The organism is Janthinobacterium psychrotolerans, assembly GCF_001677885.1.
Classification (GTDB): Bacteria; Pseudomonadota; Gammaproteobacteria; order Burkholderiales; family Burkholderiaceae_D; genus Janthinobacterium; species Janthinobacterium psychrotolerans.
Genome location: NZ_LOCQ01000056.1, coordinates 57,075 through 167,207, shown reverse-complemented (window position 1 = coordinate 167,207; position 110,133 = coordinate 57,075). Strand labels below are relative to the sequence as shown.

Sequence of the window (110,133 nt, the reverse complement as noted above, 5' to 3'; positions counted from 1 at the left end):
GAGGCCATTCACGGCCGTCACCAGTGCGGCCGGCAGCAGGCCCAGTGAATTGAAGGCGACCACGGCGACAAACACAAAGGCGAACCAGGGTATGGCCAGGCCAGCCCTGGCTGCGCCGCTATGGGCGTTCTTGCCGCGCGCCAGCAGCGCCGACAGGGTCAGGAGAAACGGCGCCAGCATCATCACGCGCACCATCTTGGCGATCACGGCCGCATTGGCCGCATCCTGGCCGATGGCCTTGCCGGCCGCCACCACTTGCGCCACTTCATGCACGGTGGAACCGATATATACGCCGAACGCGGCCGGCGCGGTGCCCAGCAGGTGCCAGCCGAGATTGAGCTGGTACAGCATGGGGTAAAGAAAGATGGACAGGGTGCCAAACACCACCACGGTAGCGACCGCCACGGTGACGTCTTCGCCGCGCGCCCGCAGCACCGGTTCCGTCGCCATCACGGCCGCCGCGCCGCAGATGGAGCTGCCTGCACCGATCAACATCGCGCTGTCGCGGTCGAGCCTGAATACCTTGATGCCCAGCAGCATGGCCAGGGCAAAGGTGGAGACCAGCACCAGCGCATCGATGGCGATGCCGGCCAGGCCGACCTGGCCAACATCCTGGAACGTCAGCTTGAAGCCGTACAGGACGATGCCCAGGCGCAGCAAGGCTTGCCTGGAAAACTGCACGCCGGCGCCGCAGGCGGGCGCCCAGCGCGTATAGATGGTGTTACCCAGGATAATGCCGAGCAGGATGGCCACCGTCAGCGCGCTCAGGCCATGCCGGACCAGCCAGGGCAGCTTGCCCAGTTCGATGGCGGCCCAGGCAAGCAGGGCGCTCAGCAGCAGCCCGGGCAGCAGTGTGCCGGTACGCTGGGACCAGGGATGGGCGAGGCTGGGGGATGGCATGGGTGCTCCGTGGGGGCTGTCGATATGCCCACTGTACAGCCCGTCAATTAAATGGTAAAACAGATTCTTTCTGTATATTCAATCTAAAAAACAGGTAGATTCATGCGTTTGACCTTGCGGCAATTACACATTTTCCTGGCGGTGGCCGATGCGGGCAGCACCAGCGCGGCCGCCGAGGTGATTTCCCTGTCGCAATCGGCCACCAGCGCCGCCCTGAACGAGCTGGAAAGCGTGCTGGCGGCACGGCTGTTCGATCGCGTCGGCAAGCGCTTGATGCTCAACGATAACGGCCGCCTGCTGCTGCCGCAGGCGCGCCAGCTGTGCGACGGCGCGGCCGGCATCGAGCGCCAGTTTGCCGGCGACGGGCTAGGTGCGCCGGCCAGCCTGCGGATCGGCGCCAGCACCACCATCGGCATTTATCTGTTGCCGGCCATCCTGATGCGGGCGCGGCAGGTGCATGGCGCCAGCCTGGCGCAGGCGACCATTGCCAATACGGCTGACGTGGCCGCCGACGTGGCGCAGTTCAAGGTCGATATCGGCCTGATCGAAGGCCCCTGCCACGAGGCCGGTTTGCAGGTCGAACCGTGGCTGGAAGACGAGCTGCTGGTGGTGGCGGCACCGTCGCATCCGCTGGCCCTGCCGGGCCGCCGGCTGGCGTTGGACGACTTGCGCGAGGCGGGCTGGCTGCTGCGCGAAGCGGGCTCGGGCACGCGCGAAGCGGTGGCGCAGGCGCTGCTGCCGCATCTGCATTATCTGCGCCCGGCGGGCGAGCTGGGCAATTCTGAAGCGATCAAGCATGCGGCGGCCGCCGGGCTGGGCATTGCGTGTTTGTCGCGCGTGGTGGTGGCCGACTTGCTGGCGAGCGGGCAACTGGTGGTGCTGCCGACGGCCTTGCCGGCGCTGGCGCGGCGTTTTTACCTGATCCATCCGGCCAGGAAAATCCTCTCGCCGCGCCTGGCGGGCTTCCTGGAACTATGCCGCGAAGCGGCGCGCCGGCAAGCCTGATGTTGTGAGTACTGTTTCGGACTCGGCGGCGCGAGGCCCGCATCGGCTGGCGCCAGCGTGCCCGCGCGTTGTGGAACGGCCAGCGTTTGTGCTTGATTGAGTTCCATATATGGGATAAATTCCCATATATGGAAAATACACTCACACCCGAACAGGCCACCGAACAGCGCCTGGCCCAGCGCCTGCGCCAGTTGCGCCTGGAGCAGGGCTGGTCGCTCGACCAGCTGGCCGCCCAAAGCCAGGTCAGCCGCGCCACTTTGTCGCGCCTGGAAAACGCCGACGTCAGCCCCACTACCAGCGTGCTGGGCCGCCTGTGCGCCGCCTACGGCTTGAGCATGTCGCGCCTGCTGCGCATGGTGGAAGACGATTTTCCACCGCTGCTGCGTCTCGCGGACCAGCCCGTCTGGAGCGATGCGCAAACCGGCTTTCGCCGCCGCTCCGTCTCGCCGCCGTCGCAGGCGCTGGCCGGCGAGGCGCTCGAATGCGAGCTGGACGCCGGCGCCCATATCGCGTATGCGACCTCGCCGCGTCCCGGCATGGAACATCATTTGCTGATGCAGGAAGGCAAGCTGGCCGTGACCGTCAACGGCCAGCGCCATGAGCTGTTGCCCGGCGACTGCCTGCGCTATCAACTGTCCGGCCCCAGCGCCTTCGATGCGCCGCCCGATAGCGGTGCGCGCTATGTCCTGTTTATTGTGTGATCACCAGTGAGGACGCCATGCAACTTGTTACCCTGAACCCCGACACGATCAACGCACGCCTGTCGGAATTGTCTGCCTTGCTGCACGCCTGCGTGCATGACGGCGCCAGCATCGGCTTTATCCTGCCCTTCAGCAGCAACGATAGCGAGGCGTTCTGGAGCGGCAATGTAGGCCCGGCCGTGGCGCGCGGCAGCCGCCTGCTGCTGGTGGCGCAGCTCGATGGCGTGATTGCCGGCGCCGTGCAGCTGGACTGGGATACGCCGCCCAACCAGGCGCACCGGGCCGAAGTGCGCAAGCTGCTGGTCCATCCCGTGTGCCGGCGGCGCGGCATCGCGCGCCAGCTGATGCAGGCGCTCGAAGCGCACGCCCGCGCCTTGTCGCGACCGTTGCTGACGCTCGACACGCGCACGCAAGACCATGCCGAACCGCTGTATGCCTCGCTGGGCTACCAGGTGGCCGGCATGATTCCGGGCTATGCGCTGGCCCCCGAGGGCGGCAGGCTGGACGCCACCACCGTCATGTACAAGCAGCTTCCTGGCTGCTGACGCCAATTCAAGACTTGTCCTACCGATTCCTGAGGCATCTTCTGAATGCCCATCCTGCGCGCCGCGCCTACACTCCAGTCCTGGCCAGGGTGAGATGGCAGGGCCAGGTTTTCAGACTTTACAGGAGGCAGCAATGGCGAATATACAAACGGGAACGGAAACCGGGGCGCGCGAAGCACGCACGCCCGCACGCTTGAATACGCTGGACTGGATAGCGATGGTGCTGCTCGTCATCGGCGGGCTGAACTGGGGCCTGGTCGGCCTGTTCGGCATTGACGTGGTGGCGCGCCTGCTGGGCGACATGACCACGGCCGCGCGCGCCGTCTATGTGCTGGTGGGCATCGCCGCCGTATACTCGGTCTATCTGTGCGCCAGCAAGCTGCCGGCCAAGCCGTGAACGCATTTTATTGACACGACCCCGGAGGCAGCATGCCCACAGGCGCCAACCCCAAGCGCGAGCGCGAATTCAAGCACCTGGAAAAACAATTCAGGCAGGAAGGACGCTACCCCGGCCGCGAAGAAGAGGTCGCGGCCCGCATCGTCAACAAGCAGCGCGCGCAGCAAGGCGAAACGCGGCAAACCAGGGCCAAGGCCGATGGTGACGGCGAGTTGCCAATTGCCGGCTACCAGCACCTGACGGTGGCGCAGGTGCGCGAGCACCTCGACGGCCTGACGTCCGCCCAGCTGAAACAGGTACGCAACTACGAGCTGGCGCACAAGAAGCGCAAGGGTGTGCTGGAAGCACTGGAAAGTTAAGCTGGCTTGACTGCCTTACTGGGTGCGCAGATAGGCCAGCAAATCAGCCACCTGCTGGGCATTGCTGATGCCCCAGAAGCGCATCTTATTGCCAGGAATAAAATCACTGGGCGCTTTCAGGAAGCTGGCCAGGTTTTGTTCGGTCCAGACGATATTCGCGTTTTTCATGGCCGGCGAATAGCGATAGTCCGTGGTGGCGCCCGCCTTGCGGCCGATCACGCCCGTCAGCATGGGCCCGAAACCCGCCCGCGCGGAAGGACCCACCTGGTGGCACGAGGCGCATCTGTAAAACACTTTTTTGCCAGCAACGGGGTCGCCTTTCAGGGCGGCGGCTGGTGCGGAGGCCGGTGCCGCGTCAGCCTGGACGGCGAGTAGAGCCGTGCCCAGGCTCAAAACAACACGAGCGTGGCAAACCGATGGCGAAAAAGGACTCATGGCGGTGACGATGCGGCGTGAATGGCGATGGCCTATTTTACAGGGTTGCCCGCCCGTTCTTGTCGATCAACGTCTGGACTGCGCCCCCAGCGCCGCCATCGCCGACGCCAGCACGATGCAGGCAATCGCCAGCCACTGTACCAGGCTCAGATGTTCGCCCAGCACCGCCATCGCCGCCAGCGCGCTGACGGCCGGCGCGGCGCTGCTGAACATGCCGAACACGCCCTGCGGCAAGCGGCGAAGGGCAAAGATTTCCAGGGTGTAGGGCAGCGCGCTCGACAGCATGGCGATCGCCAGCCCCATCAGGGCCAGCGATGACGACAGCAGTGCCGTGCCCGCATAGGCCGCGCCGATCGGCACCGTCAGCATGGCCGCCACCGTCATGCCCCAGGCCACGGCCTGGCCACCTTGCAGGGAAGAAGCGCGCTTGCCGAAAATGATATACAGCGCCCAGCAGGTGGCCGCGCCCAGCGCATACGCCACGCCAACCGGGTCCAGGCTACCCGGACTACCTTTTAGCGGCAGCAGCAGATACAGGCCGAACACGGCGCAGCTTACTGCCAGCAGGTCGCGCGGCCGGCGCGACGACAGCATCGCCACCGCCAGCGGTCCCGTTACCTCGATGGCCACCGCGATGCCGATCGGTATCAGCGCAAATGCGCGGTAAATCAGCAGATTCATCAGTCCCAGCACGGAGCCGTAGACCAGCAAATTGAGCACATCCTTGCGCGTCAGCGAAAAACGCCAGGGCCGGAACACCGCCAGCAAAAACAGCGCCGAAAACCCCACCCGGTAGGCCGTAATGCCCTCGACGCCGATCACCGGAAACAGGTTTTTGGCCACCGCCGCCCCCAGATTGACGGAAATCTGCCCTCCCAGGACGGCCAGGGAAGGGAGCAGGATGCTGTCGGGAACGGGAGAGGTGGTGGCGGGCGAGGTCATGGGGCGTGATTTTAATACGCCAGGCGTCAATCGTGGCTAGCCGCTTGCATGCACGCGGCGTATGCTTGGTGAACAGTTCGTCAAATTTCATTTCCACACGGAGTTTTCATGAAAAGAGTCACCGGCATCGGCGGTATCTTTTTCCAGGCAAAAGACCCGGCCACCCTGCGCGCCTGGTATCAAACCCATCTCGGCATCGATGTGCAGGCCTGGGGCGGGGCGGCCTTCAGCTGGGCCGGCGAGGATGGCCAGCCCGGCGCCGGCACGACGATCTGGAATATCGCGCCGGCGCAGGGCGAGCCGTATGCGCCCGGGACCGCGCCGTTCATGATCAATTACCGGGTCGACGATCTCGATGCGCTGCTGGACGCCTTGCGGGCCGAAGGCTGCCATGTGCTGGAGGCGGGCGAGGCGTCGGAATATGGCAAGTTCGGCTGGGTGCTCGATCCCGAGGGCAACAAGGTCGAGCTGTGGCAGCCACCGCCGGGACAGTAGGCAGCTTCACTGCCGCGCCGCCAGCGCAGGCAGATTCCATGGCGTGACGATCTGGATCGCCGACAGCGACTGGGCCTGCTGCAAGGGCAACGGCGGCAGCGCACCTTGCGCACGCAGGATATCCTGGCACGCGCGGCACATATCCTGGCCCAGGTCATGGTGCAGCACGGCGTGGATGGCGCCCGATCGCAGCAGCGCCAGGTTGTCCGCGTCGAGATCATGGCCGATAAAGACCTGGCAGTGCCGGCCCGCCTGCGCGAACGCGCCCACGATAGCCGCATTGCCGCCGCCAATCGAATACACGCCGGCAAGGCCAGGATGCTCCAGCAGCGCCTGGGCTACCTGTGGCCCGGTGGCGCCATCGATGCCATGGCCTTCGCTCACTTCGACGATACTTATATTCCGGTGGCGTTCGCGCAGCGCGCGCCGAAAACCCAGTTCGCGTTCTTCCTCGCCGTGATAGCGGTTGCTGCTGAGAGTTACCAGCACCTTTTGCCGCGCGCTGCCCATCCACTGCCCGATCAGATAGGCGGCCGTTGCGCCAGCGGCGCGGTTGTCCATGCCGACATAGGTGCTGCGTTGCGAGCCGGGCAAATCGGTCACCAGGGTCACCACCGGAATGCCGGCGCCGGCCAGCTTGGCCACGGCGTCGGCCACCTGCGGCAGGTCGGGTGCCTTGAGCAGCACGCCGTGGCTGCCGGTCTTGCGTATGCGTTCCAGCAGCTCGACGATGCGTTCCACCTCCAGCGTTTCATGCAGGTGAAAACGCGAGCGCAGCACGGCCGGGTGCAGCGACGACAGTTGCGCCTCCAGCGCCTGGCGCACCGAGTCGGTGAAACGCTGCGGCGCCACCATCAGCACATCGATCATGAATTTCTTGCCGGACAAACCCACCTGCACGCTCTGCCTGGCCAGTTCCTCCTGCGCCTGCAGCACGCGGCGCACGGTGGAAGCGTGCACGCCTGCACCGCCCCGCAGGACACGCTCGACAGTGGCTATGCTGACGCCGGCCTGCAGCGCGACAACTTTCAAAGGGAAAGGATGGGCCATGGTTTGACGGTTTCTTGAGGGGTTTTCGGATCAAGAATGCAGGTTTCCTTGCTTATACTGATTTTACATTCAAAAAAACACAGGAGACCTTCATGCACGAACACCTTGCCGCCAGCGCGCCGCCGCAGCCTTACTGGCTGTCCAGGCAGGACTGCGACCTCGACGCATTTCACCGCCTCGCCAGCCGGCAAACCGATATTGCCGGTTACCCGCACGCTGCCAGCTTGCAGTCCAGGGTGCCAGTCTACGACTGCGACAGCGTGCGGCGCCTGGGCCAGGACCCGGCGGCGCTGCAAGCCCTGCAGGCCGAATGGGGCAGGGCGCTGCTCGGCGGCCCCGGCGTGATCGTGCTGCAGCGCGCCGTGGCCGACCTGGCCACGTTGGAGCAGGTGAGCGCTGTGTTTCGCGAGCTGATCGCCGAACAGCGTGCCAGCGGCAATGCAAGCGGTGACCACTTCGCCAGGCCCGGCGCCAATGACCGCATCTGGAACGCCCAGCAAAAACTTTGCCTGCGCGACCCGGCCGCGTTTGCCCGCTATTACGGCAATCCCGTGCTGGCCTGGATCAGCCAGGCCTGGCTGGGGCCCGGCTACCAGATGACGGCGCAGGTCAATGTGGTCAACCCGGGCGGCGCGGCGCAGTCGGCCCACCGCGACTATCACCTGGGCTTTCAAAGCGAAGCGAGCAGCAGTACCTATCCGGCGCATGTGCACCGGATTTCGGCCGCCCTGACTCTGCAGGGCGCGGTCGCCCATTCCGACATGCCGCTTGAATCGGGGCCGACCCTGTACCTGCCGTATTCGCAGCTGTACCCCGCCGGCTACCTGGCGTATCACCAGAGCGCGTTCCGCGATTATTTCGAGCAGCACAAGGTGCAACTGCCGTTGGCGACGGGCGACGCGGTGTTTTTCAATCCGGCGCTGTTCCATGCCGCCGGCCACAACCGGTCCAGCGATATCCGGCGCATGGCCAATCTGCTGCAGGTGTCGTCGCCGTTCGGCCGCGCCATGGAAACGCTGGACCGCCAGGCCATGAGCCAGGCCCTGTATCCGGCCCTGCTGGCGCTGCGCGCACAAGGCCAGGCGCGCGGGGACGCGGTCCATGCGATCGCCGCCTGCGCCGAAGGCTATGCCTTTCCCTGCAACCTGGACCGCGACCCGCCGGTCGGCGGCATGGCGCCCGCCAGCCAGCAACACCATCCGCAAAGGCGGTCAATCCAGCTTCAAGGCCCTCGCCACATCGCGCCAGGCCACATACTTGAAGTTCTGCGGCCCGTCCGGCAAGCGCTTGTAGCCGTCCTGTATCACCAGCATGCCTTGCGCATACGCGCCGCCCAGGTTGCTTGAGGTCACTTCCAGACCATCGGTCTCGGAGGTGCCATCGATGCCGTCGACGCCGGCTTGCAGGTTGAAGCCGACCCGGAAGCGGCCGCGCACCTTGTACGGTGCGAGAGCATCCAGCACCACATAGCTGCTGTCGCCCTGGCTGGACACCACCAGATAGCTGGGCGCGCCGTTGCGGCCATGGTAGATGGCCATGCCTTCCACGTCGGCCGTGAGGTTGGCGCCGACCGGCAGCACCATGGCGAGGGCATCCGGCTTGGCCGCGTCGGCCGAGGTGGTCCACACGCCGCGCCGCTCTTCGCCGAGGAACAAACGGCCACTGGCGTCATCGGCCACGCAGCCTTCGGGTTGGGTCGCGACCTTGAAGCTGCGCAGCAGGGTGGCGCTGAATTTGCCGTCAGCCATGCCGATGCCGTACTGCTGGAACGTGCCGTCCTTGTCGTTGACAAAGGCCTCGATGCCACCGGTTTTCGGCTGGTACAGGCACATGCCGTAGATATCGCTCAAGCCGGTGGCAAAGCTGGCGGCCACTTCGAGCTCGCCACTGGCCGCGATACTGAACAGCATGATGGTGTTGTCGTCGCGCCGGGTGGCCAGCGCCAGGTCGACCTTCTTGCCACCCAGATCGATATCCTGGCGCACGTCGACATTGTTCAGCCTGCCCACTTCCAGCAATTGCGTCTGTTTTCCCTGCAGGTCGTAGACCAGCAGGCCCTGCTTTTTATTGGTGCCGAGGACGCGCGCGTCGGCAGGGTTGCTGGACAGCCAGATGGCCGGGTCGTCGGCCGCGTCGCCCTGGCGCGCCATCGGCTCGGTTTGCGCTTGCGGTTCGACTATGGCCAATGGCAAAACTTGAGCAGATTGAGCTTGCCACTTCAAAGTCCGCGACTGCCAGCCATTTTTGCCGCGCAACAGCAACTGGCCCTGGTCCAGCGCCAGCTGGCTGTCGCCCTTGCGCACGCGCAAATCCACGGTTTGTGCCGCCGATGCCGTCCAGCGGCCATCCTTGCGGGCCAGCAGATGCAGCCTGTCGGCCTTGGCGTCCAGCACCGCCACGCCGCCCGGCAGCACGGCCAGGGCGCCGGCGCCGCCGTCCAACTGGCCATAAGGGCGGCGCAAGGCCACCGCCTCGCGCTTGCCCATGCCTTCGGATTCGGCTTCATAGGCCCATACGCCCAGATTGCCTTCGCTGACCAGCAACTGCTTTGCTCCATCGTCGACCCGGCAATGCCTGACGTGCGGCGGCAGGGCCAGCTTGCGCACCAGGCGGCGCTGTTCGCCCTGCATCACCCATTGCTCGGCTTGCCCGTCCTTGCCTATAAGGAACAGATGGTCGAGCCGCTGGGCGTCGCGATACAAACACGATGCTTCCACCGAAAACGTGGCGTCAGGGAACGGCGCCAGCCGCGTCAGCTTGCCCGCTTGCAGGTCCACCGTGACGGGCACGGGGCGCTGGGTATCGGCTTCGAGGAAGACGGCCAGCACCTGCTTGCCATCGATGCGCGTGTCGAGCTGCTTGGCGCGCACGGCAATGCTGTCCTGCTCGCGGCCTTTGGCATCGAACAGGTGCAGGCCGTGCTTGTCCAGCGCCAGCCAGCCGCCGCCAGGCAGGCGCACCAGGTCGTCGGCCTGCTGGGTAAAGGCGGGCAGGGGTGCGGCCACTACCGTGGTGGACACAGCAAAAGCGGCCAGCAGGGCGGCGCAGACCAGGGATTGTTTCATCGTTTTCATTAAAATGCGCTCGCTTTCAGGCTCAGCTTGTAGGTGCGGCCGTATTGTTCGTTCTGCACATTGAACTGTTTTGTGCCTTGATAGACATAGTATTTTTCATTGTTCAGGTTGGCCGCTTCGAACGTCAGCTGCAGTTGCTTGCTGACCTGGTAAGACAGCGAAAAATCGAGCTGCTTCTGGCTGTCGACGGTATGGTCCTGGCTTTGTTGCAGGATATCGCCGCCCATTTCCAGCAGATACGGCGACTTGGTGTTGAGCGCCAGGCGGGCGCTGACCGGGCCCGTCTCATAGCCCAGCATGATGTTCATGACCTGGTTCGACTGGCCCGGCAGGCGTATCGTGCGCGACAGCTGGCGACCGGCCGCCTTGTCGTAGCGGGCGATCTGCGCCGACGAGGTGGTGAGTGTGCCATTGATGCCCAGCAGGAGCCGGTTGAACGGTGCCGGCAGCATGCGCAGTGGCTGCATGTAAGAAAGCTCGATACCCTTCACCTTGGCCGCGTCGCCATTCGCATACGAGGTGGCGCTGGTGTAGCCGGCCCACTGGCCGGTGCCGGCCAGGTTGGTGGTGTAGGTGAAGTTCTTGATGTCCTTGTAGAAACCATAGGCCGACACCACGCCGTCGTTGCCCAGCACCCTTTCGATGCCCAGGTCCAGGTTGTTGGCCTTCAGGGGTTTCAAGTCCGGGTTGCCGATCACCGCTTCCGTATTGCTGGCCAGGCTCACGCCGGGCGCCAGCTGGCTGAAGTTGGCCCGCACCACGGCCTGGGTCCAGGCCGCGCGCACGCTGGTGTTGGCGTCGACATCGTAGCGCGCCTGCAGGTTCGGCAGCCAGTTGGTGTAGGAGCGCTCGCGGCTCAGGGGCATGGCGGCGCCGCTGCTGTTCACTTGCGAGCCGGCGGCCTCGAAGCTGGTACGCTCGGCGCGCACGCCACCCAAGATGTGCCAGGCGTCGAAGTCGACGCTGTTCTGCACATACATGGCGTCGATGTCTTCCTGCATGCGATAGTCGTTGATGGCGGACTCGGTGGCCAGGCGCGCCTTGTCGCGGTCCAGGCCGGCCACGCGCGCGCGTATCAGCGCCGGGTCGAGCGCCACGCCGATGGCCCCCAGGTCGTAGTCGAGATTACGGCCCTGCACGAACGCGCTCATCGCGGTGCCGCCCGCGCCCCAGTAGTTGCCGCTGCTGGCCTTGCTGCTGTTATACGCCCATTGATTGGTGTCATTGGTCTTTTCGCGGCGGCTCATCTTGGCGCCGAATTTCAGGGTGGCGATATCGAATTTGCGGGCGAGATCGATGCGCGCATGGTGTTCCTTGTCTTTCGAGTAGCGCTGCTGCAGGGTGATGGCGTTCAGCGCATAGCTGGCCGGGTTGTACAGCGCAGCCGGGCCGCTCAAGAGCGGCTGCTCGGTGTCGGTAAAGCTCACGCCGGCGATATTGCTGCTGGCGCGGAAACGCCCATCGTTCAACGATTCCGGCGTGTCTTCGGTGGCGCGGCTGGCGCCGCCCTTGATGTCGAGCGTCCAGTCGCCCGATTTTTGCTGCGTGCCCAGCACCAGGGAGCGCACCTGCTGCGTGTACTTGCGCTGGCGGATGCGCCGTTCGGCACGCGCCGTGCCCGTCTCTCCCTCGGCCAGGCTGCCGCCGGCGATATTGCTGATGGTCAGGCGGTCGCGCACTTCGTTGTCGGAAAACTCGCTCAGGAACGAGCGCAAAAACCAGCTGTTGCCCGCTTCTGGACGGTAGTCGAGATTGACGGCCAGCGCGCCGCGCTTTCTCACCGGCAAGTAATCGCGCAATTCCAGGCTGCTCAGGCGGCCGTTGCTCCAGGCGCCGCCCGTTTCCACGTCGTCGGAGCCGAACGAGCGCTTTTCGGCGCTGATGCCGGCCGCCACGCCGAGCTTGCCGTCGAGAAAGCGCTGGGCCCACAGGGCGCCGCCGCTGGGGCTGGTCTTGCCGGTCTTGTCGTCATGGCTGGCGGCTATGTTCGCCGACAATAATTTACCCGGCACATCGAAGGCCGACAGCGATTTCACTTCCACCGTGGCGCCCAGCGAGTTGGCGTCCATTTCCGGCAGCAGGGTTTTCGATACCTCCAGGGTGCGTATCAGGCCGGCCGGCAGGATGTCGAGCGCGACGGCGCGACGGCCCGCTTCGGGCGAGGGCACCAGCGCGCCATTGATGGTCACGGCGTTCAGGTCCGGGCCCAGGCCGCGCACGGTGATATAGCGGCCTTCGCCCTGGTCGCGCTGCACGGACACGCCCGGCAGGCGCGCCAGCGCTTCGGCCGCGTTCTTGTCGGGCAGGCCGCCGATATCGTCGCTGCTGATGACGCTGACGATATTGTCGGCTTTTTCCTGCGCCGCGATGGCATTGCGCAGGCTGGAGCGCTGGCCCTTGATGACTACGGTTTCGGCGTTCGCCGCGGACTCGTCCTGAGCCACGGCTGGCGCGTTAAAAGCGGCCATCACGGCCAGCGCCAGCGCGGACAGGCGCAGCGGGGAAGACATCGAAGAGGTGAGGCTGGTTTTCATATTGGGCGCAAAGGGAGTGGAGGGAACCGGGCGGATTCTAGGCAGCAAATATGACCGATCCATGACAGCGCCGGCCGCAAAGTGAGCGTGGCAGCCGGTTTGGCGAGCGCATGAGCTGAAATGACCCTGGCACGCACGGGCCGGGCTGGCGGCCTGGCGCTTTTGCCGCCTGTTTCGCCCCGGCGGTGAGCCGTTTGCACCTGTGCCTGGCCGGTGGCGGCGATGTCATCGTGCTGTCACGGCTGGCCGGTATCGTGGCTGCACTTGTCAAAAAAGGTAACGCCATGCTGCAACTTCACCGCAACAGTCTCGTCACCGCCGCGCTGGCGCTGCCGGTCTTTTTCCTGCTGTACTCGACCCTGGGCGTGGCCAAGCCGGTTTATGCGTGGAAATGGATGGACATCATCTGCGAAGGCGGCACGGCCGTGATGGCAGGCGTCTGGTTTCTGTTTACGCTCAGCAGCCGGCCGCGAGGCCTGGTGACGCGCTTGCTGGCCGGCGGCCTGTGCGCCATCATGCTGGGCTCCTGGGCCGATTGTCTCGATGAGTTCTTTGCCATCGACAAGCAGGTCCTGTGGGACAACTGGCTCGAAGCGCTGATTCCGTTCGGCATGCTGCTTGTCACCGTGGGCATGTACTACTGGCGCCATGAACAGTTTCGCCTGAATGAACACCTGCAAAAGCGCGAGCGTCTGTTTCGCGATCATCGCGCGTTCGACCGCATCACCCAGCTGGCCGACGCCAGCTATCTGCGCACGCAGATCCGGCTGGAACAGGAACGCCGGCCGGGCCTGGACTGTGCGCTGGTGCTGCTCGATATCGACCAGTTTCACCTGATTAACCGCGAACACGGCCACGCCGAAGGCGACCGCGTGCTGCAGGCGGTCGGCCATATGCTGCTGCTCAATTTGCGCAATGACGACCTGCTGTGCCGCTATGCGGGCGACCGCTTTGCCGTGCTGATGCCGGGGGTGTCGCGCGCCGACGCGGTCGAGGTGGCGCGCCATCTGTGCTTTATGGTCGGGCAGATGCGCCACTTTGCCCGCGATGGCGAGGTGCGGCTGAGCCTGCGCCATGCCTGTTCGATGACGGATGGCGTGCCGGAAGTGGTGCTGGCCGAACTGAGCCGCGCCGTAGAGACGCCGCTGCGCGGCGCGGCGCCCGCTTGAACAAGCCGGTGAAGCTGACGCAGGCAAACGAAGCTTGCATTGCGGCGCGGCACCAGCCGGCGCTGGTGCTCGGCTATGCCCGCTCGCGCGATGCGCCCGGCGCGCCGCTGCTGCGCGGCACTGGCCTCGATAGCTTTGATGATGGGCTGGACGAGCGCCTGCTGTCGGCCACGCAATACCTGCAATTGCTGGCCAATGTGGCGCGCAGCCTGGCGAGTTGCGACACCAGTTTCATGCTGGGCCAACAGTTGCTGCCTGGTCATTATGGCGCCGTCAGCCACGCCTTGCTGCAGGCGCAGAACCTGCGCCAGGCCTTGAGCGTGCTGTGCGACAGCCATACACGCCTGTGCCCGCTGCTGCAGCCGCGCCTGCGCGACGCGGGCGCCCTGCACGTGCTGTACTGGACCGACGCGTTTGGCGCGCCAAGCCAGCTGCCCTTCCTGGTCGAGATGCACATGACGGCCTTGAACGCCATGTGCCGCTGGCTGGCCGGCGAGCGCCTGCCCTGGCGCTACTGCTTCAACCGCGCGCGGCCGCGCCATGTGGAGCAGCACGAGGTGCATCTGGGACAGGACTTGCGATTCGATTGCCAGCTCGACGCCATGCTGATCGACACGGCCTGGCTGGACCGGCCCTGGCCGCGCGGCAACGCCACCGCGGCGGCGCTGGCGCAGCGGGCCGCCAGCCTGGAAGCGGCGCCGGCGCCCAGCCTGCTTGGCGGCCTGTACGACTATCTGCTGCGCGAACTGCGCCGCGCACCCACTCTGGAGCGCACGGCGCAGGACTTCGGCGTCAGTCCGGCCACCCTGAAACGCCACCTGGCGCGGCACGGCACGCACTTCCAGGCCGAGCTCGATCAGGTGCGTGCGCACAAGGCCATTTATCTGTTCCAGGCCCATGGCTACGACAACGACGCGGTGGCCACCTACCTCGGTTTTCACGACGCCACCAATTTTCGGCGCTCGTTCAAGCGCTGGACCGGGCAGACGCCGCAATTGCTGCGCCAGGCACTCGGTTTGTTTGTCGCAGGATAAGCAGCGCGCCTTCATCGCGATCGCCGCCATGGCCAACAATTGCCCTTCCGGCTACATCCATAGTACACTCGACAAGCGCTGGAACAGCCGCCGCAGGACCGCCAGGCCGGCCAGCAACCCTGTGCGGTCAGGGCCGTATCCCGAACACGGACTGCCTTTGCTAACCGACAATTTGATAACCTCAATCGTGTATTCACAATCGCAAATCGATCCAGTCGTCAGTTTCCGCAACACCCAGGGTGAAGCGGTGCGCGGTACGATTTTCAACCTGCAGCGCAATTCGCTGGTGATGGAAATCTACAATCCTTATTCGATCGTGCAGGTGAGCGAAGTGCTGGCTGAACTGACGGTGCGCATGGGCGCCAAGAACGCCTATGTGGGCAAGGCGGTGGTCATCAGCAGCGTCAACACGGGCCTGACGGCCATCGTGTCGGTGACCCTGATCGACGAATGGCGCGAATTGAGCGACGTGGTGGTGGTCAAGGGCGCCATCGGGCGCGAATCGGCGGCGTTCGTGACGGGCTGGCGCGAACGTTCGCGCATCAGCCGCGACTACCAGATCGTCGTCAACGAGATGCGCGCGTTTTTGTCCGAGGTGGCGCGCTGGGTCGAGCAAGTCGACCTGTCGGACTCGCTGCCGAAGGAAAATGGCCGCCTGCGCACCGATATTTTCGACGAGCTGGCGCAGCCGCTGATGGAACAGACCCAGCTGTATTTGCGGCAACTGGAAGCGGCCGCGGCGCAAGTGCCCGACGAGCAGGCTCCGGCCCACCGTGCGTTTGCCCAGGCCGCCTTGCACCCCTTGATACTGCGCGCGCCCTTCGTGTTTCGCACCTTTACCAAGCCGCTCGGCTATGCCGGCGACTACCAGATGGTCAACCAGCTGCTCGACGATCCGCGCCAGGGACCCAGCACCTATTTCCAGATCGTCAATGCGGCCTTTTTGCAGGCGGCGGTGGCCACCGCGCACCGCAACCGCATCGATATCCTGACAGAATTCCTGGCGCAGAAAGCGGCCGCGGCGCGCCAGGCGGGGCGCGTGTTTCGCGTGCTCAACGTCGGCTGCGGCCCGGCCGTCGAAGTGCAGCGCTTTCTCGACAGCTGCCTCGATGCGCAGTGGCTGTCGTTCGAACTGGTCGACTTCAGCGGCGAAACGCTGGACTGGACCCGCGCCCGCCTCGACACCATCATGCAGCGCACGGGCCGCCCGGCCGTGATCGAATACGTGCACGACTCCGTGCACAACCTGCTCAAGCGCCGCCATGGCCCGGCGCAGGCCAAGCCGGGCAGTGGTGGCGACTTCGACGCCGTGTATTGCGCCGGCCTGTTCGATTATCTGTCCGACAAGGTCTGCGCGCGCCTGCTGATGCATTTCGCATCGCGCGTGGGGCCGGGCGGGCGCCTGCTGGTGACCAATGTGCATGAAAACAATCCCGGCAAGTTCGGCATGGAACACCTGCTCGAGTGGCACCTGATCTACCGCAATGAAGCGACCTTGTCGGCGCTGCTGCCCGAATACGCGGTCGAGCGCGACATCTATGTCGACGCCACCGGCGTCAATGTGTTCGCGGAAGTGAGCATTCCGTGATGGACCGCCCGGGCCTGCACGCCGGCTACACGGCCGTGCTGCGCGACTTCCGGCTCGAATTCAGCCTTGGCGGGGCCTACACCGGCATCGTGCTGATCTTGCTCGGCATGGGCCTGGACTCGGCGCTGTATCCCGACATGCAGCGCTCTTTCACCGGTGCGCGGGTGCTGGTGGCGGCGCTGATTTTTTGCGTGGCGCTGGCCATGCGCACGCACTGGGCCCAGGAGCGCATACAGTGGATGACGTTCGCCTGGCTGCTGCTGCCGCAGCTGATGATCGCCTGGATGATCGCCATGACCGAAGGCGCGGCCTCCATCTATTATGTCGGCATGACCCTGGCGATCTATTCCTCGGGCATCGTGCTGGCCTTCGGCCTGTGGCAGAACATGGTGTTCGGCGCCATTTCCTGCCTGCTGTACGTAGCCGCCTGCGCCTGGCACGCGGGCGAGGCGCCATTGTCGCCCGAATTCGTCGTCAATTGCCTGTTCCTGGCGATGTCGGCCAGCATCAGCGCGGTGTTTACCTACTTTAACGAACGCGCGCGCTTCATGCTGTTCCAGCTCAAGGCCGAAGTGGCGCAAAAGAATCTGCAACTGGAAGAAACCAACAAGAACCTGGCCGACATCAAGGGCCAGATGCTGCAGCAGGAAAAAATGGCCGCCATCGGCACCCTGGCCGCCGGCTTGCTGCATGAAGTCAACAACCCGGTCAATTTCTGCATGATGGCGATCGACGTCGCCATGGAAGAGCCGGCCGCGCGGCAGAACGCGCTGATCAACGAATGCCTGGTCGACGCCAAGCAGGGCATGCTGCGCGTGCAGCATATCGTCTCGGACCTGAAGACCTTTGCCTACCGCAAGAGCGGCGACGAGCTCGAACGCGGCCACTTCCATTTCCAGCGCGCGCTGGAGTCGGCCATACGCCTGGTCGGCCATGAAACCAAGAATGTCGACATCAGCCATGCGCTGCCCGAAGACACCCTGGTGCGCGGCGACGAGGCGGCCATCGTCGGCGTGCTGATCAACTTGCTGGGCAATGCGGTGCTGTCCATGCGCAAGGGCAATGTGCAGCCGTTCGAGGTACGCATCAGCGCCCACTGGCAGGACGACCGGCTGCAGGTGAGCGTGCGCGACAACGGCCCCGGCATCGAGCCGCAACACCTGGCGCGCGTGTTCGAGCCGTTTTTTACCACCCGCGAAGTGGGCAAGGGCCTGGGCCTGGGCTTGAGCATCAGCTATGGCGTGATCAAGCGCCATGGCGGCACCTTGTCGGCCGAAAGCGTGTTCGGCTCCTGGGCCAGCATGAATTTCGACCTGCAGCGCTCCGACTGGGAGGGCCGCTAGCATGGAAGCCGACAGCCGCGCCACGCTGCTGTACGTGGACGATGAGGAACTGGCGCGCAAGTATTTTGCGCACCTGGCCGGCGCGCGCTACCGCGTGCTGACGGCCGCCAGCGTCGACGATGCGCTGGCGCTGCTCGATGAATGCGGCGAGCGCATCGACGTGCTGGTGACCGATTACCGCATGCCGGCCCGCCCGGGCAGCGCGCTGTTGCCCGAGGTCGAGCGCCACCATCCGCACATAGTCTGCCTCTTGGTCACCGCCTATGCCGACAAGCAGGTGCTGCTGGAACTGATCAATGCCGGCTCGCTGTTTCGCCTGCTGGAAAAGCCGCTGGCGAGCGCCGACCTGCTGCGCGCGCTCGAACTGGCGGTGCAGGCCGGGCGCGCCCGCGCGGCGCGGCGCCAGGGCTTGAGCGCGATCGACGATGCGCTGGCCTTCCTGGAGCACGAACTCAATACCCCGCTGGCGGCGGTGGCCAATTTTGCGCGCGGCATCGAACGGCGCGCCACCGCCTTGCATGGCGACGAGGCCGAGATCGCCGAGGCGGCGGCCCTGATGCATGACAATGCGCGCTACTGCCTGGCGGTGCTGGCCAGCTTTGTCGACACGGTGCGCCTGGCCGGCAGCGGGCCCGGCATGCAGCCGCTGCGCCGCCTTGCCAGTGTCGGCGCGCGCCAGCTGCTGGCAAGCCTGCTCGACAGCTACCCGATGACGCCGCACCAGCGCGCCTGCGTCACGCTGGACGAGGGTGGCGATTTCGCCATTGACCAGTCGCCCCATTGCGTCTCGCTGATCCTGTCTTCGGTGCTGGGCCACGCCCTGCGCATGCTCGAACACCATGCGCGCCCGGCCATCTTGCTGAGCCTGGCCGCGGACAGCATCAGCGTGCGCAGCAATACCGATGGCGACGCGGCCCTGCAGCTCGCTGGCAATCTGTTGCTCGACCCGCTGGCGGCCAGCGGCCAGCAGGAGCCGGGCTGGAACCTGATTTTCTGCAAGCGCATGATGCAGTCGTTCGGCGGTACCATCGAGATCGCCACCGAGCATGGCAGTTCCACCACCGTTACCCTGAATTTTCCCGTCCATGGAAGGAACGAGCATGATTGACGCCTCTCTGCCTTTGCCGGGCCGGCGCGAGCCGGCGCAAGCCCTGCCGACGATACTGTACGTCGATGACGAGGCCAATGCCCTCAAGTATTTCCAGCGCGCCATGTCGCCGCTGGCCAATGTCCTGACCGCCATGTCGGTCGAGGAGGGCAAGCGCATGCTGGACGACCATGCGGCCCATATCGCGGTGCTGGTGTCCGACCAGCGCATGCCCGGTGCCTACGGCAATGAATTGCTGTCCTACGCCTGGGATCGCTATCCGCATATCGTGCGCATCCTGACCACCGCGTATTCCGAGATGGAGCATACGGTGGAAGCGGTCAACCAGGGCCAGATCCACCGCTATATCCAGAAGCCATGGGATATCGCGGCGCTGCGCATGGAGTTGAAACAGGCGCTGGCGCTGGCCCAGCTGCGCAACGAGCATGCCCAGCTGCTGCGCGAAAAGTTGATGGTGCGCCAGCGCCAGGCCATCGCCAACCGCATCGGCTGCCTGTACAGCCTGTGCGCCAGCCTGGCCGGGCCGGAGCAGCAACTGCCGGTCGAAGCCTATCTGTCGGCCGCGCTGACGGCCGGCGTGACCCCGCCCGAACCGGACTGGCTGCTGATGGATTATGCCGACCTGGTCGCGTCCGAAGCGTTCCGCAGCACCGCCTTCGGCGCCGACGTGCGGCGCCAGCTCGAGGCGCTGGAAACAGCCCACCCGGGGCGCGGCGTGGAGCAGACCATCGACCTGCTGCTGCCGGTGTTCGGCGACGCGATGCGCGACACGGGCGGCACGGTGCTGTTTCTCGACAGCCGCCGGCTGACGGAATTTCTGGAAACGCCCACCGGCAAGCCGGTCTCGTCCATCCATGCCTTCTGGCTGGCCAGCCTGCTGTGGCTGGCGCGGCGCGGCTGGTCGCTGCAGGTCGACGCCGGCGAACTGGGCCTGCAGGGCAAGGTGATGCAGGCCGAACCTGCGCTCACGCCCGATCACCTGGCGGCGTGGATCGAGCAGTTCTGATCGCGCGCGCTGGCGGCCGGCGCTTATTGCTCGGCCGCCGCCTTCAGATTCGTCAAGCCCTTGTCGAAATCCTTGCCGATCATGGTGTCCATGCTGACAAACACATTCATCACCTTGCTGACATAAGGGCTGGGGCCGGTCATGGTCCAGTTGACCCTTGTGTTTTCGCCGTCGGGTTTCAAGGTGAAGATGGTCATGTTGTGGCTGACATAGGGCTGCAGGAAGTCGAGCTTGATGACGGTGCGTTCCGGCGCGGCCGCGTCGACAATTTCCATGCGCCCGGCGCCCACCTTGTCATTGCCTTGCCAGGCATATTGCGCGCCCTTGCCGGTGGCCGGGCCACTATAGGTGCGCGCCATGTCGGGATCGAGCTTTTCCCAGGGCGACCAGGCCTGCCACTGGCGGAAATCGGTGAGCAGCGCGGCGATCTTTTGCGGCGGCGCCTTGATGCTCACTTCGCGCTGCACGCTGAAGGTGTCGGGCTTGGTGGTGGCAAAGCCGAGTACGCCGGCTACGAAAACGGCAATCAGCAGCAAGGTTTTCTTGATCATATGCTCTCCGGTACTTGATAGGGATGCGAACAAATCGCTTCAATCTTAGCAGAAGCGCGCACGGCTGCACGTGTGGTTTGTCGATGCCGGCTTGCGTCCGCTAGAATGCTGCTTTGCAAGAATTTGAAACCAGGCAATCATGATTCAACGTACCATCGCCAGGCTTGGCCTGGCGTGCGCCCTGCTGGCGACAGCGCTGGCCGCGAACCCGGCCTGGGCCGCCGCTTGCCCTGCCCATTATGTCGATGGCCGGCCGCCTGAAATTACCAATCCCAGGCTGGACGTCTCGACCACCGAACTGTGCTATACCGTGTTTGGCGTCATGCATTCCGGTGTCACGCGCACCCCGCTGTGGTCGGCCGAGCACCTGACCGCCAGCAATGTCGACGCGGCGCAGGATCTGTCGCGCGAAAACTCGTTTCATGCCGAACGCAGGCTGCCCGCCGGCCAGCGTGCGGAACTGGCCGACTATGCGCGCAGCGGCTTTGACCGAGGCCACATGGCGCCGAACGGCGACATGCCGGACCGCCGCAGCCAGCAGGACAGTTTTACCCTGGCCAATATGGTGCCGCAGGACGCGCGCAACAACCGCTATGTGTGGGCCGGCATCGAAGGCGCCGTGCGCAAGATGGCCAGGAAGGAGGGTGCGCTGTATGTGATCACGGGCCCGGCCTTTATTGGCGGCAACCTGCGCAAGGTCGGCCGGGTGATCGTGCCCAGCCACTTGTACAAGGCCGTCTACAGCCCGCGCCAGGGCGCTGGCGCCGCCTACTTTATCGCCAATACCGACACCAGGGACTATGAAGTGCTGAGCATCGCCCAGCTGGAAGACAAGCTCGGCATCAATCTGTTACCGTCGCTCACGCGCCAGCAGAAGCTGCGGGTGCTGAGCTTGCCCAAGATTAACAGCAAAAAATTCAAATAAGGCCCTGCCATGTGTGCAAAAAAATTCGTTCCTTACGCCAATGAAAGCGATGTGCTCAACCTGGGCAGCCTGGCGATTGAAAACCGCCTCGACCGCGTCAGCCTCAGCGGCGATATCGACCTGACCCTCGACCAGGCCGGCCTGGCGCTGGCCAAACAGCTGCAAAAGCTGCTGGCCGACGTGGTGGCGGAACTGGAAAAACGCGACCTGCCCAAGCAGTTGCCGCCGCCCGAAGTGACGTCGGTGCGCAATCCATTCGAATAAATACCAGCAAGACAGCCGCGGTGTCGCCGCCTTGGCGCGCCGCTGCGACAAGCGTCCACCGCGAGGCCGGCGCCTCACTGCCATCGCCGCTTGCAGCCAGCGCGGCCCCTGCGCCCACTCGATCAGCGCCGGGCCGACACCATCCATGGCCAGGGCGCCATCTGGCGGTATCCTGATCGGCCAGTCCAGCGCGCGACTTCGCATCAGTTCCAAGGCCTCCAGCGTCTCCTGCAGGCGGTGATACTTTCCTTGATCTCAATACTGCACACCACTGAGGCTGCTGCCCAGGCGCGCATGTTGCCCGCCGGGCTGCGACCCTCTCCTGCGGCGGGCAGCCAGCGGTCGAAGTCATCAGGCAGCGACCGGTATCGCTGCTGACACACCTTCCGTATTTCATGCGGCGCCTTGTCGCGTATCGCCGCCGGGATCACATGCCCGTTCCAGTTCACCCCCGCCCAGGCATCGATGACCGACAGCCGGTACCGGATGAGATGGTCGGTGGGCAGGTTTCCGTTGCCCGTGGCGTAGCGAAATTTCCAAAAAACAATATATTCAAAGAAAGACCAGGTGTTTTTTATTTCCATCAAATATCATGATTTAAACAAAAAAACGTTACGTTTATTTATATTTAATTTTGTGGATTCTATTTTGAATTCTGGATGTAACGTAAGCGGCGGTTATTTTAGCAATGCACGAAACGGGTTTGACGGAAGTATCGTCTGCCTGCCTGGTTTCACGGTCAATTTCGTTTTTGAAGGGAGCCATGTTTAGGTACAAAAAGATCCACACCATCATCGTCGCCGCAGGCCTGGTGCTGCTGTCGCCGTGCGTGAGCGCCGAGGCGGTCGTCATTGTTTCGGCCAGGAGCGCCGCGACAGCGCTGACCGAGGAGCAGGCGTCCGACATCTTCCTTGGCAAAAACTCGGCCCTGCCCGGGGGCGGAGCGGCAACCCCGGTCGACCAGGCCGATGGCTCGCCCTTGCGCGACCAGTTCTACACCAAGGTGTCCAGCAAGAGCGCCGCCCAGATGAAGGCATACTGGGCCAAGCAGATTTTCACCGGCAAGGGCCAGGCGCCCAAGGAGGCCGGCGACAGCGCCGCCGTCAAGGCGGCGGTGGCTGGCAATCCGAATCTGATCGGCTACATCGACAGGAGCGCCGTTGACGCCACGGTGAAAGTCCTGCTGACTGTCAAGTAATGCCAGCCGCGCGCGGCGCAACTGCCGCGCGCGATATTGAAGAGCCCTGTTATTTCCAGAAGAGGCTCTCGATGAGCATCAAAACCAAAATTTGGGCCTTGCCGGTGATTTCCACGGTCGTTTTCGCGCTGGGGCTGGCGGTCAGCACCTCGCTGGTGCTCGATGCGCGCAAGTCGATCCACAATACCGAAAGTGTCGATTACCCGGTGCTCGACGCCACCAAGACGCTCACGCTCGACATCGGCGCCATCGCCGACGGCTTGCGCGACGCCGTTGCCGAGGGGGACAAGAACCGCCTGTCACAGATCCCGCAACAGGCCGCCAAGGTGCGCGTCAATTTGAAAAAAATCGGCGAACTCGGCGGCCAGGGTGCCGGAGCGGAGCGCCTCAGCGCCGAGTTTGAAGCCTATCTCACGCCGGCGCTGCGCTCAGCGCGCATCATGCTCGAGATCGAGGAGGGCGACCCGCAGGCCGCGGTGGCCAGCATGCAAAGCGCGCTCAAAACGCTCAACGCCGACCTGGTCACAACCAATGAGGACGCACGCAAGCGCTTCAGCGCCGGCATCGTGCAAAGCGATACCGTGGTTGGCCGCGTCCTCTACAGCAGCATCGCGGTGGCGCTGGTGGTCATCGCCACCCTCTCCGGCGCGTCATTCTTCGTGGTGCGCACGATCTGGCAGCAACTGGGCGGCGAGCCGGAATATACCCGCGAGATTGCCCGCGCGGTCGCCGACGGCGATTTATCGATGCATATCGAGACCGATCCCAAGGACCTTGGCAGCCTGTTGCTGGCGTTGAAGGAGATGCGCGAAAAGCTCGGTGGCATGGTCGCCGAGATCAAGAGCTCGGCCGAAACCATCAATGTGGCCAGCGAAGAAATTGCCGCCGGCAACGCTGACCTGGCTGCGCGCACGGAGTCGCAGGCCGGCAGCGTGGACCAGACATCGCGCTCGATGCAGACGCTGACGGTGACGGTGCGCGAAAACGCCGACAATGCCAACCAGGCCAACTCGCTGGCCCTGACGGCATCGACAATCGCCACCAAGGGCGGTGACCTGGTGCAGCAGGTGGTCGCGACCATGGGCGCCATCAATGGCTCGTCCACGAAAATCGTCGAGATCATCTCTGTCATCGACGGCATCGCGTTCCAGACCAACATCCTGGCGCTGAACGCGGCGGTCGAGGCGGCGCGTGCCGGTGAGCAAGGGCGGGGCTTTGCCGTGGTCGCCAGCGAGGTGCGCAACCTGGCGCAGCGCAGCGCCAGCGCTGCCAAGGAGATCAAGGAACTGATCGGCGACTCGGTGGCCAAGATCGGCGTCGGCTCCAGGCTCGTCGACGAGGCAGGCGTGACCATGGGCGACATTGTCGATTCCGTCAAGAAAGTGGCCAACATCATGTCCGACATCACCGCCGCCACCAAGGAGCAAACCGGGGGCATCGAGAGCATCGGCCAGGCCATCGCCAGCATTGACGGCATGACCCAGCAAAACTCGGCGCAGTTGGCCGCCGCCTCGCCGTCGGATTGGGAATAACGATCCTGTCGCCTGCCTGCCGCTGTTTGTGAGATTATCTCCCAACACAAGCTGTCGGTCGGTGGCAACCGGCGTGTGGCTCAATGCGAAGGCCGGAAAAGTAAGATCTGGCGCGCTGTGGCAATTCCAGCAATAGTGCGGTTCCCGGGCCGGTCGCCATGGCCGACCCCGGAACTGGCGGCAGGCGGGTTTTACCTGGCGAACACCGCCGCCGCTGGCGTGACCGTCACCGCCTCCGGCTTGAGCCCCAGCGTCATCGCGCCGATGACCTTGTCTTCATCGAGCAAGGCCTGCGGCTTGTTGCCGTCGTACCTGATCGGCGAAAAGGCGTCGCTGACAAGTTTTTCCTTCAGGCCGGCCGCATCCTTGGCCACCGTCACCACCGACAGGTTCTGCGCCGACAGGTGCTGCATGATGGCGCGGTTGACATCGGCCACCGTCAGTTTTTGCAAGCCGTCACGCATCAGCCTGGTGAACTCCGGCGTGCCATACCATGCCAGGCGACATCGGCAACTGCGGCTGCGGGCATGCTTGCGTGGGTGTCCGGCATGGGGTGCTTCCTTGCGGGAGATGGTGAACGGGAGTGGACAGGCATCCATGATGCAGTGCGGCAAGCAAAAGTTGTTGATGTTCGGCAATAAATGGCAATAGTCAGGCGATGCGCGCCGGCATGGCGTCATACCTGGCCTTGATCGGCAGCGACAGCTGCAAGGTCGTGCCGCGGCCGCGCCGGCTCACCATGCGCAGCACGCCGCCCGCTTCGCGCAAGCGTTCTTCCATGCCGGCCAGGCCACAGCCCTGGCGTGCATGCACATCCTTCATGCCGATGCCGTTATCGGCGATATACAGTTGCAGCATGGCGCCCTGGCATTGCAGACGCACATGAACCTGCGTGGCATGGGCATGGCGCGCGACATTGGCCAGCGCTTCCTGCAATGCGCGGTACATCACGGTTTCATGCAGGCCCAGGCTGGCCTGGTGTGCATCGGCCAGCTCGAAAGCGTGTTGCACCGGAATGCCGGTGGCGCGCGTGAATTCGGCCAGCAATTGATGCAGGGCCGCTTGCGGACCCTGCTCCAGCGCGGGTGGGCGCAGGCCGGCGATTACGCAGCGCAAGGCCGCGATGCCCTGGTCGATATTGCTGGCCATGCACTGCAGGGTCGGCGCCAGGCGGGAAGTGGCGCCGTTGACATTGGCTTGCAAGTTCGCGACATCGAGCTTGAGCGTCAGCAGGTACTGGCCCAGGTCATCGTGCAGATCGCGCCCCAGGCGGCGGCGCTCGCGGGCCTGGATGTGTAGCCGGTCGGCAGCCAACTGGCCGATCTGCCGCCGCGCCAGATGCAGCGCATGTTCCGCTTGCTGGAGCGTCAGCTGTTCGTCGCGCATCTGCGCGTACAGGCCACGCAGGCGCCACAGCAGCAGCAGGGCGACCGCGCCCAGCAGCCCGGCGCAGATGACGAGCAAGTTAACAAGGTGGTACGCGGATTCGCTGGCGGCAGGCATGCATCTCCCCGGGCGCAAAGTGTTTTCTATTCGGCAATATCATTAAATAAAAATACAATCTTGAGGGCCGATTGGGTTTGCGCCAGCACAAACCGGCCGCAAATGCTGCGTTGCAAGAAGAAGAGTGTTGTTTCCCTGGCCGCAGTGTGGCAAGCACGGCGTTTGCACGCAACGCGCCTGCCCGGCTTATAATAGAGGGTTGTCAATCGGCTTTTGCGGCCCAGGCCAGGTTTTGCCCGCCCATGCGCGCGGGCGCCGTCCAGCTCTTAGGAAATACAGTGACTTATAGCATCAAAGAGATTTTTTACACCCTGCAGGGCGAAGGTGCGCATGCGGGGCGTCCCGCCGTGTTCTGCCGCTTTTCGGGCTGCAACCTGTGGACCGGCCGCGAAAGCGACCGCGCCAGCGCCGTGTGCCAGTTCTGCGATACCGACTTCGTCGGCACCGACGGCGAACTGGGCGGCAAGTTCAGGACGGCGCAGGAACTGGCCGCGCTGATCGACAGCCTGTGGCCCGGCACTTACACGGCCAGCAAATACGTGGTGTTTACGGGCGGCGAGCCGCTGCTGCAGCTCGATGCCGCGCTGATTGACGCCATGCACGCGGTCGGTTTTACGATTGCCATCGAAACCAACGGCACCTTGCCGGTGCCCGACGGCGTGGACTGGATCTGCGTCAGCCCGAAGATGGGTTCCACCCTGGTGGTGCACAAGGGTAACGAGATCAAGGTGGTGATTCCGCAGTTCCAGCAAGACCTGGCGGCCTACGAACAGCTCGATTTCGAGAACTTTTACGTGCAGGCGATGGACGGCCTGCTGGCCGCGCAAAACATGAAGCTGGCCATAGCGACCTGCAAAAGCAATCCGAAATGGAAGCTGAGCCTGCAAACCCACAAACTCCTGCAAATACCTTAACAGAACAATATGCTCACTATCACACGCAAGCTCGAATTCGACGCGGGCCACCGCATTCCCGACCATAAAAGCCAGTGCCGCAACCTGCACGGCCATCGCTATACGGTGGAAATCACCCTGGTCGGCAAGGTCATCGAAGCGGAAGGCAATTCCGACAACGGCATGATCATGGACTTTTCCGACGTCAAGACGCTGGCCAAGCAGCACCTGGTCGATGTCTGGGACCATGCCTTCCTGGTCTATGAAAAGGACACGGCCGTGCGCGACTTCCTGGCCAGCCTGCCTGACCACAAGACGGTGATCATCGACCGCATTCCCACCGTCGAAAACCTGGCCCGCATCGCCTTCGAGATCCTGAAAGCGGCATTTACCGACCATTTCGGCACCGGCCTGCACCTGCATAAGCTGGTGCTGCATGAAACCCCGAATTGCTGGGCTGAAGTCACCGATGACTGACACGCCAGTGCGGGACGCTGACGCCCAGTTCATGCGCCTGGCGCTGGCCCAGGCGCAGCATGCCTGGGACCTGGGCGAAGTGCCGGTCGGCGCGGTCGTCGTCAAGGACGGCGAAGTGATTGCGGTCGGCTACAACCAGCCCATCGGCAAGCACGACCCGACCGCCCACGCGGAAATCACGGCCTTGCGCGCGGCCTCGGAAAAGCTCGGCAACTACCGGCTGCCCGGCTGCGAGCTGTATGTGACCCTGGAACCATGCGTGATGTGTTCGGGCGCCATGCTGCATGCACGCCTGGCGCGCGTGGTGTTTGGCGCGGCCGATCCGAAGACAGGCGCCTGCGGTTCGATCGTCAATCTGTTCGACCAGCCGGCGCTGAATCACCAGACCGCCATAGTGGGTGGGGTCATGGCCGACGAGTGCGGCGACTTCCTGCGCGCCTTTTTTGTCGCGCGCCGCCGTGCGCAAGCCGAGGCGCGCAAGCTCGCCAGCGGTTCGGGCAGCTGATCATCGGCAAGGGCAGGGTGGCCATTCATGGTCACACTGCAATTAATATGGCTATGTCAGCGAAAACGGTGGGAACGCCGTGAAATTTCTGCGCTCTAAACCGGTCAGGTATTGCCTTTCAAGGAACCGATCATGGATAGAGCCCAGTGACAGGCCTTCGCCAGGCAATTCCCGCAACTGTCGCATCGCCAGCGCCTTGCCAGCGGCGACTTGTTGCGCAGCAGCGCGCCACAGGCTGCGGCCGTCACCCTGATCGAGCAGACAGCGCAGGCGCAACTGCATTGTCCGGCATGTCTATCGACACACTTCCACCGCCACGGCCAGGCCCACGGTCTGCAGCGCTATCGCTGCGTACCCTGCCGCAAAACCTTCAACGCCTTGAGCGGCACGCCGCTGGCGCATCTGCACCACAAGGAACGCTGGCTGGCCTATGCCGATTGCCTGCTCAACTCGTTTTCGGTGCGCAAGGCCGCCGCGCAAGTGACTATTCATCGCAACACCAGCTTTCGCTGGCGCCACCGCTTTCTGGCGCTGGCCAAGACTAACCGGCCACGCTGCCTGCACGGCATCACCGAGGCCGACGACATGTATCTGCTGGAGTCGCAAAAAGGTTCAAGACACATGACGCGGCCGGCACGCCAGCGCGGTGGCCGCGCCAGCCTGCGTGGCATTTCCAACGAGCAGGTGTGCGTGCTGGTGGCGCGCGACCGCACCGGCCAAACCATCGATTTCGTGACCGGCCTGGGCCAGCTGACCAAGGCCACACTGCACGCCTGCCTGCCGCCGGTGATCGACCGTGACATTTTATTGGTCAGCGATGGCCATCCTGCCTATCCCGTGTTTGCCAGGGAGATCGGCATCGAGCATGCGGCGGTCAACTTGCGCACTGGCATCCGCGTGCGCGGCACCGTGCATGTGCAGAATGTCAATGCGTATCACAGCCGGCTGCGCGGCTGGCTGCGCGCCTTTCATGGCGTGGCCACGCGCTACCTGCCCAACTACCTGGGCTGGCGCTGGATACTCGACGCCAGGAGAAACAAGGTGTCCATCATGGTCTTCCTCGGCAACGATGGGCTGACGCAAATCTACAGCGGCAGGGTCGACAAAACCATGGCCGCCGGCGGCTACTACAATGTGCTGGAGCCAAACTTCAACCTGCATATCCGCGACACTGCCCTGCGCAGCGGCTGGGTGCTCAAGCGCGGCGGCGTGACCTCGGTCGAGTTCTTCGACCAGGATGGCAAGCAGGTGCTGACCTTCTTTGGCGTGCGCGAGCGCGGCAAACCACAGCCGCAGGCGTGGAACGACCTGGCCGCCAGCCTGCCGCGCGTCAGGTAATGCCGCTGCCGCCATAAAATGCTATGCTGATTCCACAGCCGCGGCGCTGATGCTCGCGGCCGTCGACCGGAAAGGCAATCATGGCAACCACCAAGGCCAACGGCCTCAATATCGCTTACGAAAGCCATGGCGATCCGCAAGATCCCTGCGTGCTGCTCATCATGGGGCTGGGCATGCAGCTGGTCGCCTGGCCAGACGACTTTATCGACGGCATCGTCGAACAGGGTTTTCGCGTGATCCGCTTCGACAACCGCGATGCCGGGCTGTCGAGCAAGATGACGCACGCGGGCAGACCGAGCCTGCCGCTGGCCTATCTGAAAAGCAAAATTGGCTGGCCGCTGAAAAGTGCCTACACCCTCGATGACATGGCCGACGATGCGCTGGGCCTGCTGTCGGCCCTGGGCGTGGCCCAGGCGCACGTGATCGGCGCGTCGATGGGCGGCATGATCGCGCAGGTGATGGCGGCGCGCGCGCCGCAGCGGGTGCTGAGCCTGGTGTCCATCATGTCGAGCAGCAGCCGGCGCGGCTTGCCCGGCCCGACCAGGGCGGCGCGCAATGCCCTCATGAAACGCCCGAAGGCTGACGCCAGCCAGGCCGAACTGGTGGCGCACATGGCGGCCACCGTGCGCGCGCTGGGCAGCCCCGCCTATCCGGTGTCCGACAAATTGCTGCACCAGCGTATCGCGCTGGCGCTGGGCCGCGCCAATTGCCCCGATGGGGTGGTGCGCCAGATGGTAGCCATCGGCGCTTCGGGCGACCGGGTGGCCTTGCTGCCGACGATTGCGTGCCCGACCCTGGTGATACACGGCGCGGCCGATCCCCTGATACCGGTCGCCTGCGGCGTCGATACGGCCTCGCTGATTCCCGGCGCGCGGCTGGAGGTGATCGAAGGCATGGGCCACGACCTGCCGCCGCAGCTGATCGAGCGCATCCTCGCCTTGATCGATGTGCATCTGCACGGTAAGATGGCACCCCAGATGCGCTCGCAGCCGGCCTGAACGGCGCCTTCCTCACCTTGTCCGGAACCACTATATTGAGCACTCCTGAAATCGGCATCGCCATCGTGGCGCCCGGCGGCTACGCGCCCGACGAAACGGCGCTGGCGCGCGGCATCGCCCGCCTGCGGGCGCAAGGCGCCACCGTCCACAATTATTACGATCCGGCGCAAACATTCCAGCGCTTCGGCGGCACGGAGGCGGGGCGCCTGGCGCAGCTCGATGCCGCCGCACACGATCCCGAGGTGCAGGTGGTGCTGGCCCTGCGCGGCAGCTATGGCATCAGCCGCATCCTGCCCGAGATCGATTTCGATGCCATGGCCGCCAGCGGCAAATTGTTTGTCGGCTATAGCGACTTCACCGCCTTTCACATGGGCCTGATGGCCAGGACCGGCCGCGCCAGCTTTGCAGGCCCGATGGTGTGCGACGATTTCGTGCGCGACGAGCCGGAACAATTTACGCTCGACCAGCTGTGGTCCTGCCTGGCCGGCCCCACGCACACGGTGACCGGCGTGGCGGGCGGCAATCCCCATATCGACGTCAGCGGCAAGCTGTGGGGCGGCAACCTGGCCATGCTGGTGCATCTGCTGGGCACGCCGTATTTCCCGGAGATCGATGGCGGCATCCTGTTCCTCGAAGACGTCAACGAACACCCGTACCGGGTCGAGCGCATGCTGCTGCAACTGCTGCATGCGGGTGTGCTGGGCCGCCAGCGAGCCGTGCTGCTGGGCGACTTTTCCGGCTATAGACTGGGGCCGATGGAGAACGGCTATGATTTCGAGGCGATGCTGGCCTATGTGCGCGAGCGCCTGCCCGTGCCGGTGGTCACGGGCCTGGAGTTCGGCCATATCCGCCGCCGCGTGACTTTACCGTTTGGCGGCCAGGCGCGCCTGACGTCGGATGAGGCTGGTTTTACCTTGCAGGTCGGCGACTACCCGACGCTGGCGCCCGCCCGGCGATGACGGCGCGGCCGGGCAGGCTGGGGCAACTCGATGTGCTGCGCGGCATGGCCGTGTTCGGCATCCTGCTGGTCAATCTATGGGGTTTTGCCTGGGGCACCTTGTCGCTGCGCTACGGCGTGCTGCCCGCCACCGCGCCGTGGCGTGACCAGGCCGCGATCTTCATGGTGGCGGCCTTTGCCGAGTTCAAGTTCTATCCCATCTTTGCGTTTTTGTTTGGCGCCGGCTTTGCGCTGCAGACGCGTTCGCTGCGCCAGCAGCTGGGCAGCTGGCCTGCCGCGCAGGCGGCCTACAAGCGGCGGCTGCGCTGGCTGCTGCTGATCGGCCTGCTGCATGGCTGTCTGATCTGGAGCGGCGACGTGCTCAGTTCCTACGCGCTGGCCGGCATGCTGATCCTGCCGCTGGCGGCAAGCAGGCTGGCGCGTATCCGCAACCTGGCCTGGCTGCTGGCGGGCGGCTTTTTGCTGTTCATGGCCTTGCTGTATCCGCTCAGTCCAGGCATCACGGCGGCGGACACCACGCGCCAGCTGCAGGAGTTCGCCGGCCGTTACACCACCTATACGCAGGGCGGCCTGCTGGACGTGGCGGCCTTGCGCCTGCGCGACTATGGCATGCAGATGCTGTTCGTGATCGTCATGCTGCCGCATATCATCGTGCTGTTTTCCCTGGGCATTTTGTCGGTGCGCCTGGGCTGGCTGACCGAGCCCGGGCGCCATCGGCAGGTATGGCAGCGCGTGTGCGCGGTAGGCATCGGCCTGGGACTGCCGTTCAACCTGCTGGCCGCCACGGCCATGCTGCGGCAAACAATTGATCCGTATCAAACGCAGTGGAACAATATGCTGTTCGAACTGCTGCTGTATGCGGGTGGCCCATTGCTGGCGGCCGGCTATGTGGCGTGCCTGATGCTGGCCGGCCCCGCCATCATGGCGGCGCTGGCGCGATGGCTGGCGCCGGTCGGGCGCATGGCGCTGAGCAATTACCTCAGCCAGTCGCTGCTGGGCACGTTTTTGTTGCAGGGATGGGGGCTGGGCTGGGGCGATGTGTTGCGTCCGATTGAACTGCTGGGCCTGGCCGGGCTGATCATGGCAGGTCAGGTCGTGCTGAGCCGCTGCTGGCTCGCGTATTTCCGGCAGGGCCCCATCGAGGCGCTGTGGCGACGCCTGGCGCGCTGAACTTTACTCGGCATTCCAGTCGAACGATGCCTGTTGCGCAGCCGGCGCCGGCGTCTTTCTGGCGCGCGCGCTCGGCACCAGCGGATTGTCGACAGCGTGCCATTCGAACAGGCCGGCGCCCAGCATGCAGCTGCGCGCCAGGTGCAGCGCCTCCTCGGGCGTCAGTTCGGGCGCCAGCCAGCGGTGGGCGTCTTCCAGGCTGACGGCGACGGGACGCCGGTCGTGGATATCGACCATGCCGCCCACGCTGTCGGCCGTCACCAGCACGAAACCCGATTCCTCGCGATGGTGCTTGAACGGCCCGAAATGGGCCAGCACCAGCAGGAACAGCGGCTGGTGGTCTTTCCTGTGGATATGCCAGGGCTGCTTCGACCCTTTCTCGCCGGTCCATTCATACCAGCCATGCACCTCGATAACGCCACGGCCGCTGCGCAGCAGCGGTTTCCAGTAGCTGCCAGCGAGCTTTTCCAGGCGGGCATTGATGGCGATCGGGATCTTCTTCTTGCCCGGCGCCGGCTCGGCGGCCGTGGCCCAGGCGGGGCGGTAGCCCCAGAATACATCATCGACCCGGCGCACGCCGTTTTCAATATGCATGATCGGGCGGTAAGTGCCCGGTGACACGTTCAGCTGCGGCTGGGCCTCGCTGTCGAAGACCGCATCGGTCCAGCCGAAAGCCGAGGCCTGCACCCGCGCCGTATCGTTTTGATCAAATCGTCCACACATGGCGAAATCATACCTGATTCGATCAGCGACGGCGCCAGCATGCGGCGAACGTGAGCAACCGTACAGACCGCCATGCTGCAATGCCGCACACTGGCCTCAAGTCAGGTGGCTGACGTCTTTTTTAAGCGGAGGAAATTATGATGTCGTTGGAAAATCCCACCATCCACAAAGGATTCACCATCAGTGCAACCGCTTCCCAACGCCGCGACGGCCGCTGGGTAGGCTCGTTCGTCAGCCAGAATCTGGCTTGCGGCGCGTATGAGGACACCTGCGATTATGATGATTGCAGCAACGAAAAAGAGGCGCAACAAGTGGCCTTGTCGATCGGCTGGCGCCTGGCGGACAGCGCACCGATGCGCTGAAGCCGGTCAGGGTTGACGCTTGCGCCGCAAGGCGCACAGCAGGCAGATCGCCGGGGCCAGCAGCGCCACCGGCAGCCTGACGGCAGGCGTCGCCGCAAGGTCGGCGCCCACCATATGCGGCAACAGCAGCAACAGCGGCACGGAAGGCAGCATGGCAGCGAGGAAAAACCAGTAGCCGGAATGGCCATTCTTTTTGGCCAGCAAGGCGATCAGCGCGCAGGCGATCAAAAATACCAGCGGTACATTTACATAATCCATCGATGCATTTCAAGCCGAGTAGTCAAGCCGGCATTATACCTGTTGGCCGAGCCGCTTCAGCCTGCCCGGATGGCGCGGATCTGCAATGCGGTTTCCTCGATCTCGCGGTAGGCTTCCTGTACGTAGCCTGAAATCGGATGGCTATCCATCCAGGCAAAATACCCTGTTTCATTGTTCTTGAGTGCAAACGGCACATGATGGTCACGGATCGATACGGCCGTTTCCCTGACCAGCGACGCAAACAGCAATTCCAGCGTTTCCATGACGGTCTCCTTGCAGCGATGTTCAAACCATCAAGCTAGCACGGCGGTCTGGCCGCTTCTGTGCGCTGGCGTACCGTCAATTTCAGGCAGCCGGGTGGCCCAGGTGCTGGTACAGGATCAGGCAGCCGATCACGATCAATATCAGTCCGCCGACCAGTTCGGCACGCCGGCCGGCCACCGTGCCCAGCACGCGGCCCAGCATCACGCCAATGGTGACCATTACAAAAGTCGAAAAGCCGATTGCGGCGGCGGTGACGAGGATGTCGGCGCCCAGCAAAGCCAGCCCGGCGCCGACCACCATGGCGTCGATGCTGGTGGCAAAGCCGGTGACGGCCAGTAGCCAGAACGAATGGCTGCGCGCCGGTTCCTCTTCCTCGCCGCCGTCCGCCAAGGCATTGCGTATCATGAGCAAACCGATGATGCCCAGCAGGCCGAAGGCAATCCAGTGATCCCACGCTTCCACATACGGCGCGGCCACGCGGCCCAGGGCCCAGCCGATCAGCGGTGTGATCGATTCGATCGCGCCGAAGATCAGGCCGGTGCGCAGCGCTTCGCGCCATTGCGGCCTGTGCAGCGCGGCGCCCTTGCCGACGGCGGCGGCAAAGGCGTCGGTCGACATGGCAAGCGAGAGGGCGGCGGTGGCGGCAAAATTCATCTTTGGCTTTCAGTAATACTTGGCTGGGATGGGGCGGGCGCAAATCGGCCCGCCGCGATTTTACCCTACCAGCAGCACCACCGCCGAGGCCGCGATGCAATAGAAGCCGAACAGATGCCAGCGGCCCTGTTCCAGCCAGCGCGACAGCCAGCGCAGCGCCAGCAGGCCAGCCAGGAAAGACAGGCACATGCCCAGCAGGCTGGGCGCCAGCAGGTGCAGCAGCGGCGCGCCGTGGCCGGCGGCGCCGGCGTGAACCGCCTGGTAGAAGCGCCAGCCTTCCTTGACGATCACGGCCGGCGTCAGCACGACCGCCAGCGCAAAGCTGAATTCTTCGGCCTTCCGCTGCGGCACCCCGACGGCAATCGCCGTGGAAATGGTGGCACCGGAGCGCGAAAAGCCGCGAAATGGCAGGCACAGGCCTTGCACCGCGCCCACCAGCATGGCGCGCGGCAAGGTCAAGCTCCCGTCATGGCGCGGCTGCAGGCGCGACGACACCATGATCAGCACGCCGGCGGCGGCCAGCGCGGCGGCCATCAACTTCGCGTTGCCGAACAGGTGTTCGATCTCGAAGCCCGGCGTGCCGGCCATCACCACATGGGTAATCAGTTTCAGCAGGCCGTAGCCGACGATGCCCGTCATCACGGTCGCCGCCGCCAGCAGCAGCGCGTTGCCGCGCAGGGCAGCGCCCGAACTGAAATACGTCTTGCGCCACGATGACCAGAAATACACGATGACGGCGAACATGGTGCCGGTATGCAGCATCACCAGCAGCATGGTCAGTTCGGGCGAGGTCGGGTCCAGCCCCATCAGCTTTTCCGCCATGATGACGTGGGCGGAGCTCGACACGGGCAGCAGTTCGGCAAAGCCCTGGACGACGGAGAGGATCAACAGCTGCAATAAGGTCATGGAAGTGTTTGCTGGGGACGGGCCTGCATTTTACTGGCGCGCCCCGTTCCATGGCTTGCATGAACGATTACAGTTTGTCCATCTTTGGCGCGAAGACCTTGCGAAAAGCCTTCAGGGCGGCAGGGTGGTAAATCGTGCCGTGGGTTTCCTGCGGCAGGCTTTCCACATGCCAATCGAGCCCCTCTGGCGCGGCATGCTCCAGTACGCTGGCCAGGCGTTTGACTTCGCTGGCAATGCCCGCTTCGCTGCTGCTGGCGAGATAAAGACTGTGTTTTGCGCTGCCTTGCCTGCTCAGCAGCGCGGCCGCCTGGCCGCCAAGCGCGCCGCGATTCCACCAAAGGCTGGGATCGAACGCCAGGTAGTGGTCGAACAGCTGCGGCTCCAGCAAGAACGTCTCGACCACGAACAGTCCGCCCAGCGATTCGCCGACGATGGCCGTCTCGCCCGTGCCGCGGTAGCGCTGGCGCACTTGCGGCATCAGTTCGTCGCGGATAAAGCTGCGGTAGGCCGCCGCGCCGCCGACCACCGGCGCGATGGCGCGATCTTTCGCGTCCTCGGTGGGGCCGGTCAGGTCGCGCCGACGCTGCGTGTTTTCGATGCCGACCAGGCGGAACGGGCGCATGGTGCCATTGGCCACCGACACCTGCAGCAGGCCGGCGATATGCAGGAAGTCCTCAAGCACGCCGCCATCGGGCATGTACAGCACCGGCAGCGGCGCCTCCGGCGGCGTATCCCAGGCGCGCGCGGCGTAGACATTGATATGGCGGCGCTCGCCCAGGATGGCGGAAGCGATGGTAAAGCTTTCGCCGATCACCAGCGGCGTCGCGGCGGACAGCTGCGCCTGAATGGCCGGCGTGGCCGGGGTGGCAGTGACGGCAGGCGCAATGATGCAGAACAGTGCGCTGAACAGCAGATGGACAGGACGGAATCGTTGCATGGGGTCTCGAATGGTGACAGGAAGAATGGATTGGCGCTTCAGCGCCGTTTCGCCGCCGCCTGGCGCAGCGCCTTCGCTTCTTGCTTGTTGGGCAAGTGCGGGCGGCGGGCCAACTCGGCTTTCAGGGCGGCAATCGCCGCGCCAAACGCCTGCTGCGCCTGTGCTTCTGTGGCGCCGGCATAGTGCAGCAGGTTGGACTGCGCGGCGCGCAGGCGGCGCAACTGCGCCAGCAACTGGCGCGCGTGCAGCCGGGGCAGGTCCTGCGCCAGGATGCCGGCGGCAAGGGCGCCGGGTGCATGATCTGCTACCAGCAGGTGCAGCAAGGCCAGGCGCCGTCGCGCATCGTGGTCTGCGGGCAGGTCTGAAGTTGACATCGAAGTCATATTGCATTGGTTGTTGGTGCTGGCGCATTGTAGCGGCAAGCGCGCCGCAGGTCGATGGCGCACGCCAGCGTTCTCGATCCCGTTTGTATGTACGGTAACAGACGGTAGCAGCCCTGCAACACCGGTAGGCTGGGGTCAGTGCTTTACTTCCCACAAGATCGCCGCGTGACGGCAAAGGATCATCGATGCCCTATCAAATCCTGCGTAACAGTGTATGCCTGGATCAAGCCGACGGCGCGATCACGTTTCATCTGGCCGTGTTCGGCGCCGGGAAGGTTTGCCGCGTCACCTCCACCGCGCTGCTCAGCCTGGGTAACGGGCAGGGCGAGGCCTTGTCCGTATTCGAAGCACACCGCCAGCGGATCGCGCAACGGGCGTTCTCCTACCTGAGCCGCAACCTGATGGCCAGCGGCGTGGTGCTGCGCGCGCTCGACTTTTAGCCGGGCAACCCGCTGCCATTGCGTGCCAGCCAGTCGCGCGGCGACAACTGCGTGGCGGCGCGCAAGGCGCGCGTAAAAGCCGGCTGGTTGCTGTAGCCCACTTCCAGCGCGATATCCTGTACCAGCTTGCCTTGCCGCAGTAGTTCGCCGGCGCGCGCGATGCGCAGGCTGTTCAGGTATTGGGCAGGCGGACAGCCGACCACCGCGTGGAACTGTCGCGCGAAGCGGCTGCGCGACATGCCGCACAGGGCCGCCAGTTCGGCCACCGACCACTTGCCGCCCGGATGCGTGCGCATGGCCTGCATGGCCTTGCCCAGGGCAGGGTCGGATGCGCCGGGCAAGGCGGTCGATGAGATCAGCTGGTGCTGCAAGGCATGGCGCAGCAGCTGGACGATCAGCACTTCGCACAGGCGCTTGAGCAACATCTCGTGGCCGGCCGCCGCCATGTGCGCTTCTTCGAACAGCAACCCCACGGTCGCGCACCAGCCCGGCAAATGCGCCAGGTCCAGGTGCCGGCAGGCTGGCAAGGCGCGCACCGGCCGTGCAGGCGTCAACCCCGCCACGCCATCGCCAACAGCAGACGCTGCTGATGCAGGCTTGACGCGCAGGGCGGGGGAGGGCCGCTACAGCTACAGCAAGGCAGCGTCAGCTCCTACAATGCGTCGGTGAAAGATTGTTAAAATATGCAGACAGTCTCGATCTGACACACTTGCAGGAATGAAGTTATGTATAATTACCGAAAAGTAATCTCATCAGTTCAGCCACCACTCCTGGCTGGATTCCACTTTGCCGCCTCAAACCTGCTGGCATACCGATACTAGTCCGAACGGATAGTATTTACTTATGGCAGGCTATAATGGCAAACCCATCTTCCCCCTTGCGTGTCATGGTCGTCGACGATAATCGTGACGCGGCGGACCTGATTGCCGAATTCCTGCAGATGTGCGGGCATGAGACCTTGCCCATCTATGGCGGCGCCGAAGCGATCACGGCCGCTGATGCTTTCCAGCCCGACGTGATGCTGCTCGACCTGGGCATGCCGGTCATCACCGGCTTCGATGTGGTCTCGGCCTTGCGCCAGGCGCCGCGCTTCAGGCGCACGCGCATGATCGCCCTGACCGCCTGGGGCGACGCCCGCACGCGCGAGCGCACCCAAGTGACCGGCTTCGATCATCACCTGGTCAAGCCGGCCAGCCTGGACGATATCCTTAACGTCGTGTCAGCGCGCTGAGCCCGGTCAGCAATTCCTGGCGCCGGCCCTGCGCCTTGCGCGCCAGCGCCGCCAGTTTTTCGGGCTTGCCCCAGATCGCCAGCAGCACATGCTGCGCCTCGTACGGCTCCATGCCCGCCAATTGTTTCCGCAGCCGTTCCAGCAGGGCCTCATCGTCGAAGACGGGCGCGATCTTCAATTTGACCTCGTCGGTACAGTGGCGCAGGCAGGTCACCAGCGTGGCGATGGTACTGTCGTTCACGCCATGCTGCGCGGCAAAGGCCGCCGTAAAATTGTCCTGTACGCGCTGATGCTCTTCATCGACGGCTGCCATATAGTGTTCCAGCAGTGAAAACCATCTGCTACCGGCCAGTGCCAGGCCGAAGGTGGCATAGCTGCCCGGCATGCAGTTCTTTTCGTCCTCCGTATCGGCATAGAATTCATATGGCGCGATCGCGGCGCGCGCATAGAGATCGAGCTGCGGGTGCAGTGCGGGCCAGGCCAGCGCATTGGCAAAGAAACGGTGCGTATCGGAGCGTGCCAGCCCCTTGACGGGCAGGTAATTGCGGGCCGTCGATTTCAGCTTGATTTTATAGCTTTTCGGAAAACCGTTTTCCAGCAGGTGAGTCACGAAGTCGAGCGCCTGCGCGTACGCCTGCTGGCCCTCCTGCGCGATGGCGATATGGATGGTGGCGAACACGTCATTGGCGGTGCAGCGCACCTGCTCGCTGGCCAGCGTGATGGCCTCCGGCGCAAAGCTGCCGCTGCCTTCGGTCAGCATGCGCGCGGCGCGTGCGCTGCCCAGTTGCCTGGCCAGTTCGATGAACTGCAAGCCCGTCGGCTTGGCATAGCCGGGCTCGTGGCGCAAGATCATCACGGCGACATACAGCAGCAGATCGATCTGCCCATGGCCGGCGCCAGGCGGCTGCGCACCGGGCTTGATGGTGTAGTCGTTGGCCCGGTACTCGGAGCGCTGCACGCTGAAATGGCGCGGCAGGAAGCAATCCTCGGCCCAGCTGGTACCGGCGCGGATGATATTGCCGCGGTGCTCGGCCAGCGCCGCCTGGCGGCCCGGGCGCAGCTGCTGCATGCGCTCGAACAGGCTGATGAGCCACGCCGCATCCGGTGCGGGAAACAGCCGCGCATCGAGCAGGTGCCGGCTGAGAAAAAACGATTCCAGCGGCTTGCCGTCATAGTGGCCAGACGCCAGCTTGCCGGCGATATAGGCGTCGATGCGCGCCAGCAGTTCCTGCCGCTTTGTTTCATCGAGCCGTTCCCACACCAGCCATTCGCGCTGGCCTTCGGTGGTCGGGAAGGCGGCGCGCAAGCGGAAATGATAGTCCAGCAGCGCCGGATCGGTGTTTGCCACGAGGCGCTCGAAGGCGGCGGTCACGGCGGGCACCAGTTCGCCGCCGATCTCGTCCGCAGTCAGGAACGGCGCCTGCGACGATGGCGGTCCATCGCCGAAGCCCAGATCGATGTCCAGGCTGGTGCGCCCTGGCTGGTAGTCGAGCAGCAGCTCGTTGAATACGCCGCTCTGCAAGGTGGTCCGGCGCACCGTCTTGCCCGGATCCCTGCGCAACTGTTCGTCCAGCCATGTTTGCATGGCCGTCAGTATTTCCTGCAATGCATCGTCCAGTGTCATGCCCATCCTTCATATTATTGCCTGCAAAGCACATAATGCCTGAAACTGCGCGCCTGCCCTGTTCCGATCGGCATTGTACGGGGCGCCGGGAAGGGCGATTTTCCGACACATCGTCAAGTAAATGCAGGTATGGCTGGACGCAGATGGCGCGCCCCGGTATTCTGCCCATCTGATACTTATTTCTACACAGAAATATCAATATAAAAAGCACGAGAGGTAGCCATGAGCGCAGAAAAGGATGTTGTGTACGGGACTGAAGATTTGTTGATGAGTTTGTGTAACTCGGTAGTGCGGGTGCTGAATGTCGCAACGCAAAGCAGGGTCAATTACTCCGGCATGGTGCAGCGCATCACCAAGACCGGCCTGAAACCCGATATCGGCTGTTTCGTCATGTTCGACGGCGGCTTCACGGGCCTGGTGGTGCTCAATTTCGCGGCCGACACGGCGATGGAAATCTACGAGCGCTACATGTTGCACATGGGCATGCCAAAGTCGGAACTGGCCTCGTTCTACACTTCCGACGAAGTGTCGAATATCATGGGCGAGCTGATGAACCAGATTGTCGGCGACTTCACGGGCAAGGTGCGGCGCGAGCTGCAAACCAATATCACTCAGAGCCAGCCGAAAATGCTGGTGCTCAACAAGCAAGTGATGCTCAGCGTCGATACGCCGCTGGACCGCCCGGAAATGCGCCGTGTGACGTTCTACACGGAAAAGAACAATATTTTCTATCTGGAACTGGCGATCGACCGTACCGAATTCATCAAGCTGCACGATTTCGATTCCCAAGAGGTGGACACCGATTCGCTGATGGACTCGGAATTCGAGAACAAGGCCAGGGACGCGGCCCCCGCGCCGGCGCCCGCTCCGGCGGACGACGACAACGAAGACCTGTTGAAGTCACTGGGCATGTAAGCCTGTCAGGGGGCGGCTTTACCGGGCCGCCATCGCTGTCGACAGCTCGATGCCACTGAGCTTCCAGCTCCACAAGCCATGGCGGCGCAAGACCAGGCCGCCGCCATCTTCCGGATTGCTCGCCGGTCGTATCACGAAGCTGTCCCATCCCGCATACGCCGCCGTGTAGCGCGGCTTGCTGTCCTTGCTGGCAGCAGGCTGGGCTGCGTCGCCGCGCGTTCCCCCCTCGCTACTGACCACGCTCTTGTTGACCAGCGCCACCACGCCTGCCGGCGACACCATGGCGTCGACGATCTTGCCGCTCATGCTGCTGGCGAACGCCTGGCCGATGGCGGCAAACGGATTCTCCGCGCCGGCGGCAGCTTCGATGCTGTCGGCCATCGCGCCATTGATCTGCCGCTTGATGTTTTCGCGCAGCGCGGGAAAATCCACTTGGCTGGCCAGCGCTTCGGCGTCGCGTTCGGCCAGCGCCGTCTTCATCTGGTGCAAGGCATACCAAGGGGTGGCATAGGCCACGGCGCCCAGGGCAATGACGGCGATGGCGGTGGCGGCGAGGATTTTTTTCACGGGATGTCTGTCCGGGCAAGTTGGGATGGATGGCGTCGACAGTGTAGCGAGCCGCCGCAGGCCTGTCATGGCTTTTTGGCAGGGAAGTGCGGGTGGCAGGTGCTGTATAATGGAGGGAAAGTACCTAACACCCTGTTTTCACTGGATAAAGACCCGATACCACATGCTCAGTACAGCTAACATCACGATGCAGTTTGGCGCCAAGCCATTGTTTGAGAATATCTCCGTCAAGTTTGGCGACGGCAACCGCTATGGCCTGATTGGCGCCAACGGCTGCGGCAAGTCGACCTTCATGAAAATCCTTGGCGGCGACCTGGAACCGTCGGGCGGCAACGTCATGCTCGACACCAACGAGCGCCTCGGCAAATTGCGCCAGGACCAGTTCGCGTTCGAAGACATGCGCGTGCTCGACGTGGTGATGATGGGCCACACGGAAATGTGGGCCGCGATGCAGGAACGCGACGCAATCTACGCCAACCTCGAAGCGACCGACGAAGACTACATGAAGGCCGCCGAACTCGAAGGCAAGGTTTCGGAATACGACGGCTATACGGCCGAGTCGCGCGCCGGCGAACTGCTGCTGGGCGCCGGCGTGGCCATCGACCTGCACCAGGGCCCGATGAGCAATGTGTCGCCAGGCTGGAAGCTGCGCGTGCTGCTGGCGCAGGCACTGTTCTCGAACCCGGACATCCTGCTGCTCGACGAGCCGACCAACAATCTGGACATCAACACGATCCGCTGGCTCGAAGACGTGCTCAACGAGCGCAATTCCACCATGATCATCATTTCCCACGATCGCCACTTCCTGAACCAGGTCTGCACCCACGTGGCCGACATGGACTACGGCACCCTGAAGATCTATCCGGGCAACTACGACGAATACATGTTCGCCTCGACCCAGGCGCGCAACCAGCAACTGGCCAACAACGCGAAAGCCAAAGACAAGGTCGCCGAGCTGCAGGAATTCGTGCGCCGCTTCGCCGCCAACAAGTCGAAAGCCCGCCAGGCCACCTCGCGCGCCAAGCAGATCGAAAAGATCAAGGTCGACGACATCAAGCCGTCCTCGCGCGCCTACCCGTTCGTGCGTTTCGACGGCGAGAAAAAACTGCACCGCCTGGCGGTGGAAGTGGAAAACATCTCGAAAGCATTCGACCGCCAGTTGTTCAAGAATTTCTCGATCATGGTCGAAGCGGGCGAGCGCATCGCCATCATCGGCGCCAACGGCGCCGGCAAGACCACCATGCTGCGCTGTATCGCGGGCGACCTGGCCGGCTTGCAGCCTGACCAGGGCCGCGTCAAGTGGGCCGAGAACGCCAACGTCGGCTATATGCCGCAGGACCCGACCGAAGACTTCGCCAAGGATACCAACCTGACCGACTGGATCGGCCAGTGGACCAAGGAAGGCGACGACGACCAGGCCGTGCGTTCCATCCTGGGCCGCTTGCTGTTCGGCGGCGACGATGTGAAAAAAGCCGTCAAGGTGTTGTCCGGTGGTGAAAAAGGCCGCATGATGTACGGCAAGCTGATGCTGGGCCGCCACAACGTGCTGCTGCTCGACGAGCCGACCAACCACATGGACATGGAATCGATCGAGTCGCTCAACATCGCGCTGGAAAAATACGCCGGCACCCTGATTTTCGTCTCGCACGACCGCGAATTCGTGTCCTCGCTGGCGAACCGCATCATCGAGATCAAGGAAGACGGCATTGTCGATTACAGCGGCAATTACGAAGATTACCTGAAGAGCCAGGGTATTGATTAATTGGTTTTTTGGGTGGTTGTCGGATTACGCGCTGCGCGCTAATCCGACACCACCCCACATATCAACCAACGTCCCGCATGATTCCATCATCCCGACTTGTCTGACACAGCCATGCAAACTCTAGCCATCAAATCCGTCGAGTACGAACACCCGCAAGACGGCGCCAGCTGTACCGCCCATGCCTGGGCGCGCACGCCAGCGACGCCGTCGCCGTCCGAGAAAACCGAACTGATCGCCCGCATCAAGCGCCTGCTGGCCGAGCGCGAGGCGGTGCTGGTCGCCCACTATTATGTCGACGCCGACCTGCAGGACCTGGCCGAAGCGACCGGCGGCTGCGTCTCAGATTCGCTGGAAATGGCGCGCTTCGGACGCGACCATCCGGCAAAAACGCTGGTGGTGGCCGGCGTGCGTTTCATGGGCGAAACGGCGAAGATACTGAGCCCGGAAAAAACCGTGCTGATGCCCGACCTGGACGCCACCTGCTCGCTCGACCTCGGCTGCCCGGTCGATGAATTCACGGCCTTTTGCGACCAGCATCCCGACCGCACGGTGGTGGTGTATGCCAACACCAGCGCGGCCGTGAAAGCGCGCGCCGACTGGATGGTGACGTCCTCGATCGGCCTCGACATCGTCGCCCACCTGCATGCGCAGGGCAAGAAAATCCTGTGGGCGCCCGACAAGCACCTGGGCTCGTATATCCAGAAAGAAACCGGCGCCGACATGCTGCTGTGGCAGGGTAGCTGCCTGGTGCATGACGAGTTCAAGGGCATCGAACTGGACCTGCTCAAGCAAGAATATCCGCAGGCCAAGGTGCTGGTGCATCCGGAGTCGCCGGCCAACGTGGTGGCGCTGGCCGACATGGTGGGCTCGACCTCGCAGATGATCGCGGCGGCGCAAACCATGGATAGCGATACCTTTATCGTTGCCACCGACAACGGCATTTTGCACAAGATGCGCGCCGCCGCGCCGGGCAAGCGCTTTATCGAAGCGCCCACGGCCGGCAACAGCGCCACCTGCAAGAGCTGCGCGCACTGCCCGTGGATGGCCATGAACGGCTTGCGCAACCTGGCCGAGACCCTGGAAAACATGCACCACGAAATCCATGTCGACCCAGGCGTCGGCCAGCTGGCCGTGCGCTCGATTAACCGCATGCTCGACTTTGCCGCCGCCAGAAAGGCCGGCGTACAGCCAGGCGCCGACCTGGCCAAGGAAGCTCAACTGTTTCAAGGAATGGGTCCCGCATGAGTACTCTTGTCAATTCGTTTGCCCCGTTCGACGCCGCCCTGGCGCGCGCGTTTGAAGCCAACCTGCTGGCGGCCTTGCTGGAAGACGTCGGCCAGTGCGACCTGACGGGCGAGCTGGTGCCGCCCGACGACATCGTCAAGGCTCGCGTACTGGTGCGCGAAGCGGCGGTGCTGTGCGGCGCGCCATGGTTCGAAGGCGTCATGAAAAGCCTCGAGCGCGGCATCGCGATCGACTGGCATTACGCCGAAGGCGACATGATGGCCGCCGACAGCGTGGTGTGCACCATCATCGCGCCGGCGCGCGCCTTGCTCACGGCCGAACGCAGCGCGCTGAACTTCCTGCAACTGCTGTCGGCCGTGGCCACCGCCACGCGCCGCTACGTGGACGTGATTGCCGGCACCAGGGCGGCCATCCTGGACACGCGCAAGACCTTGCCCGGCCTGCGCCTGGCGCAAAAATACGCGGTGCGCGTCGGTGGCGGGCAGAATCAGCGCCTGGCCCTGTACGACGGCATCCTGATCAAGGAAAACCATATCGCCGCCGCCGGCGGCGTCAAGCAGGCGCTGGACAACGCGCGCACCTTGGACGCCGGCGTGCCGGTGCAGATCGAAGTGGAAACGCTGGCGCAATTGCAGGAAGCCTTGGCCGCCGGCGCCGTCTCGGTGTTGCTGGACAACTTCAGCAACGACATGCTGCGCGCAGCGGTGGCGGCCACTGGCGGCCGTGCACTGCTCGAAGCATCGGGCGGCGTCAGTTTTGACACCGTGCGTGCGATCGCCGAGACTGGCGTGGACCGCATCTCGATCGGCAGCCTGACCAAGGATATCCGGGCCACCGATTATTCCTTGCGCATCGTCGGCTGATGAAGCTGGCGGGCCGCCTGCCTGGACTGGCCCTGTGCTTGCTGGCCTTGGCCTTGCCCGTGCAGGCGCCAGCGCGTGAGCTGCTGGCCGTCGGCGCCCAGTTCGAGCGCGTGTTTGATTACCAGCCCAGTGGCGAATATGTGGGCCTGGGTGCCGAACTGGTACGTATCATGGCTGCGCGCACCGGCAATACGGTGCGCTTTCGCATGGTGCCGTGGGCGCGTGCGCAAGCGATGCTGGCGCAGGGCCAGGCCGATATCCTGATCGGCCCCTACAAGTCGCCCGAGCGTTTTTCCAGCATGGCGTTCTCGGAAAAACCATTCTATCAGGACCAGATCGTGTTCTATACGCGCCAGGACCCCGGCTTCAGCTGGGATGGCGACTACGCGACCCTGAAAAACCGGCGCCTGGTGATGCTCAATGGCTGGTCCTATGGCTCCGACCTGGAGCGGGCGCGGCCCACCTTGCAGGTCAGCGTGGCCAACAACGTGGAAAATGGCTTGAAGATGCTGGTGCACAACCACGTTGACCTGTTCGTGACAAACCGGCGCAATACCGAGCCCGTGGTGTTCCGGCTGAGCATGGAGCGCCAGGTCAGGATCTTGCCCCGCGTGCCAGAAACCCAGAACGGCTATTTTGCTTTTCCCCGTGCGCCCGAATTCGACCGGCTGCGCCTGCAGTTCGACCAGGAATTGAATACCCTGGTCGAGAGCGGCGAGTTGAAGCGCCTGGGCCGGCGCTTCGAGGTCACCGTTCCTTGAACCTTAGAGCTGCTTCGCTTCAAAGGTATTGCACTGCGAAATCCGGCCCGACTCGATGCCCTTGCTGAACCAGCGCACGCGCTGTTCCGAAGTGCCGTGGGTAAAGGAGTCGGGCACGACATGGCCTTGCGCCTGGCGCTGCAGCGCGTCGTCGCCAATCGCAGTGGCCGCCTTCAGCGCCGCTTCCACATCGCCCTGTTCCAGGATCTTGCGTTCGGCGTTGGCATGATAAGCCCACACGCCGGCAAAGCAGTCGGCCTGCAGCTCCAGGCGTACCGACATGGCGTTGGCCTGGCGTTCGGTGGCGGTGCGGCGTGCGTTGTCGACCTTTTCGGACAAGCCGAGCAGATTTTGCACGTGGTGGCCGACTTCATGCGCGATCACATAGGCCTGGGCAAATTCGCCCGACACCTTGAAGCGCTGCTGCATCAGCTTGAAGAAGTCCAGGTCCAGGTAGACCTTCTGGTCGCCGGGGCAGTAGAACGGGCCAGTGGCGCTCTGGCCGGTGCCACAGGCGGTCGGCGTGCTGCCGGCAAACAGCACCAGCTTGGGCCGCACATAGCTGCCGCCTTCGGCCTTGAACAGGGTGGTCCAGGTGTCTTCCGTATCGGCCAGCACGGTTTTCACGAAGCGCGCCATCTCGTCGTTCACCGGCGGCTGCCGGGTTTGCTGCGTCGGCGCCTGCGTCTGGGTGCTGACCTGGCCGCCACCGCCACTGAGCAGGTTGAGGATGGTCATCGGATTGACGCCCAATACCCAGCCGCCAACGAGCGCGATGACGATGGTGCCGATGCCGATCGAGCGCCCGCCGAAACCAAAGCCGCCACCGCCGCCGCCACCACCTTCGCCCCGGCGGTCTTCCACATTGTCGCTTTCGCGGTTGCCTTCCCATTTCATGATATCTGCTCCTGTTACCCTGATATTTGTTGATGCTACGCAAGATGCGCCAGCACGTTTTGTGATTTCAGGTTGATATTATCCCTGTAAATCCTGGTGGGCAGTGTTCCGCTCACGCCAGGGCTTTTGCCAGGTAGGGTGCGGTGCGGCTGGGCCTGGTTTTTGCCACCGCCGCTGGCGGCCCGCTGGCCACCACCCGGCCGCCATCGTCGCCGGCGCCGGGACCGATATCGATGACCCAGTCGCTGGCCGCCAGCACCCGCATATCGTGTTCGACAGCAATGACCGTGTTGCCGGCCGCCACCAGTGTGTCGAGCTGGGCCACGAGGCGGTCGATATCGGCCGGGTGCAGGCCGGTGGTCGGCTCGTCGAGGACATACAAGGTGTCGCCGCGCTGGGCGCGCTGCAGTTCGGTTGCCAGCTTCACGCGCTGCGCTTCGCCGCCCGACAGTTCGGTCGCCGACTGGCCCAGCCGCAAGTAACCGAGGCCGACTTCCTGCAGCACCGACAAGGGCCGCTCGAGCGCCGCTTCGCCGTCGAAAAACAGCAGCGCATCATCGACCGTCAAGCGCAGCACCTGGGCAATATCCTTGCCCCGGCAGGTGACCTTCAAGGTGTCGGCGTTGTAGCGCGCGCCATGGCAGGCGGGGCAGGGCGCGTAGACGCTGGGCAGGAACAGCAGCTCGACCATCACCTGTCCTTCGCCTTCGCAGGTGGCGCAGCGGCCCTTGCTGACGTTGAATGAAAAGCGGCCCGCATCGAAATGCCGCTTTTTCGCCGCCGGCGTGGCGGCGAACAGCTTGCGCACATGGTCGAACAACCCCGTATAAGTGGCCAGGTTGGAGCGCGGCGTGCGGCCGATCGGTTTCTGGTCGACCGTCACCAGGCGGCGTACGTGCTCCAGGCCGCTTGCAATGCGCCCACCGGTGGGCGCCACGGCCGGCGCCAGCGGCGAGTCGTCATCGGCTTCGGCGCTGACGGCCTGGCCCAGCTGCTTTGAAACCAGCTCCACCAGCGCCTGGCTGACGAGGGTCGATTTGCCTGAGCCGGACACGCCTGACACGCTGCACAGCACGCCCAGCGGAAACCGTGCATCGAGGCCATGCAGGTTGTTGCGCGTGACGCCTTCCACCGCCAGCCAGCCTGCCGGTTCACGTGGCGTCCTTTGTGGCGGCTTGCCTTCGTCAAACAGATAGCGCCGCGTCTGCGAAAGTTTCACCTCGCGTAGCCCTGCTGGCGGCCCGCTGTAGAGGATCTGGCCGCCATGTTCGCCCGCGTTTGGTCCCACGTCGACCAGCCAGTCGGCCTGCGTGATCACGTCCAGGTCATGCTCGACCACGAACAGCGAGTTGCCCGACGCTTTCAGGCGCGCCAGCGACCGCAGCAGTGCTTCGGTATCGGCCGGGTGCAGCCCTGCCGACGGCTCGTCGAGCACATACACCACGCCGAACAGGTTCGAGCGCACCTGCGTGGCCAGGCGCAGGCGCTGCAATTCACCGGGCGACAGCGTCGGCGTGCCCCGGTCCAGGCTCAGGTAGCCCAGACCCAGGTCCAGCAGCACTTCCAGGCGGCCCGCCAGGTCCTGCGCGATGCGCTGGGTGACAATCGCTTTTTCCGGATGGGCGCGGCTGTCGCGTATCTTCGCCTTGCCCGTTACATAAGGCGCGAACAGGGTGGCCAGGCTCGCCAGGCTCAGGCGCGACATGTCGGCGATATCGAGGCCGGCGAATGTGACCGACAGCGATACGCGGCGCAACCGCTTGCCTTCGCAGACAGGGCAGTCGGCGCCCAGCATGTACTGCGCCACGCGTTTTTTCATCTGCGCGCTGGGGCTGGTGGCAAAAGTCTGCAGCACGTATTTGCGTGCGCCGGTAAACGTGCCCATGTAGCTGGGCGGCAGCCTGGCTTTCAGCGCCGCTTTGGTTTCTTTCGCGTCCAGTCCCGCATACACGGGCACCACCGGCTGCTCGTCGGTAAACAATATCCAGTCGCGCACGGTTTGCGGCAAGTCGCGCCAGGGTGTGTCGACGTCATGGCCCAGGGTGGTCAGGATGTCGCGCAAGTTCTGGCCATGCCAGGCGGTGGGCCAGGCGGCGATCGCCCGCTCGCGGATGGTAAGGCTGTCATCGGGCACCATCGAGCGCTCGGTGACTTCGTAGACGCGGCCCAGGCCATGGCATTGCGGGCAGGCGCCTTCGGCCGTGTTCGGTGAAAACGATTCGGCATACAGCAGCGGCTGGTCCTTGGGATAATCGCCGGCGCGCGAATACAGCATGCGCAGCAGGTTCGACACAGTGGTGACGCTGCCCACCGACGAGCGCGTGGTCGGCGCGCCGCGCTGCTGCTGCAGGGCGACGGCCGGCGGCAGGCCGTCGATGCTGTCCACTTCCGGCACCGCCATCTGATGAAACAGCCGGCGCGCATAGGGCGACACGGATTCGAGGTAGCGCCGCTGCGCTTCCGCATACAAGGTGCCGAAGGCCAGCGAGGATTTGCCGGAACCGGACACGCCCGTAAACACCACCAGCGCATCGCGCGGGATATCGACATCGACATTCTTGAGGTTATGTTCGCGCGCGCCGCGCACGCTGACGTGGCCGGGCAGGGGGCCGGCGCTGGAGGTGGATCGTGACATGAAGGCTGGCCTCGTCATTGTAAAGAATCAGTGTGGCGGTCAATGCCAGGCTTGTCCGTTCCCCCGCGCACATTATAGAATCGCCATTCTTACAGGAGAACCATGAACCCTTCCACCCCCACTACTGTCGTGCAGGCCCAGCTCGACGCCTACAATGCCCACGATGTGGCCGCCCTGGTCGCCATCTATGCCGATGACGTGCGGCAGTTCCAGCATCCGGACACCCTGCTGGCGCAAGGCAGCGCGCAGATCGCCGAGCGCTTCACCAACCGCTTTGCCGCCAGCCGCCCACAGGCGCGGCTGCTCAACCGCATCGCCTGCGGCAAGCTGGTGATCGACCATGAGATCGTCACCAGCATCACGGCGCAGGGCACGCTGGAGCAGGAACTGGTGGCGACCTACGAGGTGGTCGACGGCCGCATCGCGCGGGCCTGGTTCAGCTTTGCATGATCGACATTTCGTCGGCGCCAACAACGGTGAAGCGGCGCGCCCCAACCGTAGGTCGGGTTAGCGCAGCGTAACCCGACAACATTGTTGACCAATAAAAAAGCGCTCCAAGGAGCGCTTTTTGCCAGCAGGTGCCAATTACTGCACTTTTGCCTTCTTCATCAGTTCGTCGCGGTAGGCGGCGAGTTTTTTCTGTTGAATCGATTCGGCGACCTGGCCCTTGACTTCTTCCAGCGATGGCAGCTTGGTCGGACGGGTTTCTTCCAGCTTGATCACGTGGAAGCCGAATTGCGATTGCACCGGCGTTTGCGTGACCTGGCCTGGCTTCAGGGCCACCAGGGCGTCGGCGAATGGCTTGACGTAGGAGTTCGGGCTAGCCCAGTCCAGGTCGCCGCCATTGGCAGCCGAGCCGTCTTTCGAGACCTTGGCCAGTTCTTCGAACTTGGCGCCGCCCTTGAGCTTGGCGATGATGTCTTTCGCTTCGGCTTCGGTGGCCACCAGGATATGGCGGGCATGGTATTCCTTGTCGCCGGCCTGCGCCTTGAACTTGTCGTATTCGGCCTTGATTTCAGCGTCCTTGACCGGGTTTTTCTTGATGTAGTCGGCCAGCAGGGCGTTGATGATGATGCTCTGGCGCGCGTTGTCGAGCTGTGCCTTGACTTCGGGACGGGTGCCATAGCCTTGCTTGTCGGCTTCCTGGATCAGCACTTCGCGGCCGATCAGGTCTTTCTTGATCGCTTCGCGCAGCTGCGGCGAATCGGCTTGCTTGCCCTGGGCGACAACCTGCTTGACGACCTGGTCGACGCGCGACACCGGAATGGCCTTGCCATTGACGGTGGCGACGTTTTGCGCGAAAGCTGGTGCGGCCGCTACGGCAACCAAAGCAAGAATCAGACGGGCTGGCTTCAAAATCATGTTTATTCCTATAAAAATACAATAACGATAGCTTGTTCAAACGCACAATACACGACCGGCGCCGAAAGGGGCGCCGGGGTGGTCAGTTCTTATTGAACTTTCGCTTTTTTGATCATCTCTTCCTGGTAAGCCTGCAGCTTTTTCTGCTGCAATGCTTCGGAGATCTGTGGCTTGACTTCTTCCAGGGTCGGCAGTTTTGCCGCGCGGGTGTCGTCCAGCTTGATCACGTGGAAACCGTTAGGCGTTTGCACCGGTGTGTCGGTGACCTGGCCTTTTTGCAGTTTCACGAAGGCGTCCGAGAACACTTTCGGGAACGACGAAGGCGCTGCCCAGTCCAGGTCGCCGCCGTTACCCGCCGAGCCCGCATCTTTCGATTGCTTGGCCAGGTCTTCGAACTTGGCGCCGCCCTTCAGCTTGGCGATGATGTCTTTCGCTTCGGCTTCGGTGCCGACCAGGATATGGCGCACATGGTATTCCTTGTCGCCGGTCTGGGCCACGAAACGGTCGTACTCGGCCTTGATGTCGGCGTCGCTGACGGGATTCTTTTTCAGGTAGTCGCCGACCAGGGCGTTGATGACGATGGCCTGGCGTGCGTTTTCGATTTGCTGTTTGACAGCGGCATCTTTACCGAAACCTTTGCTCTCCGCTTCCTGCATCAGCACTTCGCGGCCGATCAGGTCTTTCTTGATCGCTTCGCGCAGCTGCGGCGAATCGGGCTGCTGGCCTTGGGCGACGACTTGCTTGACGACTGCATCAACGCGCGACGTTGGGATAGCCTTGCCATTTACAACGGCAACATTTTGCGCAAAAACAGGTACAGCGGCTACGGCGAGTAGTGCGATCAGCAAGCGGGCTGGCTTAAAAGTCATTATTAAATCCTGTTAGGGAAAGTTTCGTAAAAAACGCATCAAAATTTTTTGTTTTATCGCGTTTGCTGCAGCGTCATGCCGGATCACCGGCCTACGCCAAAAACGCCATCCATATCATGCTTCGGACGGCGCCAATGCGACAATAGCCAATGCATGTATCTCATTATGCATCATATCGTGCACGGAATCATACACCAGACGATGGCGCATGACGAGCCTGAGCCCTTCAAATTTGCTGGAAATGATGCGCACATTGTAGTGGCCTCCGCCGGAGGCGGCGCCCGCATGGCCGCGGTGGCTGGCCGAGTCGTCTTCGAGCACGCATTCCACAGGGGAAAGCGCCGCTTCCAGGCGCGCGCGGATGCGCTCCATGCGCGTCGCCGGCGATGCATCGGCAGCGGCTGCCGTTGGCGTATTCAGTTCGGTACTCATGCGTCTTCCTTGATATGTTTGGACAGGAACAGGGTTTGCGCGACGATAAAGGCAAAGAAAATGCCGGTGGCGCCAAAGGCCTTGAAGCTGACCCAGGCCGCCATGTCACCCTTGTACAGCACGAAGGCAACAAACAGATTCAGTGCGCCGATGGCCCCAAAAAAGATGATCCACGCCGCCAGCAGCTGGTTCCACACGGCGTCGGGCAATTGCACCTGCGCTTCCATGGTCTTGCGGATCAGGTTTTTCTTGAAGCCCACGTGGGCGATCAAGAGGGCCAGGCCGGACAGCCAGTAGATGAGGGTCGGCTTCCATTTCAGGAAGAAGTCGTCATGCAGATAGATGCTGGCGCCGCCGAACACCACGAAGATGAACAGCGACAGCCACAGCATGCCGTCGACCTTGCGTCCGCGCAGCAACAGGTAGCTGACCTGGCAGGCGGTGGCGATGATGCCGACCAGGGTCGCCAGGATCCATGGCGCCTGTTCGGGCTGTATCATGCCGCCGGAAACAATGCCGGACAAATACTGCTGCACGAAGTCGTGCGTCGCTGTTTCATACATGCCGCCCAGTTTGAAGGCGGCAAAGAAGGCGATCAGCGGAAAGAGGTCGAAGAGAAATTTCATGGCGAGACTTTACTATGGTCAACTAAAAATCAGCTTAGGAATGGCTTAGACCGGGCCATTCCAGGGCTTCAAGGCTGCGGATCGAAGCGCAGCGAGGCGGAATTGATGCAATAGCGCAAGCCAGTGGGCGGCGGGCCGTCGGGAAACACGTGGCCCAGGTGGGCGTCGCAGACGGCGCAAACGATTTCCGTGCGCACCATGCCATGCGTGCGGTCGACGATTTCCTTCACGTTGGCCGGGTCCAGCGCCTGGAAGTAGCTGGGCCAGCCGCAGCCGGAATCGAACTTGGTGTCGGATGCAAACAGCGGCGTATTGCAGCATACGCAGGTATAGATGCCGTGTTCATGGTGATCCCAGAACTTGCCCGTGAAAGCGCGCTCGGTGGCCGCATGGCGGGTCACCTGGTATTGCATGGTGTCGAGCATGGCACGCCATTCGGCGTCGGTTTTTTGTACTTTATTGGTCATGGTGGCTCCTTAGGATGAGCAGCTTACTTCAAGATGGCTGGCCCAGTCGGGCGGCAGGGCCGCATAGTGCTGGTGTTCGGGCTGTTCGTCAAATGGCTTTTGCAAAACGTCGAGCAGTCTGGCCACTTCCGTATAGTCCTGCTGCTGCGCCTGGTCGATGGCGACCTGGGCCAGATAGTTGCGTAGCACGTATTTGGGGTTGACCTGGTCCATTGCAAGCTTGCGCGGCAGGTCGTCGCTGTGTTCGAGCAGCAGGCGCGCGCGGTATTGCGCAGCCCAGCCATCGAACGCGGGGCGGTCGATGAACATGTCGCGCAGCCCGGTGTCATGCTCGGGCGCGCCGACCTGCAGATTGCCCAGCGCGCGGAAGAAGTTGGTGAAGTCGACGTGGTTGGCCTGCATGACGGCAAACATGGCGTCGAACAGTTGTGTGTCCGCATCCTGCTCCGTGCGCAGGCCCAGCTTGGCGCGCAGCAATTCGTTCATTTTCGCGGCAAACGCCGGCTCGTAGCTGTCGAGCGCCGCCTGTGCCAGCGGCACTTCGCCAATCAAAGGCAGCAGCGCCTGGCCCAGCGCATAGCAGTTCCAGTGGCCCACCTGGGGCTGGTTCGCATACGAATAGCGGCCTTGGCTGTCGGTATGGTTGCAGATGTGTTCGGCGTCGAACGCTTCCATGAAACCGAACGGGCCATAGTCGAGCGTCAAACCCAGGATCGACATATTGTCGGTGTTCATCACGCCATGCATGAAGCCGACCGCCTGCCAGTGTGCGATCATGTGCGCCGTGCGCCGGCACACCTCGGCCAGCAGTGCCTGGTAGGGGTTGTCCTGCGCGCGCAGCCCGGCGTAAAAGTTGTCGATCACATAGTCGGCGAGGATTTTCAGTTGCTCGGGCTGCTTGCGCGAGAACCAGTGTTCGAACGAGCCAAAGCGCACGAAACTGGGCGCCATGCGGGTCACGACGGCGGCCGTTTCCACCGTTTCGCGCATGATGCCCTGGTGCGAGCCCATGATGGCCAACGCGCGCGAAGTGGGGATGGCCAGCGCGGCCATCGCTTCCGAACAGAGGAATTCGCGGATCGACGAGCGCAGCACGGCGCGCCCGTCGCCCATGCGCGAATACGGCGTGGCGCCGGCGCCTTTCAGCTGCAGTTCCATCGGGCCATTTTCCGTGGCGATATCGCCGAGCAAAATCGCGCGGCCGTCGCCGAGCTGGCCGGCCCACACGCCGAACTGGTGGCCGGAATACACGGCCGCCAGCGGCTGCGAGTGCGCGGCCACGGCATTGCCGCTCAACAGGTCGACAAAATCGGGCTCGGCCAGCCGTGCCGGGTCGAGCCCGACCAGGCTGGCGGCCGGCGCGCTGGCGGCGACAAAATACGGCGCCGGCAGCGGCGTCGGCATCAAACGCGTGTAAAACGCGGGCGGCAGGGCCGCGAAACCATTGTTCAGGGGGAGGGTGAGGGCGCTGATGGCAGTTCCAGTCATGTTGAGCTCGCAAGCCCGGCCGAGGGCCGAAACGGCGATTTTACCGCAGCACGTGGTTCTCTGCGGCGCACGGCAAAACGTCGGCGCGCTTGGCGTGCTGCAGCGCAATATCGAAATGCGTTGACCGAAATAGCACGAGCGGTCGAAACTGAGCCCAATTACTTAAACTTCAAGCATTGAGGAGACGCGATGTCGGTATTCCAGGTCAGTCCGGTGATGGGCCAGATGATGCATCAGCCCTTGTTGATTTCCACCATTATCGAGTTTGCCGCGCGCCATCATGGCGACAGCGAGATCGTGTCGCGGCGGGTGGAAGGCGACATGCATCGCTACAATTATCGCGATTGCCACCAGCGCGCGCGCCGCCTGGCCAATGCCCTGCATGGCCTGGGCGTCGGCATGGGCGACCGGGTCGCCACCCTGGCCTGGAACGGCTATCGCCACCTGGAAGCGTATTACGCCGTGTCCGGTTCGGGCGCCGTGCTGCACACCATCAACCCACGCCTGTTTCCCGACCAGATCGCCTATATCTCGAACCATGCCGAAGACCAGGTGCTGCTGTTCGACCTGACGTTCTTGCCGGTGGTGGAAAAGATCGCCGCCAGCTGCCAGTTCGTGCGCCATTTCGTGCTGCTGTGCGACCGCGACCGCATGCCGGACACTACCGGCATCCCCGACCTGCTCTGCTATGAAGACCTGATCGCCACCCATTCGGACCAGTACGAGTGGCCCTTGTTCGACGAAAACGCCGCCGCCACCCTGTGCTACACGTCGGGCACCACCGGCAACCCCAAGGGCGCGCTGTATTCGCACCGTTCCACTGTCTTGCACGCGTATGCGGCGGCCCTGCCCAGCAGTCTCAATGTCTGCGCCTCCGACACGGTGTTGCCGGTCGTGCCGATGTTCCATGTGAACGCGTGGGGCCTGCCGTATGCGGTGCCCCTGTGCGGCGCGCGCTTGGTGTTTCCCGGCGCGGCGCTGGACGGCAAGTCGCTGTATGAACTGTTCGAAGCGGAAAAAGTGACGTTCTCGGCAGGCGTGCCGACGGTGTGGCTGGGCCTGCTCAACCATGTGCTGCAGAACAAGTTGAGGTTCTCGACCTTCCGCCGCACCGTGATCGGTGGCGCGGCCTGTCCGCCGGCCATGATGGACACCCTGATCGACCAGTTCGGCGTGGAGGTCATCCACGCCTGGGGCATGACGGAAATGTCGCCGCTGGGCACCACCGGCGGGCTGCAAGCCAAACACCTCGCCTTGCCCAGGGACGCCCAGCGCAAGATCCTGCAAAAACAGGGCCATGCGATCTATGGCGTCGACATGAAGATCGTCGACGACGAGGGCAAGGAGCTGCCATGGGACGGCGCCAGCTACGGCCACCTGCTGGTGAAAGGGCCGTGGATCATTGCCTCGTATTACAAGGACGAGGGTGGCGAGGTGCTGCGGGACGGCTGGTTTCCCACCGGCGACGTGGCCACCATCGATGCGGACGGCTATATGCAGATCACCGACCGCAGCAAGGACGTGATCAAGTCGGGCGGCGAGTGGATCGGCACCATCGACCTGGAAAACCTGGCCATGGCCCACCCGGCCGTGCTGCAGGCGGCCTGCATCGGCCTGTTCCACCCGAAATGGGACGAGCGCCCGGTGCTGGTGGTGGTGCAGCGCCCTGGCATGACGGTGTCGCGCGCCGAGCTGCTGCAGTTTTTCGACGGCAAGATCGCCAAATGGTGGACGCCGGACGACGTGCTGTTTGTCGACGCGCTGCCGATGGGGGCGACCGGCAAGATCCAGAAAAACAAGCTGAGGGAGCAGTTCAAGGGGCATAGCCTGGTTTGATAACCCTTGGATTCAAGCCAGGTGGTGTCGGATTAGGACCCGAAGGGCCTGATCCGACCTACGCTGCCTCCTGGCCCAGCTTGTCGAGCAGGCGGTCACAGCGAAACACGCTCAGCGTCTGGCGCTGCTCGGCGCTGCCGATATCGATCATCTCGTCCATTTCGCTGCGCAGGTCGTCATGGCTGCCGGTGCGGATCAGCTGGGGCGCCGCGAAGCGCTGGCTGTCGGAAATGGTCATGATATTGTTGACGGCGTCGACCAGGAAGCCGTAGCGCTCCTCGCCCCGTTCGATGATCAGGATCTTGGCAGTGCTCTCGTCGGCCAGCGGCGCCATGCCGTACAGCTGGCGCAGGTCGACGATGCTGATCATTTGCTGGCGCAAATTCAAGATGCCGCGCATGCAGGCGGGCAGGCCGGGCGGACGGATTATGGCGCCGCCGGCGTCGATGATTTCGCGCACCTGCCGGATTTCCACGGCAAACGGGTTTTCCACCGTAAAGGTGATGTAGACCCGGCGCTGCGCCTTGCGCGTGGCGGCCGCCTCTTCCTTGGCGGGATAGAGGCGCGCGTGGCCCTGCTGCATGTCGACAATCTCGGCCTGCGACAGGATCTCGCGGTGGTCGAGCACGATGATGTCGCCGGCGTTTTCCCTGGAAATGCAGCCGGCGAACATGGCGGCGCGTGCGCGGCTCAGCAGCGGTATCGGCAGCACCTCGTCGGCAATATAATGGACGATGCTGTCGACCGAGTCGACCAGGAAGCCGACCGTGGCGTCGTCAAGGCGCACCACGATCACGCGCTGGTCTGGTGAACCAGCCGTGCTGGCCGGCGCGCGCAGCAGGGCGGCAAAATCGACCACCGCCACCTGGCTGCCGCGAAAATGCATGCGGCCAAGGCACAGTTCGCTATTGAGCAGGGAACTGTGCAGCTCGGGCACGCGGATGATTTCCTGGATCGCGCCCATGTCGAAGGCAAAGGCCGAGCCGGCCGCATGGAAGCTCACGCACTGGCGCCGCTCGGCCCTGGCCAGCAGGCGCGCCTGGTGCTTGCCATTGGCGGCCTGCCGGGCCAGCACCTGCGGCACGTTTTCGATGCGGATCAGGGCCTGCGGGTCGAGGATCTGCAGCAGGCGCGCGCCGTCGTCGAGCAAGATGGTGCCAGCGATCACTGCCTGGGCCTCGCCTGCACCATAGTGCAGGGTCGAGCGCTGGGATGGCTGCACGCGCATGATGTCGCCCGTGTCCTGGAACACGATGCCGATCAGCACTTGCTGGAAGTCGAGGATGGCGACCTTGTCGGTGGCGATGGCCTTTGGTGCGCCGGGCTGGAACAGGCGGCCCAGGTTGACCACGGGAATCACGCTGCCGCGCAGGGTGAACATGCCTTCCAGATAGGCCGGCGACAGTGGCAGCACCGTCATTTTCGCCGGATAGTTGACCACTTCGCGGATACAGCTGGCGGGCAGGGCGAACTCGTCGCCGCCCAGGTGGAAGGAGCCGAACAGTTCGCTGGCGGCCTGGCCAGCTTGCGCCACCACATTGGCTTCATGCATGTCCATGGATGGCTCCCGCATAAGGATTGCTGGCCCGGCCCGGCCGCTGCGCCGACACGGCCACCTCGGTCACCGCATAGCTCTGGTCGGCGCAGTCGATCAGCAACTGGCGTCCGTGGCAGCCGCCCAGCGCGCAAAAACCGACGTGCAGGCCGCAGCGTTCCAGGTATTTTTGCGCCGCCTCGACGTTCTGCCGGCCGACCTGCAGGCGCGTATTGCGTCCGCCAAACATGCTGGCGCCACCGGCCAGCACCACGTCGATGTCGGCATAGTCGGCCAGGCGCACGCCCATCAGGCGCAGCAAGGAGGGCACGGCCTGGTTCACATAGCGCGCGCCCAGGCTGCCATCGAGCGTCGGCGCTTCCGGCAGCAAGCAATGGGCCAGGCCGCAGCGGCCACCCTTTTTCCACAGCAAGCCGATGCCGATGCAGGAGCCGAGCAGGGCCTGCAACTGGTCGTCATGCGCGCCCACGCTCAGCTGGCCCATGCCGACCTGCTTGCGCGGTGTGTCGATTGCGATCGTCATCTAGGCCTCGCCTGTCTTGTAAATCATGGGAAACTCAAATTCATAGCCGGTACCGAGGCGGGCGATGGTTTCCGATTCGCCCAGGATCAGGCGGCCATCGTCCTTCAGGCTGTGCCGCGCCTGCCGCAGCACTGTTTCCTGGTGCTCGGCATCGAAATAAATCAGCACATTGCGCAGGAACACCACGTCGAACTGCTGCTGCGGTTGCAGGGGTTCGAGCAGGTTGTGCAGCGCAAAGCTGACGTGCTGGCGCAATTCGTCATTTACTTGCACGCCATACGGCGAGGCCGTGAAATATTTGCGCAGCAATTCCGGGTGCGACAGGCGGATGCGTTCGACCGAGCGGCCGCTGTACTGGCCGGTGCGCGCCGCGTTCAATATCTGCTGAGAAATGTCGCTGGCCAGGATCTGGTAGCGAAAAGACGGGTGCCGGGCCTTGAACTGCTCGCAGGCCATGGCGATCGAATACAGCTCTTCGCCGCTGGCGGCCGCCGCCGACCAGACCTTCAGGCAGCCACCGGGATGCCGGCGCGCCCAGTCGGGCAGGTAGCGCTCTTCAAAATACGCCCAGATTTGCGGCGTGCGGAAAAACAGCGTGTCGTTGGTGGTCACCAGGTCGATGAAATGGACCACTTCCTCGCGGTCGCTGGCCACCTTGTCCAGGTAGGCCTGGTAGCTGTGCAAGGACAGCGCCTGCAGCCGCGGCTGCAAGCGCCGCTCGAGCAAAATGCTCTTGCGCGGCGTCATGGCGATGCCCGTATGCTCGCGCACCATGGCGATCAGGCTGGTGAGGACTTCCGGCGTCAGGGTGGCGGCGTGGTTCATTGCGATGCTGGTCCTAGACCACGAAACCGGAGACGGTCTGGTTCAGGCTGCCAGCTCGGTCGTTCAGCGCGTCGGTCGAGCGGGCGATGCTGTCGACATTGGCGGCCGACTTTTCCGTTTCCTCGGCAATATACTGAATCGCGGTCGACACTTCGCGCGCCGTCAGCAGCTGTTCGTTGGCGGCCTTGGAAATATCGGAAATGGCCAGCGTGGTCTTGCCTACGCCCGAGACGATCTTGTCGAAGGCGTCGCTGGCCTGGCGCGAGATCTCGCTGCCGGTGGTCACGCGCTTGACCGACTCGTTGATCAGCTTGGAGATTTCCTTGGTGGCCTGCGAGGAACGCTCGGCCAGCTTGCGTACCTCGTCGGCCACCACCGAAAAGCCCAGGCCGTGCTCGCCGGCGCGGGCCGCCTCGATGGCCGCATTGAAGGCCAGCATATTGGTCTGGTTGGCGATCTCGCTGATCACCTTGACGATTTCACCGATGTCTTCCGAGGAACGGTTGATCAGGTCCATCGCTTCGATCGACTTGGCCACGGCGCGCGCGCCCGCTTCGGCTTCCTGCTGCGTGGCGCGGGCCAGGTAGTCGGCGCTGGAAACGTTCTCGGCGATGGAGTTGATGGAAAAGGTCAGGCCGTCGATCGAGGCGTTCATCTGTTCGACGGTGGCGCCCAGCGCCTGGGTGCCGACCGCCACGCCGGTGGCGCGCTCGGCAATCGCATGCGAGGAGTCGGCAAAGCCGCCGGCGGCCGCCACCACATTGGCGATCACGCCGCGCAGGTCGACGATCATCTTGCCGATGCCGCCGGCCAGCAGGTCGATCGGCTCAGAGCCTTCCTGCACGATGGTGCAGGTCAGGTCGCCTTGCGCCGCGCGCGCCACCGATTCAAGCAGGACCTTGACCTTGCGGCTTTCATCGTCCGATTTGTCGTGGATGCTCGTTTCCAGCCTGATCTGCTCGGTGATGTCGGTGGCATATTTCACCACCTTGTACGGCTTGCCGTTGAGGTCGAGGATGGGATTGTAGGTGGCCTGTATCCATACCACCTTGCCGTTGTTGCCTATCCGTTTGTAGCGGCCGCTGTCGAATTCGCCGCGGTTGAGTTTTTGCCAGAACTTTTTATAGTCGAGGCTATTGGCATAATCGGCTTCGCAAAACACGCGGTGGTGTTCGCCCTTGATATCGGCCAGCTCATACCCCATCACGTCGAGGAAATTGGCATTGGCATCGATGACATTGCCATGCATGTCGAATTCCACTGCCGCCTGCGCCTTGGCGATGGCGCTGACCTTGCCTTCGTATTCGGCGTTGCGCATCTTGACGGCGGTGACGTCGTTGGCGAACTTGATGACTTTATAGGGCTTGCCATCGGCGTCGAATATCGGGTTGTAGGACGCGCTGATCCATACTTCGTGGCCATCCCTGGCGATGCGCTTGTAGTCGCCCTGGTCGAATTCGCCGCGCGCCAGCCTGGCCCAGAATTGGCGGTACTGCGGCGTTTTCACATACTCGGCATCGCACAGCATGGCGTGGTGCTTACCCTGTACCTGGTCCAGGGCATAGCCGACGACCTTGAGGAAATTGTCGTTGGCGTGCAGGATAGTACCGTCGAGCTCGAACTCGATCACCGCCTGCACACGGTGGATGGCAGTGTTGATCGCTTGTAAGTCCAGATCCTGGGAATGGCTGACATGGCTGGCTGCGTCCATAATGGTTCCTTCAATTCGAGGCGGCGTATATACGAGGGGAGCGTTATTAAGCTGCGTGTGACATTGCGTGATAATCTGCCCGGCATTTAAGTGGTTGGCGATGGGTGGTGATAATGTGTGAGAAAGTGTGCACTGAATGCCGGATGTATTCGAATATGGTTTGCCTATGGCAGCCGATGTTAAGAGTGTTGATTTTTATCAATAATTTTATTATTCCTCAGTCCATATGGAAAAACAAGCGACAACTTTAAAACGCAGTGAAATTGTCGTTATTGCCGCATGGCCGTATCAAAGCGCTACGTTCATATTATTAAACGCCGGTTTTGGATATGGTATTTGTCATACTATTGCGACTATTAATCCGATAGCCGAAAAGTCGCTTGCTCACATGGGCGCACGCCACGGACGTTGACGATCCTGTACCATGGCGCAGACACCGCTCGCCCGGGACAAAAAAATACGAGCGTTCTTTTATGCGGTATAGTGAAGATTCACCGCTTGCCCTATCCAGGACACCCACACCAACAAGGAAGAGACAATGAGCGCCGAGTATCAAGTCAACGGTTCCGTAGCCGTGATCACCCTCGCCAATCCACCGGTCAATGGACTGGGACTGGCGACCCGCACCGCCGCCGTGGCCGGCATCAAGCAGGCGCTGGCCGACGACGCCATCAAGGCCATCGTCATTACCGGCGCCGGCAAGGCCTTTTCGGGCGGCGCCGATATCAAGGAATTCAATTCGCCCAAGGCCCTGACCGAGCCGACCCTGCATACCCTGATCAACGTCGTCGAGCAGTCGACCAAGCCGGTGGTGGCCGCCATCCATAGCGTCTGCATGGGCGGCGGCCTGGAGCTGGCGCTGGGCTGCAATTACCGCGTGGCCGCGCCCGGCGCGCAGATGGCCTTGCCGGAAGTCAAGCTCGGCATCCTGCCGGGCGCCGGTGGCACGCAGCGCCTGCCGCGCGTGCTGGGACTGGAAATGGCGCTCAACATGATCGTCTCGGGCACGCCGGTGGCGTCCGAAAAACTCGCCGGCACGGCCCTGTTCGACGAAGTGACCGCGCCCGGCGCCGACCTGCTCGCCGCCGCTGTGGCGTTTGCCGGCAAGGTGGCCGGGATTCGTCCGCTGCCCAAGGTGCGCGAGCGCACGGTCGACTACCCTGACCATGAAGCGTTCCTGCAGTTTTCGCGCAATACCGTCAAGGCCATGGCCGGTCCGTTCCCGGCACCGCTGCAGTGCGTGGAAGCGGTGGCCGCCGCCGTCACCATGAAATTCGACGACGGCCTGAAATTCGAGCGCGAGCTGTTCATGCAACTGGTGCAGTCGCCCGTATCGAAAGCGCTGCGCCATGCGTTCTTTGCCGAGCGCGTCGCCAGCAAGGTGCCGGACGTGCCGGCCGACACCCCCGTGCGCGCGATCGCCTCGGCGGCGATTGTTGGCGCCGGCACCATGGGCGGCGGCATCGCCATGAATTTTGCCAATGCCGGCATCCCTGTCAAGCTGCTGGAAACACAACAGGCCGCCTTGGACAAGGGCCTGGCGACCATTCGCAAGAATTACGAAAGCACCGTGAAAAAGGGCAAGCTGACGCAGGAGAAAGCCGAGCAGCGTATCGCGCTGGTGTCGGGCACCCTGGACTACGCCGATATTGCACAGGCCGATATCGTGGTCGAAGCCGTGTTCGAGGAGATGGGCGTCAAGGAAGCGGTGTTCAGGCAGCTCGATGCCGTGATGAAGCCGGGCGCCATCCTGGCGTCGAACACGTCCACCCTGGACCTGGACCAGATCGCCAGCTTTACCAAACGCCCGCAGGACGTGATCGGCACACATTTCTTCAGCCCCGCCAATGTGATGAAGCTGCTGGAAATCGTGCGCGGCAAGGAAACCGGCAAGGATGTGCTGGCCAGCGCGCTGGCGCTGTCGAAGAAACTGAAAAAGACCGGCGTGGTCTCGGGCGTGTGCGACGGCTTTATCGGTAACCGCATGATCGAGCAATACAGCCGCCAGGCCGGCTTCCTGCTTGAAGAAGGCTGCTTGCCGGAACAGGTCGACAAGGCGGTTGAACAATTCGGTTTTGCCATGGGGCCGTTCCGCATGGGCGACCTGGCCGGCAACGATATCGGCTGGGCCATCCGCAAGCGCCGCTACGTGCAAAAGCCGGACGTGACGTACTCGAAGACGGCTGACCTGCTGTGCGAACTGGGACGCTACGGCCAGAAAACGGGCGCCGGCTGGTATGACTACAAGCCGGGCGACCGCAAGGCCTATCCATCGGAACAGGTCAACGCCATGCTTGTCCAGCACTCGCAGGACATCGGCGTCGAGCGGCGCAAGATCGGCGACCAGGAAATCGTCGAGCGGCTGGTGTATGCATTGGTCAACGAGGGCGCGCGCATCCTGGAAGAGGGCATCGCCCTGCGCGCTTCCGATATCGACATGGTCTACCTGACCGGCTATGGTTTCCCGCTGTTCCGTGGCGGCCCGATGTTCTACGCCGACACGGTGGGTCTGCCGAATGTGCAGGACGCGATTGCCGGCTATGCCAGCGGGCGGCATGGCGAGGCGTGGACGCCGGCGCCCTTGCTGGTGAAACTGGCTGCCGAAGGCAAGGGTTTTAATAATTGAGGTAGGTCGGCTTGGCGCGGCGAAGCCGCGCTAATCCGACCGACGTTATTTCTTCTTCACCACCATCTTCACCGCCTCATTGACGATCACGGGGTTGTCCTTCTGGATATAGTAGCCGGCGCCGGTGATGCGCTCGATGGCGGGCGCGCCCAGCAGGCGCTGCCAGTCTTTTTCCTGCGCCCGCACCAGGGTCTCATAGGATCCCATTTCCTCGATGCCGAACTTGTCGCGCACCAGCAGCATGGCTGGCGTGCGCAGCGGCGTGGTCATGTCGATATGCTGCAGGCATTGCGACTGCGCGTCGAATTCGGCGGTCTCGGTGCTGTTGAACATCAGCTTGCGGCGGGTTTTGAGCAGCACGGCGTAGGTGGTGGCGTCGGTCTGCATGCGCTGCCATTGCTGCGGGTGGGTCGGGTCGAGCAGGATCAGTCCCGCCACGTCCTGCGGATACAGCCTGGCGTACACATATTGGTACAAGCCGCCCAGGCCTTGGCCGACCAGGATATAGGGAGGTTTGAGGCCCGCTTGCGCCAGCAGCGCGCGCTGCTGGGCTGCGATGGTGCACGGGTCGCGCGGGGTGGCGGTTTTCTGGCTGGCGCCATAGCCGGGCCGGTCGTACGCCAGCACGCGGTGGTTTTTCGCCACTTCCGGCAGCACGCTGTCCCACACATCCTTGCCGTCGCCGAGGCCCGACTGGAACACCACCGGCAGCGCGCCCTGTCCGGTCACGGTGTAGGCGATGGTGGCGTCGGGCAGGGTGGCGCTGGCGGGCGGGACCGGCCTGGGTGCGGACGAGGGCAGCATGGAGCAGCCGGACAGCAACAGCGCGACGCTGCCGAGGAAAATGGCGCGCGCGGGGCGGACGGCGGATAAATGCTGCATGAAGCTCCTTCTTGGTTCACGGATCGGTAGGACGTCAGCCATTATAGGCACATCATGCGAATGTGAAAACATTGAACAGAGCGGATTTGCCGTGCTTTTTCTTCCGGCGTGCGCTGGCACACCGCCGTCAGCGCCGTCAGGCTGGACGCTTCAAGCGCATCACCAGGTAGCGGCTGATGCCCTGCACGCGCGGCGCGAACAGCATCACGGCGCAAAACGCCACCGGCCAGGCGGCCAGGAAGGCATGGCGCCAGCGCGCCAGGAAGTCAGCCTGCAGGCCGATATTGAGCCAGGTCACCCAAGCACTCATCAGCAAGGTCATCAGTAGCGACATGATGACGGCAAACACAAAACGCAGGCGCAGGGCTTCGGACATGGATAATCTTTCAAAAAGTGTACAGATAATCAGCTTATACACTTGCAAGTATCTATACTAGACACATATTTTTAATCTGAAATTCCACAAATGAAATGATGCACGCTGATGCTCGATGATCTTGCCCTGTTTGTCGCCATCGTGGAGGCGGGCAGCCTGAATGCGGCGGCCGCCGCCGAGGAGTTGCCGCCTGCGACCGTCACGCGGCGCCTGCAAAAGCTGGAAAGCCAGCTTGGCTACCGCCTGCTCAACCGCAGCGCGCGGCGCATGCAGCCGACGGCCGAGGGCTGGCAATACTATGAGCAATGCCGGCCGCTGGTGCATGCGCTGCGCCAGGCCACGCGCCGGCTCGACGCCAGCCTGTCGGCCGTGTCCGGCACAATCCGCGTGCTGGCGCCGGTCAATTTTGCCAGTGGCCTCCTGACGCCCGCCTGGGTCAGCTTCATGCAGCGGTATCCCGCCATCCGGCTGGAACTGGAATTGTCGAACCGCCTGCAGGATATGGTCAGCAGCGGCGCCGACCTGGCCATCCGCGTCGGTTCGCTCGACGATTCCTCGCTGATGCAGCGCCGCCTGGGCAGCGCCGCGCTGGTGATGGTGGCAGCACCCGCCTACCTGGCGCGCGCCGGCGTACCGCATGACCTGGCGTCGCTGGAACAGCATGAACTGATCGTCGCCGAGCCGCTGCGCACCTGGCGCTTGCACCGGCCCGGCGATGGCGCCGAGATGGTGCTGCAGCCGCAGGCGCGGCTGCGCGTGAACGAAATGCGCCTGGCGGTCGAGATGGCGGAAGCGGGCATCGGCGTGCTGCTGTGCCCGCTGCTGCAATGCCGCCAGGAAGTGGCCGACGGCCGCCTGGTGCGCGTGCTGCCCGGCTGGATGCCGCAGCCGCGCCATGTGTACGCCGTCTGGACCCAGCGCCGCTACCTGCCGGCGCGCGTGCGGGTGCTGCTGGAGCACCTGGCGCAATTTGCGGAAAATTGCCCGGCGCTTAACGAGCCGGCCTAGCTTTGCGCCTGCAACTGCAACTGCAGCCAGCCGGCAAAGACGCGCAGGCGCGCCGGAAATTGCGCGTCCGGCTCACCGCCCGCGCCGGCATGGTCCATGAAAAAATCGATCTGTTCGCGCATCGCCGGATAGCTGCCCAGGAACAGCGCCGCATGCTGCTCCAGGGTTTGCGGCCACGACGGTTCATTTTCCGCGCGCAGCACGCTGGTGGCGCGCAGCAGTTTGCGCGCCGCTTCTCGCTGCCTGCGCACGATTTTTGCCGCATCCGGCGCTGGTTCCAGCAGTTGCTCGATCTCCCGGGCCTGGCGTTCGAGCACCTCGACGGCGTCGCCATTGACGGCCAGGGCGATGGTGCGCGACGGCGGGAACGGCGCAAAGCACAGCGCCAGGTCATTGCCCCAGATGCAGCGGCAGTGGTGCTTGAGCCAGTAGCCCCAGCTGTGCAGGTTGCGCGGCGCCAGCGCATCGATGCGCGTGCCGATATCGAAATCGATCTTGCTTACTTCCGGATGGCGCGCCGCCAGCGCCAGGCGCAGCGCTTCGAGCATGCTGGTGTCGCGCGGCGAAGGGCGGTGGCGCAGGATCAAAGTGACGTCGAGGTCCGATACGCCTTGTGTGGCCGCGCCGCGCGCCACGCTGCCGTACAGGTAAATGCCGTCGAGCAGTTCACCGGCCTGCGCCAGCAAGGCCGCACGCAGGTCATCGATCAGGCCAAGATAGGCTGGCTGGAATGGGCCGCGCGGAGCGGGGGGAATGGTGCGTGGGGTGGCGGTCATGCGATGTGCTGGCGGTTGAAAAGGCGGACTGTAGCATGCGCCAGCACAAGCTGGCTGTCACATCTTTCCAAAAAGTAAAACCGAGCGCTTGTACTTCGCGCCGGGATCGCGTTAAGATAAGCCGTCAAGCGTTCTTGGCCGTGCCGTCCTTTCGCAGTTCACACCACTATGCCATGAGAGATGCAATGAAATATCTGATCGTTCCCTGTTTGTTGGCCATCACCGGCTGCGAGGTTTTGTATGATGCGAATCGGGACAAGATCGGCGAATACTGTAACAGTCTCAATAATTTCGATGACCGTAACGCCTGCCGCAAGCGCAACCAGACCAGCTACCAGGAATATGTACAGCAGCGCGACAAGCTGAAGAAGGGCGCCAGCGAAAAGTAATCGGGCTCACGCATGAAAAAACGCCGCCGGGAGTGACTTCCGGCGGCGTTTTTCATGGCGATGCACCGGCGCGCTGGCCGGTGCGGATGGTGTATCAGTCGTCGGCGTAGATATTGTTGTCCTTGGTTTCACGCACGAACAGGATGCCGATCACCACTGTGGCCAGGGCCACGACGATCGGATACCACAGGCCATAATAGATGTCGCCCTTGAAGGCCACCAGCGCAAACGCGGTGGTGGGCAGCAGGCCGCCGAACCAGCCATTGCCGATATGGTAGGGCAGCGACATCGAGGTATAGCGTATGCGCGTCGGGAACATTTCCACCAGCATGGCGGCGATCGGGCCGTACACCATGGTCACGTACAGCACCAGGATAAACAGCAGCAGCACCACCATCGGCTTGTTGATGCGGTCCGGGTCGGCCTTGGCCGGGTAGCCCGCTTCCTTGATGCCGGCGCCGATTTCTTTCTTGAACGCCGCTTCTTTCGCCTTGCTGTCGGCGTCGAAGTTCAGGCCGTCGGCCGTCATGACGGCGTTAAACGAGGTGAATTCCCTGGCGCCGATGCGCACCTTGGCGATGGCGCCTGCCGGTGCGTCTTGCCTGGTGTAGTTCACCGAACTGTTCGACAGGAAGCCGGTGGCGATGTCGCACGAGGAAGGGAACTTCTTGGTGCCGGTCAGGTTGAACTGGAAGTGGCACGATGCCGGATCGGCCACCACCACCACGGGCGAATTCTTCAGTGCGGTTTCCAGCTGCGGATTGGCAAAGTGGGTCAGGCCATTGAACAGCGGGAAGTAGGTGGCGGCGGCGATCAGGCAACCGCCGAGGATGATGTACTTGCGGCCGATGCGGTCCGACAGGCTGCCGAAGAACAGGAAAAATGGCGTACCGAGCAGCAGGGCGATGGCGATCAGGATGTTCGCCGTGGCCAGGTCCACTTTCAAGGTCTGGATCATGAAGAACAGGGCGTAGAACTGGCCCGTGTACCACACCACGGCCTGGCCGGCGGTCAGGCCGATCAGCGCCAGGATCACGATCTTCAGGTTGCGCCACTGGCCGAACGCTTCGGTCAGCGGGGCTTTCGAGGTCTTGCCTTCGGCTTTCATCTTGGCAAACGCCGGTGATTCATTCATGGCCAGGCGGATCCACACGGAAATACCGAGCAGCACCACCGACACCAGGAACGGCACGCGCCAGCCCCAGGCTTCGAATTCCGCCTCGCCGGTCGCCAGGCGGGTGCCCAGGATGACCATCAGCGACAGGAAGAAGCCCAGGGTCGCCGTGGTCTGGATCCAGGCCGTGAAGGCGCCGCGCTTGCCTTCGGGAGCGTGTTCGGCCACATAGGTGGCCGCGCCGCCGTATTCGCCGCCCAAGGCCAGGCCCTGCAGGATGCGCAGGATCACCAGGATGATCGGCGCCGCGATGCCGATCGCCGCGTGGCCGGGCAGCAGGCCGACGATAAAGGTCGAGCCGCCCATGATCAGGATGGTGATCAGGAAGGTGTATTTACGGCCGATCATGTCGCCCAGGCGGCCGAATACCAGCGCGCCGAACGGGCGCACGATAAAGCCGGCGGCAAACGCCAGCAGCGCGAAAATGAAGGTGGTGGTGGGGTCGCCGATAAAGAACTGCTTGGCGATGATCGATGCGAGCGAGCCGTACAGATAAAAGTCGTACCATTCAAAGACGGTGCCGAGCGAGGAAGCGAAGATGACCTTGCGTTCCTCCTTGGTCATCGGCGCCCCTTTGGCCGCGAATTTCCGCACGTCGGCCGAGCCGGATGGTGTTGCCATGGTGTTGTCTCCCTAGGTTTTATAGTGAACCGTTGCCGAGGTCTTGCTGACCATTCTTGCAACAGCTAAGGGCCAGTCTGTCCCCGGAACCTTACGCGACGCTTACAATTGCAGTCATTTGCACAAGCTTTGCAAGGTCTTTGCAGTAGCGAACGACCGTACTTATATGTGCTATTCTGAGCCACCTACTTACTATCGCTCAGGAGACGCAACATGAATGAAGCCGTGATCGTATCGACCGCCCGCACGGGCCTGGCCAAGTCCTGGAAGGGCGCGTTCAACATGACGCACGGCGCCACCATGGGCGGCCATGTGCTGGCCGCCGCGATTGCGCGCGCCGGCATCGAGGCGGGCGAAGTGGAAGACGTGCTGGCCGGCTGCGCCTTTCCCGAAGGTGCCACCGGCGGCAATATCGCGCGCCAGATCGCGCTGCGCGCCGGCTGCCCCGTCACCACCGGCGGCATGACCATCAACCGTTTCTGCTCGTCGGGCCTGCAGGCGATCGCCACCGCGGCCCAGCGCATCATCGCCGGCGAAGGCGATATCTACGCGGCCGGCGGCGTCGAGTCGGTTTCCTGCGTGCAGAACGAAATGAACAAGCATATGTACCGCGAAGTCTGGCTGCAGCAGAACAAGCCGGCGCTGTACTGGCCGATGCTGCAAACGGCGGAAACCGTGGCCCAGCGCTATGGCATCTCGCGCGAGCGCCAGGACCAGTACGGCGCGCAAAGCCAGCAGCGCGCGGCTGCCGCCCAGGCCGCCGGCCGGTTCGATGCCGAGATCGTGGCCATGACCACCACCATGGGCGTGGCCGACAAGGCCAGCGGCATGCTGACCACGCGCGAAGTGACGATCGCCGCCGACGAAGGCATCCGTGTTGATACCACCTATGAAGGCGTGTCGCAAATCCGCTCCGCCATGCCGGGCGGCGTGATCAGCGCCGGCAATGCCAGCCAGTTTTCCGACGGCGCGGCGATGGCCATCGTCATGAACGCCAAGACGGCAGAAGCGAAAGGCCTGCAGCCGCTGGGCATCTTCCGCGGCTTTGCCGTGGCCGGCTGCGAACCCGATGAAATGGGTATCGGCCCCGTGTTTGCGATCCCGAAGCTGCTGAAAAAAGCCGGTTTGACGGTGGCCGATATCGGCCTGTGGGAACTCAATGAAGCGTTTGCCGTGCAGGTGCTGTACTGTGCCGACACCCTGGGCATCCCGCTGGACCGCCTCAACGTCAACGGCGGCGCGATCGCCGTCGGCCATCCTTACGGCGTATCGGGTGCGCGCCTGACGGGCCATGCGCTGATCGAAGGCAAGCGGCGCGGCGTGCAGTACGTGGTGGTGACCATGTGCATCGGCGGCGGGCAGGGCGCGGCCGGTTTGTTCGAAGTGCTCTAGCGTGCTGCACAGCGGGATGATAGCGGTTACAGTATGGGCTCTCTTTCGTACTCCATTGCACCCAATATGATCAAGCACATCGTTTTCTGGAAACTCAAGGATCACGCCGAAGGCGCCGACCGCGCCGCCAACGCCATCAAGCTCAAGGCCCTGCTCGACAGCTGTGCGGCCATCGTGCCCGGCATCCTGGCATTCGAAGTCGCCGTGGCCCAGCCGGGCCTGGAAGCGACCCATGACATCGTGCTCTACAGCGAGTTCGACAGCCGCGAGTCGCTCGACGCCTACCAGAACCACCCCGAACACGTGAAGATCAAGCCGTTTTTTGGCGCCGTACGCGAAGCGCGGCAGTGCATGGACTACGAGATTTAACGCAACCAATATCAAAGGAACGCCATGACCACATTCCAACGCATCGTCCTCGCCGCCCGCCCCAAAGGCGAAGTCCAGGCCGACAACTTCCGCCTGGAAACTGTCGACACGCCCGCCATCAAGGACGGCCAACTGCTGGTACGCAACCATTATCTGTCGCTGGACCCCTACATGCGCGGCCGCATGAGCGAAGGCAAGAGCTACGCCGCGTCGCAGGCGCTGGATGAGACCATGATCGGCGGCACCGTCGGCGAGGTGATCGAATCGAAGCATGCCAAATTTGCCGTTGGCGACACCGTTGTCGGCACCCTGGGCTGGACCGAAGTGGCGGTCTCCGACGGCAGCATGCTGCGCAAGGTCGACACCACACACGTGCCTGAATCGGCCTACCTGGGTTCGGTAGGCATGCCCGGCATGACGGCCTGGTACGGCCTGAACCATATCATGGCGCCGAAAGCGGGCGAAACCGTGGTGGTGTCGGCCGCCAGCGGCGCCGTCGGCAGCGTGGTGGGCCAGCTGGCCAAGCTGAAGGGCTGTCGCGTGGTTGGTATTGCCGGTGGTCCTGAAAAATGCGCTTACGTGGTGAACGAGCTGGGCTTTGACGCCTGCGTCGACTACAAGGCGGGCAATCTGGAAGCGGACCTGGAAGCGGCCACCCCGGACGGCATCGACGCCATTTTTGAAAACGTCGGTGGCAAGGTGTTTGACGCCGCGCTGGCGCGCACCAACGCTTTTGGCCGCATCGCCCTGTGCGGCTGGATTTCCGGTTATGACGGCCAGCCCACGCCGATCGACAATTTCCGCCTGATCCTGATCAACCGCCTGACCGTGCAAGGTTTTATCGTCGGCGAGCAGCCGGAGCTGTGGCCGGAAGGCCTGGCCGAACTGGGCAAGCTGGTGGCCGAAGGCAAGCTGAAATTCCGCGAATCGGTGGCCGAAGGGCTGGCGAAGGCGCCCGAAGCGTTTATCGGCCTGTTGAAAGGCCGTAACTTCGGCAAGCAGCTGGTCAAGCTGGGCTAAGCTCAGCGAGGTTGTTGCTGGCATCGCAGGCCGTGCGACAATGGCGGCCTGTTTCCACTTCGATGCCATCATGAGTAATCACACCATTCTCCTCGGCGACTGGGCCACCCTGGCCCAGCACGCATCCGCCATCCGCTTTGAAGTCTTTGTCGATGAACAAAAGGTTCCCGCCGAGATCGAACTCGACGAGATGGACGCCGTCTGCCTGCACGCCGTCGCCTATGACGCGCTGGGCAACGCCATCGGCACCGGCCGCCTGCTGCCCGACGGCCATATCGGCCGCATGGCCGTGCGCCAGGCCGGGCGCGGCACGGGCGTCGGTGGCGCCATCGTGCAACTGCTGATGGAAAAAGCGCGCGAGCGCGGCGATGCGGCGGTGGTGCTCAACGCCCAGACGGTGGCCGCGCCATTCTATGCGCGCCATGGCTTTGTGCAGCAGGGGGAGGAATTTGACGAGGCGGGGATAGCGCATATTGAAATGCGCCTGGTGTTCTGATTATTTCCTGGGCTGTTGTCGGGTTACGCGCGATGCGTCTCGGCGGCCCCGCTAACCCGGCCTGCCCGGCACGCAACAGGCCGTAGGTCGGGTTAGCGTAGCGTAACCCGACAACAGCCTCCACATCAGTTCTGCGCGTGCGACTGGCGCCATTTATCCAGTATCACCGCCAGCACGATGACCACGCCCTTGGCCACATACTGCCAGAACGACGACAGGCCCAGGATGGTCAGGCCGTTGTTCATCACGCCGATGATCAGCGCGCCGATCACGGTGCCCCAGACGGAACCGACGCCGCCCATCAGGCTGGTGCCGCCCAGAACCACGGCCGCGATCGCGTCGAGCTCGTAGCCGGTGCCCCAGTTGCCGTTCGCCGCGTACAGGCGGCTGGCCGACATGGCGCCGCCCAGGCCGGCGAACAGGCCGCTGATCGTGTAGACAAACATCAGTACCAGGCCGACCTTGATGCCGGTCAGGCGCGCCGCCTGGATATTGCCGCCGACGGCGTAGATATGCAGGCCCAGGGTGGTCTTGCGCAGGATAAACCAGGTCAGAATCACCACCAGCGCGGCCAGCCAGATCAGCCATGGAATGGCCAGGAAGCTGCCGTTACCCATCCATTCGAAGCTCGGGATTTCCGTGTTCAGCACGCTGGTGCCGTCGGCCAGCAGATAGGCCGCGCCGCGCAGCGCCGTCATGGTGCCCAGGGTCACCACGAACGGGTTCAGGCCGACCAGCGCCACCAGCACGCCGTTCAGCGCGCCCAGCAGCAAGCCGACGATCAGAAAGGCGGGAATCGAGAAGCCGGCGAACTGCGCCGACAGCGACATCAGCATGCCGGCCACGGCCGAGACGGCCAGCACCGAGCCGACCGACAGGTCGATGCCGCTGGTCAGGATGACGAAGGTCATGCCGGAGGCCAGCACGATATTGATCGATACCTGGCGGAAGATATTCATGGTGTTGTTGCTGGTCATGAAGGTCGATTCGCCATCGGCCGAGAAATACACGGTCAGGCCGTACATGGCCAGGTAGAGCACCACCAGCACGGGCAGCATGCCCAGGCGGCGCATCAGGTTCGAGGCATTGAAAGGTTGGCGGGCGCTTGCCGCGCCGCCGGTGGTGGTGGTAGTCATGATAGTTCTCCCTGTATTGATTTTTTAAGCGGCGTCCAGATGGGTGGCGTAGGCGAGGATCTTTTCCTGCGTGATATCGTCGCCCGTCACTTCGCCCGTGAGCTTGCCTTCGCACATCACCATCACACGGTCGCAGATGCCGACCAGTTCGGCCAGTTCACTGGAAATGCACAGCACCGCCGTGCCCGAATCGGCCAGCTGGTGGATGATCTTGTAGATCTCGCTCTTGGCGCCGACGTCGACGCCGCGCGTCGGCTCGTCGAGGATCAGCACTTTCGGCTTGATCGCCAGCCAGCGCGCCAGCAGCACTTTTTGCTGGTTGCCGCCCGACAGGCCGCCGACGATGCCTTCCGGCCCCGATACTTTCACGTTCAGGCTGCTGATCGATTCACGCGTGAGGCGGGTCAGCGCGCGGCGGTCGACCACGCCGGCCGTCGCGTTCTGCGACAGGATGTTCATCGACATGTTTTCCATCGCCGACAACTGCATGAACAGGCCCAGGCTCTTGCGGTCTTCCGGCAGGTAGCCGATGCCGTGGCGGATCGCCGCCAGCGGCTCGGTAATATGCACTTCCTGGCCGTCGAGCCAGACCTGGCCCGATTGCTTCTTGTCGGCGCCGAAGATCAGGCGCGCCAGTTCGGTGCGGCCGGCGCCGACCAGGCCGGCCAGGCCCGTCACTTCGCCGGCGTGCAGCACGAAGCTGGCCGGCTTGACCTTGCCTGCACCCACGTTTTCCACGCGCAGGCGCTCGGCGCCGCGCGAGGTGCGCCGTTCGTGCGAATAAAAATCGTCGGCGGGGCGGCCCACCATCATCTGCACGACTTTCTTCTGATCGAGTTCGTCCTTGCCCAGCTCGCCAACATAGGCGCCATCGCGCAGCACCGTGATCCGGCGCGCCAGGCGTTCCACTTCGGCCATGCGATGGCTGATGTACAGGATCGCCAGGCCTTTGTCGCGCTGTTCCTCGATAATGCGGAACAATTGTTCGGTTTCGCGGTCGGACAGGGCCGCCGTCGGTTCATCCATGATCAGGATGCGGCTCTCGTGCACCAGGGCGCGGGCGATTTCGACCTGCTGCTGCTCGGCGATCGACAGGGTCGAGACCATGGTGTCGGCATTGAAGCGGGAACCGAGGTCGGCCAGGATGGCGTTGGTGCGGGCGCGCATTTCGCCGCCCTTGACGGTAAAGAACGGTCCCTTGGGCTCGCTGCCCATGAAGACGTTCTGCGCCACCGTCATGTTCTTGGCCACGCTCAGTTCCTGGTAAATCAGGTTGATGCCCAGTGCGCGGGCTTCGCCCGGACTGCGGATCTTGATCGGTTTGCCGTCGAGGATGATTTCGCCGGCGTCCGGCGTATAGACCCCGGACAGGATCTTCATCAGGGTACTCTTGCCGGCACCGTTCTCGCCCATCACGGCGTGGATTTCGCCGCTGCGCACCGTCAGGTGCACGCCGCGCAGCGCGCGCGTGGCGCCAAAGCGCTTCTCGATGCCGCGCATTTCAAAAATGATTTCTTCGCTCATGACTGTCCTTCCTTGCTTTGAAACTGCCGCCCGCCACCGGCCGAAGCCGGGGCGGACGACGCGTGGTTCAGGTCAGCCAGATCAGTTCTTTACCCAGCCCGTGTAGGTGGCGACGTTTTCCTTGGTGATGGCCGGGGTCGGCAGCAGCACCATGGTTTGCTTCGGCGTACGGCCGTTCATCATGTCGTAGCCCATTTGCACGGCGTCGGTCGCCATGCGGTACGGGTTTTGCGCCGAGGTGGCGGCAAACAGGCCGGCCTTGTTTTTCAGGGCGTTCTGGCCGTCCGGTGCGCCGTCGACGGCGGTGATCAGTTTCACGTCGGTACGCTTGGCTTGCTTGATCGCCAGTTCCGCGCCGATGCCGGTAGGATCGTTGATGGCGAACACGCCGTCGATCTTCGGATGGGCCGTCAGCAGGTTCGACATCACGGTCATGCCGCCGTCACGGCTGCCGCCGGCGTTCTGGTTGTCCGACAGGACCTTGATGTCCTTGAAGGCGGCCAGGGTTTTCTTGCAGCCGTTGACGCGGTCGATCACCGAGGTCACCGGTGGGCCGTTCAGGATCACCACATTGCCCTTGCCGCCGATCTGCTTGGCCAGGTAGGCGCACGAGACATCGCCGGCCATGGTGTTGTCGGACATCACGGTGGCCGAAGCGCCAACGGCGCCCACGTCAACCGCGATCACCACGATGCCGGCATTGCGCGCTTTCTTGATCGCCGGTGCGATGCCCTTGGAGTCGACGGCGTTCAGGATGATGATGTCGGTCTTGTTGGCGATAAAGTTTTCGATCTGGTCGACCTGGGTGTTCAGGTCGTACTTGCTCGATACGGTGGTCACTTTCACGCCAGGGCCGCCGATTTTCTTGGCGCTTTCTTCAGCACCGCGGCCAATCGCCACGAAAAACGGGTTGGCCAGGTCGCCCACGCTCACGCCGATCGATTTCAACGGCTTGTCGGCAGCAAAAGCGCTGCAGGCGGCGGACAACAGCAGGGTGGCGGTAATTACTTTTTTCATGAGAATCTCCAAGGGTTCTTATAGTCAAAAACAACGGTACTACACGGTAAAACTGCTACGGATAAAAACTGTTTTTCAGGCAGCCTGGCGCAGTTCCTCGATCATCTTGTCGAGCTTGCCGGCATCGACGGCAAAGCCGCGGATGCCTTCGGCCAGCTTTTCGGTCGCCATCGCGTCGTCGTTCAGGGCGTAGCGGAAAGCGGCTTCGTCATACTTGACGGCCGCTTGCGGCGCGCCATGGTCCGCAGTGTCCGCTGCCAGGGCGGGTTCGAACGGCTCGTCCGATGCTTCGAGTTTGGCCAGCAGATCGGGGCTGATGGTCAGCAGGTCACAGCCGGACAGGGCGGTGATCTGGCCCGTGTTGCGGAAGCTCGCGCCCATCACCTGGGTCGCAATGCCGTGCTGCTTGTAATATTGATAGATGCGGGTCACCGACTGCACGCCTGGATCGTTGGACAGCGAACGGGCCGCTTCGTCCCATGATGCACCGAGCGACTTCTTGTGCCAGTCGTAGATACGGCCCACAAAAGGCGAAATCAGTCGCACTTTGGCGTCGGCGCAGGCCACGGCCTGGCAGAAGGCAAACAGCAGGGTCAGGTTGCAGAAGATGCCGTCCGCTTCCAGTTCGCGCGCCGCCTGGATGCCTTCCCAGGTGGCGGCGATCTTGATCAGCACGCGTTCGCGTTTGACGCCGGCCGCTTCGTACAGGGCGATCAGGCGGCGCGCGCGGGCCACGGTGGCGGCGCGGTCAAAGCTCAGGCGGGCGTCAACTTCGGTCGACACGCGGCCCGGCACGACTTTCAGGATTTCCAGGCCGAAGCGCACCAGCACCTGGTCGACGATATCGTCGAGCGAGGCGCTCTTGTGCGCGCTAACGGTGTCGGCCAGCAGCGGCGCGTAGTCGGGCTGCAGCACGGCTTTCAAAATCAGGGACGGATTGGTGGTGGCGTCTTGCGGCGCGAACCGGGCCAGTTGCAGGAAGTCGCCGGTATCGGCGACGACCGTGCTGGCTTGCTTCAGTTGTTGCAGTTGATTCATCTTGACTTGTCCTTATGTAGACGACAGTTGATGCAGTGCCTGGACGGCAGGAAAAAGGCTGCGGTATTTCTCGTAACGCCGGTTCAGCGCGGCGTGCTGCGCCTGGTCCGGCATGAAACTGTTCTTCACTTCCAGGCCGCCGGCCAGCAGGCCGGTCTCGCCGATGGCGGCAAAGCCCAGCTTGGCCGCACCCAGGCTGGCCGACAATTCGCTGTTGTGCAGGGTGCGCATTTCGCGGCCCAGCACGTTGGCCAGCAATTGCGCCCAATACTGGCTGCGCGCGCCGCCGCCGACCAGCAGGCAGTGCGGCACGGTGGCGCCGGTCGACATGACGGCCGCCATCGCATCGCGCAAGGCAAACGCCACCCCTTCCAGTACAGCATAGCCAAGCTGCGCCGGATTGCTATCATGGCCCAACTGTAAAAACGCGCCGCGCACTTGCGGGTCGTTGTAGGGCGTGCGTTCGCCCGACAGATAGGGCAGGAACAGGGGCGCGTCGGCGGCCACCGGCGCCGTCAATGGCAAGCCGGCCTCGACCAGCGCCAGCAGCGCCGCCTCGTCGGGCTGGTTCAGCACGCCCGTGGCCCAGCGCAAACAGCTGGCACCCGACAGAATCGCCCCCATCGCGTACCAGCGGCCCGGCAGGGCGTGGCAAAAACTGTGCACGCCGCCGTTCGGATTGCCCAGCGGCTGTTCGGTGACCGAGACGATGGCGGCGCTGGTGCCCAGCGAAATAAAGCTGTCGCCCGCATTGACGGCGCCGATGCCCACGGCCGAGACCGGGTTATCGCCGCCACCGCCGGCCACCACCACCGCGCCGCTCAGGCCGAGCAGGGCAGCCGCTTCCACGCTGACGGTGCCGGTCGCGGCATCGCCTTCGACCAGCGGCGGCAATTGTTCCAGGCGCAGGCCGCAAGCCTCGACCATCGGCGCGAACCAGGCGCGGCGCGGCACGTCCAGCCACAGGGTGCCGGCGGCATCGGACATGTCGGTGATTTTCTGGCCGGTCAGGCGCAGGCGCAGATAGTCTTTCGGCGACAGCACGCAGTCGAGCACGGCAAACGCCTGCGGCTCGTGTTTTTTCAGCCACAGCAGTTTGGGCGCGGTCAGGCCGGCCATCGCCAGGCTGCCCGTCACGTCGGAAAATGCCGGATAGTCCTGCGCCAGCTGCGCCGCTTCGGCATGGGCGCGCGCGTCGTTCCACAGAATCGCCGGACGGATGCAGGCGTTATTGCAGTCGAGCAGCACGGCGCCATGCATCTGGCCCGACAGGCCGATGCAGGCGATCGCCGCATAGGCGTCGGCGTGCTCGCTGCGCAGTTGCGCCAGCGCCGTGACGCAGGCCTGCCACCAGTCCTGCGGCGCCTGTTCGGACCAGCCCGCATGCGGGCGCGAGACGGCCAGGCGCACCGAGGCTTGTCCACGGATGGCGCCGTGGCTGTCCATCAGCACGGTTTTCAGTTCGGAGGTACCGAGATCGATACCGAGGGAAATCTTGTTGGTCATGGTCTTCAGGTCAGGGAATCAGGAACAGCCACAGGAGTTGCGCACGCGCAGCACCGGCGACAAGCGCTGCACATGCTGCGCGCGTTGTGGGTCGGCAAGACGCTCGATCAGCAGGTCGACCGCCATCGCACCCAGTTCTTCCAGCGGCTGGGCCATCACGGTCAGGCGCGGGCTGAAATAATCGGCCCAGTCGAAATCATCGAAGCCGGCCAGCGCCATGTCTTGCGGCACGGCCAGTTGCGCATCGCGCAGCGCATGCATGGTGCCGATGGTCATCAGGTTATTGCCGGCGACAATCGCCGTCGGCCGCTGCGTGGCGGGCAGGGCCAGCAATTCGCGCGTGGCCGCGCCGCTGCGTTCGAGGTTGGAATGGCCCCAGCGCAGCAGGGCCGGGTCGACAGCCAGTCCGGCGCGCGACAGCGCCAGGCGGTAGCCGTCGATACGTTCGTCGGTGGTCGACAGGCCAGGCGCACCGGCGATAAAGCCGATGCGGCGGTGGCCGTGGTGCACGATCAGGTGGCTGACCAGCTCGCAGGTGGCCTCGATGTTTTCCACGCCGACCTGGTCGAAGGCCTGCAGCGACATGCGGTCGACCAGCACCGAGGCGATCTTGTTACTTTGCAGATATTCCAATGCGCGGCCCTGCGGGTCGCCCGACGGCGCCAGCACGATGCCGTCGACACGGCGCTGGTGCAAGTTCTGCACCACCTTGAGCTCCTGTTCGGGATCGTCATGGGTATCGGAAAACAGCATCATCAGGCCGTGGCGCGTGCAGGCGGCCTCGATGGCGCGCACGGTTTCGCTGAAATAATGATTGGTAAAGGCGGAGATGGCCACGCCGATGGTGCCCGAAGACGAACCGGCCAGGGCGCGCGCCAGCATATTGGGCACGTAGCCGATGTGCTGCATGGCAGCGTTGACGGCGGCGACGGTTTTCGGGCTGACCTTGCGCGTGCCGTTGAGGACGTGCGAGACGGTCGACAGCGATACGTCCGCCGCCCTTGCTACATCTTCCATGGTGGCCATGGGGTCTCCAAGTGGTCTGTTTTTATTCTTGTTATATGATTTTGATGCACGGCTTTGCCGCGTTTGATGCCATCCTAAACAAAAGAAAGCGCTTGCGCAAGCGCTTTCTTTTTGACGAACGCTCGCTCTTTCACCAGGATATGCATTGTTTCTGGAGGGGAATGGTGTATTGTGGAGGCCGTTCGCCAGGATCAAGGGCGGGGTGACCGATGGAGTAACATCTGCAATGACCAAGGCAAAGCAAGGCAGGCGACGGACCACGGTGGCGGCAATGCTGGCCTTGCTGGGACTTGCGGCGATCGGCCGTGCTGGCGCCCAGGCGCCGGCGCCGCGCCTGATGCTGGTGACCGAGGAATTCGAACCGTTCAACTATATCGAGCAAGGCAGGCTGACCGGCTACAGCGTGGAAGTGGCGCGCACCCTGGTCGAGCGCGCGGGCCTGGCCTACAGCCTGTCGGCCTACCCGTGGGCGCGCGCCTACCGCATGGCGCAGCAGCTGCCCAATGTGCTGATCTTCAGCCTGGCGCGCACGCCGGCGCGCGAAAAGCAGTTCCAGTGGATCGCGCCGCTGGCGCGGCGCCAGGTGTATCTGTACCAGCTCACCCGTCGCCATGATGTGCAGGTGGGCAGCCTGAACGATCTGCCGCGCTATATCACCGCGGTCAACCGCGACGATATCGCCCATGCACAGCTGGCGCAGATGGGGCTGGCGAAGCGGCTGGACCTGGCCAATAACGCGCTGTCGGGCCTGAACAAGCTGCTGGTGGGACGGGTGGACCTGCTCGTCGGCAATCCGCATTCCATCCGCGGCCTGTGCGCCAGCGCCGGCGTGCCGGAGAGTATCGTCAAGCGCGCCATCCTGCTGTCCGACGATTCCGATTACTACGTGGCGGCCAGCCTCGGCACGCCGGGCGCCACGGTCGAGCGGCTGCGCGAGCAGTACCGCCAGCTGCGCGGCACCAGCTATTTGCACCAGCTGGCCGCGCGCTACTATGTGACACTACGCTAACGGCTCTATTGCACCAGCAATTCATGCAGCTCGCCCGGCGCATCGGGGAACAGCTTGACGACGGTCGAGGTACGGGTGCCGTAGCCGGGCGTTTCGATGCAGACGGCCGACAGCACCCGTTCCAGGTCCAGCGGCACGCCGGTGTCGGGCAGGCGGAAGTCCGGCGCGCGCGTGGTGTCGGCCAGCATCTCGAAATAGGCTTCGTCCGGCGCACCCAGGCACATCAGGCTGGCGAACTGCGCCTTGGTTTTCAGCACCTTGGGCCAGGGCGCATCGAGCAGGGCGTTCGACAGGCCATAGATGCCCGGCTCTAGCGGTAAACCGTTGCGTGGATCGCCATCGCCACGGTTGGAAAACCAGATCAGCGTGTCGGCGTCTCCCAGCACCAGGTTGAACCCGTTGTAGGCGGCGCAGCCTGGACGGATCTGCGCGATATAGTCCTGCGCCGACATGGAACCGGCCAGGTAGTCGGCCACCAGCGCGCCGCGCGACGGTGCATCGGCGCGGTGGTCTTGCGGGCTGCGGATATTGGTAATGGCGGCAAAGCGCGAGGCGCCCGCCGGCATTTGCGTGATGCCCATCCAGCTGCCGCCTGCCTGCAGGTCGCGGCCCGCATAGACTTGCGGGTGTTCCGGCCAGCTGCCTGCCGGCGCGCTGGCGCGTTCATAGAATTCGTCGCGGTTGGCGGCGGCAATCAGCGGGACATGCGGATTGACTTTCCAGGCAAAAACGATCAGGCACATGGGGGCAAGTCCATGAAGATCTCCACATGGCGCCCGCCCGCCGTCAGACTCAGCAAGCCGGCCTCGTCGGCGGCAGCCGCCAGCTGTTCGGCAAACCCTTCGCCGACCACCGGATAGATTTCCATCCACGTCTGCAAGCCGTCGCGGCTTTCCGGGCGGCGCTTGAGCTGGGGCGAGACGCCCGAGCCGGCCGCCAGTTTTGCCTGCAAGGAACGCACGCGCGCTTCCAGCGCCTGTGCGTGTTCTTCTTTCACCTGGTAATAGATATACAAGTCTTTCATGGCGTCCTCACAGGTCGAGTGCGTCGAGCACATAGGGCATGGCCAGGAAGCGCAGCGCGGCGCCTTCGCCGGAACCGAGCCTGACCGCGCCTGCGGAGGCGGCGCCTTCTTCGATGGCGGCCAGCTTCATTTCCACCAACGCATCGACGCCGCCCGCGCCATTGGGCGCCGCGTTGACGATCATGCCGCAAGGCTGTTGCGGGTCGCTGACGGCAAACAGTTCGGCACCGGGCTGCGCGTCTTCGCTATCGATGCTGACCAGCGTGGTGCGGCGCTTGAGCTTGCCCAGATACTGGCTGCGCGCGACGATCTCCTGTCCCGGGTAGCAGCCTTTCTTGAAATTGACGCCGCCCAGCAGTTCGAAATTGACCATCTGCGGCACGAACTGCTCTTGCGTCGGCAGCGTAATCTGCGGCACGCCGGCATGGATTTCCGACAATTGCCAGGCGTTGTTGCCGCCCTTGGCCAGCTTGGCGACCAGTTGCGGCCAGACCGCTTCGGCGTTGGTGGCGGAAGTGAGCCACTGGTAGCGCGGCTGGCCAAACGCATCGGCCACGCGCAGCAATGTGCCCGCATTGCTTTCGATCTTGCTGAACGGCGTGGCCGGCAGGCTGTCGAACCGTGGCGACAGCGCGGCGGCGGCATGCTTGCCGCCCAGGCCCAGGATCACCTGGCTGGTCTCGTCCACGCTGGCGTCATGCAGCGTGGCCTTGGCCCGCAGCACGAACATCTGCAGGCGTTTCTGGATCGGCGCCTGGATGCCGCGCGAGAGCTGCAGGTAGATGGTGGTGGCGTTTCTCCACATCAAAAAGCTGGCCAGCAGCCGGCCTTTCGGCGTGCAATAGCCGGCCAGGCGCACTTGCTCCTGGTTCAGGTGTTGCACGTCATTGGTCAGCTGGGCGTGCAAAAAGCTGGCAGCGTCATCGCCATTGACGGCGATCAGGCCCTGGTCGGTGATGGGCGCGACAAAGCCGTCCTGCAATTGGGCCACGCTCAAGGCGGCGCCAAAATCGGCAATCGCGGCCGCGCCGCCATCGGCACTGCGGGCGCCTTGCGCCAGTAAAAATTGATTCCAGTTATTCATAATTTCCATTAGATCAGCAATTAAGCATTATGATTACGGGTTCATTATAGTGATGTCGCGTCAAACGCGTCGGCAGCGGACGGAATCGTCCGGTTAGCGGCGCTTTCAGCGGGTTTTATTCACATATGAAAGATCATGCTCAGCGCGCCGTATCCCTGACTGGCGCGCATCACAAGAATCGGAACAATGGCTTTCTTTAAAAAACTTGTAGTCTGTACCGTCATCGCCGCCATCGGTGCTGGCGCCACCTTTGCGTACTGGGCCCAGCAGCCCATCACCACCGAAGGCGAGGCGATTGCGTTTGCCATCGCGCCGGGCAGTGGCGCCCATGCGGCCGGCCAGCAGATCCTTGATGCCGGCATCCCGATCGAGCCGCTGCTGTTCAACCTGCTCGCGCGCATCGAGGGCAAGACCTCGAAGATCAAGGCGGGTTCCTATGAGCTCAAGCCTGGCACCTCGCCGCAGCGACTGATCACGCAACTGGTGCGCGGCGAATTTGCGCAAGAGTCGCTGACCATCATCGAAGGCTGGACTTTCAGGCAGATGCGCCAGGTGATGGCGGTCCACCCCGGTCTCAAGCACGATACGGCGCAACTGAGCGACCGTGAACTGATGGCGAAAATCAGCCCCGAATATGCGCAGCCCGAAGGCCTGTTCTTTCCGGATACCTATCTGTTTGCCAAGGGCGCCAGCGAGATGCAGATCTTCAAGCAGGCCCACGTGGCGATGATCGCCCGCCTGGCCGAAGCGTGGGACAAGCGCGATCCGGCCTTGCCGTACAAGAACCCGTACGAGGCCCTGATCATGGCCTCGATCGTGGAAAAGGAGACCGGGCAAAAGTCCGAGCGCGCCATGATCGCCGGCGTGTTTGTCAACCGCCTGAAAACCGGCATGCTGCTGCAGACCGATCCGACCGTGATCTACGGCATGGGCGACGCCTACCAGGGCAAGATCCGCAAGCGCGACCTGGAAGCGGACAACCCTTACAATACCTATACGCGCGGCGGCCTGCCGCCCACGCCGATCGCCTTGCCCGGCGCGCAGTCGCTGACGGCCGCGCTGGCGCCGGCCCGCACCGAGGCGCTGTATTTCGTCGCGCGCGGCAATGGCACCAGCGAGTTCTCGAATAACTTGCCCGACCATAACCGCGCCGTCAATAAATACCAGCGTTAACATTTCAAGATAAGTTGCTTCATGAATCAAACATCTATCGCCCGCTTCATCACCTTCGAAGGCATCGATGGCGCGGGCAAGTCGACCCATATCGGCTTTGTCGCCGATTACCTGCGCCAGCGTGGCGTGGCGCTGGTCTGCTCGCGTGAACCGGGCGGCACCAGCCTCGGCGAAAAGCTGCGCGAACTGCTGCTGCACGAAAAAATGCACCTGGAAACGGAAGCCCTGCTGATGTTCGCCAGCCGCCGCGAACACATCGCGCAAGTGATCGCGCCCGCGCTGGCGCGCGGCGAGTGGGTCGTTTCCGACCGCTTTACCGACGCCAGCTTTGCCTACCAGGGCGGCGGGCGCGGCATGGACTTGCGCAAGATGGAGGCGCTGGAAAGCTGGGTCCATCCCGATTTGCAGCCTGACCTGACGTTGCTGTTCGACGTGCCGCTGGCCGTGGCCCGTGCGCGCCTGGACGCCACGCGCGCGCTCGACAAGTTCGAGCAGGAGCAGGCCGACTTTTTTGCCGCCACCCGCAACGAGTACCTGCGCCGCGCGGCGCAGTTCCCGCAGCGTTTTCGTATCATCGATTCCACGCAAAGCATTGCCGCCATTCAAGTGGAGCTTGCAAAACTGCTTGATGTTCTGCTTGAGAACAATTCCACAAGTGATTGATTGAGATGACTAATTCACTTTATCCCTGGCAGCAGGATGCCTGGCGGCAATTGCAGGCCTTGCGCCCGCGCATGCCGCATGCCATCCTGTTCCACGGCGCGCAAGGCATCGGCAAGGCCGACTTCATCGAGCATTTCGCCCAGGCTTTGCTGTGCGAAAACGTGCGCACCGACGGCCATGCCTGCGGCGCCTGCGCCTCCTGCGGCTGGTTTGTGCAAGGCAACCATCCCGACTACCGCCGCGTGCGCCCCGAAGCGCTGGAAGACGACCTGCCTGAGGACGGCGAAGGCGAGGAGAGCGCCAAAAAAAGCGCCAAGAGCAAGACGCCGTCGAAAGACATCAAGATCGAGCAGATCCGCAACCTCGCCGACTTCATGAACATCTCGACGCACCGCCAGGGCTTGCGCGTGGTGGTGCTGTATCCGGCCGAAGCGCTCAACACGCCGGCCTCGAATGCCTTGCTCAAAACCCTGGAAGAGCCGCCGCCGGGCACCTTGTTCCTGCTGTCGTCGAACAGCCTGGACCGTTTGCTGCCAACCATCCTGTCGCGCTGCCGCAAGTTTGCCTTGCCCATGCCCAGCCACGAACAGGCGCTGGCCTGGCTGAAAAGCCAGGGCCTGAACGACGCCGACAGCTGGCTGCGCGAGCAGGGCGGCGCGCCACTGGCGGCGCTGGCCCAGTCCGAATCGGGCGGCCGCGAGGAAACCGAGCAGCTGCTGCAGGTGCTGGCCCATCCCGGTGTGGAGGCGGCCCTGAGGGCGGCCGACAAGCTGCAAAAGTCGCCCTTGAGCCCTCTGGTGGCTAGCTTGCAGCGCTGGCTGTATGACGTGTTTTCCATGAAGCTGGCCGGCACCGTGCGCTACTATCCGCGTCACAAGCGCGAGCTCGAAGCGCTGGCGGGACGCATCCATATCAGCCGCCTGATGGCGGCCATCAAGGCCGCCAACGAGCGGCGCGCGATTGCCGACCATCCGCTGTCACCCAAGCTTTTCCTGGAAGACATGCTGCTCGAATATACTTCAAGTTGCCAATAATTCGTCTTTTAAAACAAATAGTTGCCATTCATAGTTGACACATCACATGAGCTATCGCCACCGCCTTGCCACACTTGCCGACTTGCCTGCCATTGTCGCCATCTATAACACCACCATCGCCTCGCGCGAAGTGACGGCCGATACGGAGCCGGTGACGGTCGAGTCGCGCCTGGCCTGGTTTCATGAGCATACGCCGGAGAAGCGGCCTTTGTGGATCATCGAGTCTTTGGCCGATGAGTCTGCTGCCCCCGCTGTCCTGGGGTGGTTGTCGTACTCGAATTTTTACGGCCGTCCGGCGTATTCGGGCACGGCGGAGTTGTCGGTGTATATTGCGCCGGAGGCACGGGGCAAGGGGATTGGCGCTTATGGCTTGACCGAGGCGATTGCGCATGCGCCTGCGGTTGGGGTGCATACCGTACTGGGATTTATCTTCGGCCATAATGCGCCGTCGCTGGGCTTGTTTCGCAAGTTCGGGTTTGAGGAGTGGGCCAATTTGCCGAAGGTGGCGAATCTGGATGGTGTTGAGCGTGATCTGATTATTTTAGGTAAACGTGTCGCGTGATCGTTAATTCGTAGAACGTTAAAACCAGCGGGCCGTAGTCGCGAGCCCGAGAAAATGCCGATGGCGGCGTTGCAGCTTCCTCGCCGTACTTGCGTACTGTCTTCGTCGCTGCGCCTTGCCCTCGGCATTTTTCGGGCTCGCTTGGCCCGGGGAGCCTGGGCTGGCGTCTTCTGCCGCTTCATGCGCCATGTGGTTTCTACATGGTTGGTCTGGCTCCGGTACAATTCTGTTTATGTATATCGATTCCCATTGCCATATCAATTTCCCCGAGCTGGCTGCTCGCATGCCCGAGATTCTGGCCAAAATGGCCGAGAACAAGGTGACGCACGCCTTGTGCGTGTCGGTCGATTTGCCCGATTTTCCGCAGGTGCTGGCGTTGGCCGAGCAGTATCCGCATATTTTTGCGTCGGTCGGCGTGCATCCCGATTATGAAGATACGCCGGAGCCGTCGGTGGACGACCTGGTACGCCTGGCCGACCATCCGAAAATCATTGCGATTGGCGAGACGGGGCTCGATTATTTCCGTTTGACCGGTGACCTGGAATGGCAGCGCGAGCGCTTTCGCACGCACATCAAAGCTTCAAGAATCACGGGTAAACCCTTGATTATTCACACAAGAGCGGCCAGCGAGGACACCATCCGCATCATGCGTGAAGAGGGCGCTGGCGTGGCCGATGGTGGCGTGGCCGGGGTCATGCACTGCTTTACGGAATCCCTGGAGGTGGCGAAAGCGGCCATCGACATGGGTTTCTATATTTCGTTCTCGGGCATCGTCACCTTCAAGAGCGCGAAAGACCTGCAGGCCGTGGCGCTGGAAGTGCCGCTGGAGCGCATCCTGATCGAGACCGATTCGCCTTACCTGGCACCGGTGCCGTTTCGTGGCCGCATGAATGAACCCGGTTATGTGGCGCATGTGGCGGAATACCTGTCATCGTTGAAAGGTATTCCGCTGGCCCAGGTTGCCGAGCAGACGACGGGCAACTTCTTTAAGCTTTTCAATCAGATAGCGTAGATATCTCATGCAAACTATGATGCGTAAAACCGTCGCGGCCGTCTTGTTATGCGTATCGGCGGCGGTGCTGGCGGCGCCCGACCAGGCAGGTTTCTACCGCGCTGTGTCGATCGACAACGCCAGCGGCGTGCGCAAGATGCTGCATGATGGCGTCAATCCCAACGTGCCCGATGAGCAGCGCGGCGATATCGCGCTGGTCATTGCACTGCGCGACGACGCCGACAAGGTCTTCAGGCTCTTGCTGGAAACGCCGGGTGTCGACTTGGAAGCGCGCTCGGCCAATGGCAATACGGCGCTGATGATGGCCGCCTACAAGCACAAGCGCGAGGCGGTCGACGCCTTGCTGGCCAAGGGCGCCAGGGTCAACCAGAGCGGCTGGACGGCGCTGCACTATGCGGCCTCGGCTGGCGACTTGCCCATCATGCAGCTGTTCCTTGCGCGCGGTGCAAAAGTGGATGCCTATGCGCCGACGAATATCACGCCGCTGATGTTTGCCGCCCGCGAAGGTCAGGAAGAAGCCGTCAAACTGCTGCTGGCGTCGGGCGCCGATGCCTCGCTGAAAAGCAGCCACGGCTGGACCGCCGCCCAGTTCGCCCAGGCCGCCGACAAGCCCGGCGTGGCCGCCATCATCGACACATTCCAGCAGCAGGGCAGCCAGGAGCGTGGCCGCCGCAACTGATGCGGCCGGTAACCATTTCCGAACTGGCACGCTTTTTCCCCTTATCTCCACCGATGGTGCTGGCCCCTGATTGACGATAATGCTTGTGTCGCATTAATCAGGAGTCACGCAATGGGCAGTCCTTTCCACGCCAGGCGCCGGCTGTTTTGCCGCCGTCCCGCACGCAGCCCATGCGACGTCACTGCTTTCTGGAACGACAAAATCGAACCGAACACGGAACCAGCCCCCACGAGGACACCCATGCTGAATGAACGCGAGATCGAGAGTTGTTATCTGGGGCAATTCATCCCCGTGCATTACCATCACAATATGCTGATGGACCAGAACCGCATGCATGGCTTCAAGTCGGCCATCGATTATGCGGTCAAGCCGGGCATGAAGGTGCTGGAGCTCGGTGGCGGCACGGGCGTGTTGTCGTGCTTTGCGGCCGCCAAGGCCGACAAGGTCTGGTGCGTGGAGTTCAACCCGGACATGGTCAGGGAAGCGCGCAAGATGCTGGCCTTGAATGCCAACGGCGAAAAAGTCGAAGTCGTGCACGCCGACGCCTTCGAATACCTGCCGCCCGAGCCGGTCGATGTGGTCATCTGCGAGATGATCCATGTTGGCATGCTGCGCGAAAAGCAGGTGGAAGTGATCGAATCGTTCAAGCGCCGCTACCTGGCGCGTTTTGGCGGCCCGCTGCCGCTGTTCGTGCCCGAAGCGGTGATCATGGCGGTGCAGCCGATGCAGCAGGAATATGATTTCGAAGGCTTTTATGCGCCCATCGTGCAGTTCCAGGAAACCACCGCGATCCACCCCGGCGTGCTGGAACTGGCGCCGCCGGCCGTCTACAGCATCATCGACTTTACCCAGCCGACCGACAGCCTGTTCGGTTTTGACGGCAAGTTTGTCGTCGAGCGCAGCGGCACCCTGAACGCCCTGCGTTTCGTGACCAAGAATATCCTGGCCGTGGTGCCCGAGCGTTCCAGCACCATCGACTGGCTCAACCATTACATGTGCCTGCCGTTGCCGCAGGCAATGGCGGTCAAGGCCGGCGACGTGCTGCAGGTAAGCTTCCAGTACCGCGCCGGCGGCTCGATTCCTTCGCTGGAAGCGGCCATGAACGTGCAGGTGCTGCATGACGTCAACCTGCAGCCGGCCATGGCGTCTGTCGTCTACGCCTGACGTTTTCTTGCTGCCATAGCAACGCCGCGCATTTGCTCCTGCGGCGTTGGTCCATTCAGGGTATATTCCGTGTTTTACCCACTGGACAGCTTTATTACTATGGAACAGATCGATCAGCGCTACCTGGTGCAGCAAAACAAAATCAGCGACGGTGAAACCAGGCCGCCCGTGTTTGCCAAGGTCATGCGCAGCAAGGAAGGCGTCTTCGAGGGCGTGTCCTTTATCAAGTCGAAAGACAAGGCCACGGTGATGACCATCGCCGAAGCCAACCAGGCCATCAAATGGGCCACCAGCAAGAAACCCAACGCCCATGAATACATCACCAAAGTGATCTGCGTCGGCCAGTAAGCCTGGGCGACAAGCGGCCACCGTTGATTCCCGTTTTTCGTCCCCCCGTCACGCCAGCGCGCAGTTCATCGCATGGCCGTTGCCGCAACGCCAGCATGTTCTTATAGTGATGGTTCGGTAGCGGGGCAAGCGCTGCTTGCTCCGCACATTTATTTCGGGAGACGACAATGCTGGGATTCGTGCTGTGGCTGCTGTTGCTGATCGTGTGCTGGCCGCTGGCCTTGCTGGCCCTGCTGCTGTATCCGCTGGCCTGGCTGCTGCTGTTGCCGTTTCGCCTGATCGGCATCGGCGTCGAAGGGGTGTTCGAATTGCTGCGCGCCATCGTGATGCTGCCGGCGCGGGTGCTCGGTGGCGGCAGCCGTTAATACTTCAGATCCCATAAGAAATGGCGCCATGGGCGCCATTTTTGCATTTGCGGTCAACAATGTTGTCGGATTACGCCGTTCCGGCGAATCCGACCTGCGCGATGACCGTTAGGCAGGGCCGTAATCCGACACCGCCACCATCAGTAATCGACCAGGAAACCGCCGCCGATCGACTTCTGCGAATAGTTGTAGTCGATCAGGCTCTGGCCATAACCGGAAAACACCTGCAAGTAGCCTTTCAGGTTGGCTTTAAGGGGAAACGCCCAGCCAGCCTGGATGGAGCCGTGCTTCTTGCTGAAGTTGCGGCGCATGGTGGCCGAGAACTCATGGCCATCGTTGCGGTAGCTCACGCGCACGTCGCCGTGGCCCATGTAGTCGGTGATGTCGATATTGTCATTGTCCGACTTGCTGTTGTCCAGGCGTTTCCAGACGCGCGCCGTGACGGCCAGGTTGTCATGCTCCATGCCCAGTTCCGCGTACAGGCGGTTCCAGCTGCGCGACAGGGTCGAGGTCTGGCCGTTCGACTGGTGCACCAGGCCGAAGTTGGCGTACTTGAAGTCCAGGCCGGCAAGCGACTTGTTGATCGGCAGGATCAGCATGACTTCAGGCTGGTAGTTGGTTTCGCGGAAAGGGCTCGACGCCTTGCGGTTATACGCTTGCCAGAAACTTTGCTGGGTATAGCCGAGCCACAGGTCGAACGGCGAGCCGGCGATATCTTCCAGCATCTTCATCTTGAAGCTCAGCTGGTAGGTCAGTTCCACGTGCTGGGTCTTGACGCCGCCAGGCGTGAATTCCTTGAAGGGCTGGTCGTTCGAGGCGCTGCTGTAATTGGCCAGCAGCAAATAATTGTCGCGGTGCGGACGCAGGTTGAACAGGCCGCGCTTCGATGGTTCGTCCAGCTCCCACGCTTGCATCACGCGCGAGATCGGCGCTTCCGGCGGCGTGGCGCCGCTTTGGGCGACGGCAGGCACGGCCGCGTCGACGGCGGCCGGGGTGGCCACGCCGGCCGGATTGGCCGCCGTGCTTGGCGAGACGGCCTCAGCCGCAGCGAGGGTGGCGCCGGTGGCGTGGGCATTGCCGCCGGTGGCGATCGTCGCCGCTTCCACCGCCTTGGACAGCACATCAAAACAGCCGAGGCGGGCGCTGGCGTCACCGAGCACGGCGCAGCGCTGCATCTGCTGTTCAAGTTCGCCGGCCATGGCAAATACTGGCGAGGCCAGGAAGGTGGCAAGGATTATTTTTCTTGGGTTAATTTTCATAGGACTATAGGAACATTTCTGTGGATGCGGCGCGTTTTGATCCAGATTAAACTTTGTTAATCTTATTCAAAGGAAAGTATAGCGGAAAGCCCCGCGTATCCAGGCGCGCAGGCGTGCGCGGCCCGCAGTGTGTTGTATGCATGGTAAACATGGCCCTGTGCGTGCGGTCTGCTACACTGATTCAGCCAGATCGTTGATTTTCCCGGCCGAGGCAAGGAGAGTGTGATGACACGCAGAACCCCCATCGAACGCTACCGCAATATCGGCATCAGCGCCCATATCGATGCCGGCAAGACCACCACCACCGAGCGCATCCTGTTCTACACGGGCGTCAATCACAAGATCGGCGAGGTGCACAATGGCGCCGCCACCATGGACTGGATGGAGCAGGAACAGGAGCGCGGCATCACCATCACCTCGGCCGCCACCACTGCCTTCTGGAAAGGCATGGCCGGCAACTATCCCGAACACCGCATCAATATCATCGACACCCCGGGCCATGTCGACTTCACGATCGAAGTGGAACGCTCGATGCGCGTGTTAGATGGCGCGGTGATGGTCTACGACGCCGTCGGCGGGGTGCAGCCTCAATCGGAAACCGTCTGGCGCCAGGCCAACAAATACCATGTGCCGCGCATCGCCTTCATCAACAAGATGGACCGGGTCGGCGCGGATTTCCTGCGCGTGCGCCAGCAGATCGGCGAGCGCCTGAAAGGCCTGGCCGTCCCGGTCCAGCTGCCGATCGGCGCCGAGGAGTATTTCACGGGCGTGATCGATCTGCTCAAGATGCGCGCCATTACCTGGGACGACGCCAGCCAGGGCGTGCAGTTCACGTACGGCGATATCCCGCAGGAATTGCAGGAACAGGCGCGGGAATGGCACGACAAGCTGGTGGAGCAGGCGGCCGAAGCGACACCAGAATTCACCGAACGCTACCTCGATGGCGGTGCGTTCTCCGAAGACGAACTGCGGCAAGCCTTGCGCGCACGCACCATCCGCAACGAAATCGTGCCCATGCTGTGCGGCAGCGCTTTTAAAAACAAGGGCGTGCAGGCCATGCTCGACGCCGTGATCGACTACCTGCCGTCGCCGGTGGAAGTGCCGCCCATCATGGGCCATGACGAACACGACAAGGAAGTCGAGCGCCATCCGGCCGACGACGAATATTTCTCGGCGCTGGCCTTCAAGATCATGACCGACCCGTTTGTTGGCCAGCTGACCTTTTTCCGCGTGTATTCTGGCGTGGTCAACTCGGGCGACATGGTGTACAACCCCACCAAGGGCGCGCGCGAGCGGCTGGGGCGCATCCTGCAGATGCATGCGAATGAACGCAAGGAAATCAAGGAAGTCTATGCGGGCGATATTGCCGCCGCCGTCGGGCTCAAAGCGGTCACCACCGGCGACACCCTGTGCGCGCCCGAGCATGTCATCGTGCTGGAAAAAATGATCTTTCCGGAACCCGTGATTTCCCAGGCGGTGGAACCGAAAACCAAGCCCGACCAGGAAAAGATGGGCATCGCCCTCAATCGTCTGGCGCAGGAGGACCCGTCGTTCCGCGTGCATACCGATGAGGAATCGGGCCAGACCATCATGTCGGGCATGGGCGAATTGCACCTGGAAATTCTGCTCGACCGCATGCGGCGCGAATTCGGCGTCGACGCCAATGTGGGCAAGCCGCAGGTGGCCTACCGCGAAACCATCACGCGCGCGGTCGACGATATCGAAGGCAAGTTCGTCAAGCAGTCGGGCGGACGCGGCCAGTACGGCCATGTGGTGCTGAAGCTCGAACCACTGGAGCCCGGCACCGGCTACCAGTTTGTCGACGCCATCAAGGGCGGCGTGGTGCCGCGCGAATTTATTCCCGCCGTCGACAAGGGCATTGTCGAGACCTTGCGCTCGGGCGTGCTGGCCGGCTACCCGGTGGTCGACGTCAGGGCCACGCTCACCTTTGGCTCGTACCACGACGTCGACTCCAACGAAAACGCCTTCCGCATGGCCGGCTCCATCGCCTTCAAGGAAGGCATGCGCAAGGCAGCCCCGGTCTTGCTGGAACCGATGATGCAGGTCGAAGCGGAAACGCCGGAGGACTTCATGGGCAATGTGATGGGCGATTTGACGGCGCGGCGCGGCATGGTGCAGGGCGTCGATGATATCGCCGGCGGCTCGGGGCGCATCGTGCGCGCGCTGGTGCCGCTGGCCGAAATGTTCGGCTATTCCACCGCCTTGCGCTCGCTGACGCAGGGCAGGGCGACCTATACGATGGAGTTCAAGCATTATGCGGCGGTGCCGAAGCATATACTTGACCAGGTGGCCGCAGGGAAAACCAGGTAGGTCGGATCAGCGAGGCTCGGCCTCGCGTAATCCGACACCACCACCGGCCGTGCCAACAATGTTGTCGGATTACGGTCCTCCGGACCTGATCCGACCTACGGTATCTGCGGTTCAATAGCGATGGCTGGTGTCGACCGTCACCGTGGTCGACAGGCCGATGAGTGAAAAGGCTGGGGTCAGACCCGTCGGGTCCGACCCCGGAAGTTGCTTCGGGGTGAGAATGACGCCAACCAGAGGAGAAATTTTATGACCAAAGCAGAGCACGGCGGCAGCGATTTTGTTATCACCCATACCTTCGACGCGCCGCGCGAACTGGTGTTCCAGTCCTGGGTCGAGCCGGAGCGGCTGGCACAATGGTGGGGGCCGGTGGGGTTCGAGCTCAGCGTGCTGGCGCTGGAACTCAAGCCTGGTGGCGTGTTTCATTACGGCATGCGGGCCGATAATGGGTATGAGATGTGGGGCAAATTGACCTATCAGGTGATCGAGGCGCCGGAGAAGATTGTTTCCATTTTGTCGTTTGCGGATAGGGAGGGCAATGTTGTGCCGCATCCGGTCAGTGCCACTTGGCCTCTTCAAGCGCATAACACGATGACTTTGTCGGAGCAAGATGGCAAGACGACGATGACGTTGAGGTCGGTGCCGCATGAGGCTTCGGAACTTGAACATGCGACGTTCAAGGAAGGGCATGAGTCGATGAAGCAGGGGTTTGGGGCGACGTTTGCGCAGCTTGCCAAGTATCTGGCACGCGTGCAGTAAAACCTAGAAAGAGCGGGCCGGAGTCGCGATCGCTGGGCCCGCGGCGCCTGTGTTCGGGAGTTGGGCAGGTGCGCGCTTTGCTGGTTTTTTTGCCTTGCCTGGTTTCACCTTGTTTGGTCTACACTGGCGGAAAGTCGTCATACGTTTTCGGCAAATACCCCCAAATCCTCAACACATCCCCACGCACTTCGAACTCCAGGCCAATTTTCCTGACCACATCCGATATTTCTTCCGTATGGTCGATATAAGTACGTGCCAGCAACATGCCTTTCGACGGTTCCAGTTCCTTCAAGCCGATATCGAACCATTCGACCAGGGCGAACGGGAAGGGCAGGTGGTAGAGCCACTCCACGTCCCAGCCGGAGGTAAAGCCTGTCACGGCCTTGTAGCGGTAGGACGGCCACCAGTCTTCGCGTTCGCGGAAGTAATGGATCAGCTCGTCCCATTTTGTATTGTTGGCGGCGCTGGCCAGGTTGCGTTTGGTGACGGCGGCGTTGATTTTCTTGCGGATCGCATCGTTATGGCCGATGCCGGCGGTGGGCAGTTCATGCATGGTTGATTTCCCTTGCGCTGTTGTTGCGCGGTGTGGCGTCTTCGTGGAACAGGTCGGCCAGGTACTCGCACAGGTCGGCTTCGGCCACGTCGGCGGGCACGATAAAGTCGGCGGGCCGGCGTTTGCCTTCGGCGCCCAGGTAGAAGGCCTGCCATGCGCCGGGGGCGCCGTTGACGGCGATCAGGGTGCCGAAGATATTGAATTTCAGGGTTTTCATCGACTGTCGCTTTGCAGGCCCAGCATCTGCCGTATCACTGGCAAGATCATCTTCCACGCCGGCGACGTCGCGGCGATCTCGTCGTAGTGGCTGGCGCCTGGCAAGATTAACACTTCCGCATGGTCGCCGGCCTTTACGGCCTTGGCCGCGTAATCGTGCGCCACGCGTGGCGGCGAGATGGTGTCGAGCGCGCCCGTGATCAGCACCGTGCGCGTGCCGTTGGGCATCAGGTCGGCGGCGTTGGTGTCGCTGTGGATGTCGGGGCGTTCCATGCTGGCGCTGCCTGCGAGGTCCTGGATGTCGCGCTCGCAGCTCGATTTGATCAGCTTTTCTTCGTGGCGCAGGTCGGCCAGGCCACCCAGGCTGATGATGTTGTTGATCGGCAGAAAAGTGTCACGATGCAGGGGGCTGGTTTTTGGCAGCTGGCTTCTTCCGGCGATCCATTGCACCAGCTGGCCGCCGGCCGAGTGGCCCATGGCCACGATGCGGCTGGTGTCGAGCTGGTATAGCCTGGCATGGCTTTGCAGGCTGTCCAGCGCGGCATGCATGTCCTGGTAGGTGCCGGGGTAGCCGCCGCCTTCTTCGTCGACTCTTCGGTATTCGACGTTCCAGACGGCAATGCCCTGGCTGCTGAGGGCGTTGGCGACGTTGCGCATCTGCTTGATGCCGCCGAACTGGACTGTCCAGCAGCCGCCATGCACCAGCACCACCACGGGAAACGGGCCGGCGCCGCTGGGCCGGAACAGCTGGGCGTATTGCGAGGGCGCCGGGCCGTAGGCGATCTGGGCTGTCGCTTGCGGGCCGCTCAGGACCAGATAGTCGTCCAGGGTCATGGGGGCGGCGACGGCGCCCTGGACGGCGGCCAGCAGGGCGGTGGCGATCAGGGAGGAGGGCAAGGTCATCAGGGGCATCCGTCAGATGGAAGTAAAGCAATACTCTAGCATGGCGGCCGTCCCGTAAAAACCTGCAGGCGGAGCGCACTTTTAAAAAACAGCGTTCTTTCTTGCATTCTAAGAAACGTTGTGCCGTGGTATATTCCAGCTTCATTCTCAGCCCCATGGATACGGTGCAGGCACACGACATTTTTCACTTGCTCGATGCGGAGCACCAGGCGCTGGGCGCGGTCGCTGCGGGCGCCGGCCTGGAGGAGGCGCTGGCGCAATTGTTGCTGGCGCTGCAAGGCGACGCGGGGGACGTGCACGGTTGCGTCATCCTGATCGACGAAGCCGACCGCTTTTGCGGCTTTTCCGCGCCAAGCTTGCCGGCCGACCTTTGCCTGGCCTTGCAGCTCGACGAGGAAGGCCCGCAGCCGTCGCCGTTCGGCGCCGCCGCCTTTACGGGCGCGCCCGTGTATTGCGGCGATATCGCGCGTGAACCGGGCTGGAGCGCCGGGCGCAAGGAGGCGATGCTGCATGGCTATCGCGCATGCTGGGTGGCGCCCGTGTTTGGCGCGCATGGCCATATCCTGGGCGTGCTGGGCCTGTTTTCACAGCTGGCCCGCCATCCGACCCAGCTTGACATCGACACCATGACGTTGGCGGCGCGCTGCATTTCCCATGTGATCGAGCGGGCGCGGCTGGAAAGATTGGCTGGCCACCATGCCGCGCTGGAGCAGCGCCTGCAGCAGCGCACGGCCGAGCGCGACCGCCTGTGGCGCCTGGCCACCGATATCATGCTGGTGACCGATCTACGCGGCGTGATCATTGCCGTCAATCCCGCCTGGAGCACCCTCCTGGCGCGTGCCGAAAGCGATACACTGGGCATCGATTTTCTCAGCCTGGTCCATCCCGACGACCTGGCGGCGGCCAGGCGCGAGCTGGCGCGGCTGGCCGCAGGCGCCACCACCTTGCGCATGGAAAACCGCTACCGGCGCGGCGAGCATGATTACCGCACCATCGCCTGGACCGCCGTGCCGGCCGAGCAGCTGATCCATATCGTCGGGCGCGATGTCACCGAGGAGCAAGAAGCGCAACTGGCCTTGCAGCGCAGCGAGCAGGCCTTGCTGCAGGCGCAAAAGCTCGAATCGATCGGCAAGCTGACGGGCGGCGTCGCGCACGACTTCAATAATGTGCTGCAGATTATCTCGGGCAATCTGCAACTGCTGAAACTCACCGTGGCCGGCAATCCGCAGGCGGCCAGCCGGCTGGACTCGGCCGAATCGGCCGTCGCACGGGGCGCCAGGCTGTCCTTGCAGCTGCTGGCATTCGCCCGCCGCCAGCCTTTGCGTCCGCTGGCCACCCACCTCGGCCATTTGCTGGCCAGCATGCAGGAACTGATACGGCGCGCCGTTGGCGAACTGATCTTCGAGGAAACTTTTGTCAGCGTGGGCCTGTGGCATGTGCTGGTCGACCCGAACCAGATGGAAAACGTGCTGCTGAACATGGCCATCAATGCGCGCGACGCGATGGCGCAGGGTGGCCGGCTGACCTTTTCCTTAAGTAATATCACCCTGGACCAGGCCGCTGTGGCCAGCCACGCCGACGCACTGCCGGGCCAGTACGTGCTGCTGACGATTACCGACACTGGCCAAGGCATGGATGCGCAAGTGATCGCGCAGATTTTCGAGCCCTTCTTCACCACCAAGAAGGAAGGCGAGGGCACGGGGCTGGGTCTGTCGATGGCCTACGGTTTTATCCGCCAGAGCGGCGGCCATATCCGCGTGCAAAGCGCGCCCGGCGCCGGCACGACCTTCAAGATATACCTGCCGCGCTCGCTCGAACCGCTGGCCGCCATGCCGCAGTGGCGCGCCGGCCCGGTGCTCGGTGGCTTTGAGACCATCCTGGTGGTGGAGGACGACGCGGCCGTGCGCAATACGGTGGTCGACATGCTGCGCGGCCTCGGTTACACGGTGCTGCAGGCCGACGATGGCGAAAGCGCACTGCGCCAGTTGCAGGCCGGTGCCAGCGCCGACCTGCTATTTACCGACGTGGTGATGCCGGGTCCTGTCGGCAGCACGGAACTGGCGCGCCAGGCAAGGCTGCTGCTGCCCGGCCTGGCCGTGCTGTTTACTTCGGGCTACACATATAACGCCATCATGCGCGATGGCCGGCTGGCGCCCAGCGTGGAGCTGCTGAGCAAGCCGTACCGGCGCGAAGACCTGGCGCGGCGCATCCGCCACCTGCTGGCCGACCGGCGCTTGCCTGGCGCCCCCGATCCGTCCGGCCGCCGCATCCTGCTGGTCGAGGACAATGCCGATGCGCGCGAGATGACCATGGAAATGCTCAATATGCTGGGCCACACGGTGCATGGCGCGGCCAGCGCCGAAGAAGCCGTGCCGCTGCTGGCCTTGCCGGGGCTGGAGATCCTGCTGACCGATATCAGCCTGCCGGCCATGTCGGGCCTGGAACTGGCGCGTCTTGCGCGCGCCGGCTCGCCACCGCTGGCCGTGATCCTGGCATCGGGCCACGGCTGGGCGGCCAGCGTGGCGCATGGCAGCGGCGCGCGTTTCCTGCAAAAACCGTTCGGCCTGGAAGAACTCGCGGGCGTGCTCGCCAGGCTGGAACGCGGCTAGTCCGGCTGCAAGGCCTGCTGCAACTGCTCGACCGAAAATGGTTTCAGCAGGAAACGCGCGGCCGGGTCCTGCACGCCGGAATTGGCCGGCGCGTGGCCGGTCGAAAACACCACTTGCAGCGCCGGATGATCCCTGGCCGCCAGCGCCGCCAGTTCCGTGCCCGACATGCGCGGCAGGCTGATGTCGGTCATCAGGATTTCCAGGCCCTGCATGGCCAACAGCGGCACGGCTTCTTCGGCCGAGCCGACCGCCGTCACCTCGTGGCCCAGCATGTCGAGCAATTCGCTGGTCATGGCGCGCGCGTCGTCGTTGTCTTCCACCAGCAAAATGCTGCGCCCGCCCGCGCGCGAGGCGGCAGCCGGCGCCGGCTGTTCCAGTTCCTGCTGCAAGCCCGTCAGATGCTGGCGGTTGGCCAGCAAATGGCGCACGCGCCGCGCCAGGTCTTCGCGCCGGTACGGCTTGCTGAGCAGCTCCACGCCGGCGTCGAGCCGTCCGCCATGCATGATGGCGTCCTGCGTGTAGCCCGAGGTAAACAGCACGGCCAGCTCGGGCAGCAGCAGCCGCGCCTGGCGCGCCAGCTCGGTGCTGGCCACGGGGCCCGGCATGACCACGTCGGTAAACAGCAGGTCGATCGGCGCGCCGCCGGCAACCATCTTCAAGGCGGCCTGGCCGTCGGACGCTTTGAGCACGCTGTAGCCCAGGCCGCGCAGCATGTCGACCACCGTGGTTTGCACGTGCGGATCATCTTCCACCACCAGGATGGTTTCCTTGCCGCCCAGCACAGGGCCGCTCAGTTGCAAAGGCAGTTCCGTCACGCCATCGAGCGAGCGCGGCAGGTAGATGCGGAAAGTGGTGCCCGTACCGGGCGCGCTTTCCACGCGCAGATGGCCGCCGCTTTGCTTGAGGAAGCCGTAAGCCATCGACAGGCCCAGGCCCGAACCTTCGCCTTCTTTCTTGGTGGTAAAGAATGGCTCGAAGATCTTGTCGATCAGTTCGGGGGCGATGCCGCTGCCGGTGTCGCTGATGGCCAGCTGCACGTACTGGCCGGCCGCCAGGTCGTCGCCGCCGTCGACCGCGCAATTGAACAGGGACACCGTGAGGTGGCCATGGCCATCCATGGCGTCGCGCGCATTGATGGCCAGGTTCAGGATCACGTTCTCCAGCTGGTTCGGGTCGACCAGCGCCTGCCAGGCGTCGCTGGCGATCTGCACTTGCGTGTCGACCGTCTCGCCGACCGCGCGGCGCAGCAGGTCTTCGGTCGAGCGCAGCAGGGCGGCCAGGTCGGTCACCAGCGGCTTCAGCGGCTGGCGGCGGGCAAAGGCCAGCAGCTGGGCCGACAATTTGGCGCCGCGTTCGACGGCCGCGCTGGAGCTGGCGATGCGCTTGGCCGCCAGCGGGTCGCCGCCCACCGTGATCTGCAGCAGCTGCAGATTGCCCGAGATAATCTGCAGCACATTGTTGAAATCATGCGCCACGCCGCCTGTCAGCTTGCCCAGCGCTTCGAGTTTTTGCGACTGCAGCAGCGCCGACACGCTATGGTCGAGCGACTCCTGGGCCGCGCGCAGGGCTTGCGCGGCCTCCTTTTCTTCGCTGATATCGCGCGCGCTGCAATAGATCTTGCCATTTTCCGGCACCGCGACCCACTGCAGCCAGCGCCAGCCGCCCAGTTTGTGGCGGTAGCGGTTCTCGAAGCGCAGCGCCGGCTGCCCCTTGAGCGCCGCCTGCCATACCGCGCGCGTGGCCTCATGGTCGTCCGGATGCACCAGCGACAGATGCGGCGCGGCGCGTATCTCGTCTTCGGTCCAGCCCAGTGTGATTTGCCATGCCGGATTGATATGTTCGAAGCATCCCTGCAGGTTCAGCACGCCCAGCAAGTCGGGACTGACCCGCCAGGTCAGGCCGAATTCGCGCGTGCGCTCGGCCACCTGGCGTTCCATGTCGGCGTTCAGCGCACGCACCTGGGCTTGCGCCTGGGCGCGCAGCAAGCTGGCCCAGACCCGCTCGGCCACTTGCATAGCCAGCGCCACTTCATCGGCTTGCCAGGCGCGTGCCGTGCGACTGTGCACCACGAACAGGGCCACCAGCTGGCCTTCCTTGACAATGGGAAGGTTCAGAAAAGCGCGAATGCCGAGCCGCCCGAAGGTGGCCTGCGCACCGGGCGATGCCGTGCGCGGATCGCTGCCGACATCGTCGACGGCCACCGCATGGTCCGCTTCCAGTTCGGCCGCCAGGCCGGCCGCGTATTCGCCAAGGAAATATTCGCCAGCCGCGCCCGGCGCCAGGCCGTCGCTCCAGGCATGCTGCAAGGTGGCGTAGTGCAGCTGCTGGCCGATATCGAAACACGCCACCTGCTGCGCGTTCAGCTGCTGGCCCAGCAGTTGCGCCGAAACCGACAGGATGGCACCGGTATCGTCGAGCTGGCGCAGGGTGCGGTCCAGCCGCAGCAGGAAGTCCGGGGCAGGGGTGGTAGTCATGGTCACGATCCCGCCAGTGGCAAGGTCACGCTGAACAGCGCGCCATGGCCAGGCTGGCTTTGCAGGGTGATGGCGCCACCGTGGGCGTCGACCAGCTGCTTGGTGATGAACAGGCCCAGCCCCAGGCCGCCGGTGCGGTCCTGGTGCACCACACGCTCGAAGGCGTCGAAAATGCGTTCCTGGTCCTTGGCGCCGATGCCGATGCCATGGTCGCGCACTTCGATCACGGCGCTGTTGCGGGTTTTTGCCAGGCTGATGTCGACCGGCTTGCCTTCGCCGTAGCGCAGCGCATTGCTGATCAGGTTGACAACGATCTGCTCGACCCGGAAGCCGTCCCAAAAGCCCTCGATCTGCGCCTCGTCCTGCACCTGCACGCGCAGCTGGTCAGGGCAGGGCGCCAGGTCCTCGGCCACGCGCCGCACCAGCGCGGCCAGGTCGACCGCTTCGCGCCGTATCGACAGCTTGCCGCTGCTGATGCGCGACACGTCGAGCATGTCGTCGATCAGGCGCACCATGCTGCGGATCTGGCGTGCGTCGCGCGCCACCATCTTCGGCAATTTTTCCGGCGCAAACGCGGCCAGGTTGCCGCGCTCCAGGTTCAGCGTACGCATCTGGGTTTCCAGGAACAGGGTGTTGAGGGGCGTGCGCAGCTCGTGCGCCACCATCGACATGAATTCGTCGCGCATGCGCAATGATCGCTGCAGTTCCGCCTGCGTGGCGCGCAATTGCTGCAGCAAGGCCTCCTGCTGCTGGCGGCTGTGTTCCAGCGCCTGCACCTGGCGCCGCGTTTCGGCGCGCTGCTGGTGCAGGGCGACAAACACATTGACCTTGCTTTGCACGGCGTTGATGTCGAGCGGCTTGTGCAAAAAGTCCACGGCGCCGCTTTCGTAGCCCTGGAACGAAAAATTCATTTCCTTGCCGGCCGCCGTCACGAAGACGATGGGAATATGGCGCGTCTTGTCGGTGCCGCGCATCAGCTGGGCCAGCTCGAAACCGTCCATTTCCGGCATCTGCACGTCGAGGATGGCCAGCGCGAAATCGTGTTCGAGCAGCAAGGCCAGTGCTTCTTCGCCGGACGAGGCCTGGTACACGCTGCGGTCGCTTTCGCGTATCAGCGCGTTCAGGGCGCGCAGGTTTTCCGGCAGATCGTCGACGATCAGTAATTTGGTGCGGGTCTGGGTCTCATTCATCATGGCTGTTTCCTGGTATTGCGCTATCTCCCTGGCGCGGCTTGTGCCGCGTCTCGTGGCGCTGGGCGCCGAAGGACGGACGCTTGCGGTACAGTTTTTCCGGTCCGGCCTGCTGCTCGAATTGCGTGGCGCAGGCGCTGAAATTCGTGCTTTCCTTGCTGCCCAGCCCGAGAAAGCCCCGGTGGCACAGCGATTCATGGAACAGCCCCAGCGCGCGGTCCTGCAGGGCCTTATTAAAATAGATCAGTACATTGCGGCAGCAGATCAGCTGCGTTTCCGCAAACACGCTGTCGGTGGCCAGGCTGTGGTCGGCAAAATTGATGCGGTCGAGCAGGCGGCTGTCGAAACGCGCCGTGGCGTGCTCGACCGTGTAATACTCGTCCAGGCTGCCCAGGCCGCCGGCCGCCGTGTAGTTGGCGCCGTAGCCGGCCATGTGCGTCAAGGGATAGACGCCCAGGCGGGCCTTGTCAAGCACCACCGGATTGATATCGGTGGCGTAGATCAGGCTGCGCTCGAGCAAGCCTTCCTCGTGCAGGATAATGGCCAGCGACAGCGCTTCTTCGCCGGTGCAGCAGCCGGCCACCCAGATCTTCGGTGACGGATAGGTTTTCAGCACCGGCACCACCTGTTCGCGCAGGGCCAGGAAAAATGCCGGGTCGCGGAACATCTCGGTGACCGGCACCGTCAGCGTCTGCAGCAGCTGGCCGAAGGCGCCCGGGTCCTTGAGCACCTTGCGCTGCAGTTCGTCGATACTGCCGCAATGCAGGCGGCCGAGCGCATGGTTCAGGCGGCGCCGCTGGGACGGCGCGGAATAGTCACGGAAATCATAGCTGTAGCGCTGATAGATGGCCTCCATCAGCGACTGCAGCTGCGCCTCCGTGTAGTCGACCAGCATCAGATGCGTTCCATCTTCGGCATCCACACGCGCAGCAGCGAGTACAAACGGTCGAGGTCGATCGGCTTGGCCAGGTAGTCCGATGCGCCGGCCTGCAGGCATTCTTCCTGGTCATTCTTCATGGCCTTGGCGGTAATCGCAATGATCGGCAGCTTGTTGTAGCGGCCGTCGGCGCGGATCTGGCGCGTCGCTTCCAGGCCGTCCATGCCCGGCATCATCACATCCATCAGCACCAGGTCGATATCGTCCACACTATTGAGCTTGCTGATCGCTTCAAAACCGTTGCGGCCGATTTCCACCACCACGCCTTTTTGCTCCAGCGCATTGGTCAGCGCAAAGATATTGCGCACATCGTCGTCGACCAGCAGGATCTTGCGGCCTTCGAACACGCGTTCGCGGCTGCGCACCTGCTGCAGCATGCCCTGGCGTTCGGTCGACAATTCGGACTCGACCTTGTGCAGGAACAAGGTCACCTCGTCGAGCAGGCGCTCCGGCGAGCGCGCGCCCTTGATGATGATGGAGCGCGAATACTTCATCAGGTCGGCTTCTTCTTCGCGGCTCAGGTTGCGGCCGGTATAGACGATCACCGGCGGGAACGAGCACAGCTCTTCGTGCTCCATGCGTTCGAGCAACTCGTTGCCCTGGATATCGGGCAGCTTCAGGTCGATGATCATGCAGTCGAAGATCTGCGTCTTCAGCAGCGCCAGCGCTTCCTCGCCCAGCGCGACGGCCGTGATTTCCACATCGTCGTCGCTGATCAGGTGCACCACGCTTTCGCGCTGGCGTTCGTCATCTTCAACCAGCAGGATGCGCTTCATTTTTTGCGTAAACTTCGATTCGAGCTTGAGGAACACGTCTTTCAGCTGTTCGCGCGTGCGCGGCTTGGTGGCGTAGCCGATGGCGCCGAGCTGCATGGCCGCCTGCACCTGGTCGTTGCCCGACACGATATGCACGGGAATATGGCGGGTCAGCGGGTTTTCCTTGAGCTTTTGCAGCACCAGCAGGCCCGGACGGTCGGGCAGGCCGATATCGAGCAGGATGGCGTCTGGCAGGAACTCGGCCGCCAGGCGCAAGCCTTCCTCGGCGCCATGCGCGACCAGGCACTGGTAATGCATTTCATGCGCCAGGTCGAACAGGATGCCGGCAAACGCCGGTTCGTCCTCGATCACCAGCACCGAACGCTGGCCGCGGCGGGTAGCCGGCACGCTTTCGCGGTCGTCCTTGAAGGTGGCCACCGGCACCGGTTTTGGCGCCGGCAGCGGTGCGATGGCGGCCGAACTGGTGCGCACATGCGCGGGCGGCGCGGCCCTGGCCGGCGCCGGGGCTTGATCTTCCGGCGCGGCGCGCTCCTGCCAGGCCAAAGGCAAGACCAGGGTAAAGGTGCTGCCATGGCCTGGCGTACTCGACAATTCGATGGTGCCGCCCAGCAGGCTTGCCAGGTCGCGCGAAATCGACAGGCCCAGGCCTGTGCCGCCATAGCGCCGGCTGGTGGTGCCATCGGCCTGGTGGAAGGCGTCGAACACTTTTTGCTGCTGCTCGTCGGCGATGCCGATGCCGCTGTCCTGAACCTGGAAACGCACATGGCCGCCAGCGTCCGCCGCGACCTGCACCGAGACGGCGCCCGTGTCGGTAAATTTGATGGCGTTCGACAGCAGGTTGCGCAGGATCTGTTCCAGGCGCTGGCGGTCGCTGACAAACGAGGGCGGCGAATCGGGCGCCACCGAGACGGAAAAATCGAGTTTCTTCTGCTGCGCCTGCGCGCCGAACAGCATGCGCATGCTGCTCAGCAGCTCGTTGAAGGGGATGGCTTCCGGCGTCAGGTCCAGCTTGCCAGCCTCGACCTTGGAAATATCGAGGATGTCGTTAATCAGGGTCAGCAGGTCATTGCCGGCCGAATAAATCGTTTGCGCAAACGTCACCTGCTCCGGCGTCAGGTTGCCGCCGCTGTTGTCGGCCAGCAGCTTGGACAGGATCAGCGAGCTATTGAGCGGTGTGCGCAGCTCGTGCGACATATTGGCCAAAAATTCAGACTTGTAGCGGCTGGCGCGCTGCAGTTCTTCGGCGCGCGCTTCCAGTTGATCATGGGCCTGGCCGATGGCCACGTTCTTCTGGTCCAGCGCCAGTGCCTGCACGGCCAGCTGTTCGTTCGACTGTTCCAGCGCCGCTTTCTGTTCTTCCAGGTGCGATTGCGACTGTTCGAGCACGCGCGACTGCTCGCCGAGCTCTTCGTTGGCCGTGCGCAGTTCTTCCTGCTGCACTTCCAGCTCTTCATTCAACTGCTGGGTTTCTTCCAGCACGTTCTGCAGGCGCTGGCGGTACAGCGCCGCTTCCAGCGAGGTGCCGACGTTGGCCGCGATCAGGCGCAGCAGTTCCAGTTCGCGCTGGGCCACCGGCCGGGTAAAGCCCAGTTCGATTACGCCATTGACCGCGCCTTCGTTGTTGACCGGCGTGAGCACCAGTTCCAGCGGCGCACCATGGCCAAGGCTGGAGTTCACGAGCAGATAATTATCCGGTAACTGCTTGATATGCTTGAGCTTTTTCCCGCGCGCCGTCTCGCCGACCAGGCCTTCGCCCGGCTTGAAGACCTGCTTGTCCTGGATATGCTGGTCGCTGAAGCCGTACACGGCCGTGCGGCGCAGGCTGCCGTCGTCTTCGGTCACGTAAATCGTGGCCACGGCCACGTCGAGGCGGTTGACCAGAAAGTCCAGTACCTGGCGGCCCAACTGGGGCATGGCCAGCTGGCCACTGGTGTACTCGGCCAGTTCGGTCTGGCCGGTGCGCAGCCAGGCCTGTTCCTGCAGCACATCATTGTCCTTGCCGCGCTGCTCGAGCGCCGCATTGTAGATATCGGACAAGCGCATCAGTTCGCGCCGGCCCAGGAAAGCCAGCAAGCCAGACAAGCCCAGGCTCAGCACCAGGAACACCACCACCGCCATCATGGTGCGCGCCTCGGCCGAGTCGCCGCGTTCCTGGCGCAAGCGCTGTTCCATGCCGAGGAAGGCGAGGAATTCGCGGCGGATTTCATCGAATTCCAGCTTGCCTTCGCCCTGGCGCACGCGCGCCAGGTATTCCTGGTTGTTGCGGCGCTGATTGATGATCTGTTCGGCGTATTCGGTCCACTGGTTCTGCAGCGCGCCGATGCGGCGCAGGCGGTCCTGCTGGATCGCGCTGTCCGACACCAGGTCCAGCAAGGTGGTCATTTCCACGGCGATCTTGGCCTTGCCCGACTTATACGGCGCCAGGAACGTTTCGTCGCCCGTCAGCAGGTAGCCGCGCATGCCCGTTTCCAGGTCGACCGACAGCTTCATCACCTCATTGGCGTTGCCGATGACCCGTTCCGAATGCTCGACCGAACGCAGCGCGCTAAGCAAATAGGCGATCAGGCCGACAAACACCAGCGCGGTCAGCACGCCGACCACCAGCGGCAGGGTAACGTTGCGCACGAGAATGCGCCGGAAACTGAAAGTGTCGATCGGGGTCTTGGTATTCATCGGGTTTTTGGAGGAATAATTTATGTAAGCAATTTTAACTGAAATGCAATTTTTGCCGCGCAACACATCATGCTGTGCAAGCAAGCCATTTCAAGGCAGGCGCTAGCATACCAGCGTGGCGCTCATTTGATCGCTCTCAAACAGTGCGCGCGGTGCTTGCCTAGTATTGAGGATCGCGGTGATACACCGCAACTAACCGAACAGGAGCGATTATCATGGCCAATCAACTGATGTCCCGCGATCCGCGCGATCCCTTCCATGCGCTGACGCGTTTTGATCCGTTCAGCGACATGGACGAGCTGATGCGCGACTTTTTCACGCCCATGCTGCGCGCGCGCGACACTGCGGTGCCGCGCATGCGCGTCGATATTGCCGAAACCGAGCAGGCCTATATGGTCAAGGCCGAGATTCCCGGCGTCAACCGTGACGATATCAAGGTGGCCATCGACGGCAACCGCGTGTCGATCAGCGCCGAACTGAAGCAGGAGCAGGGGCAGGAGGGCGCCGAGGCGGGTAAGGCGGTGCGCAATGAACGGCTGTATGGCCAGCAATATCGCAGTTTCAGCCTGCCGCAAGAGGTCGACGACAGCAATTCGCAGGCGCGCTATGTCGATGGCGTGCTGCAGCTGACCTTGCAAAAAAAAGCCGGCACCGGCGGCAAGCAGTTGCAAATCCAGTAATGCAGAACAGCCGCCCATGAAAAACGGGACCCGAAAGGGTCCCGTTCTGGTCTCTGCCACTAGAAAATAAAGCTTAGTTGCGAATTTCCAGCGCGCGGTTCAGGCTCAGCGCCGCCAGCGAGGCGACGGCGCCCGACAGCAGGTAGAAGCTGACGTAGGCCAGGCCGAAGTTGGCCGACAGTCCCAGCGCCACCAGCGGGGCGAAGCCGGCGCCGACCAGCCAGGCCAGGTCGGACGTCAAGGCCGCGCCGGTATAGCGGAAGCGGGCAGGGAAGTTGGCCGTCACGGCGCCGGCGGCCTGGCCGTAGGACAAGCCCAGCAGGCTGAAGCCGATCAGGATGAAGGCGTCCTGGCCCATGTTGCCGCCGCCCATCAGGCTGGGAATAAAGGCGCTGAAGATGGCGATCAATACCGCCAGCGTGCCGAGGGTGGTGCGGCGGCCGAAACGGTCAGCCAGCAAGCCCGACAGCACGATGCCGATACCGGCCAGCACGGCGCCTATCATCTGCACCTGCAGGAAGTCGGAGGCGGCGCGGGTCTGGTAGACCGACACCCACGACAGCGGGAATACCGTCACCAGGTGGAACAGGGCGTAGCTGGCCAGTGCCGCCAGGGCGCCGATCATCACGTTGCGGCCCTGGCCGCGGCCCATTTCGAACACGCTGACGGGCTGCAGTTCGCGCTCGTCGAGCAGTTTCGCGTATTCGTTGGTCGACACCAGGCGCAGGCGGGCAAACAGCGCCACCACGTTGATGGCGAACGCCACGTAGAAAGGATAGCGCCAGCCCCAGTCGAGGAATTCTTCGGTGGACAGGTTGACCAGCATGAACCAGAACAGGCCGCCGGCGATCAAAAAGCCGACCGGTGCGCCCAGCTGGCCCAGCATGGCGTACCAGCCGCGCTTGTTTTCAGGCGCGTTCAGGGCCAGCAGCGACGGCAGGCCGTCCCAGGAGCCGCCAAGGGCGACGCCCTGGCCGATGCGCAGCACGGCCAGCCAGACGATGGCGGCAAAGCCCAGGTGCGAGTAGGTCGGCAAAAAGGCGATGCCGGCGGTGGACACGCCGAGCAGGAACAGGGCGATGGTCAGCTTGGCGCTGCGCCCGAGCCGGCGCTGGATTTCCATGAAAATCACGGTGCCGATGGGACGGGCGATGAAGGCAAATGAGAAAATCAGGAAGGAGTACAATGTGCCCTCCAGGCGTTCTTCGAACGGGAAGAACACCTGCGGGAACACCAGTACCGAAGCGATGGCGTAGACAAAAAAGTCAAAGTATTCGGAAGCGCGGCCGATGATCACGCCGACGGCGATCTCACCGGGGTCGATATGGGAATCGACGGTGCCGGCTCCGCGTGCGTCGCGCAGAGAGTGGGGGTTGAAATCAGCGGGGACATCGCCGCTATGTGTGCGCGTGCTGGACATGGTGAGCCTCTTTAATATAGTTTCGAGTTCGACAACACGTATAACTTACCCCAGGAGTCTCATGCCCGGAGTAGGACTATTCAGACAGTAGCTGTAGGACGAATCCTTTAGTGCTGAATGATCGCCCGAGACCAGGGGTGGACAAAACGTCCAATTGCCATTGTGCCCCAGTAAGAATAAAGTACCATATCTTCATCCCCTGTACTGGACTTTCCTGTATGTTTTCACTCAAAGTTCGTCACGGACTGGCGCTGTTACCCCTTACCTTATTGGCAGGCTGCAATACGGTGGTACTGAATCCGTCCGGTGATATCGCAGTTCAGCAAGGCAATCTGATTGTCATTTCGACTTTGCTGATGCTGCTGATTATCGTTCCGGTAATCGCTCTCACCCTGCTGTTCGCCTGGCGCTACAGAAAAAACAACACCGCGGCCAAGTATGAGCCGGACTGGGACCACTCCACGCGTCTGGAGCTGATCATCTGGGGCGCGCCCCTGTTGATCATCATCGTGCTGGGCCTGTTGACCTGGATCAGCACCCACACCCTGGACCCGTATCGTCCGCTGAGCCGTATCGACGCGAATCGCCCGATTCCTGAAAGCACCAAGCCGATGATCGTCGAAGTGGTGGCGCTGGACTGGAAATGGCTGTTCATCTATCCTGAGCAAGGCATCGCTTCGGTCAATGAACTGTACGCACCGGTCGACCGTCCGATCCGCTTCAAGATTACTTCGCAGTCGGTGATGAACTCGTTCTTCATTCCGGCGCTGGCAGGTCAGATCTACGCCATGCCTGGCATGGAGACCAAGCTCAACGCGGTGATCAACAAGCCGGGCATCTACGACGGTTTCTCGGCCAACTACAGCGGCGCCGGTTTTTCGGGCATGCGCTTCAAGTTCCATGGCGTCAACGATGCGGACTTCGACAAATGGGTGGCGACCACCCGTGCCGGTGGCGGCGCACTGAACCGCGACGACTTCCTGACCCTGGCCCAGCCGAGCGAGCGCGATCCCGTGCGCCGCTACAGCAATGTGCCGGTCGATCTGTACAAGGCCATTCTGAATCGCACCATCGTTTCCGACGCGCTGTGCGTGACGCCGGTCCAGCCCTACAAGCTGGCCATGGCCGATAGCCCGGCAGCGGTCGAGACGGCAGTTGTCGCCAGCAATGCAGCGGTTGAAAAGGGCGTTCAAGCCAAGTAACAACTGCATGAATCCCGCCGCGCGTCGCTTGGCGCGGCAGATACTGGCGCCGCTAGCCTGGCGCCTCCCTTTTTTCTCTGAGAGTAACAATGCTAGACCATATTGATCTGACGAAGCTTATATTCGGCCGTCTGACTTGGGATGCGATTCCATTTCACGAACCTATCCTGCTGGCGACCTTTGCAATGGTCGCCCTGGGCGGCATCGCACTCGTTGCGGCGCTGACGTATTTCCGCGTCTGGGGTACCCTGTGGCGCGACTGGATCACCAGTATCGACCATAAAAAAATCGGCATCATGTACATGATCCTGGGCCTGGTGATGCTGCTGCGCGGCTTTGCCGATGCGCTGATGATGCGTACCCAGCAGGCGATCGCCTTTGGCGACAACGCCGGCTTCCTGCCGCCGCACCACTACGACCAGGTCTTCACCGCCCACGGCGTGATCATGATTTTCTTCGTGGCGATGCCGTTCGTGACGGGCCTGATGAACTACGTGGTGCCGCTGCAAATCGGTGCGCGCGACGTGGCCTTCCCGTTCCTCA

General features: G+C 63.3%; 111 protein-coding genes and 1 pseudogene (2 of these 112 running past the window's edge). 58 read left to right on the top strand and 54 right to left on the bottom strand.

What is annotated here, in order from left to right; all coding sequences use genetic code 11:
- A protein-coding gene (locus ASR47_RS14865; protein WP_065308558.1) for a YeiH family protein crosses the window boundary here: on the bottom strand, positions 1–900 show its 5' portion. It extends 174 nt beyond the left edge of the window; 900 of the gene's 1,074 nt are visible here — the first part of the coding sequence; its start codon is at positions 898–900; its stop codon lies off the left edge, out of view.
- A 102-nt stretch (positions 901–1,002) separates the two neighbouring features.
- Here ASR47_RS14865 and ASR47_RS14860 point away from each other — a divergent pair, with 102 nt between their 5' ends.
- The 5 genes from ASR47_RS14860 (at position 1,003) to ASR47_RS14840 (ending at position 3,907) form a co-directional block, all read left to right on the top strand.
- Positions 1,003–1,905: a LysR family transcriptional regulator gene (locus ASR47_RS14860; RefSeq protein ID WP_065308557.1), complete on the top strand. Its 903-nt coding sequence runs from the start codon at positions 1,003–1,005 to the stop codon at positions 1,903–1,905.
- Positions 1,906–2,033: 128 nt separating this feature from the next.
- Entirely contained in the window at positions 2,034–2,606 is a 573-nt protein-coding gene (locus ASR47_RS14855; RefSeq protein WP_065308556.1) for a helix-turn-helix domain-containing protein, read from the top strand.
- A gap of 17 nt (positions 2,607–2,623) precedes the next feature.
- Positions 2,624–3,151, top strand: coding sequence for a GNAT family N-acetyltransferase (locus ASR47_RS14850; RefSeq protein ID WP_065308661.1), 528 nt, complete (start codon positions 2,624–2,626; stop codon positions 3,149–3,151).
- Positions 3,152–3,284: 133 nt separating this feature from the next.
- Positions 3,285–3,548: a DUF378 domain-containing protein gene (locus tag ASR47_RS14845; RefSeq protein ID WP_065308555.1), complete on the top strand. Its 264-nt coding sequence runs from the start codon at positions 3,285–3,287 to the stop codon at positions 3,546–3,548.
- Positions 3,549–3,580: 32 nt separating this feature from the next.
- Positions 3,581–3,907 carry a hypothetical protein gene (locus ASR47_RS14840; RefSeq protein WP_065308554.1) on the top strand — a complete coding sequence of 109 codons (327 nt, stop codon included), beginning with the start codon at positions 3,581–3,583 and terminating at the stop codon, positions 3,905–3,907.
- 15 nt (positions 3,908–3,922) lie between these two features.
- Here the strand turns inward: ASR47_RS14840 and ASR47_RS14835 are convergent, their stop codons facing one another.
- Complete coding sequence (locus ASR47_RS14835) at positions 3,923–4,201, bottom strand: c-type cytochrome (RefSeq protein WP_425402736.1); 279 nt, start codon at positions 4,199–4,201, stop codon at positions 3,923–3,925.
- A gap of 207 nt (positions 4,202–4,408) precedes the next feature.
- Positions 4,409–5,284 carry an EamA family transporter gene (locus ASR47_RS14830; RefSeq protein ID WP_065308553.1) on the bottom strand — a complete coding sequence of 292 codons (876 nt, stop codon included), beginning with the start codon at positions 5,282–5,284 and terminating at the stop codon, positions 4,409–4,411.
- 108 nt (positions 5,285–5,392) lie between these two features.
- On the opposite strand from ASR47_RS14830, the gene ASR47_RS14825 reads away from it, so the two are divergent.
- The gene (locus ASR47_RS14825) at positions 5,393–5,779 is read left to right on the top strand and encodes a VOC family protein (protein ID WP_065308552.1); all 387 of its coding nucleotides are present in this window, start codon (positions 5,393–5,395) and stop codon (positions 5,777–5,779) included.
- A gap of 6 nt (positions 5,780–5,785) precedes the next feature.
- Here the strand turns inward: ASR47_RS14825 and ASR47_RS14820 are convergent, their stop codons facing one another.
- Complete coding sequence (locus tag ASR47_RS14820; RefSeq protein ID WP_065308551.1) at positions 5,786–6,829, bottom strand: LacI family DNA-binding transcriptional regulator; 1,044 nt, start codon at positions 6,827–6,829, stop codon at positions 5,786–5,788.
- Between the two features lie 92 nt (positions 6,830–6,921).
- Between ASR47_RS14820 and ASR47_RS26505 the strand changes: the two genes are divergently transcribed.
- Positions 6,922–8,175: a phytanoyl-CoA dioxygenase family protein gene (locus tag ASR47_RS26505; protein WP_245714357.1), complete on the top strand. Its 1,254-nt coding sequence runs from the start codon at positions 6,922–6,924 to the stop codon at positions 8,173–8,175.
- Here the strand turns inward: ASR47_RS26505 and ASR47_RS27900 are convergent.
- Positions 8,113–8,979: pseudogene (locus ASR47_RS27900) on the bottom strand (phytase); the annotation flags it as partial. The gene ASR47_RS26505 and the pseudogene ASR47_RS27900 overlap by 63 nt on opposite strands.
- Before the next feature lie 923 nt (positions 8,980–9,902).
- On the bottom strand, positions 9,903–12,437 hold the full coding sequence (locus ASR47_RS14810; RefSeq protein ID WP_065308549.1) for a TonB-dependent receptor: 2,535 nt from the start codon (positions 12,435–12,437) through the stop codon (positions 9,903–9,905).
- A 185-nt stretch (positions 12,438–12,622) separates the two neighbouring features.
- On the opposite strand from ASR47_RS14810, the gene ASR47_RS14805 reads away from it, so the two are divergent.
- The 6 genes from ASR47_RS14805 (at position 12,623) to ASR47_RS14780 (ending at position 19,685) form a co-directional block, all read left to right on the top strand.
- The gene (locus ASR47_RS14805) at positions 12,623–13,606 is read left to right on the top strand and encodes a GGDEF domain-containing protein (RefSeq protein ID WP_245714356.1); all 984 of its coding nucleotides are present in this window, start codon (positions 12,623–12,625) and stop codon (positions 13,604–13,606) included.
- Entirely contained in the window at positions 13,603–14,640 is a 1,038-nt protein-coding gene (locus tag ASR47_RS14800) for an AraC family transcriptional regulator (protein ID WP_245714355.1), read from the top strand. Before ASR47_RS14805 ends, ASR47_RS14800 begins: the two co-directional genes overlap by 4 nt.
- Before the next feature lie 187 nt (positions 14,641–14,827).
- A complete protein-coding gene (locus ASR47_RS14795; RefSeq protein WP_065308657.1) occupies positions 14,828–16,228 on the top strand; it encodes a class I SAM-dependent methyltransferase in 1,401 nt (466 codons plus the stop codon).
- The gene (locus ASR47_RS14790; protein ID WP_065308548.1) at positions 16,228–17,571 is read left to right on the top strand and encodes a sensor histidine kinase; all 1,344 of its coding nucleotides are present in this window, start codon (positions 16,228–16,230) and stop codon (positions 17,569–17,571) included. Before ASR47_RS14795 ends, ASR47_RS14790 begins: the two co-directional genes overlap by 1 nt.
- 1 nt (position 17,572) lies before the next feature.
- A complete protein-coding gene (locus ASR47_RS14785) occupies positions 17,573–18,679 on the top strand; it encodes a response regulator (RefSeq protein WP_065308547.1) in 1,107 nt (368 codons plus the stop codon).
- Positions 18,672–19,685, top strand: a complete 1,014-nt coding sequence (locus ASR47_RS14780; protein WP_065308546.1) for a response regulator — start codon at positions 18,672–18,674, stop codon at positions 19,683–19,685. The genes ASR47_RS14785 and ASR47_RS14780 overlap by 8 nt, the downstream gene beginning before the upstream one ends.
- A 23-nt stretch (positions 19,686–19,708) precedes the next feature.
- On the opposite strand, the gene ASR47_RS14775 is transcribed toward ASR47_RS14780, so the two are convergent.
- Positions 19,709–20,236 (bottom strand): SRPBCC family protein, encoded by a 528-nt coding sequence (locus ASR47_RS14775; protein ID WP_065308545.1) that lies wholly within the window; start codon positions 20,234–20,236, stop codon positions 19,709–19,711.
- Positions 20,237–20,375: 139 nt separating this feature from the next.
- On the opposite strand from ASR47_RS14775, the gene ASR47_RS14770 reads away from it, so the two are divergent.
- Together ASR47_RS14770 and ASR47_RS14765 are read left to right on the top strand one after the other, a co-directional pair.
- Positions 20,376–21,161: a DNA/RNA non-specific endonuclease gene (locus ASR47_RS14770; RefSeq protein ID WP_065308544.1), complete on the top strand. Its 786-nt coding sequence runs from the start codon at positions 20,376–20,378 to the stop codon at positions 21,159–21,161.
- A 9-nt stretch (positions 21,162–21,170) separates the two neighbouring features.
- On the top strand, positions 21,171–21,425 hold the full coding sequence (locus ASR47_RS14765) for a hypothetical protein (protein ID WP_065308543.1): 255 nt from the start codon (positions 21,171–21,173) through the stop codon (positions 21,423–21,425).
- A gap of 203 nt (positions 21,426–21,628) precedes the next feature.
- Here ASR47_RS14765 and ASR47_RS14760 read toward each other — a convergent pair whose 3' ends face one another.
- Positions 21,629–22,009: a hypothetical protein gene (locus tag ASR47_RS14760; RefSeq protein ID WP_065308542.1), complete on the bottom strand. Its 381-nt coding sequence runs from the start codon at positions 22,007–22,009 to the stop codon at positions 21,629–21,631.
- A 179-nt stretch (positions 22,010–22,188) separates the two neighbouring features.
- Here ASR47_RS14760 and ASR47_RS14755 point away from each other — a divergent pair, with 179 nt between their 5' ends.
- Both ASR47_RS14755 and ASR47_RS14750 read left to right on the top strand, forming a co-directional pair.
- The gene (locus ASR47_RS14755; RefSeq protein ID WP_065308541.1) at positions 22,189–22,623 is read left to right on the top strand and encodes a type 2 periplasmic-binding domain-containing protein; all 435 of its coding nucleotides are present in this window, start codon (positions 22,189–22,191) and stop codon (positions 22,621–22,623) included.
- A gap of 71 nt (positions 22,624–22,694) precedes the next feature.
- A complete protein-coding gene (locus ASR47_RS14750; RefSeq protein ID WP_065308540.1) occupies positions 22,695–24,155 on the top strand; it encodes a methyl-accepting chemotaxis protein in 1,461 nt (486 codons plus the stop codon).
- 191 nt (positions 24,156–24,346) lie between these two features.
- Here the strand turns inward: ASR47_RS14750 and ASR47_RS14745 are convergent, their stop codons facing one another.
- Both ASR47_RS14745 and ASR47_RS14740 read right to left on the bottom strand, forming a co-directional pair.
- A complete protein-coding gene (locus ASR47_RS14745; RefSeq protein WP_065308539.1) occupies positions 24,347–24,619 on the bottom strand; it encodes a hypothetical protein in 273 nt (90 codons plus the stop codon).
- Positions 24,620–24,806: 187 nt separating this feature from the next.
- Complete coding sequence (locus ASR47_RS14740) at positions 24,807–25,658, bottom strand: sensor histidine kinase (RefSeq protein WP_065308538.1); 852 nt, start codon at positions 25,656–25,658, stop codon at positions 24,807–24,809.
- 278 nt (positions 25,659–25,936) lie between these two features.
- Between ASR47_RS14740 and queE the strand changes: the two genes are divergently transcribed.
- The 7 genes from queE to ASR47_RS14700 all read left to right on the top strand — a co-directional run bounded on the left by queE (position 25,937) and on the right by ASR47_RS14700 (position 31,997).
- A complete protein-coding gene (gene queE / locus ASR47_RS14735) occupies positions 25,937–26,572 on the top strand; it encodes a 7-carboxy-7-deazaguanine synthase (RefSeq protein ID WP_065308537.1) in 636 nt (211 codons plus the stop codon).
- Positions 26,573–26,581: 9 nt separating this feature from the next.
- The gene (queD, locus tag ASR47_RS14730; RefSeq protein WP_065308536.1) at positions 26,582–27,028 is read left to right on the top strand and encodes a 6-carboxytetrahydropterin synthase QueD; all 447 of its coding nucleotides are present in this window, start codon (positions 26,582–26,584) and stop codon (positions 27,026–27,028) included.
- A complete protein-coding gene (gene tadA / locus ASR47_RS14725) occupies positions 27,021–27,533 on the top strand; it encodes a tRNA adenosine(34) deaminase TadA (protein WP_065308535.1) in 513 nt (170 codons plus the stop codon). The genes queD and tadA overlap by 8 nt, the downstream gene beginning before the upstream one ends.
- Positions 27,534–27,710: 177 nt before the next feature.
- Positions 27,711–28,871, top strand: a complete 1,161-nt coding sequence (locus ASR47_RS14715; RefSeq protein ID WP_245714364.1) for an IS1595 family transposase — start codon at positions 27,711–27,713, stop codon at positions 28,869–28,871.
- An 80-nt stretch (positions 28,872–28,951) separates the two neighbouring features.
- The gene (locus ASR47_RS14710) at positions 28,952–29,869 is read left to right on the top strand and encodes an alpha/beta fold hydrolase (RefSeq protein WP_065308532.1); all 918 of its coding nucleotides are present in this window, start codon (positions 28,952–28,954) and stop codon (positions 29,867–29,869) included.
- Positions 29,870–29,904: 35 nt separating this feature from the next.
- On the top strand, positions 29,905–30,828 hold the full coding sequence (gene ldcA, locus ASR47_RS14705) for a muramoyltetrapeptide carboxypeptidase (RefSeq protein ID WP_065308531.1): 924 nt from the start codon (positions 29,905–29,907) through the stop codon (positions 30,826–30,828).
- Complete coding sequence (locus ASR47_RS14700) at positions 30,825–31,997, top strand: DUF418 domain-containing protein (RefSeq protein ID WP_065308530.1); 1,173 nt, start codon at positions 30,825–30,827, stop codon at positions 31,995–31,997. Before ldcA ends, ASR47_RS14700 begins: the two co-directional genes overlap by 4 nt.
- Before the next feature lie 3 nt (positions 31,998–32,000).
- On the opposite strand, the gene ASR47_RS14695 is transcribed toward ASR47_RS14700, so the two are convergent.
- The gene (locus ASR47_RS14695) at positions 32,001–32,720 is read right to left on the bottom strand and encodes an SOS response-associated peptidase (RefSeq protein WP_082988938.1); all 720 of its coding nucleotides are present in this window, start codon (positions 32,718–32,720) and stop codon (positions 32,001–32,003) included.
- Between the two features lie 137 nt (positions 32,721–32,857).
- On the opposite strand from ASR47_RS14695, the gene ASR47_RS14690 reads away from it, so the two are divergent.
- A complete protein-coding gene (locus ASR47_RS14690; protein WP_150127814.1) occupies positions 32,858–33,082 on the top strand; it encodes a hypothetical protein in 225 nt (74 codons plus the stop codon).
- A 6-nt stretch (positions 33,083–33,088) separates the two neighbouring features.
- Here ASR47_RS14690 and ASR47_RS14685 read toward each other — a convergent pair whose 3' ends face one another.
- From ASR47_RS14685 to ASR47_RS14660, 6 genes are all read right to left on the bottom strand, one after another.
- Positions 33,089–33,340, bottom strand: coding sequence for a hypothetical protein (locus ASR47_RS14685; protein ID WP_065308527.1), 252 nt, complete (start codon positions 33,338–33,340; stop codon positions 33,089–33,091).
- Positions 33,341–33,396: 56 nt separating this feature from the next.
- Positions 33,397–33,603 carry a hypothetical protein gene (locus ASR47_RS14680; RefSeq protein ID WP_065308526.1) on the bottom strand — a complete coding sequence of 69 codons (207 nt, stop codon included), beginning with the start codon at positions 33,601–33,603 and terminating at the stop codon, positions 33,397–33,399.
- Between the two features lie 82 nt (positions 33,604–33,685).
- Positions 33,686–34,258, bottom strand: coding sequence for a manganese efflux pump MntP (locus ASR47_RS14675; RefSeq protein WP_065308525.1), 573 nt, complete (start codon positions 34,256–34,258; stop codon positions 33,686–33,688).
- A 60-nt stretch (positions 34,259–34,318) separates the two neighbouring features.
- Entirely contained in the window at positions 34,319–35,164 is an 846-nt protein-coding gene (locus tag ASR47_RS14670) for an undecaprenyl-diphosphate phosphatase (protein WP_065308524.1), read from the bottom strand.
- A gap of 67 nt (positions 35,165–35,231) precedes the next feature.
- Positions 35,232–36,101 carry an alpha/beta hydrolase gene (locus ASR47_RS14665; protein ID WP_065308523.1) on the bottom strand — a complete coding sequence of 290 codons (870 nt, stop codon included), beginning with the start codon at positions 36,099–36,101 and terminating at the stop codon, positions 35,232–35,234.
- Positions 36,102–36,139: 38 nt separating this feature from the next.
- Positions 36,140–36,475 (bottom strand): hypothetical protein, encoded by a 336-nt coding sequence (locus ASR47_RS14660; RefSeq protein ID WP_150127813.1) that lies wholly within the window; start codon positions 36,473–36,475, stop codon positions 36,140–36,142.
- Positions 36,476–36,669: 194 nt separating this feature from the next.
- On the opposite strand from ASR47_RS14660, the gene ASR47_RS14655 reads away from it, so the two are divergent.
- A complete protein-coding gene (locus ASR47_RS14655) occupies positions 36,670–36,924 on the top strand; it encodes a DUF1488 family protein (RefSeq protein ID WP_065308521.1) in 255 nt (84 codons plus the stop codon).
- Here ASR47_RS14655 and ASR47_RS14650 read toward each other — a convergent pair.
- Positions 36,921–37,487: a helix-turn-helix domain-containing protein gene (locus ASR47_RS14650; RefSeq protein ID WP_082988937.1), complete on the bottom strand. Its 567-nt coding sequence runs from the start codon at positions 37,485–37,487 to the stop codon at positions 36,921–36,923. The two genes, ASR47_RS14655 and ASR47_RS14650, sit on opposite strands and share 4 nt — an antisense overlap.
- 293 nt (positions 37,488–37,780) lie before the next feature.
- On the opposite strand from ASR47_RS14650, the gene ASR47_RS14645 reads away from it, so the two are divergent.
- Positions 37,781–38,155, top strand: a complete 375-nt coding sequence (locus ASR47_RS14645; protein ID WP_065308519.1) for a response regulator — start codon at positions 37,781–37,783, stop codon at positions 38,153–38,155.
- Here ASR47_RS14645 and ASR47_RS14640 read toward each other — a convergent pair.
- Positions 38,133–39,779 (bottom strand): DUF6138 family protein, encoded by a 1,647-nt coding sequence (locus ASR47_RS14640; RefSeq protein WP_217270566.1) that lies wholly within the window; start codon positions 39,777–39,779, stop codon positions 38,133–38,135. The two genes, ASR47_RS14645 and ASR47_RS14640, sit on opposite strands and share 23 nt — an antisense overlap.
- A gap of 222 nt (positions 39,780–40,001) precedes the next feature.
- Between ASR47_RS14640 and ASR47_RS14635 the strand changes: the two genes are divergently transcribed.
- Positions 40,002–40,694, top strand: coding sequence for a DUF3334 family protein (locus ASR47_RS14635; RefSeq protein WP_065308517.1), 693 nt, complete (start codon positions 40,002–40,004; stop codon positions 40,692–40,694).
- A gap of 18 nt (positions 40,695–40,712) precedes the next feature.
- On the opposite strand, the gene ASR47_RS14630 is transcribed toward ASR47_RS14635, so the two are convergent.
- Positions 40,713–41,261: a DUF2939 domain-containing protein gene (locus ASR47_RS14630; RefSeq protein ID WP_065308516.1), complete on the bottom strand. Its 549-nt coding sequence runs from the start codon at positions 41,259–41,261 to the stop codon at positions 40,713–40,715.
- 163 nt (positions 41,262–41,424) lie between these two features.
- On the opposite strand from ASR47_RS14630, the gene ASR47_RS14625 reads away from it, so the two are divergent.
- The 4 genes from ASR47_RS14625 (at position 41,425) to ASR47_RS14610 (ending at position 45,892) form a co-directional block, all read left to right on the top strand.
- Positions 41,425–43,023 carry an ABC-F family ATPase gene (locus ASR47_RS14625; RefSeq protein WP_065308515.1) on the top strand — a complete coding sequence of 533 codons (1,599 nt, stop codon included), beginning with the start codon at positions 41,425–41,427 and terminating at the stop codon, positions 43,021–43,023.
- A gap of 111 nt (positions 43,024–43,134) precedes the next feature.
- Positions 43,135–44,268 (top strand): quinolinate synthase NadA, encoded by a 1,134-nt coding sequence (nadA, locus tag ASR47_RS14620; RefSeq protein WP_065308514.1) that lies wholly within the window; start codon positions 43,135–43,137, stop codon positions 44,266–44,268.
- The gene (gene nadC / locus ASR47_RS14615; RefSeq protein WP_065308513.1) at positions 44,265–45,131 is read left to right on the top strand and encodes a carboxylating nicotinate-nucleotide diphosphorylase; all 867 of its coding nucleotides are present in this window, start codon (positions 44,265–44,267) and stop codon (positions 45,129–45,131) included. Before nadA ends, nadC begins: the two co-directional genes overlap by 4 nt.
- On the top strand, positions 45,131–45,892 hold the full coding sequence (locus ASR47_RS14610) for a substrate-binding periplasmic protein (protein WP_150127811.1): 762 nt from the start codon (positions 45,131–45,133) through the stop codon (positions 45,890–45,892). The genes nadC and ASR47_RS14610 overlap by 1 nt, the downstream gene beginning before the upstream one ends.
- Before the next feature lie 3 nt (positions 45,893–45,895).
- Here the strand turns inward: ASR47_RS14610 and ypfJ are convergent, their stop codons facing one another.
- Positions 45,896–46,789 (bottom strand): KPN_02809 family neutral zinc metallopeptidase, encoded by an 894-nt coding sequence (gene ypfJ, locus ASR47_RS14605; RefSeq protein WP_065308511.1) that lies wholly within the window; start codon positions 46,787–46,789, stop codon positions 45,896–45,898.
- A gap of 112 nt (positions 46,790–46,901) precedes the next feature.
- Positions 46,902–49,424, bottom strand: coding sequence for an excinuclease ABC subunit UvrA (locus ASR47_RS14600; protein WP_065308510.1), 2,523 nt, complete (start codon positions 49,422–49,424; stop codon positions 46,902–46,904).
- Positions 49,425–49,526: 102 nt separating this feature from the next.
- Between ASR47_RS14600 and ASR47_RS14595 the strand changes: the two genes are divergently transcribed.
- Positions 49,527–49,874, top strand: a complete 348-nt coding sequence (locus tag ASR47_RS14595; protein WP_065308509.1) for a nuclear transport factor 2 family protein — start codon at positions 49,527–49,529, stop codon at positions 49,872–49,874.
- Positions 49,875–50,009: 135 nt separating this feature from the next.
- Here ASR47_RS14595 and ASR47_RS14590 read toward each other — a convergent pair whose 3' ends face one another.
- The 6 genes from ASR47_RS14590 to ASR47_RS14565 form a co-directional block, all read right to left on the bottom strand.
- Complete coding sequence (locus ASR47_RS14590; protein ID WP_065308508.1) at positions 50,010–50,786, bottom strand: peptidylprolyl isomerase; 777 nt, start codon at positions 50,784–50,786, stop codon at positions 50,010–50,012.
- Between the two features lie 89 nt (positions 50,787–50,875).
- Positions 50,876–51,655: a peptidylprolyl isomerase gene (locus ASR47_RS14585; RefSeq protein ID WP_065308507.1), complete on the bottom strand. Its 780-nt coding sequence runs from the start codon at positions 51,653–51,655 to the stop codon at positions 50,876–50,878.
- A gap of 114 nt (positions 51,656–51,769) precedes the next feature.
- A complete protein-coding gene (locus ASR47_RS14580; protein WP_065308506.1) occupies positions 51,770–52,087 on the bottom strand; it encodes a BolA family protein in 318 nt (105 codons plus the stop codon).
- Positions 52,084–52,713: a septation protein A gene (locus tag ASR47_RS14575; protein WP_065308505.1), complete on the bottom strand. Its 630-nt coding sequence runs from the start codon at positions 52,711–52,713 to the stop codon at positions 52,084–52,086. Before ASR47_RS14575 ends, ASR47_RS14580 begins: the two co-directional genes overlap by 4 nt.
- A 68-nt stretch (positions 52,714–52,781) precedes the next feature.
- Positions 52,782–53,180 carry a peptide-methionine (R)-S-oxide reductase MsrB gene (gene msrB, locus ASR47_RS14570; protein ID WP_065308504.1) on the bottom strand — a complete coding sequence of 133 codons (399 nt, stop codon included), beginning with the start codon at positions 53,178–53,180 and terminating at the stop codon, positions 52,782–52,784.
- Positions 53,181–53,189: 9 nt separating this feature from the next.
- Positions 53,190–54,668 (bottom strand): protein adenylyltransferase SelO, encoded by a 1,479-nt coding sequence (locus tag ASR47_RS14565; RefSeq protein WP_082988935.1) that lies wholly within the window; start codon positions 54,666–54,668, stop codon positions 53,190–53,192.
- Positions 54,669–54,857: 189 nt separating this feature from the next.
- Between ASR47_RS14565 and ASR47_RS14560 the strand changes: the two genes are divergently transcribed.
- The gene (locus ASR47_RS14560; RefSeq protein WP_065308503.1) at positions 54,858–56,504 is read left to right on the top strand and encodes a 3-(methylthio)propionyl-CoA ligase; all 1,647 of its coding nucleotides are present in this window, start codon (positions 54,858–54,860) and stop codon (positions 56,502–56,504) included.
- A 58-nt stretch (positions 56,505–56,562) separates the two neighbouring features.
- Here the strand turns inward: ASR47_RS14560 and ASR47_RS14555 are convergent, their stop codons facing one another.
- The 4 genes from ASR47_RS14555 to ASR47_RS14540 are packed head-to-tail and all read right to left on the bottom strand — an operon-like array spanning position 56,563 to position 61,118.
- Positions 56,563–58,062, bottom strand: coding sequence for a chemotaxis protein CheW (locus ASR47_RS14555; RefSeq protein WP_245714354.1), 1,500 nt, complete (start codon positions 58,060–58,062; stop codon positions 56,563–56,565).
- Entirely contained in the window at positions 58,049–58,582 is a 534-nt protein-coding gene (locus ASR47_RS14550) for a chemotaxis protein CheD (protein WP_065308502.1), read from the bottom strand. Before ASR47_RS14550 ends, ASR47_RS14555 begins: the two co-directional genes overlap by 14 nt.
- Entirely contained in the window at positions 58,583–59,407 is an 825-nt protein-coding gene (locus ASR47_RS14545; RefSeq protein WP_065308501.1) for a CheR family methyltransferase, read from the bottom strand. It abuts the gene before it with no gap.
- Between the two features lie 13 nt (positions 59,408–59,420).
- On the bottom strand, positions 59,421–61,118 hold the full coding sequence (locus ASR47_RS14540; RefSeq protein WP_065308500.1) for a methyl-accepting chemotaxis protein: 1,698 nt from the start codon (positions 61,116–61,118) through the stop codon (positions 59,421–59,423).
- Between the two features lie 226 nt (positions 61,119–61,344).
- Between ASR47_RS14540 and ASR47_RS27065 the strand changes: the two genes are divergently transcribed.
- Positions 61,345–61,530, top strand: a complete 186-nt coding sequence (locus tag ASR47_RS27065) for a hypothetical protein (RefSeq protein WP_150127809.1) — start codon at positions 61,345–61,347, stop codon at positions 61,528–61,530.
- Positions 61,531–61,656: 126 nt separating this feature from the next.
- Positions 61,657–63,744 (top strand): 3-hydroxyacyl-CoA dehydrogenase NAD-binding domain-containing protein, encoded by a 2,088-nt coding sequence (locus ASR47_RS14535; RefSeq protein ID WP_065308499.1) that lies wholly within the window; start codon positions 61,657–61,659, stop codon positions 63,742–63,744.
- A gap of 45 nt (positions 63,745–63,789) precedes the next feature.
- Here the strand turns inward: ASR47_RS14535 and ASR47_RS14530 are convergent, their stop codons facing one another.
- Both ASR47_RS14530 and ASR47_RS14525 read right to left on the bottom strand, forming a co-directional pair.
- Positions 63,790–64,626, bottom strand: coding sequence for an alpha/beta fold hydrolase (locus ASR47_RS14530; protein ID WP_065308498.1), 837 nt, complete (start codon positions 64,624–64,626; stop codon positions 63,790–63,792).
- A gap of 136 nt (positions 64,627–64,762) precedes the next feature.
- A complete protein-coding gene (locus tag ASR47_RS14525) occupies positions 64,763–65,002 on the bottom strand; it encodes a DUF2798 domain-containing protein (RefSeq protein WP_065308497.1) in 240 nt (79 codons plus the stop codon).
- Between the two features lie 108 nt (positions 65,003–65,110).
- Here ASR47_RS14525 and ASR47_RS14520 point away from each other — a divergent pair, with 108 nt between their 5' ends.
- A complete protein-coding gene (locus tag ASR47_RS14520; protein ID WP_065308496.1) occupies positions 65,111–66,010 on the top strand; it encodes a LysR family transcriptional regulator in 900 nt (299 codons plus the stop codon).
- Here the strand turns inward: ASR47_RS14520 and ASR47_RS14515 are convergent.
- Positions 66,007–66,786 (bottom strand): nucleotidyltransferase domain-containing protein, encoded by a 780-nt coding sequence (locus ASR47_RS14515; protein ID WP_065308495.1) that lies wholly within the window; start codon positions 66,784–66,786, stop codon positions 66,007–66,009. The two genes, ASR47_RS14520 and ASR47_RS14515, sit on opposite strands and share 4 nt — an antisense overlap.
- Positions 66,787–66,821: 35 nt before the next feature.
- On the opposite strand from ASR47_RS14515, the gene ASR47_RS27060 reads away from it, so the two are divergent.
- Complete coding sequence (locus tag ASR47_RS27060) at positions 66,822–67,175, top strand: hypothetical protein (RefSeq protein WP_150127808.1); 354 nt, start codon at positions 66,822–66,824, stop codon at positions 67,173–67,175.
- 94 nt (positions 67,176–67,269) lie between these two features.
- On the opposite strand, the gene ASR47_RS14505 is transcribed toward ASR47_RS27060, so the two are convergent.
- Complete coding sequence (locus tag ASR47_RS14505) at positions 67,270–68,970, bottom strand: MFS transporter (protein WP_065308493.1); 1,701 nt, start codon at positions 68,968–68,970, stop codon at positions 67,270–67,272.
- 213 nt (positions 68,971–69,183) lie between these two features.
- Between ASR47_RS14505 and ASR47_RS14500 the strand changes: the two genes are divergently transcribed.
- The 4 genes from ASR47_RS14500 to ASR47_RS14485 all read left to right on the top strand — a co-directional run bounded on the left by ASR47_RS14500 (position 69,184) and on the right by ASR47_RS14485 (position 72,247).
- Positions 69,184–70,362, top strand: a complete 1,179-nt coding sequence (locus ASR47_RS14500) for an acetyl-CoA C-acyltransferase (RefSeq protein ID WP_065308492.1) — start codon at positions 69,184–69,186, stop codon at positions 70,360–70,362.
- 66 nt (positions 70,363–70,428) lie between these two features.
- Entirely contained in the window at positions 70,429–70,731 is a 303-nt protein-coding gene (locus ASR47_RS14495) for a Dabb family protein (RefSeq protein WP_065308491.1), read from the top strand.
- A 24-nt stretch (positions 70,732–70,755) separates the two neighbouring features.
- Positions 70,756–71,751: an NADP-dependent oxidoreductase gene (locus tag ASR47_RS14490; RefSeq protein WP_065308490.1), complete on the top strand. Its 996-nt coding sequence runs from the start codon at positions 70,756–70,758 to the stop codon at positions 71,749–71,751.
- Between the two features lie 70 nt (positions 71,752–71,821).
- Positions 71,822–72,247, top strand: coding sequence for a GNAT family N-acetyltransferase (locus ASR47_RS14485; protein ID WP_065308654.1), 426 nt, complete (start codon positions 71,822–71,824; stop codon positions 72,245–72,247).
- Positions 72,248–72,372: 125 nt separating this feature from the next.
- Here ASR47_RS14485 and ASR47_RS14480 read toward each other — a convergent pair whose 3' ends face one another.
- From ASR47_RS14480 to ASR47_RS14455, 6 genes are all read right to left on the bottom strand, one after another.
- Positions 72,373–73,383 (bottom strand): ABC transporter permease subunit, encoded by a 1,011-nt coding sequence (locus tag ASR47_RS14480; protein WP_065308489.1) that lies wholly within the window; start codon positions 73,381–73,383, stop codon positions 72,373–72,375.
- A gap of 24 nt (positions 73,384–73,407) precedes the next feature.
- Positions 73,408–74,907: a sugar ABC transporter ATP-binding protein gene (locus ASR47_RS14475; RefSeq protein WP_065308488.1), complete on the bottom strand. Its 1,500-nt coding sequence runs from the start codon at positions 74,905–74,907 to the stop codon at positions 73,408–73,410.
- Between the two features lie 81 nt (positions 74,908–74,988).
- Complete coding sequence (locus tag ASR47_RS14470; protein ID WP_082988933.1) at positions 74,989–75,924, bottom strand: ABC transporter substrate-binding protein; 936 nt, start codon at positions 75,922–75,924, stop codon at positions 74,989–74,991.
- Between the two features lie 75 nt (positions 75,925–75,999).
- Entirely contained in the window at positions 76,000–76,962 is a 963-nt protein-coding gene (gene tal / locus ASR47_RS14465) for a transaldolase (protein WP_065308487.1), read from the bottom strand.
- Positions 76,963–76,974: 12 nt separating this feature from the next.
- The gene (gene xylB / locus ASR47_RS14460; RefSeq protein ID WP_217270571.1) at positions 76,975–78,456 is read right to left on the bottom strand and encodes a xylulokinase; all 1,482 of its coding nucleotides are present in this window, start codon (positions 78,454–78,456) and stop codon (positions 76,975–76,977) included.
- Between the two features lie 30 nt (positions 78,457–78,486).
- Positions 78,487–79,494: a LacI family DNA-binding transcriptional regulator gene (locus ASR47_RS14455; RefSeq protein WP_065308485.1), complete on the bottom strand. Its 1,008-nt coding sequence runs from the start codon at positions 79,492–79,494 to the stop codon at positions 78,487–78,489.
- Between the two features lie 226 nt (positions 79,495–79,720).
- Between ASR47_RS14455 and ASR47_RS14450 the strand changes: the two genes are divergently transcribed.
- Positions 79,721–80,503 carry a substrate-binding periplasmic protein gene (locus ASR47_RS14450; RefSeq protein WP_082988932.1) on the top strand — a complete coding sequence of 261 codons (783 nt, stop codon included), beginning with the start codon at positions 79,721–79,723 and terminating at the stop codon, positions 80,501–80,503.
- A gap of 5 nt (positions 80,504–80,508) precedes the next feature.
- Here ASR47_RS14450 and ASR47_RS14445 read toward each other — a convergent pair whose 3' ends face one another.
- Genes ASR47_RS14445 through ygfZ form a run of 3 tightly spaced genes read right to left on the bottom strand, consistent with a single transcriptional unit; the run spans position 80,509 to position 82,611 of the window.
- On the bottom strand, positions 80,509–81,246 hold the full coding sequence (locus ASR47_RS14445) for an NRDE family protein (protein ID WP_065308483.1): 738 nt from the start codon (positions 81,244–81,246) through the stop codon (positions 80,509–80,511).
- Positions 81,237–81,527, bottom strand: a complete 291-nt coding sequence (locus tag ASR47_RS14440; protein ID WP_065308482.1) for a DUF4936 family protein — start codon at positions 81,525–81,527, stop codon at positions 81,237–81,239. Before ASR47_RS14440 ends, ASR47_RS14445 begins: the two co-directional genes overlap by 10 nt.
- A 7-nt stretch (positions 81,528–81,534) precedes the next feature.
- Positions 81,535–82,611: a CAF17-like 4Fe-4S cluster assembly/insertion protein YgfZ gene (gene ygfZ / locus ASR47_RS14435; protein WP_065308652.1), complete on the bottom strand. Its 1,077-nt coding sequence runs from the start codon at positions 82,609–82,611 to the stop codon at positions 81,535–81,537.
- Between the two features lie 186 nt (positions 82,612–82,797).
- Between ygfZ and mltG the strand changes: the two genes are divergently transcribed.
- The 9 genes from mltG (at position 82,798) to ASR47_RS14390 (ending at position 89,611) form a co-directional block, all read left to right on the top strand.
- Complete coding sequence (gene mltG, locus ASR47_RS14430; RefSeq protein ID WP_065308481.1) at positions 82,798–83,784, top strand: endolytic transglycosylase MltG; 987 nt, start codon at positions 82,798–82,800, stop codon at positions 83,782–83,784.
- A 21-nt stretch (positions 83,785–83,805) separates the two neighbouring features.
- On the top strand, positions 83,806–84,447 hold the full coding sequence (gene tmk, locus ASR47_RS14425) for a dTMP kinase (RefSeq protein ID WP_065308480.1): 642 nt from the start codon (positions 83,806–83,808) through the stop codon (positions 84,445–84,447).
- A gap of 5 nt (positions 84,448–84,452) precedes the next feature.
- Complete coding sequence (locus ASR47_RS14420; RefSeq protein ID WP_065308479.1) at positions 84,453–85,481, top strand: DNA polymerase III subunit delta'; 1,029 nt, start codon at positions 84,453–84,455, stop codon at positions 85,479–85,481.
- Between the two features lie 46 nt (positions 85,482–85,527).
- Positions 85,528–86,043, top strand: coding sequence for a GNAT family N-acetyltransferase (locus ASR47_RS14415; RefSeq protein ID WP_065308478.1), 516 nt, complete (start codon positions 85,528–85,530; stop codon positions 86,041–86,043).
- A 232-nt stretch (positions 86,044–86,275) separates the two neighbouring features.
- Positions 86,276–87,055: a TatD family hydrolase gene (locus ASR47_RS14410; protein WP_065308477.1), complete on the top strand. Its 780-nt coding sequence runs from the start codon at positions 86,276–86,278 to the stop codon at positions 87,053–87,055.
- Between the two features lie 7 nt (positions 87,056–87,062).
- Complete coding sequence (locus tag ASR47_RS14405; protein WP_245714353.1) at positions 87,063–87,734, top strand: ankyrin repeat domain-containing protein; 672 nt, start codon at positions 87,063–87,065, stop codon at positions 87,732–87,734.
- Between the two features lie 240 nt (positions 87,735–87,974).
- A complete protein-coding gene (locus ASR47_RS14400) occupies positions 87,975–88,898 on the top strand; it encodes a class I SAM-dependent methyltransferase (RefSeq protein WP_065308475.1) in 924 nt (307 codons plus the stop codon).
- 99 nt (positions 88,899–88,997) lie between these two features.
- A complete protein-coding gene (locus ASR47_RS14395) occupies positions 88,998–89,246 on the top strand; it encodes a hypothetical protein (protein WP_065308474.1) in 249 nt (82 codons plus the stop codon).
- Positions 89,247–89,413: 167 nt separating this feature from the next.
- Positions 89,414–89,611, top strand: a complete 198-nt coding sequence (locus ASR47_RS14390; RefSeq protein ID WP_065308473.1) for a hypothetical protein — start codon at positions 89,414–89,416, stop codon at positions 89,609–89,611.
- Between the two features lie 140 nt (positions 89,612–89,751).
- On the opposite strand, the gene ASR47_RS14385 is transcribed toward ASR47_RS14390, so the two are convergent.
- Positions 89,752–90,810, bottom strand: coding sequence for a phospholipase A (locus ASR47_RS14385; protein ID WP_082988930.1), 1,059 nt, complete (start codon positions 90,808–90,810; stop codon positions 89,752–89,754).
- A 285-nt stretch (positions 90,811–91,095) separates the two neighbouring features.
- Between ASR47_RS14385 and fusA the strand changes: the two genes are divergently transcribed.
- Both fusA and ASR47_RS14375 read left to right on the top strand, forming a co-directional pair.
- Positions 91,096–93,201, top strand: a complete 2,106-nt coding sequence (fusA, locus tag ASR47_RS14380; RefSeq protein ID WP_065308471.1) for an elongation factor G — start codon at positions 91,096–91,098, stop codon at positions 93,199–93,201.
- 246 nt (positions 93,202–93,447) lie between these two features.
- Entirely contained in the window at positions 93,448–93,957 is a 510-nt protein-coding gene (locus ASR47_RS14375) for an SRPBCC family protein (RefSeq protein ID WP_065308470.1), read from the top strand.
- 118 nt (positions 93,958–94,075) lie between these two features.
- On the opposite strand, the gene ASR47_RS14370 is transcribed toward ASR47_RS14375, so the two are convergent.
- From ASR47_RS14370 to ASR47_RS14360, 3 genes are read right to left on the bottom strand one after another with little or no spacing between them, the layout of a single operon-like run.
- Complete coding sequence (locus tag ASR47_RS14370) at positions 94,076–94,510, bottom strand: DUF6678 family protein (RefSeq protein WP_065308469.1); 435 nt, start codon at positions 94,508–94,510, stop codon at positions 94,076–94,078.
- On the bottom strand, positions 94,503–94,727 hold the full coding sequence (locus tag ASR47_RS14365; protein WP_065308468.1) for a DUF7661 family protein: 225 nt from the start codon (positions 94,725–94,727) through the stop codon (positions 94,503–94,505). The genes ASR47_RS14370 and ASR47_RS14365 overlap by 8 nt, the downstream gene beginning before the upstream one ends.
- Positions 94,724–95,629, bottom strand: coding sequence for an alpha/beta hydrolase (locus ASR47_RS14360; protein WP_065308651.1), 906 nt, complete (start codon positions 95,627–95,629; stop codon positions 94,724–94,726). The genes ASR47_RS14365 and ASR47_RS14360 overlap by 4 nt, the downstream gene beginning before the upstream one ends.
- Before the next feature lie 125 nt (positions 95,630–95,754).
- On the opposite strand from ASR47_RS14360, the gene ASR47_RS14355 reads away from it, so the two are divergent.
- Positions 95,755–98,238 carry a response regulator gene (locus ASR47_RS14355; protein ID WP_245714351.1) on the top strand — a complete coding sequence of 828 codons (2,484 nt, stop codon included), beginning with the start codon at positions 95,755–95,757 and terminating at the stop codon, positions 98,236–98,238.
- Here ASR47_RS14355 and ASR47_RS14350 read toward each other — a convergent pair.
- Genes ASR47_RS14350 through ASR47_RS14335 form a run of 4 tightly spaced genes read right to left on the bottom strand, consistent with a single transcriptional unit; the run spans position 98,235 to position 106,288 of the window.
- Positions 98,235–100,712, bottom strand: a complete 2,478-nt coding sequence (locus ASR47_RS14350) for a hybrid sensor histidine kinase/response regulator (protein ID WP_065308467.1) — start codon at positions 100,710–100,712, stop codon at positions 98,235–98,237. The genes ASR47_RS14355 and ASR47_RS14350 overlap by 4 nt on opposite strands.
- A 2-nt stretch (positions 100,713–100,714) precedes the next feature.
- The gene (locus ASR47_RS14345) at positions 100,715–101,902 is read right to left on the bottom strand and encodes a hybrid sensor histidine kinase/response regulator (protein ID WP_217270568.1); all 1,188 of its coding nucleotides are present in this window, start codon (positions 101,900–101,902) and stop codon (positions 100,715–100,717) included.
- A complete protein-coding gene (locus tag ASR47_RS14340) occupies positions 101,895–102,797 on the bottom strand; it encodes a CheR family methyltransferase (RefSeq protein WP_082988929.1) in 903 nt (300 codons plus the stop codon). Before ASR47_RS14340 ends, ASR47_RS14345 begins: the two co-directional genes overlap by 8 nt.
- Positions 102,797–106,288 carry a response regulator gene (locus tag ASR47_RS14335; protein WP_065308465.1) on the bottom strand — a complete coding sequence of 1,164 codons (3,492 nt, stop codon included), beginning with the start codon at positions 106,286–106,288 and terminating at the stop codon, positions 102,797–102,799. Before ASR47_RS14335 ends, ASR47_RS14340 begins: the two co-directional genes overlap by 1 nt.
- 215 nt (positions 106,289–106,503) lie before the next feature.
- Between ASR47_RS14335 and ASR47_RS14330 the strand changes: the two genes are divergently transcribed.
- On the top strand, positions 106,504–106,968 hold the full coding sequence (locus tag ASR47_RS14330) for an Hsp20/alpha crystallin family protein (RefSeq protein ID WP_065308464.1): 465 nt from the start codon (positions 106,504–106,506) through the stop codon (positions 106,966–106,968).
- A 73-nt stretch (positions 106,969–107,041) separates the two neighbouring features.
- Here ASR47_RS14330 and ASR47_RS14325 read toward each other — a convergent pair whose 3' ends face one another.
- On the bottom strand, positions 107,042–108,388 hold the full coding sequence (locus ASR47_RS14325; RefSeq protein WP_065308463.1) for an MFS transporter: 1,347 nt from the start codon (positions 108,386–108,388) through the stop codon (positions 107,042–107,044).
- 218 nt (positions 108,389–108,606) lie between these two features.
- On the opposite strand from ASR47_RS14325, the gene cyoA reads away from it, so the two are divergent.
- Together cyoA and cyoB are read left to right on the top strand one after the other, a co-directional pair.
- The gene (gene cyoA, locus ASR47_RS14320; protein WP_082988928.1) at positions 108,607–109,590 is read left to right on the top strand and encodes a ubiquinol oxidase subunit II; all 984 of its coding nucleotides are present in this window, start codon (positions 108,607–108,609) and stop codon (positions 109,588–109,590) included.
- 89 nt (positions 109,591–109,679) lie between these two features.
- On the top strand, positions 109,680–110,133 hold the 5' portion of the coding sequence (cyoB, locus tag ASR47_RS14315) for a cytochrome o ubiquinol oxidase subunit I (protein WP_065308462.1). It continues 1,550 nt past the right edge of the window; 454 of the gene's 2,004 nt are visible here — the first part of the coding sequence; it begins with the start codon at positions 109,680–109,682; the stop codon falls past the right edge of the window.

Excerpts from the sequence above, each read along its gene's own strand:
- ASR47_RS14765 (WP_065308543.1), top strand. The coding sequence starts at position 21,171 with ATGTGTGCAAAAAAATTCGTTCCTTACGCCAATGAAAGCGATGTGCTC.
- queD (WP_065308536.1), top strand. The coding sequence starts at position 26,582 with ATGCTCACTATCACACGCAAGCTCGAATTCGACGCGGGCCACCGCATT.
- ASR47_RS14700 (WP_065308530.1), top strand. The coding sequence starts at position 30,825 with ATGACGGCGCGGCCGGGCAGGCTGGGGCAACTCGATGTGCTGCGCGGC.
- ASR47_RS14675 (WP_065308525.1), bottom strand. The coding sequence starts at position 34,258 with ATGAATTTTGCCGCCACCGCCGCCCTCTCGCTTGCCATGTCGACCGAC.
- fusA (WP_065308471.1), top strand. The coding sequence starts at position 91,096 with ATGACACGCAGAACCCCCATCGAACGCTACCGCAATATCGGCATCAGC.
- ASR47_RS14645 (WP_065308519.1), top strand. The coding sequence starts at position 37,781 with ATGGCAAACCCATCTTCCCCCTTGCGTGTCATGGTCGTCGACGATAAT.
- ASR47_RS14690 (WP_150127814.1), top strand. The coding sequence starts at position 32,858 with ATGATGTCGTTGGAAAATCCCACCATCCACAAAGGATTCACCATCAGT.
- ypfJ (WP_065308511.1), bottom strand. The coding sequence starts at position 46,789 with ATGAAATGGGAAGGCAACCGCGAAAGCGACAATGTGGAAGACCGCCGG.
- ASR47_RS14555 (WP_245714354.1), bottom strand. The coding sequence starts at position 58,062 with ATGGACATGCATGAAGCCAATGTGGTGGCGCAAGCTGGCCAGGCCGCC.
- ASR47_RS14560 (WP_065308503.1), top strand. The coding sequence starts at position 54,858 with ATGTCGGTATTCCAGGTCAGTCCGGTGATGGGCCAGATGATGCATCAG.
- ASR47_RS14655 (WP_065308521.1), top strand. The coding sequence starts at position 36,670 with ATGCCCTATCAAATCCTGCGTAACAGTGTATGCCTGGATCAAGCCGAC.
- ASR47_RS14855 (WP_065308556.1), top strand. The coding sequence starts at position 2,034 with ATGGAAAATACACTCACACCCGAACAGGCCACCGAACAGCGCCTGGCC.
- ASR47_RS26505 (WP_245714357.1), top strand. The coding sequence starts at position 6,922 with ATGCACGAACACCTTGCCGCCAGCGCGCCGCCGCAGCCTTACTGGCTG.
- ASR47_RS14770 (WP_065308544.1), top strand. The coding sequence starts at position 20,376 with ATGATTCAACGTACCATCGCCAGGCTTGGCCTGGCGTGCGCCCTGCTG.
- ASR47_RS14565 (WP_082988935.1), bottom strand. The coding sequence starts at position 54,668 with ATGACTGGAACTGCCATCAGCGCCCTCACCCTCCCCCTGAACAATGGT.
- ASR47_RS14520 (WP_065308496.1), top strand. The coding sequence starts at position 65,111 with ATGCTCGATGATCTTGCCCTGTTTGTCGCCATCGTGGAGGCGGGCAGC.
- ASR47_RS14500 (WP_065308492.1), top strand. The coding sequence starts at position 69,184 with ATGAATGAAGCCGTGATCGTATCGACCGCCCGCACGGGCCTGGCCAAG.
- ASR47_RS14525 (WP_065308497.1), bottom strand. The coding sequence starts at position 65,002 with ATGTCCGAAGCCCTGCGCCTGCGTTTTGTGTTTGCCGTCATCATGTCG.
- ASR47_RS27060 (WP_150127808.1), top strand. The coding sequence starts at position 66,822 with ATGCGCCAGCACAAGCTGGCTGTCACATCTTTCCAAAAAGTAAAACCG.
- ASR47_RS14850 (WP_065308661.1), top strand. The coding sequence starts at position 2,624 with ATGCAACTTGTTACCCTGAACCCCGACACGATCAACGCACGCCTGTCG.
- ASR47_RS14755 (WP_065308541.1), top strand. The coding sequence starts at position 22,189 with ATGTTTAGGTACAAAAAGATCCACACCATCATCGTCGCCGCAGGCCTG.
- ASR47_RS14665 (WP_065308523.1), bottom strand. The coding sequence starts at position 36,101 with ATGCAACGATTCCGTCCTGTCCATCTGCTGTTCAGCGCACTGTTCTGC.
- ASR47_RS14540 (WP_065308500.1), bottom strand. The coding sequence starts at position 61,118 with ATGGACGCAGCCAGCCATGTCAGCCATTCCCAGGATCTGGACTTACAA.
- ASR47_RS14545 (WP_065308501.1), bottom strand. The coding sequence starts at position 59,407 with ATGAACCACGCCGCCACCCTGACGCCGGAAGTCCTCACCAGCCTGATC.
- ASR47_RS14670 (WP_065308524.1), bottom strand. The coding sequence starts at position 35,164 with ATGACCTTATTGCAGCTGTTGATCCTCTCCGTCGTCCAGGGCTTTGCC.
- ASR47_RS14385 (WP_082988930.1), bottom strand. The coding sequence starts at position 90,810 with ATGGCCGGCGAACTTGAACAGCAGATGCAGCGCTGCGCCGTGCTCGGT.
- ASR47_RS14515 (WP_065308495.1), bottom strand. The coding sequence starts at position 66,786 with ATGACCGCCACCCCACGCACCATTCCCCCCGCTCCGCGCGGCCCATTC.
- ASR47_RS14830 (WP_065308553.1), bottom strand. The coding sequence starts at position 5,284 with ATGACCTCGCCCGCCACCACCTCTCCCGTTCCCGACAGCATCCTGCTC.
- ASR47_RS14350 (WP_065308467.1), bottom strand. The coding sequence starts at position 100,712 with ATGACTACCACCCCTGCCCCGGACTTCCTGCTGCGGCTGGACCGCACC.
- nadA (WP_065308514.1), top strand. The coding sequence starts at position 43,135 with ATGCAAACTCTAGCCATCAAATCCGTCGAGTACGAACACCCGCAAGAC.
- ASR47_RS14860 (WP_065308557.1), top strand. The coding sequence starts at position 1,003 with ATGCGTTTGACCTTGCGGCAATTACACATTTTCCTGGCGGTGGCCGAT.
- ASR47_RS14610 (WP_150127811.1), top strand. The coding sequence starts at position 45,131 with ATGAAGCTGGCGGGCCGCCTGCCTGGACTGGCCCTGTGCTTGCTGGCC.
- ASR47_RS14415 (WP_065308478.1), top strand. The coding sequence starts at position 85,528 with ATGAGCTATCGCCACCGCCTTGCCACACTTGCCGACTTGCCTGCCATT.
- ASR47_RS14775 (WP_065308545.1), bottom strand. The coding sequence starts at position 20,236 with ATGATCAAGAAAACCTTGCTGCTGATTGCCGTTTTCGTAGCCGGCGTA.
- ASR47_RS14575 (WP_065308505.1), bottom strand. The coding sequence starts at position 52,713 with ATGAAATTTCTCTTCGACCTCTTTCCGCTGATCGCCTTCTTTGCCGCC.
- ASR47_RS14365 (WP_065308468.1), bottom strand. The coding sequence starts at position 94,727 with ATGAAAACCCTGAAATTCAATATCTTCGGCACCCTGATCGCCGTCAAC.
- ASR47_RS14405 (WP_245714353.1), top strand. The coding sequence starts at position 87,063 with ATGCAAACTATGATGCGTAAAACCGTCGCGGCCGTCTTGTTATGCGTA.
- ASR47_RS14480 (WP_065308489.1), bottom strand. The coding sequence starts at position 73,383 with ATGACTACCACCACCACCGGCGGCGCGGCAAGCGCCCGCCAACCTTTC.
- ASR47_RS14400 (WP_065308475.1), top strand. The coding sequence starts at position 87,975 with ATGCTGAATGAACGCGAGATCGAGAGTTGTTATCTGGGGCAATTCATC.
- ASR47_RS14450 (WP_082988932.1), top strand. The coding sequence starts at position 79,721 with ATGACCAAGGCAAAGCAAGGCAGGCGACGGACCACGGTGGCGGCAATG.
- msrB (WP_065308504.1), bottom strand. The coding sequence starts at position 53,180 with ATGACCAATAAAGTACAAAAAACCGACGCCGAATGGCGTGCCATGCTC.
- ASR47_RS14530 (WP_065308498.1), bottom strand. The coding sequence starts at position 64,626 with ATGCAGCATTTATCCGCCGTCCGCCCCGCGCGCGCCATTTTCCTCGGC.
- ASR47_RS14335 (WP_065308465.1), bottom strand. The coding sequence starts at position 106,288 with ATGAATACCAAGACCCCGATCGACACTTTCAGTTTCCGGCGCATTCTC.
- ygfZ (WP_065308652.1), bottom strand. The coding sequence starts at position 82,611 with ATGAATAACTGGAATCAATTTTTACTGGCGCAAGGCGCCCGCAGTGCC.
- tmk (WP_065308480.1), top strand. The coding sequence starts at position 83,806 with ATGAATCAAACATCTATCGCCCGCTTCATCACCTTCGAAGGCATCGAT.
- ASR47_RS14485 (WP_065308654.1), top strand. The coding sequence starts at position 71,822 with ATGAGTAATCACACCATTCTCCTCGGCGACTGGGCCACCCTGGCCCAG.
- ASR47_RS27065 (WP_150127809.1), top strand. The coding sequence starts at position 61,345 with ATGGAAAAACAAGCGACAACTTTAAAACGCAGTGAAATTGTCGTTATT.
- ASR47_RS14680 (WP_065308526.1), bottom strand. The coding sequence starts at position 33,603 with ATGGAAACGCTGGAATTGCTGTTTGCGTCGCTGGTCAGGGAAACGGCC.
- ASR47_RS14375 (WP_065308470.1), top strand. The coding sequence starts at position 93,448 with ATGACCAAAGCAGAGCACGGCGGCAGCGATTTTGTTATCACCCATACC.
- ASR47_RS14840 (WP_065308554.1), top strand. The coding sequence starts at position 3,581 with ATGCCCACAGGCGCCAACCCCAAGCGCGAGCGCGAATTCAAGCACCTG.
- ASR47_RS14475 (WP_065308488.1), bottom strand. The coding sequence starts at position 74,907 with ATGAGCGAAGAAATCATTTTTGAAATGCGCGGCATCGAGAAGCGCTTT.
- tadA (WP_065308535.1), top strand. The coding sequence starts at position 27,021 with ATGACTGACACGCCAGTGCGGGACGCTGACGCCCAGTTCATGCGCCTG.
- ASR47_RS14590 (WP_065308508.1), bottom strand. The coding sequence starts at position 50,786 with ATGATTTTGAAGCCAGCCCGTCTGATTCTTGCTTTGGTTGCCGTAGCG.
- ASR47_RS14810 (WP_065308549.1), bottom strand. The coding sequence starts at position 12,437 with ATGAAAACCAGCCTCACCTCTTCGATGTCTTCCCCGCTGCGCCTGTCC.
- ASR47_RS14550 (WP_065308502.1), bottom strand. The coding sequence starts at position 58,582 with ATGACGATCGCAATCGACACACCGCGCAAGCAGGTCGGCATGGGCCAG.
- ASR47_RS14360 (WP_065308651.1), bottom strand. The coding sequence starts at position 95,629 with ATGACCTTGCCCTCCTCCCTGATCGCCACCGCCCTGCTGGCCGCCGTC.
- mltG (WP_065308481.1), top strand. The coding sequence starts at position 82,798 with ATGGCTTTCTTTAAAAAACTTGTAGTCTGTACCGTCATCGCCGCCATC.
- ASR47_RS14825 (WP_065308552.1), top strand. The coding sequence starts at position 5,393 with ATGAAAAGAGTCACCGGCATCGGCGGTATCTTTTTCCAGGCAAAAGAC.
- ASR47_RS14585 (WP_065308507.1), bottom strand. The coding sequence starts at position 51,655 with ATGACTTTTAAGCCAGCCCGCTTGCTGATCGCACTACTCGCCGTAGCC.
- ASR47_RS14635 (WP_065308517.1), top strand. The coding sequence starts at position 40,002 with ATGAGCGCAGAAAAGGATGTTGTGTACGGGACTGAAGATTTGTTGATG.
- ASR47_RS14455 (WP_065308485.1), bottom strand. The coding sequence starts at position 79,494 with ATGGCCACCATGGAAGATGTAGCAAGGGCGGCGGACGTATCGCTGTCG.
- ASR47_RS14535 (WP_065308499.1), top strand. The coding sequence starts at position 61,657 with ATGAGCGCCGAGTATCAAGTCAACGGTTCCGTAGCCGTGATCACCCTC.
- ASR47_RS14745 (WP_065308539.1), bottom strand. The coding sequence starts at position 24,619 with ATGCGTGACGGCTTGCAAAAACTGACGGTGGCCGATGTCAACCGCGCC.
- ASR47_RS14470 (WP_082988933.1), bottom strand. The coding sequence starts at position 75,924 with ATGAAAAAAGTAATTACCGCCACCCTGCTGTTGTCCGCCGCCTGCAGC.
- ASR47_RS14390 (WP_065308473.1), top strand. The coding sequence starts at position 89,414 with ATGCTGGGATTCGTGCTGTGGCTGCTGTTGCTGATCGTGTGCTGGCCG.
- ASR47_RS14845 (WP_065308555.1), top strand. The coding sequence starts at position 3,285 with ATGGCGAATATACAAACGGGAACGGAAACCGGGGCGCGCGAAGCACGC.
- ASR47_RS14370 (WP_065308469.1), bottom strand. The coding sequence starts at position 94,510 with ATGCATGAACTGCCCACCGCCGGCATCGGCCATAACGATGCGATCCGC.
- ASR47_RS14410 (WP_065308477.1), top strand. The coding sequence starts at position 86,276 with ATGTATATCGATTCCCATTGCCATATCAATTTCCCCGAGCTGGCTGCT.
- ASR47_RS14660 (WP_150127813.1), bottom strand. The coding sequence starts at position 36,475 with ATGTCAACTTCAGACCTGCCCGCAGACCACGATGCGCGACGGCGCCTG.
- ASR47_RS14440 (WP_065308482.1), bottom strand. The coding sequence starts at position 81,527 with ATGAAAGACTTGTATATCTATTACCAGGTGAAAGAAGAACACGCACAG.
- ASR47_RS14595 (WP_065308509.1), top strand. The coding sequence starts at position 49,527 with ATGAACCCTTCCACCCCCACTACTGTCGTGCAGGCCCAGCTCGACGCC.
- ASR47_RS14760 (WP_065308542.1), bottom strand. The coding sequence starts at position 22,009 with ATGGAAATAAAAAACACCTGGTCTTTCTTTGAATATATTGTTTTTTGG.
- ASR47_RS14600 (WP_065308510.1), bottom strand. The coding sequence starts at position 49,424 with ATGTCACGATCCACCTCCAGCGCCGGCCCCCTGCCCGGCCACGTCAGC.
- nadC (WP_065308513.1), top strand. The coding sequence starts at position 44,265 with ATGAGTACTCTTGTCAATTCGTTTGCCCCGTTCGACGCCGCCCTGGCG.
- ASR47_RS14785 (WP_065308547.1), top strand. The coding sequence starts at position 17,573 with ATGGAAGCCGACAGCCGCGCCACGCTGCTGTACGTGGACGATGAGGAA.
- tal (WP_065308487.1), bottom strand. The coding sequence starts at position 76,962 with ATGAATCAACTGCAACAACTGAAGCAAGCCAGCACGGTCGTCGCCGAT.
- ASR47_RS14505 (WP_065308493.1), bottom strand. The coding sequence starts at position 68,970 with ATGGCAACACCATCCGGCTCGGCCGACGTGCGGAAATTCGCGGCCAAA.
- ASR47_RS14740 (WP_065308538.1), bottom strand. The coding sequence starts at position 25,658 with ATGCCTGCCGCCAGCGAATCCGCGTACCACCTTGTTAACTTGCTCGTC.
- ASR47_RS14820 (WP_065308551.1), bottom strand. The coding sequence starts at position 6,829 with ATGGCCCATCCTTTCCCTTTGAAAGTTGTCGCGCTGCAGGCCGGCGTC.
- ASR47_RS14490 (WP_065308490.1), top strand. The coding sequence starts at position 70,756 with ATGACCACATTCCAACGCATCGTCCTCGCCGCCCGCCCCAAAGGCGAA.
- ASR47_RS14495 (WP_065308491.1), top strand. The coding sequence starts at position 70,429 with ATGATCAAGCACATCGTTTTCTGGAAACTCAAGGATCACGCCGAAGGC.
- ASR47_RS14685 (WP_065308527.1), bottom strand. The coding sequence starts at position 33,340 with ATGGATTATGTAAATGTACCGCTGGTATTTTTGATCGCCTGCGCGCTG.
- ASR47_RS14750 (WP_065308540.1), top strand. The coding sequence starts at position 22,695 with ATGAGCATCAAAACCAAAATTTGGGCCTTGCCGGTGATTTCCACGGTC.
- ASR47_RS14420 (WP_065308479.1), top strand. The coding sequence starts at position 84,453 with ATGACTAATTCACTTTATCCCTGGCAGCAGGATGCCTGGCGGCAATTG.
- cyoA (WP_082988928.1), top strand. The coding sequence starts at position 108,607 with ATGTTTTCACTCAAAGTTCGTCACGGACTGGCGCTGTTACCCCTTACC.
- ASR47_RS14695 (WP_082988938.1), bottom strand. The coding sequence starts at position 32,720 with ATGTGTGGACGATTTGATCAAAACGATACGGCGCGGGTGCAGGCCTCG.
- ASR47_RS14445 (WP_065308483.1), bottom strand. The coding sequence starts at position 81,246 with ATGTGCCTGATCGTTTTTGCCTGGAAAGTCAATCCGCATGTCCCGCTG.
- ASR47_RS14640 (WP_217270566.1), bottom strand. The coding sequence starts at position 39,779 with ATGACACTGGACGATGCATTGCAGGAAATACTGACGGCCATGCAAACA.
- ASR47_RS14395 (WP_065308474.1), top strand. The coding sequence starts at position 88,998 with ATGGAACAGATCGATCAGCGCTACCTGGTGCAGCAAAACAAAATCAGC.
- ASR47_RS14330 (WP_065308464.1), top strand. The coding sequence starts at position 106,504 with ATGGCCAATCAACTGATGTCCCGCGATCCGCGCGATCCCTTCCATGCG.
- ASR47_RS14790 (WP_065308548.1), top strand. The coding sequence starts at position 16,228 with ATGGACCGCCCGGGCCTGCACGCCGGCTACACGGCCGTGCTGCGCGAC.
- ASR47_RS14580 (WP_065308506.1), bottom strand. The coding sequence starts at position 52,087 with ATGAGTACCGAACTGAATACGCCAACGGCAGCCGCTGCCGATGCATCG.
- ASR47_RS14780 (WP_065308546.1), top strand. The coding sequence starts at position 18,672 with ATGATTGACGCCTCTCTGCCTTTGCCGGGCCGGCGCGAGCCGGCGCAA.
- ASR47_RS14345 (WP_217270568.1), bottom strand. The coding sequence starts at position 101,902 with ATGAATGAGACCCAGACCCGCACCAAATTACTGATCGTCGACGATCTG.
- ASR47_RS14710 (WP_065308532.1), top strand. The coding sequence starts at position 28,952 with ATGGCAACCACCAAGGCCAACGGCCTCAATATCGCTTACGAAAGCCAT.
- ASR47_RS14325 (WP_065308463.1), bottom strand. The coding sequence starts at position 108,388 with ATGTCCAGCACGCGCACACATAGCGGCGATGTCCCCGCTGATTTCAAC.
- ASR47_RS14340 (WP_082988929.1), bottom strand. The coding sequence starts at position 102,797 with ATGCTGGTCGACTACACGGAGGCGCAGCTGCAGTCGCTGATGGAGGCC.
- ASR47_RS14625 (WP_065308515.1), top strand. The coding sequence starts at position 41,425 with ATGCTCAGTACAGCTAACATCACGATGCAGTTTGGCGCCAAGCCATTG.